The following is a 115343-nucleotide window of genomic DNA, read 5'->3' on the forward strand; positions in this document are numbered from 1 at the left end:
AGCTGGACCAGCTGCTCAACACCGCCCCGGCCATTCCCCGTCTGGGGATCCCGGCCTACAACTGGTGGACGGAGTCGCTGCACGGCGCGCTGGGAACCCTGCCGACCACCAACTTCCCCGAGCCGATCGGCCTGGCCGCAAGCTTCGACACGGGCCTCGTCCGGGACGTCGCCACCGCGATCAGCACGGAGGTCCGCGACCTGCACATCCTGTCGCGGCAGACCGGGCGGATGGGACGCATCGGCACGGGCCTCGACACCTGGTCGCCGAACATCAACATCTTCCGCGATCCGCGCTGGGGCCGCGGCCAGGAGACCTATGGCGAGGATCCGTTCCTGACCGCGCGCATTGGCGTGGCCTTCGTGCAAGGCGTCCAGGGTCCCGATCCCGATCGGCCCCGCGTCATCGCCACGCCCAAGCACTTCGCGGTCCATAGCGGGCCGGAGTCGACCCGGCACGGCGCCAATGTCTTCGTCTCGCGCCACGATCTGGAAGACACCTACCTGCCCGCCTTCCGCGCCGCGATCACCGAAGGTCAGGCCGGATCGGTGATGTGCGCCTACAACCGCATCGACGGCCAGCCGGCCTGCGCCAGCGACCTGCTGCTGAAGGACCACCTGCGCGGGGCCTGGAAGTTCAACGGCTACGTCGTTTCCGACTGCGACGCGGTCAAGGACATCGCCGACAACCACAAATATTCGCCCGATGCGGCCACCGCCGTCGCCGCGGCGATGCGGGCCGGCGTCGACAACGAGTGCAACGGCGCGACCCTGACCGACACCGCGGGCCTGGCCAAGCCGTATGCCGAGGCGCTGCGACGCGGCCTGATCACCCAGGCCGATGTCGACCAGGCGCTGACGCGGCTGTATTCGGCGCGGCTGCGGGTCGGCGACCTGCCCGGGGTGCGGACGGTCGAAACCCGACCGGCGCCGGTCGCTTCGGTCATGACGCCCCAGCACGACGCCCTGGCGCTGACCGCCAGCGAGAAGAGCCTGGTGCTGCTGAAGAACGATGGCCTGCTGCCGCTGAAGCCCGGCCTTCGCATCGCGGTGATCGGTCCGCTGGCCGACGCCACCCGCGTCCTGCGCGGCAACTATTCCTCGGCCCTCTCGGCGCCGCCGATCTCGGTGCTGGAAGGCCTTCGCCGCGCCATGCCGTCGGCCAAGATCGTCCACGCGCCATTCGGCCCTTCGTTCACCGATGGCGATCGCGTGCCCAGCACGGCCCTGGTCACGCCAGACGGCAAGCCCGGCCTGCTGGCCAGCTACTACAACACCGTCGAGCCGCCGCCCACGCGCTTCGAACCGGGGACCTTCGGCGACGCGGTGGCCAAGATGCGCTACCTCGATAAGCCGGTGGTCACCCGCGTCGAACCGGACATCGCCTCACGGAGCCTGGACCTAGCCGCTGTCTCCGATCACCACCGCGTGGTCTGGACCGGCTTCCTGGTCCCGCCCGAGAGCGGCGCCTATCGCCTGGGCCTGGCGGGGTTCACCGGCGAGCTCAAGTTCGACGGCAAGCCCTTCGCCGACCTGCGCAAGGCGGGGTGGGCCAGCCTGCCGACGCTCAAGACCATCCATCTCGAAAAGGGCCATCGCTATCCGATCGAGATCGTCTCGGAGTCCCACGCCCTGTCCGGCGTCAATTTCGTCTGGAAGCGCGTGACCGACGATCCGACCGCCGAGCTGAAGAGGGCCGCTGCCCAGGCCGACGTGATCGTCGCCGTGGTCGGTCTGACCTCCGACCTGGAGGCCGAGGAGTCGCCGGTCGAGGTCCCCGGGTTCAAGGGCGGCGACAAGACGAGCCTGGACCTGCCGCCGGATCAGCAGAAGCTGCTCGAACAGGCCAAGGCCCTGGGCAAGCCGCTTGTCGTGGTGACCATGAACGGCAGTCCGGTGAACCTGGCCTGGGCCAAGGTCAACGCCTCGGCGATCGTGGAAGCCTGGTATCCGGGTCAGTCCGGCGGCCTGGCCGTCGCCAACGTGCTGTCGGGGAAGACCAATCCCTCGGGCCGCCTGCCGCTGACCTTCTACCGCTCGATCGACGACCTGCCGCCCTTCGGCGACTACGCCATGGCCGGCCGCACCTATCGCTACTTCACGGGCGAGCCGGTCTATCCGTTCGGCTTTGGCCTCAGCTACACGCGCTACGACTACGCGCCGGTCACGGTCGAGCCGCTGCCGGGCGGCGCGGACCAGGGCGTTCGCGTCACGACCACCGTGCGCAATGTCGGCGCGCGACCGGGCGAGGAGGTCGCGCAGCTGTATCTGAACTTCCCCGACACGCCTGGCGCACCGCGCGTGGCCCTGCGGGGCTTCCAGCGCGTGGCGCTCAAGCCGGGCGAGGCCCGCGAGGTGACCTTCACCCTGTCGCCCCGCGACCTCAGCTCGGTGTCCCCCGACGGCGATCGTCGCGTAGCGGCCGGCGCCTATCGCGTCAGCGTCGGCTCGGGCCAACCGGGCACGGGCGTGCCGAGCCAGTCGGCCCCATTCTCGGTCGACGCCGCCGTGGCGCTGGCCAAGTAGTCGGGCGCTACACCCACAAAAGTCCATCGGCGGGCCTGACCTGGCCCGCCGACATCCGCCGATCAGGGGAACAGCGTGAAGACCATCGCGACCATGGCCGGGGCCTTGGCCCTCCTTCTCCCGCCGCTGGCCAGCGCCGCGCCCAGGCTCGAGGGCGCGATCGGCGACCACGCCGTGCTGCAGCGGGACAAGCCCATCATCGTCACGGGCCGCTCCGCGCCCGGCGAGAAGGTCATGGTCAATCTGGCGGGGCGCTCGGCCACGGGCCAGGCCGATCGCGATGGCCGCTTTCGCATCGCCTTGCCGCCGCTCGCCGCCGGCGGTCCCTACCAGATGCTGGTCGACGCGCCGAGCGGCCAGACCTTTGTCAACGACCTCCTGATCGGCGACGTCTTCCTCTGCTCGGGCCAGAGCAACATGGAACTGTCGGCCGAGCAGTCGCAGAACAGTTTCCAGATCGCGGACGCCGCCGATCCCCAGATACGACTGATGACGGTCGGCAAGCAGTTGGCGGAGACACCGAAAGACCGCTTCGACGTCCCGCCGGCCTGGGCGGCGGCCACGCCGGGAACGATCGCCAAGTTCTCGGCCGTCTGCTTCTACGCGGGACAGGACCTACGACGGACCAACAAGGCGGCGATAGGCTTGATCCATTCCAGCTGGGGCGGCTCGCGGATTTCCGCCTGGATGGCGCCCGACGGCCTGCGCGCCGGGGGCCTGGCGCTGGAGGCCCAGGCGCTGGAACTCCATGCCCGTGACGCCCAAGCGGCGGAGGCCATGGTCGCGCGCCAATGGGAAGCCTGGTGGCGCGACCAGTCCGGCCTCGCCGGCGCCAAGCAGCCTTGGCGCGCCGAACATCCCGATTGGTCGCCCGTCCCGGCGATCAGCTTTTTCGGGCGCTGGGGCGCGCCGGAGATGGCCAAGTATCTGGGCATGGTCTGGTTCGAGAAGTCCGTCGACCTGACCCCCGCCCAGGCCGCGCAGGGCGCGGTTCTGTCGCTGGGCCTGATCGACGACGCCGACCGCACCTGGGTCAATGGCCAGGCGGTCGGCGGGTCCAGCATCGGCGCCCCGCGACGCTACCGACTGGCCCCGGGAACGCTGGTCGCCGGGCGCAACCGGATCACCATCAACGACGACAATGTCTACGCCGACGGCGGCTTGGCGGGCCCCGCCGAACTCATGCGCCTTCAGCTGGACGACGGGACCTCGGTCCCGCTCGACGCCGGCTGGCGCTACGCCCTTGCGGGCCGGCCGAAGACCAACGCCCCCCGCGCGCCGTGGGACGACATCAACGGCGCGGGCGTCCTCTACAACGCGATGATTTCGCCCCTCGGCCCCGTCGGTCTGGCCGGAGCGCTCTGGTACCAGGGCGAGTCCGACACCGGCCTGCCCGGCTACGAGCGCCGGCTCGCGGCGATGATGGCCGACTGGCGCCGGCAGTTCGAAGCCCCAGCGCTGCCTTTCGCGATCATCCAGCTATCGGCCTACGGCGCCGGCGCGAGCAAGCCCGTCGAGAGCGGCTGGGCCGGCTTGCGCGACGCCCAGAGACGCGCCGCCGAAGCCGACGGCCACGCGGCCGTGGTCGTCACCCTCGACCTCGGCGATCCCTACGACATCCATCCTGGCGAGAAGCAGGAGGTCGGGCGCCGAGCGGCCGATGCACTGAGGGTTCTCGCCTATGGCGAAGCCGTCGCCACCGGCCCCCGGGTCACGACCGTCGAACGCGCGCCCGACGGCGGCGCCATCCTGACCTTCTCGGGCGCCGCCGGAGGCCTCGTGGCGCGGAGCGCCGACACGGCCATCGGCTTCGAACTTTGCGGCGCGGACGGCGGCTGCCGGTACGCGCCGGGCCATGTCACTGGCGACAAGGTCACGCTGAAGAGCGACGGCGGCGCTGTCGGGCGCGTGCGCTACGGCTGGGCGGACAGCCCGGTGGTGAACCTCTTCGACCAGGCCGGCCGCGCCGTCGGCTCGTTCGAGGTCCGGGTCCCTTAGCGATCCGGAAGCATGGGGCGAGGACGTGATGCATAGCCGTCGGGATCATCCGCTCAGGGTGGCGCTGAGTGAACTGATGCACCTGCGCGCCCTGCCGCTGGAACAAGCGCCGGTCCGGCTGCGCCAGTGGGTCTTCCTGGTCAGCCCCGACGAACGGGCGTCCGAGGCGGCCTTCGTGGCCCTGTTCGCGCCGGGCCAGGATCCCGCCGGCGGCAGGGTCCTCGTCGCCGGCGGGACCGGCGGCTGGCTGTGGGAGCGGCACCAGGAATTCTCGACCTGGACCCTGTTCACCTACGGACCGCTGGGTCCGGAGCTCGGCTTCGAGACCGTTGTGGGCGAGGACTGCTTCTGGCTGGACGGCGCGCCGGGCCAGGTGTTCAGGGGCGTCGAAATCTCGGTCTCCGCGCCGGGCGCCGAGCCGCCGGCCGAGGCGATCCTGAACCGGCATATCGACCTGGCCCGTTGCGTGTCGTGCGAGGTCTTCGACGGCGCCGCGCGGATCTGGACGGATTTTCGCCTGCGCGAAGGCGGCACGGGGCGTATCCATGTCCACAACATCGCTCTCGCCAACGACGAAGTCTCGCGGCTGGTTCAGACGCTGTTGGAGATCGGCAACTATCGGAAGCTGGCGCTGATCGGGTTTCCGCCCGCCCGCGAGCTTCTCGCCTGGCTGGATGGGGCCGAAGCCAGGCTCTCGGCGATCGCCAGCGGCCTGGCGAGCGGCGAGGACAGCCAGGCGGTGCTGGACAGCCTTCTGAAACTCTCCGCCGAGGTGGAGCTGCGCGCCGCCCACAGCCGTTTCCGGCGCGGCGCGACGGAATCCTATCACCGCCTGCCCCTGGACCGGCTGGAGGCGCTGCGGGAGCGCCATCTTCCCGGCTATTCGACCATGAGCGAGTTCATCGCGCGGCGCCTGCAGCCGGCCATGCGCACCCGCGAGGCGGCCGACCGACGGCTGGACGACCTTTCCCTGCGCGTCGCGCGCTGCGGCGATCTTCTGCAGGCCCGGCTCGGCATCGTCCTGGACCGCCAGAACCAGGAAACCCTGCGCGGCATGAGCGCCAGCCTGGAGCTTCAAGCCAAGCTGCAGGGCCTCGTGGAAGGGCTGTCGATCTTCGCGGTCGGCTACTACGTGCTCGGCTTGCTCGGCTATTTCCTGAAGCCTTGGCTGCACGACTGGCCAGGCGCCAGTGAACAGGTCCTCTCCGGCCTGGTTCCTCTGGTCCTGCTCGCCGTCGCCGCCAACCTGCATCGGCGCAAGAAGCGCCTGATCGATCGCGGCGACGACTGAGCCGCGATCGCCGTCAGCGCTCCAGCAGAGCCGCCTCGCCCCAGGTCACGGGCAGGCGCTGGTTGTCCCCGCGAGGGCTGCGCGCCACGAGCTCGATCAGCTTGACGCCGGCGACCGGCGCCGAGATCGGCTGGGCGGCCATGCCCCACTTGAGCGGCTTGCTGGTCGCCAGCAGCTTGCCGTCACCATAGACGGCGAAGGTTACGACGCCAGCCTTGTCCGTCGCGCTGTCGTCGACCCCGACCACCGCGGTGAAGCGCTGGGCCCCATTGTTGCGCACCTCGAGCCGCGAGTTGGCGAGGATGCCGATGCCGGCAGCGAAGGGTTTTCCCGCCACGTGAAGCACCTGGCCGTAGGGCGCGCTGTCGGCGCGCGCGCCGCCCCAGCCGGCATAGGACGGCCTGTCGCCAGCGCCGCCGGTTCCACCCCAGCCCGCCGCGGTCCGGAAGATGGAAGGATCGGGGGTCGGATAGACGATACCGTCCACCGCCGGGTTCACGCTGCCGGGCTGCTCTGACAGATAATAGCCTCCTTGCAGGGCGCGTGTCCCGTGCGCGCGGAAGATCAGGGTCTCGCGCGGCTTGACGTGCAGCTTGGTTCGCTTGGTGAAGGTCGTCCGCTGCTTGCTCCACAGGTCGGTCAGCGCGATGGGCGCATCCTCGCTGAACTTCAGGTGCGTCGCGCTCAGGTCAACGTCGTAGTCGACCGATCCCCGGTTGAAGATCGCCACGGCCTTGTCGCCTGACGCCAGGGTCTTCACCAGGATCTGCAGGTCGCTGGAGTCATGGGCCAGCGTCGCCTGGTTGCCGGCGGGGTCCTGGTCCAGCGCGATGATGTCGGCATTGCCAAAGATGTCGAGCAAGGCCTTGGGCGTCTTGCGCAGGTCGGTCCCGATCAGCAGCGGCGCGTTGAGCATCGCCCACAGCGCGAAGTGCGAACGGGCCTCGGTCAGGTGATCGGCGTCGAAGTCCCCGGCGCCGATGTGCAGCATGTCCGGGTCGTTCCAAGACCCCGGATGGGCGTAGAGCGAGCGCGTGACGGTCGTGTCGTAGTTGACCAGCAGCCGCCCCCAGGCCGGCGAGATGTCGTCGCTGGTGCGCGAGATGCCGCCATGGTCCTTGCCCCAGGCGCGCACATTGGCAGCCCCCCAGACGCAGAGCGACAGCAGATAGTCGCCGTCCGGATTCTCCCGGGCCAGCGCGACATTGATCTGGCGGAACATCGCCTGGATCGCCGGGATGTCGGTTCGCGTCACCGCCCCCGAGTCCAGGAAAGGCCCCAGCGCCCGGAATTTGCCCGAACGCACGCGGTCGCTTTGCGGGCCGTAGTCGCGCAGGCCGCAGCCATCGACCTTGATGAAGTCGAAACCCCAGTCCTTGAAATAGAGCGCGATGTCCTGGTCGATCCGGCCGTAGATGCCGACTTCGCGCTCAAGGACCGTGCCCTTGGGCAGGTCGTCGTCGGTCGGCGAATAGGCTTCGGAGCAGGTGTTGCGGCCCAGGTCGGAATAGATGCCGGCCTTCAACCCCATGGCGTGGAGCTTTTCGGTGAACGGCTTGAAGCTAGGGGCCTCGCCACCGGTGCGCGACGACGGGAACTTGTCGTCGCGGATGATCATCCGGCCATCGGGCATCCGGCGCTTCAGCGCCCAGCCGTCGTCGATATTGATGTAGCGATAGCCTTTGGCCGCCAGGCCGCTGTCGACGATCTGTTTCGCCGAGCCGAGGATTTTTTCCTCGTCGATGTCGGTGGCGAAGGCGTTCCAGGTGCTCCAGCCCATGGGCGGCGTGGTCGCGCGCCCAGCGGTATAGGCCGACCAACGCCCGGTCGGCGCCAGCGGGTCTGCCCGTGCGGTCGCAACGGACGGTCCGAGCATCGCCGCGATCAGCCCTGCGGTCAGTAGCGTTTTCATCGTCTTCCGCCCTACCCAAAGTCGTGCGTCGGTTCTCGCGCACGTTGATGGTAGCGGTACCTAACCCAGCGCCCGATATCAATGGTTCGATGGTCTCAAGCGTAGAGGCCCGGCCGATCTCTCGGAGCCGGACGCTTCCCGTCGATCCGGACCGATAAATCTCCTCCGATCCAGGCCTTGTCAGGCCGAGCGCCCCGGGGTCACAAAAGGTCGTCGGCGCGGGCTGCGTCGCGTTGGGCTCACAGGGTTTCGAGGATCGACATGACCGCACTTCAAGAGCTGGGCCGGCGCGGCTTCCTGGCCAGCGCGGCAGCGAGCGCGGCCGCGCTGGGCGCGCCGGCGTGGGCGCGGCAGACGCCCTCGAAGAAGATGACCGACGGCGTCGCCCTGATCGGTCCGGCCGAGCGCCAGGCGCGGCTGGAGCGCGCCCAGGCCCTGATGGTCAAGCTGGGCCTGTCGGCCATCGTCACCGAGCCGGGCTCGTCGATGGACTACTTCACCGGCGCGCAGTGGAGCCGCAGCGAGCGGCCGTGCCTTGCGATCATCCCGCGCGAGGGCCAGGTCGGCATGGTCGTGCCGAAGTTCGAGGAGCCCTCGATCCGCCAGAGCCTTGGCGTGCCCGCCGAGGTTCGCACCTGGGAGGAAGACGAAAGCCCCTATGCGGTCGCCGCCGGACTGCTGGCCGGCCGCAAGCTGGCGTCCGGCAAGATCGGCGTTGAGGAGACGATCCGCGCGTTCATCGTCGACGGTCTGAGCACCGCCCTGCCCTCGGCCCAGGTCGTCTCGGGCGCGGCTGTGTTCCGCGGCTGCCGGATGATCAAGTCGCCGGCCGAACTGGCCCTGATGCAGGTCGCCGCGGACGTCACCGTCGCGGCCCTGCGCCACACCCACGCCAACGTCAAAGCCGGCATGGGGCCCAAGGACATCGGCGCCCTGATGGCCGAGTTCACCGTGAAACAAGGCGCGCGGGTCAGCTTCAACCTGATCCTGATCGGCGAGGCCAGCGCCTATCCACACGGCTCGCGCCAGGCCCAGGTGCTGGGCGAGGGTCAGGTCGTGCTGATGGACTGCGGCTGCAATGTCGGCGGCTATGAGTCGGACATCTCGCGCACCTTCGTGTTTGGCGAGCCCACCGCCCGTCAGCGCAAGGTCTGGAACGACGTGGCGCGCGGCCAGCAGGTGGCCTTCGAGGCCGCCCAAATCGGCGTCGAGGCCGGCTCGGTCGATCGCGCCGTCCGCGCCTACTATGACAGCCTGGGCTGGGGTCCGCGCTACAAGCTGCCCGGCCTGTCGCACCGCACCGGCCACGGCATCGGCATGGACGGCCACGAGCCGGTGAACTTCGTGATGTCGGAGACCACCAGGCTGGCGGCGGGCATGTGCTTCTCGGACGAGCCGGGCATCTACATCCCCGGCGAGTTCGGCGTGCGGCTGGAAGACTGCATCCACATGACCCCGCAAGGTCCACAATGGTTCAGCAAGCCGCCGACCACGCTCGACAAGCCGATGGGCTGATCGAAGTCCCGAGCCCCCAAACCGTGGCGACTTTCCGACGTTGAAGCGGAGCCATATCGAGACTCGATCATTTCAGTCCTGCAAACCGGCGCACATGTTCGACCTCTAGGGGACTCCAGGTCCGTCAGCTCATGACGGCGCGTTCCCCATGGGCGGCCAGTCGCCGCCCGCCCACGCCGCGCCGCGCGCGGCTCCTCGAAGGCTGACGATGACTGACTTTCACGCCCCGCGTACGCCCCCGCGCCGCCGGACGCTGATCCTCGGCGGACTGATCGCGATCCTGGCCTTGGCCGGCGTGGCCTGGCTGGCCTGGACTCTGCTGCACGGCGACAAGAGCGGCGAAGGCGGTGGTCCTGGCGGCGGCTTCGGCGGTGGCGGCGGTCGGCGCGGACCGGCCAGCACGGTGGCGGTGGCAACGGCCAGCGCGACGGACCTACCGATCGTCATCGAGGCCTTGGGCACGGTGAAGCCGGCCGCGACCGTGACCGTGCGTCCGCAGGTCGGCGGCACGATCACCCAGGTGATGTTCCGTGAAGGTCAAGTGGTCCAGCGCGGCCAGGCCCTGGTCCAGATCGATCCTCGCCCCTACGAGATGGCGCTGCTGCAGGCGCAGGGTAACCAGACCCGCGACGAGGCCCAGCTGACCGCGGCGCGGTTGACCCTTTCCCGCTACCAGACCCTGCTGACCCAGGACTCGATCGCCCGTCAGGAGGTCGACACCCAGGCCGCCACGGTCAAGCAGTTGGAAGGCACGGTGATGGCCGACCGCGCCGCCGTCGGCACGGCGCGCCTGAACCTCGGCTTCGCCCGCATCGTCGCGCCCGTCTCTGGCCGCGTGGGCCTGCGCGTCACGGATGTCGGCAACTATATCGGCGCGGGCGACGCCAACGGGGTGGCGGTGATCACCACCGTCTCGCCGATCGACGTCGAGTTCACCGTCCCGCAGGATGACGTCCCGCGCATCGCCGCTCGTCAGGGTCGCGCCAATGTGCCCGTCATCGCGCTGGACCGCACCCGCACCCAGACCCTGGATCGCGGGACCTTCTCGACGCTCGACAATATCGTGGACACAGGCACCGGCACGGTGAAGGCCAAGGCCCGTTTCCCGAACGCGGGCAACAGCCTGTTCCCCAGCCAGTTCGTCAATGTCCGCATGGAGCTGGACACCATCAAGGGCGCGATCGTCGTGCCGGCCACGGCCGTGCGCCAGGGCGGCGACGGCGCGTTCGTCTGGCTGCTGAACAGCGACCAGACCGTCTCCAAGACCCCGGTGAAGACCGGCCAGGCGACGGGCGTCCAGGTGCAGGTCACCGACGGCTTGAAGGTCGGCGACAAGGTCATCACCGAAGGCGGCGACCGCCTGCGCGACGGCGGCAAGGTCCAGCTGCCGGGCGCGCGTCCGCAAGGTCAGGGCAAGGGCAAGGGCGACGGCAAGGGTCGTCGCCAGCATCAGCAGCGTCCGCAATAGACGGACCCGCACCCGATGAACCCCTCGCGTCCCTTCATCCAGCGGCCGGTCGCCACGGCCCTGTTCATGGCGGCCATCGTCCTGGCCGGCCTGGTCGGCTTCCGGCTGCTGCCGCTGTCGGCCCTGCCGCAGGTCGACTACCCCACCATCCAGGTCCAGACCCTGTATCCCGGGGCCAGCCCCGAGGTGATGAGCCAGACCGTCACCGCCCCGCTGGAACGCCAGCTGGGCGAGATGTCGGGCCTGGCCCGGATGAGCTCGGTCAGCACGGCCGGGGCCTCGGTCATCACCCTGCAGTTCAATCTGGGCGAGACGCTGGATGTCGCCGAGCAGGAGGTGCAGGCCGCCATCAACGCCAGCGGCTCGCTGCTGCCGGCCGACCTGCCCGCCCCGCCCGTCTACGCCAAGGTCAACCCGGCCGACGCGCCGGTCCTGACCCTGGCCATCACGTCGGACACCCTGCCGCTGACCGAGGTGCAGAACCTGGTCAACACCCGGCTAGCCCAGAAGATCAGCCAGGTCTCGGGCGTGGGGCTGGTGTCGCTGTCGGGCGGCCAGCGGCCAGCCATGCGCATCCAGGCCGACACCCAGGCCATGGCCAGCTATGGTCTGACCCTGTCGGACGTGCAGAGCGCGATCAGCGCCGCCAACGCCAACAGCGCCAAGGGCAGCTTCGACGGCCCCACCCGCAGCTACACGATCAACGCCAACGACCAGTTGCTGAGCGTCGATGACTACCGCTCGCTCATAGTGAGCTACAAGGACGGCGCGCCGATCCGCCTGTCGGACATCGGCCAGGTCGTCGAGAGCGCCGAAAACACCCGCCTGGGCGCTTGGGCTGGCAAGACCCCGGCGATCATCGTCAACGTCCAGCGTCAACCCGGCGCCAACGTCATCAAGACGGTCGACGCCATCAAGGCCAAGCTCCCCGAGCTTCAGGCCGGCCTGCCCGCCACCCTGGACGTCCAGGTGCTGGCCGACCGCACCACCGGCATCCGCGCCTCCGTGCACCATGTCGAGATCGAGCTGCTGCTGGCCGTGGGGCTGGTGGTGCTGGTGATCTTCTTCTTCCTGCACAGCCTGCGCGCCACGGTGATCGCCAGCCTGGCCGTGCCGATCTCGCTGATCGGCTCGTGCGGGGTGATGTACCTGATGGGCTTCTCGCTGAACAACCTCAGCCTGATGGCCCTGACGATCGCCACCGGCTTCGTCGTCGACGACGCCATCGTGATGATCGAGAACATCACCCGCCATCTGGAGAAGGGCGAAAAGCCGATGGAAGCCGCGTTGAAAGGCGCGAAAGAGATCGGCTTCACGATCATCTCGCTGACCATCTCGCTGATCGCGGTGCTGATCCCGCTGCTGTTCATGGGCGACGTGGTCGGCCGCCTGTTTCGCGAGTTCGCCATCAGCCTGGCCATCACCATCCTGATCTCGGCCGTGGTCTCCCTGACCCTGACCCCCATGCTGTCGGCCCGCTGGCTGAAGCCGCACGAGGGCGAGGAGGCCAAGGGGATCAGCAAGAAGACCCAGGATCTGTTCGCCAAGGTCGAGGCTCGCTACGAGGTCGCCCTGGCCTGGGTGCTGGAGAGGCAGGTCGCGACGCTCGTCGTCGCCGTCGCCACGCTGGTCCTGACCGGCGTGCTCTACATGATCATCCCCAAGGGCCTGTTCCCCACCCAGGACACCGGCCAGTTGCAAGCCCGCACCGAGATGGCCCAGTCGGTGTCCTACGACCGCATGGCGGCCCTGCAGCAGCAGGCCGCCGAGGCGATCCTCGACGATCCGGCGGTGGAGAACGTCGCCTCGTTCATCGGCGTTGACGGCGCAAACAACGCCATGCTCCACACCGGCCAGATGCAGATCAACCTGAAGGCCGACCGCTCCGGCTCGCAGGAAAAGATCATGCAGCGGCTGCGTGAGCGCGTGGCCAATGTGCCGGGCGTGACGCTGTATCTCCAGCCCACCCAGGACCTGACCATCGACGCCGAGACGGGTCCCACCCAGTACCGCCTGTCGCTGGAAGGCGCTGACACCGCCACGATCAAGGCATGGGCCGGCAAGCTCACCGCTGAACTGGCCAATCTCAAGTCTGTTCGGAACGTCTATAGCGACGCCTCGGCCACCGGCCAGGCCGCCTATGTCGACATCGACCGCGACACCGCCGCCCGTCTCTCCATCACGGCCTCGGATGTCGACGACGCCCTCTACAGCGCCTTCGGCCAGCGGATCGTCTCGACCATCTTCACCGAGACCAACCAGTACCGGGTTATCCTGGAGGCCAAGCCCGGCGTCCTGGTCGATCCGACCACGCTCGGCAATCTGAACCTCAAGACCGGCGGCGGCGCGCCGACGCCGCTGGCCGCCTTCTCGACGATCAAGACCCAGCAGTCGCCGCTGCAGGTCACGCATGTCGCCCAGTTCCCGGCCACCACGATCGGCTTCGACACCGCTCCCGGCGTCTCGCTGGGCCACGCGGTCGACGAGATCCGCAAGGCCATGAAGACGATCGAAATGCCGGCCTCGGTGACCACCACCTTCCTGGGCGCGGCCGGGGCCTATCAGAACTCGCTGTCCAACCAGCTGTGGCTGATCCTGGCGGCCGTGGTCTGCGTCTACATCGTGCTGGGCGTGCTCTATGAGAGCTACGTCCACCCGATGACCATCCTGTCGACCCTGCCCTCGGCCGGCGTCGGCGCGCTGCTGGCCCTGTGGATCACCGGAAACGATCTGGGCGTCATCGGGATCATCGGCATCATCCTGCTGATCGGCATCGTCAAGAAGAACGCGATCATGATGATCGACTTCGCCATCGACGCCGAGCGCGAGGAAGGCAAGAGCCCGCGCGACGCCATCTTCCAGGCGGCCATCCTGCGCTTCCGCCCGATCCTGATGACCACCCTGGCGGCCCTGTTCGCGGCCATCCCGCTGATGCTGGGCTTCGGCGAAGGAGCCGAGCTGCGACGTCCGCTGGGCATCGCTATTTTCGGCGGCCTGCTGCTGAGCCAGCTGTTGACCATGTTCACGACCCCGGTCGTGTACCTCGCCTTCGACCGCCTGGCCCCGACCTCCAAGCGCCAGCGCCGCGATGACGGCCCGCATCCAGAACGGATCGATCCCGAGCCGATCCCGGGGGCGCCCTCGTGAATCTGTCCGGACCCTTCATCCGGCGGCCGGTCGCCACCATCCTGCTGACGATCGGCCTGGCCATGGCCGGGATCGCGGCCTTCTTCGTTCTGCCGGTCTCGCCCTTGCCGCAGGTGGACTTCCCGACCGTCTCGGTGTCGGCCAACCTGTCGGGGGCTAGTCCGCAGACCATGGCCTCCAGCGTCGCCACGCCGCTGGAGCGGCGGCTGGGCACGATCTCGGGCGTCAACGAGATGACCTCGCAAAGTTCGACGGGCTCGACGCGGATCACGCTCCAGTTCGACCTGAACCGCCAGATCGACGGCGCCGCGCGCGAGGTGCAGGCCGCCATCAACGCCGCCCGCGCCGACCTGCCGGCGACGCTGCGCAGCAACCCGACCTATCGCAAGGCCAATCCGTCCGACTCGCCGGTGATTATCCTGGCCCTGACCTCGGACAGCAAAACGCCCGGCCAGATCTATGACGCGGTCTCCAACGTCGTGGCCCAGCGCCTGGCCCAGGTCAGCGGCGTGGGCGATGTCGAGATCGGCGGCGGCTCGCTGCCGGCCGTGCGGATTTCGGCCAATCCGTTCCTGCTGAACCAGTACGGCGTGGCGATGGAGGACGTCCGCGCGGCGATCCAGTCGGCCAACGCCAACCGTCCCAAGGGCGCGCTGGAGGGCAACGGCCAGCGCTACCAGGTCTACACCACCGGCGCGGGCCGCAAGGCCGCCGACTATGCCGGCCTCGTCGTGGCCTGGCGCAACGGCGCGCCGATCCGCCTGTCCGACGTCGCTCGGGTCACCGACAGCGTCGCCGACACCCGCACCCTGGGCCTGTTCAACGGCAAGCCGTCGATCATCGTCCTGATCACCGCCCAGCCCGGCGCCAATATCATCCAGACGGTCGACAGCGTCCGCGCCGTCCTGCCCGAGCTGCGGGCCCAGTTGCCGCCCGACATCACGGTCGACGTGGCCAGCGACCGCACCAACTCGATCCGCGCCTCGCTGCACGAGATCGAGGTCACCCTGCTCATCTCGATCATCCTGGTCATCGTGGTGGTCAGCGTCTTCCTGCGCAGCGCCCGCGCCACCTTCATCCCCGCCGCGGCGACCATCGTCTCGCTGCTGGGCACGTTCGGGGTGATGTACCTGCTGGGCTTTTCCCTCAACAATCTCAGCCTGATGGCCATCACGGTGGCGACCGGCTTCGTGGTCGACGACGCCATCGTCGTGCTGGAGAACACCGCCCGTCACATCGAGAAGGGCATGGACCGCTTCGAGGCCGCCCTGCTGGGCGCGCGCGAGGTCGGCTTCACGGTGCTGTCGATCAGCATCTCGCTGGTCGCCGTGTTCATTCCGCTGCTGTTCATGGGCGGCCAGGTCGGACGGCTGTTCCGCGAGTTCGCCGTCACCCTGTCCGCGGCGGTGCTGATCTCGCTGGTCATCAGCCTGACCACCACGCCGATGATGTGCGCCTACCTGCTGCGCCCCGAGAACAAGGACAAGGAAGGCCGCCTGTCGCGCTTCTTCGAGGCCGCGTTCAACCGCGTCCACAAGACCTACGAGCACAGCCTGGACTGGGCCCTGCACGCCAAGCCTCTGGTCATCGCCCTGCTGGTGACGGTGATCGCCATGACCGCCTGGCTCTACATCGCCGTGCCCAAGGGCTTCTTCCCACAGCAGGACAGCGGCCAGCTGATGGCCGGGATGCGGGCCGACCAGTCCGTCTCCTCCCAGGCCATGCAGCAGAAGCTGCGGCAGGTGGTGAACATCATCCGCAAGGACAAGGCCGTTGACACCGTGGTCGGCTTCACCGGTGGCGGCCGGGCCGGCGGCGGCTTCATGTTCGTCAATCTCAAGCCGGTCGGCGAGCGCAAGGAGAAGGGCTCGGAGGTCATCGCCCGCCTGCGCCCACAGCTGCAGCGCGTGACCGGCATCAGCGTTTTCCTGAACCCGGTGCAGGACCTACGCATGGGCGGCCGGCAGAGCAACTCGACCTATCAGTACACCCTGACCAGCGACAGCAGCGCCGCCCTCAAGGAATGGGCCGCCAAGCTGGCCGAGGCCATGAAGGCGCATGGCGACGTGCTGACCGACGTCGACTCCGACCAGCAGGAGAACGGCGTCGAGACCCTGGTGACCATCGACCGCGACAGCGCCGCCCGAATGGGCGTCACGCCCCGCGCCGTGGACAACGCGCTCTACAACGCCTTCGGCCAGCGCCAGGTCGCGACCATCTACGAGGACGTCAACCAGTACGCCGTGATCCTGGAGTGGCAACAGAAGTTCGCTCAAGGTCCCGAGGCGCTGAACGACGTGCACGTGCCGACCCGGCCGTCCGGGACGGCGAAGGCGAGCGGCCCAAGCGTCAATCCGGCCCTGCGCGACCAGTCGACCGGCGCGGCCCTGAACACCGCCGCCACGGCCATGACGCCGCTGTCGGCCATCGCCAGCGTCTCCCAGAACGCCACCCCGACCTCGGTCAATCACCAGAACGGCGAGCTGGCCACCACGGTCTCGTTCAACCTGGCGGACGGCAAGTCTCTGAGCGACGCCCAGGTCGCCGTGGCTCAGGCCGAGGCCGAGATCGGCATGCCGACCACCGTGCGCGGCAGCTTCCAGGGCCAGGCTCGCCAGGCCAACGACCAGATGAAGCAGCAGCCGCTGCTGATCCTGGCGGCCATCGTGGCGATCTACATCGTGCTGGGCATCCTCTACGAGAGCTACGTCCACCCGATCACGGTGCTGTCCACCCTGCCCGCCGCCGGCGTCGGCGCGGTGGTGGCCCTGCTGATCTTCAAGATGGAGTTCTCGATCATCGCCTTGATCGGGGTCTTCCTGCTGCTGGGCATAGTCAAGAAGAACGCCATCCTGATCATCGACTTCGCCCTGGACGCCCAGCGCAGCCGGGGCCTGTCCGCCCAGGAAGCCGTGCGCGAGGCCAGCCTGCTGCGCTTCCGCCCCATCCTTATGACCACCCTGGCCGCCGCCCTGGGCGCCCTGCCCCTTGCCATCGGCTTTGGCGAAGGCGCCGAGCTGCGTCGTCCGCTGGGCGTGGCCATCATCGGCGGCCTGATCGCCAGCCAGCTGCTGACCCTGATCACCACCCCCGTGGTCTATGTCTATCTCGATCGCCTGCGCGGGAAGACGCGCAAGGACGAGCGGCATCTGACCCACCACCCGACCACGCCGGAACCCGCTCGATGATCCGTCCTTCGCGCCTGATCGGCGCCGCCTCGCTCCTCGCCCTCGGCGCCTGCTCGATGACGCCGGCCTACGAGACGCCGCCGCTGAAAGCCCCCGCTCCGGCCGCCTACAAGGCCCTGGAGGGCTGGAAGACGGCCACGCCGTCCGACCATCTGGATCGCGGCGACTGGTGGACCCTGCTGGGCGACCCGCAACTGAACGCCCTGGCCGAGCGGGTGGAGGTGGACAACCAGACCATCGCCCGGGCCGAGGCGGCCTATCGCCAGGCCCGCGCCCTGGTCCGCGAGCAGCGCGCCAGCCTGTTCCCCTCCATCGACCTTTCCGGCTCGGCCACCAAGTCCGGCGGTGGCGGCACCAAGACCACGACCTCGGCCGGCGGGGCCACCCGCGCGGGCGACACCCAGCGCTATCAGGTCGGTATCGGCGCCAGCTGGGAGCCGGACGTCTGGGGTCGCATCCGCGCCGGGATCAGCGGCGCCAAGTTCAGCGCCGAAGCCAGCGCCGCCGACCTCGCCGCCGCCCAGCTCTCCGCCCAAGGCGAGCTCGCGACCAGCTATCTGGGCCTGCGCCGCGCCGACGCCGAGATCGGCATGGTCAAGGCCACGGTCGAGGGCTACCAGCGGTCGCTTCAGATCACCACCAACCGCTACAACGCCGCCATCGCGCCCAAGTCCGACGTTCTGCAGGCCCAGGTCCAGCTGGCCAACGCCCAGTCGACCCTGGAGGGCCTGGTTCAGGACCGCGCCACCTTCGAGAACGCCATCGCCGTGTTGGTCGGCGAGCCGGCCAGCGGCTTCCGCATCGCGGCCGTCAGCGACTGGAGGCCGGTCGTCCCCGAGATCCCGATCGGCGTGCCCTCGACCCTGCTGGAGCGTCGTCCCGACGTCGCCGCCGCCGAACGTCGCGTCGCCGCCGCCAATACAGACATCGGCGTGGCCCGCGCGGCCTTCTTCCCGACCTTCAGCCTGTCGGCCAACGGCAATTCGACCTCCAGCGTGCTGGGAGACCTGTTCACCACCTCGGCCAACACCTGGTCTCTGGGCCTGACAGCCGCCCAGACCCTGTTCGACGCCGGCGCCCGCAAGGCCCGCGTCGAGCAGTCCCGCGCCGCCTACGACGCCACCGCCGCCGACTATCGCCAGACGGCGCTCCAGGCCTTCGAGGACGTCGAGAACCAGTTGGCCGCGGCCCGCGCCCTGGAGCGGCAATACGCCCTGCAGCTGACAGCCTCCCAAGCCGCCGACCAGACCGAGCAGATGCTGCTGAACCAGTACAAGGCCGGCCAGGTCGCCTATACCGACGTGGTCTCGGCTCAGGCCTCGGCCCTGTCGGCCCGCCGAACGCTGGTGCAGACGGCGGTCTCGCGCCAGACGACGGCGGTGGCGCTGGTCCAAGCCCTGGGGGGCGGCTGGCGCTGAAAACTTGTTGAGGCTGGCCTCTCGCGACTCTAACACTTGTTTGAGCGCGACGATCCGGGAGCCTTCGCATGACCACCGCCTATCTCTGTGACGGCATCCGCACCCCGATCGGTCGCTATGGCGGCGCGCTTGCCAAGGTGCGCGCCGACGATCTGGCGTCGATCCCGCTGAAGGCCCTGGCCGCGCGCAACGCCGGCCTTGATCTGGAAGCCCTCGACGAAGTGGTGCTGGGCTGCGCCAACCAGGCCGGCGAGGACAACCGCAACGTCGCCCGCATGGGCCTGCTGCTGGCCGGCTATCCGGTCGGCGTGCCGGGCGTAACCGTCAACCGCCTCTGCGCTTCGGGTCTGGAGGCGATCGGTTACGCGGCTCGCGCCATCCTGTCGGGCCACAACGACCTTCTGATCGCCGGCGGCGTGGAAAGCATGAGCCGCGCGCCATTCGTGATGGGCAAGGCCGACAGCGCCTTTTCGCGCAACGCCGAGATCTTCGACACCACCATCGGCTGGCGCTTCGTCAATCCGGCCATGCGCAAGGCCTATGGCGTCGACTCCATGCCCGAGACCGCCGAGAACGTCGCCGCCGACTACGGTGTGAACCGCGAGGACCAGGACGCCTTCGCCCTGCGCAGCCAGCAGCGGGCGGCGGCGGCCCAGGCCAGCGGCTTCCTTGCCGGCGAAATCACGCCCGTCGAGATCCCGGGCAAGGCCGGCCCGACCATCGTCGATCGCGACGAGCATCCGCGCGAGACCACGATAGAGGCCCTGGCCAAGCTGAAGCCCGTCGTCCGCGAAGGCGGCACGGTGACGGCTGGCAACGCTTCCGGCGTCAATGACGGCGCCGTGGCCTTGATCGTCGCCTCCGAGGACGCGGTGAAGCGCCATGGCCTGACGCCGCGCGCCCGGATCACCGGTTACGCCACGGCCGGCGTCGCGCCACGCGTGATGGGCGTAGGCCCGGTCCCGGCTGTCCGGAAGCTCCTCGCCAAGACAGGTCTCACGATCGGCGACTTCGACACCGTGGAGCTGAACGAGGCCTTCGCCGCCCAGGGGCTGGCGGTGCTGCGCCAGCTGGGCCTGCCCGACGACGGGGCCCACGTGAACCCCAATGGCGGCGCCATCGCCCTCGGTCACCCGCTCGGCGCGTCCGGCGCGCGGCTGGTGCTGACCGCTCTGCGCCAACTGGAAGCCTCCAGCGGCAAGCGCGGTCTGGCCACGCTGTGCATCGGCGTCGGCCAGGGCGCGGCTCTGTCGTTCGAGCGCGTCTAGTGTCGCTGGCCGATCCGGAACTGATCGAGGCCCTGCGCCAGACCGTGCGGGCCCTGTGCCGCGACTTCCCACCGCCCTACTGGCGCGCCCTGGATCGCGAGAAGGCCTATCCCACCGAGTTCGTGGCGGCCATGACCAAGGCAGGGCTGCTGGGCGTGCTGATCCCCGAGGAATATGGCGGCGGCGGTCTTGGCCTGACGGCCGCTTCGGCGATCCTGGAGGAGGTCCACGCCAGCGGCGGCAATGCCGCCGCGCTGCACGCCCAGATGTACACCATGGGCACGGTGCTGCGGCACGGTTCGACAGCGCAGAAGGAGACCTGGCTGCCAAGGATCGCCGACGGCTCGATCCGCCTTCAGGCTTTCGGGGTCACCGAACCGACCGCCGGCACCGACACCACCTCGATCTCGACCTTCGCCCGGCGCGAGGGCGACACCTATGTCGTCAACGGCCAGAAAGTCTGGACCAGCCGAGCCGAGCACTCCGACTTGATGGTGCTGCTGGCCCGCACCACGCCCAAGGACCAGGTCGCACGCAGGAGCGAGGGCCTGTCGGTGTTCCTGGTCGACATGCGGGAAGCCAAGGGCAAGGGCCTGACGATCAAGCCGATCGCCACCATGCTGAACCACGCCACGACCGAGGTCTTCTTCGACAATCTGGTCATCCCCAAGGGCAGCCTGATCGGCGAAGAGGGCAAGGGCTTCCGCTACATCCTCGACGGCATGAACGCCGAGCGGATCCTGATCGGCGCCGAGTGCCTGGGCGACGCGTCGTGGCTGATCGGCAAGGCGCGTGACTACGCCAACAGCCGCGTGGTCTTTGGCCGGCCGATCGGCCAGAACCAGGGCGTGCAGTTCCCGATCGCCCGCGCCTACGCCCAGGCCCACGCCGCGCGGCTGACGATCCATGACGCGGCCGCCCGCTACGACGCCGGCCAGCCGTGCGGTGAGCAAGCGAACATCGGCAAGATGCTGGCTTCGGAGGCGTCTTGGGCCGCCGCCGACATGTGCCTGCAGACCCACGGCGGCTTCGGTTTCGCCGAGGAGTACGACATCGAGCGCAAGTTCCGCGAGACGCGTCTCTATCAGGTGGCCCCGATCTCGACGAACCTGATCCTGGCCTATGTCGCCGAGCACGTGCTCGGCCTGCCCCGCTCGTACTGATGCAAAGGCGGCGGACGGCGATCCTGGCGGCTTCGGACCTGGCGCGGTTGGCGGCGGTGCTGGACCGGCCGACGCCGGCCGAGGTCCCGCCCGCCTGGCATTGGGGATGCCTGGCCGAGCCGATCCCGCGCGCCGCCCTCGGTCCCGACGGCCATCAAAGGCGCGGTCAGTTCCTGCCGGCGATCGAAGCGCCTCGGCGGATGTTCGCGGCGGCTGACATGATCTTCGCTGGTCCTCTCCTCCCCGGCCTCGAAACCGAACTCGTCGAGACCGTCGCGAGTGTCGAGGAGAAGCCCGGCGCGAGCGGTCCGCTAACCTTCGTCACGGTCGACCGAACCTTCAGCCAGACCGGCGAGCTCCGCGTCACCGAACGCCAGACGATCGTCTACACCGCCGCCCCGCCCGCGCGTCGCACGCCCGATGTCGAGCTTCCGCCCGCCGAGTGGTCCCGCGACACGCCGACCGATCCGGTGCTGCTGTTCGCCTTCTCGGCGGCGACCTCGAACAGCCATCGCATCCACTACGACCTGCCCTATGCGACGCAGGTCGAGAGCTATCCCGGCCTCGTCGTCCACGGTCCCCTGATCGCCCTGCTTCTGCTCGAGGCCATGCCCGCCCGGCCGCTGACCCGCTTTTCGTTCCGCGCCCTCAAGCCCGCCTTCGCCGGCGAGACGATCACGGCCAAGGGCAGCCTCACCGACGACGGCGCGGCGCTGTGGGCGGAGGTCGATGGGGCCGTGGTGATGAAGGCTTCGGCCACCTTCTAGGCCGCCTACTCCTCCAGGGTCGAGGTATCGAACCCGTGATAGAGGGACAGGAACCGGAACGGGTGGCCCTCGACATATTCCTTGAACATCACGTTGTTGATGTCGCTCTGGGTGTCGAAGGTCCCGACCTTCGCGCCCGGGGCATGCAGCTCCAGATGCCGGCGCGCCAAGTTCAGGGCGACCTGGTCGATCCAGCGCGTGACCGTCTCCCGCGACAGCCGATCATCCAGATAGGCCCGCAGCCAGCGCAGCAGGATCGACGTCTCCGGAGTCGGTCGGGCCAGCACCAGATTGGCGGTGATGCGCGAGCCGGCCTGGAAATTCTTGTCGTTCAGGTTCAGCACCAGATCGGCGTCGGTCCACTGCTCCAGCAGGTCGGCGACGCCGCGCTGCAGCAGCAGGTCGATGTCCGACACGAAGACCGGCCGTTGCAGCAGGTCCAGCAGGCCGCCCAGGCGCTGGAACCGCACCGACTGGTAGTGGGCGACCGGGATCTCGATCAGGCCCTTCGGCGGCGCCTCGAAGCACTGGGTGGTCACCGCCGAAGCGTCGAAGTCGTCGCCGACGAACACCACGCGCGGATCGTCGATCCGCACCGTCGCGGCGGCCTCGGCCAGCTTGCCCGCCCCGCCGATCACATGGATCAATACCAGGAACGGCACGTCGCTGTGCTTGAGCACCGACAGCGCCAGCCAGCGGCCGTAGAGTTCGACGTAGCGGGGATCGCCCGCCGCGAAGAACACCACTTCCGCGCCCAGAGCGTCGGCGTGGGCCTTCAGGCCCTCGTCGTCCAGGGTCTGGCCATCCCCGGTCAGGAAGGTGCGTGGGCCGTCGTCCGGCGCGGGCGGGGTCGGGCCGTCCAGGTCGGCGCCGGTCAGGGCCTCCATAACCGCGCGGTAGTGATTGACCCAGTCGCCCCACTCCGGACCGGGCGACTCCATGCCCATGGCCGCGGCCTCGGCCAGCAGCAGCTCGAACAGCTCGAGAGTTTCGCGGGTCAGGGGTTCGCAGAGGATCAGGCTGACGGCGTCGTGGTAGAACTTCATCCGACCCAGCGGATGCAGGCCCGCCTGCGTGTCGCGCGCGGTGGCGATGGCCTTGGGCAGCTCGGCGGCGACGTCCAGAGCGGACTCCAGCGACGGCGCGGCCGCGGGCGGCGCCTCGGCCGGCACGCCCTCGAAGAAGCGACCCAGCAGGGCCTGGGCCTGGACGCCGACGGGCAAGGTCCCCTCGCCCATCATCACCGCGAAGTTCAGGCCGCCGCGCCAGCCGACCTGCAGCTCGAAGCGCTGCGGGGCCTGCGCCCAGACGGCTTCGCCCGGAAAGGCCAGGTGCTCGAGCAGAGGGGTCTTGGGGGCCAGCACCAGGGCGCCGTCCAGGTGGTCGGCGGCCCAGCGGTGATGGGCGAAGCCGCGATAAGCGCCCTCGGGCTTGAGGGCCTCGAGATAGCGCGACGGCGTGGTGATCCAGCCGGCCTCGGCGATCAGCGGCAGGCGCTCCAGCAGCACGGATGGCCGGGTCAGGGTCTGAACCACATGCGTGGCCAGCACGCAGTCGAAGCGACCCTTGCGCGCGACATGGGCCAGCACGGCGCCATAGGTCTCGGGATCGGAGAGGTCGCCGGGGAAATCGGCGTCCGCCCCGCCCAGCGCGGCGTCGCGCAGATCGTCCGGCCAATGGGGCGGACCGGCGCCGACGAGCAGGATGCGGAAGTCCGGGTCCTCGGCCTTGCATCGCCGGAGCTGGTCCACCAGACCCGATAGATCGCCCAGGCTCGCCAACTGGCCGAACTGCGACGGCCGCGTCGCGCGACGTCCGAACAGCTCGGCTGGCGAGACTTGGCTCACGAAGCGCCGCCTTCCCACAGCCGGCCGTCGGCGGGGATGGACTTGACCCGGTCGCGCCGCGCCAGTTCCTGGCGGTACAGGCCGTGCAGGTCCGCCTCTGTCTGCATCTCGCGATCGTCACGGTCCAGCGACAGGCCGATACGGAAGTAGCTCTCGAGATTGGTCAGGTTCGGCCGCGGCTTCTGGCCGGCCTGATGCTCGGCGATCATCTCGCCGTACAGGTCCTCCAGCTTGCCGGCCAGGAGGTCCATGTCGAACAGCACGCAGCTGTCGCGGTTGGCCTCCAACGTCTCGCGCAGAGCCTGGGTCCTGGCGCGATCGGCGCCGAGCTCGACGGCCTTCTCGACATAGGCCTGCGCGCTGTCGACGACCAGTTCGGGCAGGCCGGCGCTGCGCACCAGGCTCCCGCAGACCCGCGAGGCGAAGCAGCGGCCCGACCAGGTCAGGACCGGCACGGCCATCCACAGCGCATCCGAGGCCGTCGTGTGGGCGCCATACGGCGTGGTGTCCAGGAACAGATCGGCCAAGCGGTAGCGGGCCAGGTGGAAGGCGTTCTGCAACTTCTGGGCGAAGACCAGGCGGGTGCGGTCCACGCCCCGCGCCTCGGCCGCGTCGCGCAAGCGGGCGTTGGTCTCGGGATTGCTGTCCAGCAGCCACAGCACGCTGCCCGGCGTGCGCTTGAGGATCTCCATCCAGCGGTCAAAGACGTGCGGCGTGATCTTCTGCGTGCCGTTGAAGCAGCAGAACACGAACGCGTCCTCGGGCAGGCCGGCCTCGGCGCGGGTCGGGACGGTCTCCTCCACCTTCCGGCGGCGGTCATTGGGCTGGTAGCAGGGGATCCGGCGCACGGCCTCGGAGTAGTAGAGCTCCATCTCCGGCGGGATGATCCACGGGTCGGCGATGATGTAGTGGTGGTAGTCGCTGCCCATCGTGCCGGGATAGCCCAGCCAGTTGACGATGATCGGGGCCGGACGACGGGCGAAGACCGAGGTGCGGGCGTCGCGGGTGTGGCCGTTGACGTCGACCAGGATGTCGATGCCGTCGTCGACGATGCGCTGAGCGGCCTCATCGTCCGACATCGGACGAATATCAGTGAAGTGCTCCACCGCCGCGCGGATGCGGGTGTTCAGACCATCGCTGGACTCCGGACCGCAATAGTAGGCGAAGACCTCGACCTTGGACTTGTCGTGGACCTCGAACAGTTCGGCCATCAGATAGCCGACGGCGTGGTCGCGAAGGTCCGACGAAATGTAGCCGATGCGCGGACGGCGGCCGGCGGTGTCGACCGGGGCGTCGCTGCGATCCACCCGGACCTGCTCGGGCGTGACCTTGGCCTCGCGTTCGACGAAGTTGGCGCCCGCGGCCAGCAGCAGCAACGGGTCGTCCGTATAGGCGGCGATCGAGAGCGGATTGACCCCCGCCAGCAGGGTCTCGCGGGTCACCCGCTCGGTCGGCTGCAGGGCCGGCCACTTGCACTGCGACAGGCGCGTGGCGACCAGCTGGCCGATCACGTCCATGGCCGTGGGATCGAGCTCCGCCGCGCGCTGCAGGGCCAGTTCGGCGCGGGCCGACTGATGCATGTCACCCAGCAGGCGCGCTATCTGCTTGAGGCAGGTGAAGGCATAGCCTGCGCCGACGCCGCTGATCACCACCTGGCGGTTGGCCCCCGCCTCCCAGGTGGCGACGGCCAGTTCGCCCAGCCCGGCCCGCTCCTGGATGCCGCCCAGGTTCACATAGGCCGGCAGGAAGTCGGGATTGATCTTGATGGCGTGTTCCAGAGAGGCCGCCGCGCCGGGATTATCCCCCAGAGCGGCCTGCAGGACCGCGCGGTTGAACAGCGCCACCGACAGCTGCGGATGTTCGGCGTTGAACTTGATCCAGATCTTGTAGGCTTGGTCGGCGAGAGCGGGCTGCCCCCCCGCCCCAAGGTCGGACGCAAGGGTGATCAGGTCGCCCAGCGAGCACCCTTCGGCGGTCAGCGTACTGAGCAGGTTCAGCGTAACGTCGGCCATTGTCTTCCTGAAACCGATAGGCGGCGGACAGGCGTGCGCGAAAGCCGCGCGCGAGTCAGCGCCGCGTGATCATGGCATGGGGTTGGGAACTCGACCAATGCCAGAGCGCATCGATCGGAGGCTATCCGCCGCCCGAGTCTTGGAGACGCGGGCGGCGGACGGGATCAGCCCACGGTCAGATAGGCCGAGATCTGGGCGTCGCTCAGGCTCTGCACCTGGGCGGTCGTCAGGGCGTTGGCCTGGGTCGTGGTCAGCGCCGCTATGTTTGTGGTCGACAGATAGTCCAGCTGGGTGGCGGTCAGGCCTGAGATCTGCGTGGCTTGCAACTGGCCGACCTGGGTCGTGCTCAACGCGTCGATCACCGTCGTGCCCAGGGCGCCCAGTTGGGTGCTCGTCAGGGCCGCCAGCTGCGAGGCCGCCAGATCGCCCACGTCGGTCACCGACAGGCCCTTCAGCTGCGATGCCGTCAGACCCTTCACCTGGGTCGTGGTCAGCGCGGCGGTCTGGGTGGCGTTCAGGGCCGAGATGTTGGTCGCCGACATCGCCGCCAGTTGCAGGATGCTCAGCGCGGCGATCTGGGTGTCGATGAACTGGCCGACATCGGTGGAGCTCAAGGCCGCCAGCTGGCTCGCGCCGATGCCCTTTACCTGGGTGGCGTTCAGAGCGCCGACCTGACTGGCGTCCAGGGCCGAGAAGGCGGTGGTCGAAAGGGCGCCGACCTGGGTCGCGGCCATCAGGGCGATCTGGCCGGCCGACAGCGTCCCAGCCTGGCTCGCGCTCAAGGCTCCCACCTGGGGCGCGGTCAGGGCGGCGACCTGGGTGTCGGCCAAGTCGCCGATGTCGGTCGTCGACAAGCCCTTCACCTGATCGACGGTGAGGCCCTTGATCTGGGCCGCCGTCAGCGCGGCGGTCTGGGTGGCGTCCAGCGCCGAGATGTTGGTCGCCGAGATCAGCGCCAGCTGGGTGGGCGCCAGATTGGCGACCTGGGTCGTCGTCAGCTCGCCGATGTCGGTGGTGTTCAGGCCCTTCAGCTGGTCGGCCGTCAGCCCCTTGATCTGGGTCGTCGTCAGCGCGGCCACCTGGGTGTCGACCAGGGCCGAGAAGGCCGTGGCGGTCAGGGCGCCGATCTGGGCCGCCGACAGAGCGCTGACCTGGGTGGTCGACAGCTCGCCGACATCGGTCACGGTCAAGCCCTTGACCTGGGCGGTCGTCAGGCCCTTCAGCTGCACCGGGCTCAGCTTCGCCATCTGGGTGACGTTGAGGCTGGAGAAGCCGGTGGGCGTCATGCCGCCCAGCTGGGTCGAGCTGAGGGCTTCCACCTGGGTGTCGGCCAGGGCGGCGATATTGCCGGTGGTCAGAGCGCCCAACTGTTGCGCGGTCAGGCCCTTGATCTGTGTCGTCGTCAGCGCGCCGAGCTGGGTGTCGCTCATCAGGGAGACGTTGGTCGCCGAGATCGCGCCCAGCTGGGTCGAGGTCAGGCCGCCGATCTGGGTGGTCGACAGTTCCTGCAACTGGCTCGGAACCAGGGCGGTGATCTGGGCCGGCGCGAGCTGGCCGATCTGGGTCGCCGACAGTTCGTCGATGTCGGTGACCGACAGGCCCTTCAGCTGGGTCGTGCTCAGCGCCTGGAGCTGGGTGTTGACCAGAGCCGAGACCTGGGTGCTGGAGAGCGCCGAGATATTGGTCGCCGACAGCTGCTTCAGCTGATCCGCGGTCAGGGCCCGAATCTGGGTGGTCGAGAACTCGCCGATGTCGCTGGTTGTCAGGCTCTGCAGTTGGCTCGCCGCGATGCCCTTGATCTGGGTGGCGTTCAGCGCCGCGACCTGAGTCTGGTTCAGCAGCGAGAAGCTCGTGGTGCTGAACGCGCCGACCTGCAGGGCCGAAAGTCCCTGGATCTGGGTGTCGGCCAGACGGTCGAGCGCGCCGCCCTGGGCGAAGCCCTTGATCTGGGTGGCGGTCAGGCCCTTGACCTGCGTCGAGGTGATCGCCGCGAACTTAGTGACGTCCAGATTGTTGAGCGCCGTGAATTCAAAGCCGCCGACCTGGGTCGCGCTGAGCACGCCGATCGCCGTCTCGCTGAGTTCCGTCGCGTCGTAGCCCATTCCAGTGATCTGGGTGGCCGTCAGGCCCTTGACCTGGGTCGTCGTCAGAGCGGCGGTCTGCGTCTGACTAAGACTCTTCAGGTTGGTCGCCGACAGGGCGCCGATCTGAGTGGAAGACAGCGCGGCGAGATTGGTGTCGCTAAAGGTCCACAGGATGCCTTGCGGCAGCGCGCCGATCTGAGCCGTCGTCAGGCCGGGAATCTGGCTGGCCTGCAGGTCGTCGGAGTAGCGGTTGGCGAAGCTGCTGATGGCTTCCTTCTTGATCGCGCCAATCTGGCTGGCGGTCAGCGAGCTCACCGCGGTGTCATCGAGCGAGCCGATGTTGGTGGCGTTGATCGCGCCGATCTGGGCCGTCGTCAGATTGGCCAGCTGCGTGCCGGTCAGCTCGTTCAACAGGCCGCCGGAGACCGCACCCACCTGAGCCACGGTCAGCGCCTTAAGCTGGGTCGCCGTCAGGGCCTGGGTCTTGGTCGTGTCCAGGCTTTCCAGCATGGTCGCCGACAGCGCCGACAACAGGCTGGTCGACATGGATGCCGCCTGGGTCTCGTCGATGTAGGCCATGAGGCTGCCCGACAGGCCGTTCGCCTGCGTGCCCGTCAGTCCGCCCATCTGGGTGGTTGTCAGGGCCGCGACCTGGGTCGAGTCCAGGGCGTTCAGCGCGGTGGTGGTCAGCGACCCCAACTGGCTGGCGGACAGCTTGGCCACCGCCGTCGAGAACTCGAGGATATTGACGCCGTCCAGCGCTTTCAGCTGGACGGTCGTCAGGCCCTTGACCTGGGTCGCGGTCAGGCTTTGCACCTGGGTCCCGTCCAGGGCCAGGAAGGCGGTGTTGCTGAGCGCGCCGACCTGGCTGGCGGTCAGGCCCGAAAGCTGGGTCGTCGACAGCTCTTGCACCTGAGTCCCGGCCAGGGCGCCGATCTGCAGAGCCGAAAGCGCGCCGATCTGGGTCGACGACAGCTCGTCGATGTCCGTGACCGACAGGCCCTTCAGCTGGGTGGCGCTCAACGCCTGGATCTGGGTGTTGGCCAGAACCGCGACCTGGGTGTCGGCGAGGGCCGAAATGCTGGCCGCCGAGAGGTTTCTCACTTGATCGGCCGTCAGGGCCTGAATCTGGGTCGTCAGCAGCTCGCCGACGTCGGTGGTCGTCAGGTTCTTCAGTTGGTCGGCCGTAAGACCCTTGATCTGGGTCGTCGTCAGGGCCGCCACCTGATTGGCGTCGAGGGCCGAGAAGCCCGTGGCCGTCAGCGCGCCGACCTGCGCCGCCGAGAGCGCGTTGACCTGGGTGGTCGACAGTTCACCGACGTCGGTGATCGTCAGCGCCTTAAGCTGCGAGGCCGAGACGCCCTTGATCTGGGCGGTCGACAGCACGCCGACCTGGGTGGCGTCCAGGGCCGAGAAGCCCGTGGCCGATAGCGCGCCCAGCTGGGTCGACGTCAGGGCCTTGACCTGCGTGGTGGAGAACTCGGCGATGTCGGTGACGCTCAAGGCCACCAGCTGCGAGGCGGTGAGACCCTTGATCTGGGTGTCGTTCAGCGCGCTGACCTGGGTGGCGTCCCAGGCGGAGAACTTGGTCGCGCCGAGCGCGCCGATCACGGAGGCGCTGAGGCCCGAGATTTGGGTCGTCGACAGATCGGCGACGTTCAACGACGCGATCTGGGCGGTCGACAAAGCGCCGATCTGGGTCTGGTTCAGCTCGCCGATGTCGGTGACGGTCAGACTGGCGATCTGGGTGTTGGTCAGACCCTTCATCTGGGTCACCGTCAGAGCCGCGGTCTGCGTGGCGTCGAGGGCCGAGAGATTGGCCGGAGCGAGGTTCTTGATCTGGTCGGCGCCCAGGGCGCCGATCTGGGTCGCGGACAGTTCGCCCACGTCGGTGAGGGACAGACCGCTGATCTGGGCGGCGGTCAGGCCCTTCATCTGGGTCGCCGTAAGCGCCGCCACCTGGGTGTCGGCCAGGGCCGAGAAGTTGGTCGCCGACAGCGCGCCGATCTGGACGGTCGACAGGGCCGACAGCTGCGTCGTGTTCAGCTCGCCGATGTCGGTGACCGACAGACCCTTCACCTGGGCGGTCGTCAGGCCCTTGATCTGAGTCTCGTTGATCAGGGCGACCTGGGTCGAATTCAGGGCGGAGAAGCTGGTCGCGGCCATGGCGCCCAGTTGGCTCGCGCTCAGCGCCTGGACCTGCGTATCGGCGAGGGCAGCCACGTTGGTGGTGGTCAGGGCCGCTACCTGGGCGGTGGTCAGGCCCTTCAGCTGGGTCGAGGTCAGGGCGCCCATCTGGGTGGCGTCCATCAGGCTGAAATTGGTCGCCGTGATCGCGCCCACCTGCGTGCCGGTAAGGGCGCCCAGCTGCGTGGTCGAAAGCTCCCGCACCTGGGTCGAGGCCAGGGCGGTCAGCTGGGCCGCGGACAGCGCGCCGACCTGGGTCGCCGACAGCTCGTCGATGTCGGAGACCGACAGGCCCTTTAGTTGGGTCGTGTTCAGCGCCTGGATCTGCGTGTTGGCCAGAACGGCGATCTGGGTGTCGACCAGGGCCGAGATGCTGGCCGCCGAGAGGTTCTTGATCTGGTCGGCCGTCAGGGCCGAGACCTGCGTGGTCGACAGCTCGCCGATGTCGGTGACGGTCAGGTTCTTCAGCTGATCAGCGGTCAGGCCCTTGATCTGGCCCGTCGTGATCTGCGCCATCTGAGTGGCGCTGAGGGCCGAGAAGCCCGTCGAGGTCATGGAGCCCAGCTGGCTCGCCGTCAGGGCGCCGATCTGGGTGTCGGCCAGGTCACCGATGTCGGTCGTCGACAAGGCCTTGAGCTGCGAAGAGGTAATCCCCTTCATCTGCGTGGTCGTCAGCGCCGCCGTCTGGTTAGCGTTCAGCGCGGTGAACGCCGTCGCCGTCAGGGAGCCGACCTGGGCGGCGCTCAGAGCGCTGATCTGGGTCGTGGCTAGCTCGCCAATGTCGGAGGCCGTCAGGGCGGCCAGCTGGGCGCTGGTCAGGCCCTTCACCTGGCTCTCGGTCAGCGAGCCGACCTGCGTGGCGTCCAGCGCCGCGAAGTTCGTCGCCGAAAGCGAACCGACCTGCGTGGCGGTCAGCTGACCCAGCTGAGCCGTCGAAAGGCTCTTCACGTTGGTCAGGTTCAGAGCCGACAGCTGCGAGGTCGCCAGGGCGCCGATCTGGGTGTCGGCCAGTTCCGCGATGTCGCTGGCCGTCAAGGCCTGCAGCTGGGCCGCGGACAGACCCCTCACCTGCGTGCTGCTCAGCACCGCGACCTGGGTGTCGACCAACGCCGACACGGCGGCGGTGCTCAGGTTCTTGATCTGGTCGGCGCTCAGCGCCTTGACCTGGGTGGTGGTCAGTTCGCCGATGTCGGTGGTCGTCAGGTTCTTCAGCTGATCGGCCGTCAGCCCCTTCACCTGGGTCTCGGTCAGGGCCGCCATCTGGTTGGCGTTGAGCGCCGAAAGGTTGGTCGTGGACATCGCGCCCAGCTGGGCGGTCGTCAGCGAGGCGACCTGGGTAGTCGACAGTTCGCCGACATCGGTGGTCGTCAGCGCCTTGATCTGGTTGGCGGTCAGGCCCTTGATCTGGGTCGCGTTGATCAGCGCGACCTGGGTGGCGTTCAACGAGGAGAAGCTGGTCGTCGAGATCGCGCCCAGCTGAGTCGACGAAAGCCCGCCGATCTGGGTGTCGGCCAGATTGCCCACATTGGTGACCGTCAGGGCCCCCACCTGCTGGGCGGTAAGGCCCTTCAGCTGCGTCGTCGACAGGGCGCCCAACTGCGTGGCGTCCATCAGGGTCAGGTTGGTCGTGCTGACCGCGCCCAGCTGAGCCGAGGTGAGGCCGCCGATCTGGGTGGTCGTCAACGCCTGCGCCTGGGTGGTGGCCAGCACGCCCAGTTGAGCGGTCGTCAGGCCTCCGATCTGGGTCGAGGACAGCTCACCGATGTCGGTGACCGTCATGCCGCGGATCTGGGTCGCGCTGATGCCGGCGATCTGGCTGTTGCTCAGCCTGGCGACCTGGGTATCGGCCAGGGCCGAGAAGGCGGCCGCCGTCAGCGACCCCACTTGGTTGGGCAGCAGGGCCTCGACCTGGGTCGTGGACAGCTCGCCGACGTCGGTGACGCTCAGGCCCTTCAGCTGGTCAACGGTCAGACCCTTGATCTGGGTCGTCGTCAGCGCCGCCACCTGGGTGTCGGCCAGGGCCGAGATGTTGGTGGAGGTGATGGCGGCCAACTGGCTGGTCGCCAAGGAGCCGATCTGGGTCGTCGTCAGCTCGCCGATGTCGGTGGTCGTCAGGGCTTTCAGCTGGTTGGCCGTAAGACCCTTGATCTGGCTCGTCGACAGAGCCGCCACCTGCGTGGCGTCCAGGGCCGAGAACGCGCCCGTGGTCAGCGCGCCCAGCTGGGTCGCGCTCAGGTACCCCACCTGCGTGGAAGACAGCTCGCCGACGTCGCTGACGCTCAGGGCGGACATCTGCTGGACCGTCAGGCCCTTGATCTGATTTTCGTTCAGCCCGCCGACCTGGGTCGCGTTCAGGGCCGAGAGAGCGGAGGTTGACAGGGCCGCGACCTGGGTCGAGGCCAGGACGGCGATCTGGTCGGTCGACAGCGTCGCGGCCTGACCCGTGGTCAGGGCGCCGAGCTGACCGGCGCTGAGGCCGCCGACCTGGGTCGAGGACAGCTCACCGATGTCGGTGACCGTCATGGCCTTGATCTGGTCGTTGGTGACGCCCTTGAGCTGCGTCGCCGTCAGCACGGCCATCTGGGTGGCCGCCAGGGCCGAGAACGCGCCCGTGGTCAGCGCGCCCAGTTGAGCGGCCGACAGAGCGCCGACCTGCGTCGTCGACATCTCGCCGATGTCGGTGGTGGTCAGGCCCTTGATCTGCGCCGCCGTCAGGCCGGCGACCTGCGTGGCGGTCAGCGACCCCATCTGGGTGGCGTCCAGCGCCGACACATTGGTCGTCGACAGCGCCGCGACGCGATCGACGCCAAGGGCGGCGATCTGGGTGCCCACCAGCTCGCCGATGTCGCCGACGCTCAGGCTCTTGGCCTGGACGACGCTGACGCCCTTGATCTGGTCCTGGCTAAGCGCGGCGATCTGGGTGCCGACCAAGCCCGAGAAGTTGGTCGCCGACAGGGCGCCGATCTGGGTCGAGCCGAGGCTGGCGATATGCGAGGTGTCGAGGGCGGCCAGCTGGGTGGAGGTAAGCGCGGAGACCTGGTTGGTAGAGAGCTGCGTCAACTGGGTGACGTCGAAGACCACCGAAGTCGCGAACTTCGGGATCTGGGTGGTGGTGAGGGCCTTGACCTGCGTCGTGCTGAGCGCGGCGACCTGGGTGTCGGCGAGCGCGCCGATCCCCGTCGCGCTGATCGCTGCGATCTGCGAGCCGTTGAGCGACTGGATGTCCGTCGTGGACAGCCCCTGGATCGCCGTGACCGAGAGGTTCGAGATCTGCGCCGCGGAAAGGCTCGAGATCGACATTCATCCATCCTTGCTGGGCCGATACGCACTTTCGCGCGCCCGACGCAAACCATGGAGACGCCCCCCAAAATCAAGCGTCCCGCAACAAGCCCAACTATGACTTGATTCCGGTAACCATATTTCCTTTCCAAGTCCTTTCAACGAGACATGCCGACGCAGCGTAATGCCTGCCCTGCGTGTGTTCACGCGGACCTATATTTCCCAGTGCTCGGATCGGCCATAAGCCTTATGGGACAAGGCCTTGGCCTGTCCCTGCCTCGTCCGTTCACAGCACCTGAGCAGGCGAGGTTTAGCTTAGCGCGCACTTAACGCGGACGCCTCGAAGCAAGGCGATGGCCCGATTCACGCCCTAATTCCTAACGGCGCCGATTCGGGTTCACCCCTGCCCGGCGGCCAAAAGCTCGAAGCTGGCCATCAGGCCGTCGACCGACGAATTGGCCAGCCAGACGTCGAACATCCCCGGCTCGGCGATCCAGTAGTCGTGGTCGCCGACGAACATCAGGCTCTCGCGCCTCAGCTCGAACCGAACCTCGCGCTCGCCGCCCGGCGCCAGGGAGACGCGCTGGAAGCCCTTCAGCTCGCGCACCGGCCGGGTGCGGCTGGCGACCCGGTCGCGGATATAGAGCTGGACGACGTGGTCGCCGTGCAGATTGCCGCTGTTCTTGACCTTGGCGGTCACATGCAGCGTATCGCTCCACCCCAGCCGCGCCGTCGACAGCTTCATGTCGGTGACGTCGAAGCGCGTGTAGCTGAGCCCGAATCCGAAGGGATAGAGCGCGTCATTGCGGATCGAGCGCCAGCGCGCCTTGTACTCCTGGCCGTTCGGATCGGCCGGCGCTGGGCGACCGGTGGTCCGGCCGTTGTAGAAGAACGGCTCCTGGCCGCTGTCGATCGGGAAGCTGACCGGCAGCCGACCCGAGGGGTTCACCACGCCGAACAGCACGTCGGCCACGGCGTTGCCCATCTCGCTGCCCAGGAACCAGGTCGCCAGGATCGCCTGGGCGTCACGGACCACGCCCTCAAGCTGGATGGCGCGGCCATGGCGGAGCAGGACGACAACCGGCTTGCCGGTGGCGGCGATCGCTTCGGCCAGGCGCTGCTGCACCGGTGGGATTCGGATGTCGGTGCGCGACTTGGCCTCGCCCGTCATGTCCTGGCTTTCGCCGATGGCCAGGAGGACGATGTCCGCGGCCTGGGCGGCGGCCACGGCGCGCTCGAAGCCGCCCGCGACGGTGGTCTCGACCTCGCAGCCGCGCTCGACGATCAGACTTCCCGGATCGGCCAGTTGGGCGCGGACGCCGCTGGCGAGGTCGACGTTCAGGCGACGATCGGCGAAGAAGCCGCCCCAGGCCCCCAGCACGTTGTCGCGGTCATCGGCGAACGGACCGATCAGGGCCAAGCGCTTGCCGGCCTTGGGCAAGGGCAAGAGGGCGCGATCGTTCTTCAGCAGCACGATCGCGCGCGCGCCAGCCTCGCGGCTCAGGGCGCGCAGGGCGGGCGTGGCGGTGCGGGCCGCCTCATCGCGCGGATCCAGCGAGCGGTAGGGATTGTCGAAGAGGCCGATCGCCTCCTTCAGGGCCAGCACTCGGCGCACGGCCGCGTCGACCGTGGCTATCGGCACCGCGCCCGAGGCGACCAGTTCCGGCAGGTAGCGATTGTAGAGGCCGCTCTGCATGCTCATGTCGACCCCGGCCAGGATGGCCAGGCGCGCGGCGTCGCGGTCGTCGGCGGCGTAGCCGTGGGTCACCAGCTCCTGGTCGGCCGTGTAGTCCGAAACCACCACGCCCTTGAAGCCCCACTCCCCGCGCAGGATGTCGGTCAGCAGCCTCTTGTTGGCCGTCGCCGGGACACCGTTGACGTCGTTGAAGGCCGACATGGTGGTCAAGGCGCCGGCCGCGAAGGCGGCCTGGAACGGCGGCAGGTGCACCTCGCGCAGGGTGGCCTCGGAGATCTCGACCGAATTGTACTCCAGCCCCGCCATCACCGCGCCATAGGCGGCGAAGTGTTTGGGCGTGGCCAGCATGCTGTCGCCGGCCTTGAGGTCCTTGCCCTGGAAGCCGCGCACGCGGGCGGCGGCCATCATCTCGCCGAGATAGGTGTCCTCGCCCGCGCCCTCCGCGACCCGGCCCCAGCGCTGATCCCTGGCGACGTCGACCATCGGCGCGAACGTCCAGTGCAGGCCCGAGGCGGTCGCCTCCATCGCCGTGGCGCGGGCGGTGCGCTCGGCCAGGTGCGGGTCGAAGCTGGCGGTCTCGCCCAGCGGGATCGGGAACACGGTGCGGAAACCGTGAATCACGTCGGCCGCGAACAGCAAGGGGATCTTCAGGCGCGAGTCCTCGATCGCGGCCTTCTGCGTGTCGCGCGCGGCCTGGGCGCCCACCCCGTTGAACAGCGCCCCGATCCGTCCAGCCCTTACCTCGGCCAGCAGGATCTCGGCGTTGCGGATATTGACCAGCGGATTGATGTCGCCGATCGGCGGCCGGATCATGTCGGCGAAGCACGACAGCTGGCCGGCCTTCTCCTCGATCGTCATCTGGGCCAGCAGCCCTTCGACGCGATCCGACGCCCGGGCGAAGGCGCGGGGAGCGGTGACGGCCAGACCCATCAGGGCCGCGGCGCTGGACAGGAAGGCGCGCCGGTTCGGCCCCCGCGGGCCGCCGTTCGTCGTCTTCAAAGCCATGGAATCCCCCGGGGACGCTTTACGAGGCCGGCAAAATTGCCGCTAAAGCGTCCCGGCGCAACCGCGCTCGCCTATTCAGCGGGGTGCAGCACCGTCTCGGCCGGAACGCGAGCGGTGTTGTAGACCTCGAGATCCAGGATCCCTTCGCGCTTGGCCACGATGGTCGGCACCAGCACTTGACCCGCCACGTTCACGGCGGTGCGGCCCATGTCGAGTATGGGGTCGATGGCCAGCAGCAGGCCCACCCCTTCCAGCGGCAGGCCCAGGGTCGACAGGGTCAGGGTCAGCATAACAGTCGCGCCGGTCAGGCCCGCTGTGGCCGCCGAACCGATCACCGAGACGAAGACGATCAGGAAATAGTCCGACCAGGCCAGGTGCACGCCGAAGAACTGAGCCACGAAGATCGCCGAGATCGCCGGATAGATGGCCGCGCAGCCGTCCATCTTGGTGGTCGCGCCGAACGGCACGGCGAAGGCGGCATAGGCGCGTGGCACGCCCAGACTGGTCTCGGTCACCGCCTCGGTCACCGGCAGGGTGCCGATCGAAGAGCGCGACACGAATCCCAGTTGGATCGCCGGCCAGGCGCCTTGGAAGAACTTGATCGGGTTCAGGCCGTTCAGGGCCAGAATGGTCGGGTATACGACCAGCAACACCAAGGCGAGACCGATGTAGATCGCGCCGGTGAAGGCGCCGAGCTGGCCGAGCGTCGTCCAGCCGTACTGCGCCACGGCGTTGCCGAACAGGCCGACGGTGCCGATCGGCGTCAGGCGGATCACCCACCACAGCACCTTGCGCACGATCGCTAGGGCCGAGGCGTTGAACTTCAGGAAGGCCTCGCCCGCCTCGCCGACCCTCAGGGCCGCGACGCCCGCCACCAGCGAGATGACCACGATCTGCAGCACGTTGAACGACAGCGAGGTCGTGGCGACGCCAGCGTCCGAAACCTTGGTCGAGGCCGCCAGGCCCAGGATGTTTCCGGGGACCAGGCCGGTCAGGAAGTCCAGCCACGAGCCGTGGGTCTTGGGCGCCTTGGCGGCCGCGGCCGCGACGGTGGTGTGCAGGCCCGGCTGCAGGATCAGGCCCAGGGCGATGCCGATCAGCACGGCGATCAGGGCGGTGACCGCGAACCAGAACAGCGTCCGCCAGACCAGTCGGGCGGCGTTCTGCAGTTGAGCGATATTGGCGATCGAGGCGACGATGGCCGTGAACACGAGCGGCGGCACCAGGGTGCGCAGCAGCTGGACGAAGATCGAGCCGACCTGATGCAGGGTTTCGGCCAGGGCATAGCCCGCCTGCCCTTCGTCCGGTCCCAGGTTGCGGGCCAGCAGGCCCAGGCCCAGGCCGACGACCATGGCGGCCAGCACCTGGACTCCGAACCCGCTGATGAAACGGCTACTCTTCGGCTGGGCGACGGCCATGCGCGATCCTCGACGAACTTGAGGACGGAATGTCGTGCCGTGCGATGGGAATTGCGAGCGAGGTTTTCCGGTAGCCGCCCCCAGGAAAACTGAAACGGAGCCTGTGCCTAAAGAGGCGGCGCCCCATCCCCGAACCGAAGACAAAAAAGAACCCCGGGAAGACGCGCTTCCCGGGGGGCTTGCAGGTGGTTCTGTTCGGAAAGGCCGCTCTAGTGGCCGCCCGCCACGCCTTCCTGGATCTCGTGGGTCGGAGCCTTCTTGGCGACGATCGCGAACCACAGGACGTAGACGTAGCAAACCAGCGGAGCGATGAAGCCCATCGAGATCGAACCGGTCAGTTCCTCGATCTTGGCGAAGGCCAGCGGCAGGAAGGCGCCGCCCACGATGGCCATGCACAGCAGCCCCGAGGTCGCCGAGGTCGGCGCCGAGGACCGTTGCAGGGTCAGGGTGAAGATCGTCGGGAACATGATCGAGTTGAACAGGCCGATCAGCAGGGCCGCGAAGGCTGGGATCAGACCCGACGTCATCGGAGCCGAGGCCAGCAGCAGGTTCACCGTGCCGGTGTGGGCCGTGGGGGTCATGTCCTTGGTCAGGATGACGACCAGGCACAGCACGATGGCGCCGACAGCCACGGCGGTCAGCAGGGCGTAGTCCTTGATCGTCTTCAGCATGGCCGAACCGGCGAAGCGGCCGATCATGGCGAACACCATGTAGAAGGTCGTCAGCTTGCCAGCCTGCTCGGACGGGATGTCCAGAATGCGCGACTGCTCCAGGAACAGCAGCAGGTGAAGCGAGATCGCCACCTCGGCGCCGACATAGAGGAAGATGCCGATCGCGCCCAGGTTCGCCCACTTCGAGGTCAGGGCGGTGAACGGATTGACCAATTGGCCGGTCTTCGGCGCCGCATCGGTAATCTTCTGGCGGACCAGGAAGATCAGCAGGATGAACAGGGCCAGGCCCACGCCGATCACGAGGTAGACGTTCGAGACAAAGCCCAAGGCCTGCTCGCGCATGGCCTGGGTGATCACCACACCCTTGGTGAAGATCTCGCCCTTGAGCAGGAAGTTCGCGCCGAACCACAGGCCGCAGGCCGCGCCCAGCGAGTTGAACGCTTGCGACAGGTTCAGTCGGAAGGAGGCTTCGTCGGGCTTGCCCATCGAGGCGATCAGCGGGTTGGCCGCCACCTGCAGCAGGGTCACGCCGGACGCCATCACGAATAGGCCGACCAGGAAGACGCCGAAGGTGTGCAGCTTGGCCGCCGCGATGGCGATGAAACAGCCGGCGACGATACTGCCCAGGCCGACCATGACCGACCGGGCGTAGCCGAGCTTGGACAGGAACGCGGCCGACGGCAGCGACATGATCCCGTAGGCGATGAAGAAGGCGAAGCCGGTCAGGCTGGCCTCGACGGGGCTCAGGGTGAAAACCGTCTTGAAGGTCTTGAGCAGCGGGTCGAGGAGGTTGGTGACCAGCGCCCAGATGAAGAACAGGCAGGTCACATAGACGACGGCGAGCTTGACGCCCCCGCCCTTGCCTACGTCTTTCGTCGTGGTTTTCGCGATCGCGGCGTCAGTCATCGGACGGCGCCCTCAAAGCTGTATTTCAACGCAATCACTTCACCACTCCCTAGTGACGTTTATTCGTGGAATCCGTCTTTGCGCGGACGCGCCATTCACAGGAAGCGTGACAACGTTGTCAACCACAAGCCAAATTTTTCCACGCTTGAGAGGCTCTCGCAGGAACCCCTCCGCCTTTTCTTCGCTTGATCCTGCGAAGCGGGAGTTTCCTATGTCGGCTCTGATGGTCCTTCTGATTTCCAGCGTCTTCGTGCTGGCGGCCATGGTCGGCCTGGCCGATGCACTGGTGCATTTCATCGGCTGGAGCATCGACCGTTTGAAGACGCCCCACGAGGCCGTCGAGGCGGTTCAGTCACCGGCGCAGGGAATCACGGCGTAGCGCTCGGCGGTCAGCCGGCGGCCGTCCAGGTCGGCTCGGAACGGCGCCTTAGGCGTCCAGTCGCGTGCGGCCAGGCCGGGCGACAGCGCCTGATCGCTCCAGCGCGGCCAGATGATCCAGGCCGGGGCGTCGGGCGCGGCGCAGAAGACGCGGATCTTGTCCGGGCTCGGCGACGGTGCGCGCGAGGCGGCGACGGTCAGTGGCCTGATGGAGTCGCGGCCCATGAGGCGCGCTCTCTCCAGACGCTCGGCGCGCCGCCACAGTTCCAGAGCTAACGGTCGGGAGAACACCACGCCCGCGCTCTGCACCGTGCTGAACCAGCTCGGTCGGCCGATCAGCACCCAAGGCTCCACATCGCCCGACAGCCACAGAACCGCGCCAGGCCGCGACTTGGTCATGGCGACCAGCGCGGGATCCCTGCCCGCGTCGCGATCACGGACATAGGCCGAGCGGTCGTCCCATAGCAGAACCGCCAGTAGCCCGATCACGAGGACCCCGACGACACGGACGGTCACGGGTGGCGAAGTCCATCCCCGCGCCAGCCAGACGCCGAGGCACACAGCGATGATCAGGGCCGGGACGTCGCTGAACCAGAGGGCGTTCTGGCTATAGGCCCCTGTCCTGGCGAACTCGGTGACGAGCCCCGCCCCGGTTAGCGCGGCGCAGCCGACCACCGTCGCGGCGATCATCCCCACGGCGGCCGCCGAGATCAGGTCCGGACGGCCGAAGCGCGCCTTTTCACCCACGGCCGCGAACAGCAAACCGAACGGCGCGACCAGCAAGCCGAACGCGCCCAGGTCGTGGACCATCCACGCCAGGCCGAGCAGGGCCAGAGCGAGCAAACCGGCCGGTCCACGCCGGGGCAGTTCGGCGCTGAGCAACGCCAGGCACGCCAGGGCCAGCACCGCCAGCGGCTGCAACGTGCGCCAGCTCTGGACCTGCAGGAACAGGATCAAAGACAGCCGGTCCCCCAGCACCGCGACCATGGCGACGCCGACCAGACCGGCCACCAGCGCGCCCAGCGCCAGGCGACGCGAGGCGCCTTGCAGCAGGAACGCCGCCGCCGCGACCGTGCAGGCCTGCACGGCCAGGCGGCTCCAGGCCTCGATCGGCCAGAGCGACGGGAACAGGAACGGGCTGCGCGCCTCGACCACACCGCGCCAGGCCGGATCCATGACGGTGACCAGGCGGTCGGCGACCGGCAGATGCGCCAGGCCCGCCGCCACGACGACGCTGGCCCCCGCCAGGCCGCCCCACAGCCAGCGGCGATCCTCGAAGCACAGCGCGACCCCGATCGCGGCGGCCGAGCACAGGCCCATGATCGGATGGAACAGCATGCCGACGACGCAGAGCCCAAGGCCCAGCCAACGCCGACCGATTAGATACGCGGCCATGCCGGCCAGACCCGCGGCCTCGACCAGGCCGCGTGGCGTGGCGTAGGCCTCGCCGAAGCCGATGACGTTCATCGGGCCGTACAGCCCCGGCAGGGCGACCACGAAGACCAGGGCCGCCCAGCGCAGGGCCGGCGACCGGTGGGCCAGAAAGCGCTCGACCAGCATCGCCGCCGCCGCGAACCACAGCGTCAAAGTCAGGAGCACAATCGCCATAGTCGCGCCCGACAGGCCCAGCAGAGCGATCAGGCGCGCCAGTATCGGCGTGTAGAGGCTGAAGCCGAACTGCCCGTCATGGACGAACATCAGGTCGCGCCCGACGCCCGCCGGATCCAGCTTGGCCAGGGCGTCGGCCACATAGAGGCGGCCATCGTGATGGACGCCGAGATAGGGACGGCTCAGCAGGAACAGCCCAAAGGCGGCCAGCCAGCCCAGCCAGCGGCTATCGGCGAGGTTCTTCAGCCGGCTCACGGTTCGACGGAATTGACGCTCGCAAGACTTTTGGGAGCCTTGAACAGCAGCGCCCGGCGGACGGTGAAGTTGAACACGAAGACGATGCCCGCGGTCGGGATCTTGGCCACGCCTGGGCTCATGTGCAGCGCCTCGACCCACAGGGCCATCAGGCCTTGGGTCAAAACGAGGCCGGCCAGGCCCACGCCGACGAAGCCGACGAACTCGCGTCGGCGATCGGCGACCGGGCGGTGGCGGAACACCATCGAGACCGACAGCAGATAGGTCACGGCCATGCCGCTGACGAACCCCGTCGCCGAAGCCACGAGATAGTTCACGCCCACCGCCGTCAGCGCCAGCAGCAAGCCCCAGTCCATCCCCAGCGCAAGGGCGCTGGCCAGGCCGTAAAGCGCCAGTTCCCGCAGCCCTTCAGGCAAAAGCCGCCAGAGCCGGATCATGATCAGGCGGCGACCTTGGTCGGCACGGCGCGCTCGCTACGCAGGGCCTCGCGGGCGCCGGAGACGCCGGCTTCGCCGTACTCGGCGTCCTCGTTGACCTCCCATACGTCGTGCAGGGTCTCGCCGGCGATGATGTTCTCGGCCGTCAGCAGGCCGGTCATCATGGCGTGGTCCTGGTTGTTGTACTTGTGCATGCCGTTGCGGCCGACGAGGTGCAGCCCCGGGAAGTGCATCTTCAGGTCCAGGCGGATCATCTTGATGTGCTCGGCATAGACGTCGTCATAGACCGGATAGGCCTTGTGCTGGCGCACCACGCAGGCGTCGTAGACGTCCGCCGGGTCCATCAGGCCGATCTTGGCGATCTCGTGCTTGGCCTGGGCGACCAAGTCCTCGTCCGAAGTGACCCACAGGCCGTCGCCCTCGAAGCAGAAGTATTCCAGGCCCAGGCAGGTCGACACGCCGTCCGGGATCATCTCGGGCGACCACGAGCGGAAGTTCTGCACACGGCCGACCTTCACCGACGGATCGTGAATGTAGATCCAGTTGTCGGGCAGCTCCTTCTGCGGCTTGCCGATCAGCACCACGGTCAGGAAGTCGCGGTACATCAGTTCGCCGGCGTGAAAGACGCTGATCGGGGTGGGCGAAATCGCTTGCATCAGCTCGCGGATCGGCGCCGACGAGACGACATCGTCGGCCGTGTAGATCTCCTTCTTGCCGTCGGCGCAGGTGACGCTGACGGTCCAGATTTTGGCCAGCTTGTCGTAGTGCAGGCCGTCGACCTTGCGGCCCATGCGAACCTGTCCGCCCAGGGCGGTGACTTTTCGGGCGCAAGCCTCCCACATCATGCCGGGGCCCTTGCGGGGATAGCGGAAGCTCTCGATCAGGGTCTTGGGCGCGCCCTCACCCGTCTTGGCCTTGACGCCCAGGGAGCGCTTGAGGCCGTCGATGATGGCCGAGGCCAGGTCCAGACCCTTGATGCGCTGGCTGGCCCAGTCGGCCGAGATCTCGTCGCAGCTCATGCCCCACACCTTCTCGGTGTAGGTCTTGAAGAAGATCGAGAACAGCTTCTCGCCGAACTGGTTGCGCACCCACTGGTGGAAGGTCGCCGGCGCCGCGATCGGGTTCAGCTTGGCCCAGCCGAACGAGGCCATGCACTTGGTCGCCGTCCACACGCCGAGATTCGCGAGCGCCTCGAAGGCCTTCAGCGGATAGGCGTAGAACTTTTCGCGGTAATAGATGCGCGACAGGCGCGGCCGGTCGATGAAATCGTCGGGCAGGATCTCGTTCCAGAGGTCGACGATCTCCTTGCTCTTCGAGAAGAAGCGGTGGCCGCCGATGTCGAACTTGAAGCCCTTGTAGTCCACGGTCCGGCTGATGCCGCCGACATAGGTCGGGTCCATCTCCAGCACGGTCACGGCGCGGCCGGCCTTGGCCAGGGTGTAGGCGGTCGTCAGCCCGGCCGGGCCGGCGCCGATCACCAGGGTCTCCACGTGCTGGCCCATGCGGCCGTCTCCTAATCCCGTTTCGATACAGGATGGAGGCGGATGGTTAAGGCGGGGTCGCGAGGCTTGGTGAATCCCGATTAATCGTGAATCCGGGACGATCGGTCGCGGCGGCTGCTTATCGGGGGTGACAGGCGCGAAAGGCGACGCTAGGGTTTCCGTGATGACCCTCGCCGCCAGCCAACAGCTGTTTTGGTATTTTAGCTATCCGACGCCTCTGGCGCCGGGAGGGTTTCGTTCGGCCTGACATCGGGCCACAAAGAACACCTTCACCAGCCGCCAGGGGTTCCCCGGGCGGCTTTTTTCATGGCCCCCGGACCTCACAGGATCTTCCGGAGTACGCCATGCCTTCCTCGACCGCCGCCCATCTCGTCTCGCTGCCGGTCCCCACCGACGACCTGCGCATTGAAAAGCTGCAGACCCTCAGCCCGCCCGCCCAGGTGATCGGCGAGGCTCCAGCCAGCTCGTCGATCGCCGAGATCGTCGGCGACGCGCGCACGGCCGTCCACGAGATCCTGCATGGCCGCGACGACCGCCTCGTGGTGGTGATCGGCCCCTGCTCGATCCACGACCCGAAGGCCGCCCTCGACTATGCCCAGCGCCTGGCCGCCGAACGCGAGCGCCATGCCGGCGAGCTGGAAGTGATCATGCGCGTCTACTTCGAAAAGCCGCGCACCACGGTGGGCTGGAAGGGCCTGATCAACGATCCGGACCTGGACGGCGGCTTCCGGATCAACGAAGGCCTGCGCCTGGCGCGCCGGGTGCTGCTGGATATCAGCGCCCAGGGCCTGCCGACGGCCTGCGAGTTCCTGGATGTCACCACGCCCCAATACATCGCCGACCTGGTGGCCTGGGGCGCGATCGGCGCCCGCACGACCGAAAGCCAGATCCACCGCGAGATGGCCTCGGGCCTCTCTTGCCCCGTCGGCTTCAAGAACGGCACCAATGGCGACGTCAAGGTCGCGGTCGACGCGGTCACCGCCGCCTCTCAGCCGCACCATTTCCTGGCCGTGACCAAGGAGGGCCGCGCGGCCATCGCCACCACCACCGGCAACGACGACTGCCACGTCGTGCTGCGCGGCGGCAAGACGCCGAACTACGACGCCGCCAGCGTGGCCGCCGCCGCGGAGACGGTGGCCAAGGCCGGCATGCCTGCCCGGATCATGGTCGATGTCAGCCACGCCAACAGCGGCAAGAACCACGAGAACCAGCCGGCCGTCGTCGCCGACGTCTGCGCTCAGGTGGCGACCGGGACCTCGCCGATCATGGGCGTGATGATCGAGAGCAACCTCGTGGCCGGCCGCCAGGACATCGTCCCCGGCCAGTCCCTGACCTACGGCCAGTCGGTCACCGACGCCTGCGTCGACTGGACGACCTCGGTGACCCTGCTCGACCAGTTGGCGGCGGCGGTTCGCGCCGGACGCCAGGCCTAGGAATGCAGGGCGCGAACGGCGGGTGTTAAGTCGACATCCCGCCGTTCGCGCATCCTTCTGCCGACGAGACGCGTTGTGAAGCCCGAGGGACCTTCACCAAAGCGAAGTTCACATGACCCGTCTCGTCATCATCGGCCTGGCCATCGGCGCCATCGCCCTTCCCGCGACGCTGGCGCCCACGGACGCCGACGCCGCCACCTGCCGCAGCCGCAAGGCCACCGGAACAGTCATCGGCGGCCTGGGCGGCGCCCTGGTCGGCAACGCCATCTCCAAGGGTGGCGGCGGTCTGCTGATCGGCGGCGTCGGCGGCGCCCTGGTCGGCCGCGAGATCGGCAAGAGCGGCTGTCGCACGCGCACGGCCTATTACAGCTCCGGCTATCGCGCCGCCGCGGCGGCGCCAACGCGGCCCGCGCCCGTCCGTCAGGTCTACTACGACCACATGGGCAACCCGGTCGCGACCGGCGAAGTCCGCGACGGGACCTTTCAGCAGGTTTCCGCGCCGACCGGCGGGACGTGCCGCAACGCCACGATCTCCTACTACGACGAGCGCGGTCGCTTGGCCCAGCGCCCCGTCCAGATCTGCCCCCGCTAGAAATCCACGGAAATCAAAAGATGATCCGCAAGCCCGTGATGGCCGCCCTGGCCCTCGCCACCCTCGCCCTGACCGCCTGTGAAAACGGTCACGAGGCCATGTCCAACCCGAAGATCTGCGCCGACTTCAGCAACAATGCGGGTCCTGGCGCCGCGGCGGCTTCGGATCCGTCGACGCCGGTCGACGAGTGCGCCCGCCGCTGGGCCTACAGCCTGGCCGGCTCCAAGGACGGCGCAGAGATTGTCGCCGAGGCGGTGGTGGCCGCCTGCGCGCCGGTGCTGAGCCGCTGGAACCAGGCCTCGCTGGGCCAGGCCGCCAACAGCGGCGAGCAGGCCCTGAGCCTGACCACCGGCCAGCCGACCAATCCGCTGGCCGAGCACAGCAGCTTCGCCCAAGGCCGCGCGCTGTTCTATGTCGTCCAGGCCCGCGCCGGCCGCTGCAAGCCGCCGCCCGTCACCAACGGCGTACCCGCGGGTCTCTAGGGCGAACCTATAGAACTGTCGATTTCCCTGTGGCAGGGTCGGAGCCGGACACCGCTCCACTTCGGGCACGCGCACCGCCGCCCCTGCCCTTTTTCCACAGGGAAACCGCGAGCGATGACCTCATCGACCTCGAACATCACGTTCGGCCGCCTTGCCGCGTCGGCGTTCACCCGCGACATCCACGCCGCCAGCGCCTTCTATGGCGACGTCCTGGGCTTCAAGAAGACCTTCGAAAACGGCGATCCGGTGGGCTTCATGATCCTGCAGAAGGACGGGGCCGAGCTGCATCTCAGCCTGGTGAAGGACCACAAGCCCTCGACCACCAATATCGCTCATCTGATGGTCGACGATGTCGACGCCCTGCATGAGGTCCTGATCGCGGCCGGCGTGCGGATCATCAAGTCGCTAGCCGACAAGGACTACGGGATGAGGGCTTTCGTCTTCGCCGACCCCGACGGCAACCGTATCGACGTCGGCCAGCCGCTCGCGGTGGATACCGAGGCCTCGCGCTTCGAGAACCGCGACCTGTCGGCGGCGGCCTTCTCGAATTGTCGCCTGGCGGGCGCGACGTTCGCGGATGTCGACCTGTCGAAGGCCAGACTCAACAACGTCAATCTCAGCGGCGTCACGATCGACGACGCCAGGATCGACGGGCTGACCATATCCGGCATGGACATCCAGGCGCTGATCCGCGCGGAATTGGCCCGCCGACGCGAAGGCTAGGCCAGCGACGCGCGCTCCCATTCCAGGAACTCCGGCGTCGCCAGCAGGCGCTCGGCATAGGCTGCCGCCGGTCCGGCATCGCCATAGTCAGCCGGCTTGATCCCATGGGTGCGGAAGCGCGTCGCCACCGGCGTGTAGAAGGCGTCGGCGATCGACCACTCGCCCAGCAGGAACGGTCCGCCGGACCGCGACAGCAACTGGTTCCAGCGCTCGACGATCGTCCGCACGTTCTTCTGGGTGGCCTCGGAGATGTCGACCGCGCGCGGTTCCTCTTCCAGCGCCATCGCGCACTCGCCGCGCAGAGCCTGGAAGCCGCCATGCATCTCGGCCGCCGCCGAGCGGCCCAGCGCCCGCAGGATCGGATCGGCCGGCCACAGCTTGGCGTCGGGATAGGTCTCGGCCAGGTATTCGCAGATGGCCAGCGAGTCCCAGAGGGTCAGGTCGCCGACCTTCAGCACCGGCACCTGCCGGCTGGGCGAGTGCTCGGCGATGGCCGCGTCGCTGGCCGCGCCCTGGCGCAACTGGATCTCGATCTCCTGGAACGACGCGCCGGTGCGCTTCAGCGCCAGCCACGGCCGCAACGACCAGCTTGACCACCGCTTGGTGCCGATCACGAGTTCCATGGCGCGCGCTCCCTGATGCGATTGCCGCCCGGCTTACCCTGCGTCTAAGGTGGCCTCAACGATTAGAACAACTGTTCGAGGGAGAGCGCTCATGGCGGACGTGCCGTCGCCGGTCATCAATCCCGTTTCGACGGGCTATCGCCGTTACGCCCTATGGGTGCTGCTGATCATCTACACCCTGAACTTCCTGGACCGGCAGGTGGTCAACATCCTGGCCGAGCCGATCAAGCGCGATCTGGGCCTGGCCGACTGGCAGCTGGGCATGATGACGGGCCTGGCCTTCGCCATCTTCTACACCGTGCTGGGCATCCCGATCGCCCGTCTCGCCGAGACCAGGAACCGGCCCTTCATCATCGGCGCCTCGGTGGCCGCGTGGAGCGCCTTCACCGTGCTGTGCGGCTTCACCCAGAACTTCTGGCAGCTGATCCTGGCGCGGATCGGGGTGGGCGTCGGCGAGGCCGGCTGCACCCCGCCCGCCCACTCGCTGATCACCGACTACGTGCCGCGCGAGAAGCGGGCCAGCGCCATCGCCTTCTATTCGATCGGCACGCCATTGGGCACCCTCGCCGGCATGGCCATGGGCGGGCTGATCGCCGACGCCCATGGCTGGCGGGCGGCGTTCATGGTGGCGGGCGCGCCGGGCGTGGTCTTCGCCTTGATCGCCGCTTTCACCCTGGTGGAGCCGCGCAAGAAGCTGGCCGCCGAGATGGCCGCCCGCGCCAGCTCGCAGATCAGTTTCGCCGCCGCCCTGGCGGTGCTGGCGACCAAGAAGACCTTCTGGCTGGTGGCCCTGGCCGCCTCGATCAAGGCCTTCATCGGCTATGGCCACGCGCCGTTCACCGCCTCGTTCTTCTTCCGCAACCACGGGCCGGAAATCGCCCAGTTGGCCTCGACCTTCGGCCTGAAGTCGGCCGGCTTCCTGGGCCTGGCCCTAGGGCTGATCGGCGGTACGGCGGGGGTGATCGGCGCCTGGCTGGGCGGCGTCTTCGCCGATCGCCTGGGGGCCAAGGATCTGCGGGCCTATGTGACCGTGCCCGCCATCGCCTCGCTGATCACCATCCCGATCTTCGTCACCGCCGTCAGCCTGGACGCGCCGATGACCGCGATCTGCCTCCTGGCCGTCAACGCCCTGCTGGGGACGCTGTGGTACGGGCCGGTCTACGCCACCGCCCAGAGCATCGTCGATCCGGCCCTGCGCGCGACCGCCTCGGCCGTGCTGCTGCTGGTCATCAACCTGATTGGCCTGGGCCTTGGTCCGTTGGCCGTCGGCATTCTCAGCGACGTGCTGTCCGGCCATATGGGCCTAGGCGAGGCGCAGGGTGTGCGCTGGGCGCTGATCGTCTCGTCGACGCTGGGCCTGGCCGCGTTCGGCCTGTTCTGGGCGGCCCGCAGCAGCATCCGCGAAGAGATGGTCGCCTGATTTTCGGCGGCGTCGGAGGCTGAAATTTAGCCTCTGGCGCTTTGCCTTCCGCTCGGTCACAGTCCCTTCAAAGAATTAGAACAAATGTTTGAAGGGAGAGAGTCAGTATGGCCGACGCGCGTGCGTCCGGCGGCGAACGGCCGCTTTATTCGAATGGCTACAAGGCGACGGTGCTGGGGCTGCTGCTGGCCACCTACACCTTCAACTTCATCGACCGGACGATCATCGCCACCATCGGTCAGGCCATCAAGGTAGACCTGAAACTGACCGATACGCAGCTGGGCTTGCTGGGCGGTCTCTACTTCGCCCTGCTCTACACCCTGCTCGGCATCCCGATCGCGCGCCTGGCCGAGCGTTGGAACCGCGTGACCATCATCTCGCTGTCGCTGGTGGTCTGGTCGGGGTTCACCGCCCTGTGCGGCGCGGCGACGAGCTTCGCCCAACTGGCCCTGTTCCGCTTCGGCGTCGGCGTCGGCGAGGCCGGCTGCTCGCCGCCGAGCCACTCGCTGATCAGCGACTATTACGAACCCAAGCAGCGCGCCTCGGCCCTGTCGATCTATTCGTTCGGCATCCCGCTGGGCACCATGTTCGGCGCGGTTGCCGGCGGCTGGCTGGCCCAGGAGTTCAGCTGGCGCGTGGCCTTCGTCATCGTCGGCCTGCCCGGCGTGATCCTGGCCCTGATCGTCAAGCTGGTGATCAAGGAGCCGCCGCGTGGCCATTCCGAGATCGTCGAGCGCCCGATCGAGGCCGAGAACCTCGTGGTCGAGCCCGCGCCCAAGCCGGCGTTCTCCATCGCCAACGAGTTCTCGGAACTGTGGGCGGTGTTCAAGATCCTGTTCTTCAAGTGGCCCGTCCTGAACATGGTGCTGGGCGTGACCATCGCCTCGTTCGGCTCGTACGGCTCGGGCGCCTTCGTGCCATCTTACTTCGTGCGCGCCTTCGGCCTGGGCCTGGCGCAGGTGGGCCTGATCACAGGCCTGATCGGCGGCTTCTCGGCCGGCATCGGCACCCTTGTCGGCGGCTTCCTGAGCGACTGGGCCGGCAAGCGGAGCTTCAAGTGGTACGCCTGGGTCCCGGCCATCGGCCTGACCATCTGCACGCCGATCTACATCCTCGCCTATCTGCAGAGCGACTGGCAGGCGACGGCGATGATCCTGCTGATCCCCGGTATCTTCCACTATGTCTACCTGGCCCCGACCTTCGCCGTGGTCCAGAACTCGGTGGAGCCGCGCCGCCGGGCCACCGCCACGGCCCTGCTGTTCTTCTTCCTGAACCTGATCGCCCTGGGCGGCGGGCCGGTCTTCACGGGCTGGCTGATCGACCATCTGGCGCAGTACCACTTCAACACCCCCGACGCCGCCGGCGTGGTCCACAGCGTGCTCGCCTCATTTGGCGTCGAAGGCGGCCAGAGCTTCGCGGCGACCTGTCCCGGCGGCATCGCGCCCAAGGGCTCGGCGCCCGAGCTGGCGGCGCAGTGCCGCTCGACCCTGGCCCTCTCCAGCCAGCAAGGCATCATCGTCTCGCTGTGCTTCTACGCCTGGGCGGGCGTCCACTACGCTCTGGCCGCCATCGGCATGGTCAAGCACATGAAGTCTCGCGAAGCGGCGTAAGTAATAAGCCTCTTCCCTTGACTCCCGGGGCGGGCGGGCCGAAACGCCCGCCCATGATCAGCCGCTACGCCCGCCCCGAAGCCGCCGCCATCTGGTCCAGCCAGACCAAGTACAAGATCTGGTTCGAGATCGAGGCCCACGCCGCCGACGCCATGGCCGAGATCGGGACCATCCCGAAGCTCGCCGCCGAGACGATCTGGGAAAAGGGCCGCGACGCGGTCTGGGACAGCGACCGCATCGACGAGATAGAGCGCGTCACCAAGCACGACGTCATCGCCTTCCTGACCCACGTGTCGGAAATCGTCGGCCCGGAAGCCCGCTTCCTGCACCAGGGCATGACCAGCAGCGACGTGCTGGACACCTGCTTCGCCGTGCAGCTGTCCAAGGCCACCGACCTGCTGCTGGAAGACGTCGACCTCATCCTGGCCGCCCTGAAGCGCCGCGCGTTCGAGCACAAGATGACGGTCTGCGTCGGCCGCAGCCACGGCATCCACGCTGAACCGATCACCTTCGGCCTGAAGCTGGCCGGCTACTACGCCGAGTTCCAGCGCGCCAAGGAACGCCTGGCGATGGCCAAGTTCGAGATCGCCACCTGCGCGATCTCGGGCGCCGTCGGCACCTTCGCCAATGTCGATCCGCGCGTGGAACAGCACGTCGCCGACAAGATGGGCCTGGCCGTCGAGCCGGTCTCGACCCAGGTGATCCCGCGCGACCGCCACGCCGCCTATTTCGCGGCCCTGGGCGTCGTGGCCTCGTCGGTCGAGCGCCTGGCCACCGAGATCCGTCACCTGCAGCGAACCGAAGTCCTGGAAGCCGAAGAGCCGTTCGAGGTCGGCCAGAAGGGCTCGTCCGCCATGCCGCACAAGCGCAACCCGATCCTGACCGAAAACCTGACGGGCCTGGCGCGTCTGGTCCGCTCGGCCGTGGTCCCGGCCATGGAGAACGTCGCCCTCTGGCACGAGCGCGACATCAGCCACTCGTCGGTCGAGCGCGGCATCGGCCCCGACGCCACCATCCATCTCGACTTCGCCCTGCGCCGTCTGGCCGGCGTCATCGAGCGCTTCAACATCTATCCCGACAACATGGCCAAGAACCTGGACAAGCTGGGCGGCCTGGTCTTCTCGCAGCGCGTCATGCTGGCCCTGACCCAGGAAGGCGTCAGCCGCGAGGACGCCTACGCCGCCGTTCAGGGCAACGCCATGAAGGTCTGGCGCGGCGAAGGCCGCTTCATCGACTTCCTGAAAGCCGACCCGGTGGTGTCCAAGGCCCTGTCGGACACCGTGCTGGAGGAGCTGTTCGACTACGGCTACCACACCAAGAATGTCGACGTGATCTTCAAGCGCGTCTTCGGCGAGCAAGGCTGACCATGAGCGAACCGCCGGTTCTTCGCCTCAATCCGGCGCTGGATCCGGCGGTCTTCGCACAGGCCTATGCGCGCGATGGCCTCGTGCGCATTCCCGAGGTGTTCGAGCCGGCGGTCGTCGACCGCTTGGCCGGCATCCTCGAACAGACCATCGACTGGGACATTATCTGCTCGAATGAGCGCGGCGGGGCCGAGGTCATCACCCGCGCCCGCCGGGCCGAGCTGGGCGATCAGGCGGTGGCGGGCAAGCTGCAGGCGGCGACGCTCCGAGCCCGCACCGGCTTCGCCTATGTCTATCTCGGCTATCCGATGATCAACGCCTTCGTCGAGGGCCGCGACCCGGGCCACCCGATCCATGCCCTGACCCAATTCCTGAACAGTCCCGAGGTCATCGCCTTCGGCGCCGCCGTCACGGGCGAGGCGGGGATCACCAAGATCGACGGCCAGGCGACCTGCTATCGCCCGGGCGATTTTCTCACGCAGCATGACGACACGGGCGTCGGCGAGCGCCTGGCTGCCTACACCCTGGGCCTGACCCGCCAGTGGCGGCCGGATTGGGGCGGCCAACTGCTGTTCCACGATGACAACGGCGACGTCGCGCGCGGCTTGGCCCCGGCCTTCAATGTCCTGACCCTGTTCAAGGTGCCCCAGCAGCATTCCGTGGCCCCGGTCGCGCCCTATGCCGGCGCGCTGCGTCTGACCGTCACCGGCTGGCTGCGCAACGATCCGCCCAATGGCGCCGGCGCCCCCATTGACGGCTAAGCGCGGCTTCCCGCCGGTCGTCGATGCAAGCACCCGCGTCCTCGTGCTGGGCAGCCTTCCGGGCGAGGCCTCGCTGGCGGTCAGCCAGTACTACGGCCATCCCAGGAACGCCTTCTGGCGGTTGATGGAGGGCGTGATAGACGCGCCGCTGGTCCCACTGGCCTACGAGGCGCGCCTGACGACTCTTTTGGCCCATCGCGTGGGCCTGTGGGACGTGATCGCCGAAGCCCACCGCGCCGGCAGCCTCGACGCCGCTATCCGCGATCCGGCGGCCAACGACCTGCTGGCGTTGATCGAGGCCCTTCCCGCGCTTCGCTGCGTCGGCTTCAACGGCGGCACGGCTGCGAAGCTGGGAACGAAGCTGATCGGCGAGCGCGTCACGACCCTCGCCCTGCCCTCCTCCAGCCCCGCCCATGCGGCGCGAAGCTTCGCGGAGAAGGCGGAAGCCTGGGGCCGCCTCAAGACCTTTCTCGCCTCATAGTCCCCATTCGGCGCACAAGCCTTGGATGGTGAAGGCCGCTAGCCGCCGACAGCGCGGACTCACGACCACATTACGGGAAATTCATCTGCACGCCGGCCGCGCTTAGGGCAGCATCCGCCGCCTAGAGGGGAATCCTACACATGCGCATCTTCCTGCTGGCCGCCGTTTCCGCGGTCGCGATTTCCGGCTCGGCCTTCGCCGCCGACAAGCCGATGTACGGGACCTGGGGCGTCGACCTGACGTCGCGAGACCTGACCGTGAAACCTGGCGACGACTTCAACAAGTTCGCCAACGGCGCCTGGGAAAAGCGTACGACCATCCCGGCCGACCAGGGCTCGGCCGGCGTCGGCTACGACGTCTACAACCGCTCGCAGGACCAACTGCGCACCCTGATCGAGACGGCCGACGCCTCGACGCCGATCGGCGCGCTGTACAAGAGCTTCATCGACGAGACCAAGGTCGAGCAGGTCGACGACGCGGCGCTGAAGGTCGATCTGGCCGCCATTCAGGCGATCGCGTCCAAGGCGGAACTGGCCAAGGCCATGGGTCGCGCCCATGGCGGCTTCGGCCCCGACCTGTTCTCGCTGGACATCGCCGCCGACGCCAAGAAGCCCGAACTCAACACGCTCTATATCGGCCAGTCGGGCCTGGGCCTGCCCGATCGCGACTACTATCTGACCGACGGCTTCAAGCCGCAGTTGGAGGCCTACAGGGCCTTCGCCGAACGGGCGCTGAAGATGGCGGGTTATCCGGATCCCGCCAAGGCCGCCGCCGACGTGGTCGCCTTCGAGACCGCCGTGGCCAAGGTCAGCTGGGCGGTCGCCGACCGCCGCGACATCGACAAGATCTACAACCCCGTCTCCCTGACCGAGCTGCAGGCCTATGCGCCAGAAGTGCCGTGGGCGGACTATCTGGCCGCCGCCGGGGTCACCGGCCGCGATCAAGTGGTCCTGGGTGAAAAGACCGCCGTCCGCGACATCGCCAAGCTCTTCGCCGCCACGCCTCTGGAAACCCTGAAGGCCTGGCAGACCGTCCAGGGTGTCCAGGAGATGTCGCCCTATCTGTCCAAGCGCTTCGTCGACAGCCGCTTCGAGTATGTGAAGGTGCTGAGCGGCCAGACCCAGCTGCGCCCCCGCTGGAAGCGCGGCGTGGCGCTGGTCGACGGCAGCCTCGGCGAGGTGGTCGGCCAGACCTATGTCGCCAAGTACTTCCCGCCCTCCTCTAAGGCCCAGATGGTCGACCTGATCGCCAATCTGAAGATCGCCATGGCCGAGCGGATCCGGAAGGCGCCGTGGATGGCTCCGGCCACCAAGGAGGCGGCGCTGACCAAGCTGTCGAAGATGACGGTGATGGTCGGCTATCCGGACAAGTGGCGCGACTATTCGGCCCTGAAGCTGGACGCCGGCGACCTCTACGGCAATGTCCGGCGCAGCGGCGCCTTCGAGTGGGCCTATGCCCTGAGCGATCTGGGCAAGCCCGTCGACCACGCCAAGTGGGGCATGACCCCGCAGACGGTGAACGCCTACAACGGCGGGCTGGAGAACAAGATCGTGTTCCCGGCCGGCATCCTGCAGGCGCCCTTTTTCGATCCGGCCGCCGACCCGGCGGTGAACTATGGCGCGATCGGCGCGGTGATCGGCCACGAGATCAGCCACGGCTTCGACGACCAGGGCCGCAAGATCGACGAGACCGGCAAGCTGCGCGACTGGTGGACGGCCGAGGACGCCAAGCGCTTCGACACCCAGGCCGACGTGCTGGGCAAGCAGTACGACAGCTACGAGGCCGTGCCGGGCATGTTCATCAACGGCAAGCTGACCATGGGCGAGAACATCGCCGACCTGGCCGGCCTGCAGGTGGCCTATGACGCCTATCACGCCTCGCTGAAGGGCAAGCCCGCCCCGGTCGTGGCCGGCATGACCGGCGACCAGCGCTTCTTCCTGGCCTTCGCCCAGGCCTGGCAGGACAAGTCGCGGCCCGACTCGCTGAAGCAGCAGATGGCGTCCGACCCGCATTCGCCGTCGAACTTCCGGGTCATCGGCCCGACGCGCAATGTCGACGCCTGGTACGCGGCCTTCGGCGTCAAGCCGGGTGACAAGTTCTACCTGCCGCCGGAAAAGCGCTCGCGCATCTGGTAGACCCAACGAAAGCTCGCGCCGTCTCGTAGGGCGGCGCGAGCAAGTGTGGTGTGTTTCCAGGTCTCCGAAGGGAGGCCGGAGAACCGATCAGGCGATCTTCTTGACCGGCACGTTCTCGACGTGGGTGGTCACGTAGTTGAAGCCGCCCGAGCCGTTCCATTGCTGGTCCACCGACAGGGCGGCGGTGAACTTGGCGATGAACGAACCGATGGCGGGCGGCGGCACGCTGTAGACGAACTCGCCGTTCAGCGAGACGAGCTGATGGTTGGGACCAAAGCCCGTCTGATAGATCTGGCCGGTCACCGGGAAGCGGTGGGTCCCACCCGGAATAGCCTGGCTGATCTCGGCGATGCCGGCGACATGGCCCGAGGCGGCTTGGACGGACAGAGCCAGATTGACGACGGGCGCCCCCGGCAGGCCGGTGTTCCCGACCACGGCCTTGACGAAATAGAGACCGATCACATCGCTGGCGGTCTTTTGGGTATGGAGAGTTCCAGCTTCAGCGCTCATTGGACGTCCTCCCTTTTTGGCGATCCCGACGACCGCCCGGAGGCACATTGATCCATACCCTTTTCAGCGCCAGATAAAACCTGGGCGAAGATTTGAATTTCTAACAACCAAGAAGTGCAAACGCCCGCGCGACCGCCGATCCGGATTTCGCAATCCGTGAAACGACAAAGCCCGGCGAGGTCCATGACCAGCGCCGGGCTCTGCTTAACGGTTTAGAATAAATCGGATCGACCCGCCGGGTCGAAGCGTGGCGAAGCTTACTCGCCGGTCTTGATCTGCTCGCGGGCCTGGGCCAGCAGTTCGTCCATCTTCCTGCGGACCTCGCCTTCGGAGGTCGCGACGCCCGAGCCCTTCAGGTCTTCGAACACCTTGCGCAGAACGTCCTCGTCGCCCGGCTGCTCGAAGTCGGACTTGACCACCGCTCGCGCGTAATCTTCCACGGTCGCCAGGCCCATCAGGCCGGCCGCCCATTCACCGAGCAGGCGGTTGCGGCGCGCGGTCGCCTTGAATTCAAGCTCTTGGTCGTGAGCGAACTTGTTTTCGAAAGCCTGTTCGCGGTCGTCGAAGGTGGTCATGAAGGCCCCAAAGTCGTCGAGAGCCTATCGCGACCAGATAAATCCTCTGGCGGCGACAGGCTCGAATTCTAAACGTTTAGAGCACGATGTCCGCCGAAAACGGCGTCCAGGTTCGGCAATCATGCTCTTCAGCCGGCTGCATATCCCGTGGCGCTCTCCGCCGCAATCGGCGGATAAGCCGCAGGCGATGTTTCCCGTCGCGGCGTAGCCCGAAACACCGCCCGAAAGCTGTCCTTCGTTTGCGCGGTCGCGTTGATTCAGATAGGTTCCACACGACATTTTCCAGTGAGCGGCCTTGAGTCGAACGCCGCGCGCAGCTATCCGCCGCGCGCGCTTTTCGTTTCTCCGGAAGATTCCGGACTTGAGGAGCGGCGCGCGCTTACAGAAGGGCCTCGACGAGAGCCATGACGACCCGTCGCAAGAAGATCTACGAAGGCAAGGCCAAGATCCTCTACGAAGGCCCCGAGCCCGGCACCCTGATCCAATATTTCAAGGACGACGCGACGGCCTTCAACGCCCAGAAGAAGGCCATCCTGGAAGGCAAGGGCGTCATCAACAATCGGATCAGCGAGTACATCATGACTCGCCTGAACTCGATCGGCGTCCAGAACCACTTCATCCGCCGCCTGAACCTGCGCGAACAGCTGATCAAGGAAGTCGAGATCGTCCCGCTCGAGGTCGTGGTGCGCAACATCGCCGCCGGCTCGATCGCCACGCGCCTGGGCCTGACCGAGGGTCAGCCCCTGCCCCGCTCGATCATCGAGTTCTACTACAAGGACGACAAGCTGGGCGACCCGATGGTCTCCGAGGAGCACATCACCGCTTTCAACTGGGCCGCGACCCAGGAGATCGACGACATGATGGCCACCGCCCTGCGCGTGAACGACTACCTGTCGGGCCTGTTCAGCGCCGTCGGCATCACGCTGGTGGACTTCAAGATCGAGTTCGGCCGCATTTACGAGGGCGACTTCTCACGGATCATCCTGGCCGACGAGATCAGCCCCGACAGCTGCCGCCTGTGGGACAGCCTGACCAACGAGAAGCTGGACAAGGACCGCTTCCGCCGCGACCTGGGCAATGTCATCGAGAGCTATACCGAGGTGGCCCGCCGCCTGGGGATCATGAAGGAAATGCCGACCGTCATCCAAGGCGGCGTGCACTAAATCCTTCGGTCGAAGAAGTCGCGACGCCCGACGTCGCGCGGGGAGAATCTGTCCGTGAAAGCTACTGTCCACGTGTTCCTGAAGCCTGGCGTGCTCGACGTCCAGGGCAAGGCCGTCGAGAACGCCCTGCATGGCCTGGGCTGGCCGTCGGTGAAGGACGCCCGCGTCGGCCGCGTCATCGAGTTCGACCTTGAGGCCACCGACGCCGAGGCCGCCAAGGCCGAGGTCAAGACCATGTGCGACAAGCTGCTGGCCAACACGGTCATCGAAAGCTACCGCATCGACATCGCCTAGCGACGTCAGGGGGCGGATTTAATCCGCCCCACCTCTTCCCCTCTCGGATTAGCCGCACGATGTTCGGCGAGCAATGACGAAGGGAGAGCGTCGATGAGCGCCAAGTTCCATCTGGCCGAGGTCAATGTCGGACGCCTGAGGGCGCCGATCGACCATCCCATGATCAAGGACTTCGCGGACAATCTCGACCGCATCAACGCCCTGGCCGAAAGCTCGCCGGGGTTCGTCTGGCGGCTCAAGGGCGACGGTAACAACGCCACCGACTTGGCGATCGACGGCGATCCCCTGTTCATTCCGAACCTGTCGGTGTGGGAGGACCTCCCCGCCCTGGGCGCCTACGTCTATCGCAGCGGCCACGTCGAGATCATGCGCCGCCGCAAGGAATGGTTCGAGCACATGGACACCTACATGGCCCTCTGGTGGGTCCCGGTGGGCCATGAGCCGACGGTGGGGGAGGCTCTGGGAAAGCTGGCGGTGATCGCGGCGCACGGGCCGACGCCGGCGGCCTTCACGTTCAGAACGCCCTTCCCAGCACCGACGGGTGAGCCGGTGGAGCCGGAACTGGACGCGTGCGCATAATTGTCCGTCACTCGTGACTGACAATGCGTCCGAACGGTGCTACAGGCCCGCGCCATGAAAGCCGCCGTCGTCGTATTCCCCGGTTCGAACTGTGACCGCGACTGCAAGGTCGCCATCGAGCGCTCCGCCGGCGCCCGTGTCGAGATGGTCTGGCACCAGGAGACGGCGTTGCCGGACGACCTGGACCTGATCGTCCTGCCCGGCGGCTTCTCGTACGGCGACTATCTGCGCTGCGGCGCCATGGCGGCCCAGAGCCCGGTCATGAAGGAGGTCGTCGCGGCCGCCGGCAAGGGCGTCGCCGTGGTCGGCATCTGCAACGGCTTCCAGGTCCTGACCGAAGTCGGCCTGTTGCCCGGCGCACTGCTGCGCAACGCCGGCCTGAAGTACGTCTGCAAGGCCATCGATCTCGACATCGTCAACGGTCAGACCCGCTTCACCGCCGGCTATGGCGAGCAGCGCGACGCGGTCATGACGGTCGGCAACGGCGAAGGCAACTACTACGCCGACGAAGAGACCCTGAACCGGATCGAGGGCGAGGGCCAGGTGGTGTTCCGCTACAAGCAGAACCCGAACGGCTCGGCCCGCGGCATCGCCGGCATCGTCAATGCGGGCGGCAACGTCCTGGGCCTGATGCCCCACCCCGATCGCTCGTTCGACCCGGACCTCGGCTCCGACGACGGCGCGGTGCTGTTCCGCAGCATCTTCGAGAGCGCATAGCGCTAGGCCCAGAACGGGAAGAGAAAGAGCAGGACGCAGACCACTACGGCGGCCCATGCCAAATGCTTGATGACCCTGACGTCGGCGCTATCTAGCCGCACGGCCTCACTCCTCGGTAGCATCCGAGGATATTACAACAATCAAAGGGCGAGCGAAACCACCGTTGCGCGTGGGCGCGACGCATCTCCGTTGTTACACTATAGCAGCCCCATGATCCCAGGCTTAAGGTGCCCGCCTCTTTAGGAGGGCATCCCATGAGTCTCGTTTCCACCCTGCGCGCGGGCCTGCTGGCCGCCGTGGCCATTGCCGCGTTCGGCGCGGTCGCTCACGCCCAGACGCCGCCGATGGCGCCGGACATCGCCGGCAAGTACGTCGCCGCCAAGATCAACTACGACTACGAAAAGCGCGTCGTGATGATCCCGATGCGCGACGGAACCAAGCTTTACACCGTCATCGTGATCCCCAAGGGCGGCGAGAACCTGCCGATCCTGCTGACCCGCACGCCCTACAACGCCGCCAAGCGCGCGGCCCGCAACGACAGCTCGAAGATGGTCGCGGCCCTGGCCCAAGGCGACGAGGTGTTCGTGGCCGACGGCGGCTATATCCGCGTCTTCCAGGACATCCGGGGCAAGTACGGCTCGGAAGGCGACTACGTGATGACGCGCCCGCTGAAGGGGCCGCTGAATTCGTCCGAGGTCGACCATTCCACCGACGCCTACGACACCATCGACTGGCTGGTGAAGAACGTGCCAGAAACCAACGGCAATGTCGGCATGCTGGGCAGCTCTTACGAGGGCTTCACCGTCGTCATGGCCTTGGTCAATCCGCACCCGGCCTTGAAGGCCGCCGCGCCGATGAGCCCGATGGTCGACGGCTGGATGGGGGACGACTGGTTCCACCACGGCGCTTTCCGCCAACCGAACTTCGACTACATCACCGGCCAGACCACCGTGCGCGGCGCCGGCGAGGGCGTGCAGCGCCAGGGTTATGACGACTATTCCAACTTCCTGAACGAGGGCTCGGCCGGCGACTACGCCAAGAACCACGGCCTGGACGCCCTGCCCTTCTGGAAGAAGATCAGCGAGCACCCGGCCTATGACAGCTTCTGGAGCGAGCAGGCCCTCGACAAGACCATGGAGAAGACGCCGCTGAAGGTGCCGACCATGTGGATCCAGGGCCTGTGGGACCAGGAGGACATGTGGGGCGCGGTGCACTCGTATCCGGCGCTGGAGTCCAAGGACAAGAACAACGACATGAACTACCTGGTGCTGGGCCCGTGGCGGCACAGCCAGGTGAACTACGACGCCTTCAACCTGGGTCCGTTCAAGTGGGACGGCGACACGGCCCTGCAGTTCCGCCGCGACGTGCTGAAGCCCTTCTTCGACCAGCACCTAAAGGGCGCGGCCAAGGCCGACACTCCGCCGGTGCTGATCTATGACCCGGGCCAGAACAAGTGGAACCGCTACGCGTCGTGGCCGCAAGGCAAGACCAAGAACCTCTATCTGGAAGCCAAGGGCGGCCTGGGCTTCGAGGCCCCGGCGGCGGCAAAGGGCGCGGGGGCCTATGACGAGTACGTCTCCGATCCCGCCAAGCCCGTGCCGTACATCCCGCGCCCGCTGCAGTTCGGCGACCGCAGCCGCTGGACGCAGTGGCTGGTCACCGATCAGCGCGGCGTCGACGGCCGGCCGGACGTCCTGACCTACACCTCCGAGCCGCTGAAGGAGCCGTTGAAGATCGCCGGCGTGCCCAAGGTCAACCTGGTCGCCTCCACCAGCGGCACCGACAGCGACTGGGTCGTGAAGCTGATCGATGTCTATCCGGACGAGGTTCCCAGCCAGCCGGAACTGGGCGGCTACCAACTGGCCGTGGGCATGGACATCTTCCGCGGCCGCTATCGCGAGAGCTTCAGCGATCCCAAGGCGATCAAGCCCAATACCCCGTTGAAGTACCAGTTCATCCTGCCGACCGCGAACTACACCTTCCAGCCGGGTCACCGGATCATGGTGCAGGTGCAATCCAGCTGGTTCCCGCTCTACGACCGCAACCCGCAGACCTTCGTGCCGAACATCTTCTTCGCCAAGCCGGCCGACTATGTGAAAGCCACGCAGAGGGTGTTCCACAGCGGCCCCGACGCCAGCTTCATCGAGCTTCCGGTGGTCGACGCCAAATAACAACGAGCCAAATAACAACGAGAAAGGCCGGCGGGGTCACCGCCGGCCTTCCTTCTACGGAGAGGGTGTCGATCAGGTCAGCGTTCGCCGCGCCTGACGTTTTCATCCTGCTGATTGGCCTCGCCGCCGGGGTTGCGGCCCTGCTCGTCCTGCCTGGGTCCGTCTTGAGTGGCCCTGTCCTGCCTGGCCCCATCTTGCCTGGGTTGCCCTTGCTGCTGTTGCTGGCCGGGCGTTCGGCGTTGCTGGTCGTTCTGCTGCTGCTGCGGATCGCGGTTGTTGTCGGCCATGGGCCTTACTCCTTTTACACAGCGCGCTCGTGACGCACGGAGATACAACGGGCCCGGACTCGCGACGTTCCTACGGTCGAGCCGCCTTAATTCAGGCTAAGCTCTGGAATTCAAACAGCTTTGCCAGAAGAATTCGCCACGCTGCGGCCATTGCCGGTGGTCAAAAACGTTCATTCCGCCGATCGCGCCCCTTACAGCAAAGCTTTCGCCTCCGGCGTGAGATTCAAGGTTAATTCGCACTTAACGGGGGAGAGAACTGGAATCCTCGTTTCACAGCGCGCAACGTTAGCCGAACACTGAATGGGGAGGCGTCGGCGGAGCCCTCCGAAGACGCGCAGAGTCAAAACACCATGGCCGACCACGAAGTTCGGTTCCCAGAGACCTATGTCAGCGGCGTGCCCGTCTGGGCCAAGCGCCGCAAGCGTTCCAGCGTGCATCCCCTGCTGAATCTCGTCCTGATCCTGCTGGCCCTGTTCGGCGCCGTGGTCATCGGCGTGTCTCTGCGCATGGGCTCGGTCGAAAAGGGCGGCGTGGTGATCGATCACTGGCTCGGTGAGGGCGGCGCCTACATGGAGCGGCTCATCAAGTCGATGTAGCCGGGCGTTCCGTCGGCAAGAAAAGCGACAGGCTGTGGCGGAATCTGAACGAGCGGGTTAGAAGGCGCGCCCATGAGCACGCCCCAAAAGCCCATGGCCGAATTGGCCGCCGAGTTCGGCCTGAAACCCGCCGAATATGACGTTGTCCTCAAGCGCCTGGGGCGAGAGCCCAACCTGGTGGAGTTGGGCGTCTTCTCGGTGATGTGGTCCGAGCACTGCTCGTACAAGTCCTCCAAGAACCAGCTGAAGAAGTTCCCGATCGACGGTCCGCGCGTGATCTGCGGTCCGGGCGAGAACGCCGGCGTCATCGACATCGGCGATGGCGACGCGATCATCTTCAAGATGGAGAGCCACAACCACCCATCCTACATCGAGCCCTATCAAGGCGCGGCTACGGGCGTGGGCGGCATCATGCGCGACGTCTTCACGATGGGCGCGCGGCCGATCGCCCTCCTGAACGCCCTGCGCTTTGGCGATCCGGAGCACCCCAAGACCAAGCGCCTCGTGGACGGCGTGGTCGCCGGCATCGCCGGCTACGGCAACTGCGTGGGCGTGCCCACGGTCGCCGGCGAGACCAACTTCCACAAGGGCTACAACGGCAACATCCTGGTCAACGCGATGTGCGTGGGCCTGGCCAAGGCCGACAGCATCTTCTACTCGGCCGCCCCCGGCCCCGGCCTGGCGGTCGTCTATTTCGGCTCCAAGACCGGCCGTGACGGCATCCACGGCGCGACCATGTCCTCGACCGAGTTCACCGAAGACTCCGAGGAGAAGCGCCCCACCGTGCAAGTCGGCGACCCCTTCGCCGAGAAGCTGCTGATCGAGGCGACACTGGAGCTGATGGCCACCGGCGCGGTCGCCGCCATCCAGGACATGGGCGCGGCGGGCCTGACCTCGTCGTCGGTCGAGATGGCCGGCAAGGGCGGCGTCGGCATCGAGCTGAACATGGACATGGTCCCGCAGCGCGAAGAGGGCATGAGCGCCTACGAGATGATGCTGTCGGAAAGCCAGGAGCGCATGCTGGCGGTCCTGAAGCCCGGCCGCGAGCAGGACGGCCACGCCATCTTCGAGAAGTGGGGCCTGGACGCCGCCGTCATCGGCTACACCACCGACACCGGCCGCCTGGTGCTCAAGCATCACGGCGAGACGGTCTGCGACGTGCCTCTGGCCCCGCTGTTCGACGACGCGCCGCTGTACGACCGCCCGTGGGTCCAGCCCAAGCTCGACGCCCGCCTCGATCCGGCGACCATCCCCGCCCCGATCGACTGGAACGCAGCGGTCCTCAAGATCGTCGGAAGCCCCGACATGGCCTCCAAGCGCTGGCTGTGGGAGCAGTACGACCGACACGTGATGGCCGACACCCTGGAAGACAGCGCCACCGGCTGCGACGCCGGCATCGTCCGCATCCACGGTTCGGGCAAGGCCATCGCCGTCACCAGCGACTGCACGCCGCGCTACGTCCAAGCCGATCCCTACGAGGGCGGCAAGCAGGCCGTCGCCGAAGCCTGGCGCAATCTGACGGCCGCCGGCGCCCTGCCGATCGCCATCACCGACAACCTCAACTTCGGCAGCCCCGAAAAGCCCGAGACCATGGGCCAGATCGTCCGGGCCACCGACGGCATGGCCGAGGCCTGCCGCGCGCTGGACTTCCCGGTCGTGTCGGGGAACGTGTCGCTCTACAACGAGACCAACGGCGTCGCCATTCCGCCCACCCCGACCGTCGGCGCCGTGGGCCTGCTGGAAGACTACGACCTGCGCACGGGCTTCGGGTCCGTGGCGGAGGGCGACACCCTGGTGCTGATCGGCGAAACGCACGGCGAACTCGGCGCCTCGATCTATCTGCGTGAGATCCTGGGTCGCGAGGACGGCGCCCCGCCGCCGGTCGATCTGGCCGTCGAGCGCAAGAACGGCGAGTTCGTCCGCGGCCTTATCTCGTCGGGCCTGCTGGCCGGGGTCCACGACCTCTCGGACGGCGGCCTGCTGATCGCCGCGGCCGACATCGCCCTAGCCAGCAAGGTCGGCGTCACCCTGAACGCCACCAGCTCGGCCAACGCCCACCCCTACCTGCTGGGTGAGGACCAGGCCCGCTACCTCATCGCCACGCCGGATCCCGACGCGGTGCTGGAGGCCGCCAAGGAAGCCGGCGTCCACGCCCATGTCGCGGGCGTCGCCGGCGGGAACGACTTCGGGTCGACCGACCTGTTCAGCGTCTCGCTCGACGCCCTGCGCGCGGCCCACGAAGCCTGGCTGCCGGGCTATATGAACGCCCCCAAGGCCTAGCCCCGAAAGGCTCCAGCACCATGCGTATCCTTGCCCTGACCGCCGCCATCGCCGCCCTGATGCTGACCGCCTGCGCGGCGCCCAGCGCCCAACAGGCCGCCGCCCCTTCCGCCCAGACCCTGGCCGCCCAGTGCTCGGCCAAGGGCGGCGCGATCCAGCCGGTCGGCAAGGCCCAGATCCCGACCTGCGTCGTGCCGTATGCCGACGCCGGCAAGGCCTGCACCGACAAGAGCCAGTGCGAAGGCGCGTGCATCCTCGAGGGCAACCTGGAACCCGCGAGCGACGTCACCGGCCAGTGCCAGAAGACCAACCGCCAGTTCGGCTGCTACGCCAAGGTCGTGAACGGCAAGTCGACCGGCGCGATCTGCGTCGACTGATCGGTTCGAAATCGCCGGCCCGGATGACCGGGCCGGCGTTATCGAGCTAGGGCATCAGGACCGTGTCGACGACGTGGATCACGCCGTTGGATTGCGGCACGTCGGCAATGGTGATCATCGACTTGCCCCCCTTGGCGTCGGTGATCGCCCATCCCATGCCGGCCTTGGAGACCGTCAGCGTCTCACCCTGGACGGTGGTTAGCGTGGCCTTGCCACCGTGGGCCTTGGCGTTGGCGGCGATGTCGGCGGCGGTCAGGCGGCCAGCGACCACGTGGTAGGTCAAGATCTTCGTCAGGGTAGCCTTGTTTTCGGGCTTCACCAGCGTCTCGACCGTGCCCGCCGGCAGCTTGGCGAAAGCCGCGTTGGTGGGCGCGAACACCGTGAACGGACCAGCGCCCGACAGCGTGTCGACGAGGCCGGCCGCCTTGACGGCGGCGACCAGTGTGGTGTGGTCCTTGGAATTGGCTGCGTTCTCGACGATCGTCTTCGAGCCGGACATCGCCGCCCCGCCGACCATCACGGTGTGGGCCGACTTCATGGCGGCGTGGTCCATTTGCGCCAAGGCGGCGCCGGCATACGAAAGCGACAGGGCGCCAACGGTCGCGAGCATCAGGAACTTCTTCATGGGGTTGTCTCCGGAAAGTTCATCGGCCCGTTATTCGGACGCCCGCAGCTACGGTTCCTGGACGCCCAAGGATGCGCGAGCTTGAAAAACACCAAAATGCGGATGACTGACGACGGCTCGGAAGCCCTGGTCGCTTAGGGTTTCGCGTGCGTCCGCCCCGACCACCGCGCCACCGTCTCCAGCAGCTTGGTCGGGTTGATAGGCTTGCCCAGGTGGTCATCCATGCCGGCCGCCAGGCAGGTGGCGATCTGTTCGGGCAGGACGTTGGCCGTCATGGCCACGATCGGGGTGGCCGCGCCGCGCGCGCCTTCCATGGCCCGGATCTCGCGGGTGGCCGTCAGGCCGTCCATGACCGGCATCTGGACGTCCATCAGCACCAGGTCGAAATGGCCCTGGCGCATGGCCTCGACGCCGGCGACGCCGTCATTGGCGGTCTCAACCTCGACACCGAACGGCTCCAGCATGGCTTTGACCAGCTCGCGGTTGACCGCGTTGTCCTCGACCAGCAGCAGGCGCACGCCCGTCTCGCCGTCAAGCGGCGGGGCGGCGTCCGCCTCGGGGGTGGCGAGTTCGGCCAGCGGCCCGCGGACCTCGAACCAGAAGGTCGAGCCCTGCCCTTCGACGCTGTCGACGCCGATCCGGCCCTCCATCCGCTCGACGATGCGGCGCGAGATGGCCAGGCCGAGGCCCGTGCCGCCGAAGCGCCGCGAAACGGCCGCGTCGGCTTGCGAGAAGCGGTCGAAGATGTTGTCCAGGTGCTCGGGGGCTATGCCGATGCCGGTGTCGGTCACCGCGCCACGCAGCACCGCCGCATCGCCCTCCACCTTCTGGCTCAGCGCCACCGTGATCGCGCCATGGGCCGTGAACTTCACGGCGTTGGACAGGAAGTTCAGCAGCACCTGCGACAGGCGCGGCCCGTCCAGGTTCATGGGCTTTAGGCCTCTGCCGGTCTTGACCTTGATGACCAGACCCTTGGCTACGGCGCGCTCCTCGACCAGGGCCGCGCATGACGAGGCCATGGCCGCCGGGTCGAACGGCGCCGGGTCCAGCTCCAGCCCGCCAGCCTCCAGCCGCGAGAAGTCCAGCACGTCGTTGACGACGCTGAGCAGCGTGTTGCTGGCGTCGAGGATATGGCCGACCTGGCGCGCGGCGGTCTGGCCCAGGCCGCGCGAGCGGCGCAGCACCTCGGCGAAGCCGATGATGGCGGTGAGCGGCGTGCGCAGCTCGTGGGTCATGTTGGCCAGGAAGTCGGACTTGGCCGCCGACGCCGTCTCGGCCAGCTCCAGCGCCTTGGCGATGTCCAGTTCCAGCCGCTTGCGCTCGGTGATGTCGCGCGACGTGACCAGCAGTATCCCGGAGCCGTCGTTTAGAAGCGAATAGGCGCTTTCTAGCCAGATCGACGTCCCGTCCTTGCGGATGCACTCATAGTCCGCCGTGGCTGGCGGGCCGCCCACCTCCAGGGTGCGGATCAGCTTCTGGACACTCTCGAAGGCGGCCTCGCTGACCATGGCCTGGGGCGGCAGGGCCATGAACTCTTCCAGGGTGTAGCCCGTGATCCGCTGGATGCTGGGCGAGCTATAGACGCGCTCGCCCTTCGGCGACCAAAGGGCCACGTGGTCGGTCAGGTTGTCGCTCAGCAAGCGGTAGAGACTTTCCGCCTTCTCGGCTTCGACCCGGCGACGGTCGGCCTCCTCGATCGCCTTCTGCTTGGCGTCGAGGCTGGCGGAGAGGTCGTCGCGCAACGCTTCCAGCCGCAGGCGCTGGCTGGTCAGCCAGTAGGCCAGCGGCGTGGCCACAACCAGCGAGATCCAGAGGGTCGTGAACGGCGCGTAGGCCTCGGGCGCCCTCAGCAGCAGGATGTTGACGACATAGTCCATCGCCATGGCGGCGCCCACGATCAGGGCGACCGTCAGCGCGGTTTTGAAAATCCGGTCTTTCCAGACGGCCGGGCTGATAACGCGCTCCTAATGCTGGCTTGAATCACGTTGGACCTCGCCAGAATTAGGAAAGATTGCCCGGCTCCGCTAGCCGAGGCGACTATTCGAACGACGAAAGTTCGAATGAAACCCGCGATTTAGCGCCCTGAGGCCCTCGCCACGTCGTCGAGGTTCTTCTCGAGCGCCAGGCTGGCCTGGATGACCGTCGCGACCGACCGCTTGAAGAAGTCCTGCGGCACCGTCGCGAAATCGTCCGTGGGCTTATGATATTCGGGATGGTCCTCGACGCCGAAATAGACCCAGGGAACGCCCTTCTCGCCGAAGGCGTAGTGGTCTGACTGGTTGGTCCAGTTGTTCTCCTTGCCGTCGGCGTCGGTGTCGTGGCCCAGCTTCAGCGTGACCGGCGCGGTCGCGGCGACCTTGACCAGGATCGGCTTCAGGAAGGGAAACGGCGACGCGCCCGAGACATAGAGCTCGTTCTTGGCGTTCTTGCTGAGCATGTCGAAATTGACGTCGAGCGCGATGGTCTCCAGCGGGACCGGCGGGGCGGCGGCGAAGGCCTTGGCCCCGCGCAGGCCGCTCTCCTCGGCGTCGACCACGGCGAAGATCACGTCGTGCTTGGGCGGCTTGGCCTTGAAGGCCTCGGCCACGGCCAGCAGTCCCGCCACGCCGGAGGCGTTGTCGTCGGCGCCGTTGTAGATCTCGCCGTTACGGACGCCCAGATGATCGTAGTGGGCCGAGACGACCATGGCCTTGCCCGGCTTGGTTCCCTTGATGCGGGCCACTAGGTTGACGCCCCGCAGCTTGGCTCCGTCACGCTTGGCGAACTCGAACGCCTGCTCGAACGTGTCGCCGATCGGCGAGAGACCGATCCGCGCGAACCGCGACAGGATGTAGGCCCGCGCCTTCTCCGACCCCGGCGTGCCGGGCGCGCGGCCCTGCATGTCGTCGGCCGATAGGGTGCGGATGTCATCGATGGCCTTATCACCAGGGCCGGCGAATGCCGGCGCGGCGGTGGCGGCGGAAAGAACGGCGGCGGCGGCGAAAAGCGCCAGCGAGCGAGAAAGGCGGTTCATGGCGCCTACATGCCGTGCGCGGCGCGGCGAATTCAATTAAATCTCGCTCATATCGCCGTGGACCCTGGTGACCAACGCTGTCAGCGTAGGCGCGTTGTTAAGGAATCCCGGCCACACAAGCCCTTCAGAGACCGGAGCCTTCCCAGTGCCCATGTCCCACGCCGAACTCGAGGCCCGCCTCACCACGGCCTTCCCCGATTCCGAGATCCTGCTGACCGATCTGGCCGGCGACAACGACCATTGGAAGGCGCGCATCGTCTCGCCCGCCTTCGCCGGCCTGAACCGCGTGCGCCAGCACCAGTTGGTCAACAAGGCCCTGGCCGACGTCCTGGGCGGGACCCTGCACGCATTGGCCCTCGAAACCGCCGCCCCAGCCGAGTAGGAGGAAACGCGTGCGCTACCGGCCCTTCGGCGCCACGGGCATGGCGGTCTCGGCGCTGACCTTGCGTCTGGCCGACAGCTCGCGCCTCCGGGCCAGCGAGTGGCGCGCGCTAATCTTCACGGCCTTGGAAAACGGCATCAACAGCTTCCAGGTCGAGGGCGACTCACCGGAGTTGCTCAAAGGCGCCGCGGAGGCCTTCGCCAGCGTCGAGCGGCGACTACTGTTCCTGACCTGGCGGGTGCGCGGCGACGCGGCGGCCCTGGGCCAAAAGGCGGTCGACGGACTGCTGAGCTCCGCGTTCGAGAGCCTGTCGCTCGACTATCTCGATCTCGTACTGATCAACGATCCGCTGGCCCCCGCCCTGCCGTCCGCCTTCGAGGCCGGCCTGCGTACACTCTTCGACAGCCATGCGCTCCACGGCGTGGGCGTCGCCAGTCGTGGCGACATCGACCCGCGCCTGCTGAAGAACGACATGGTCACCACCATCTCCTCGCCCTTCAACCTGTCGTCGGGCTGGGCCGAGCGTCACCGCATCCGCCACGCCTCGACCCACGACTTCGCCGTGATCGGCGAGGACTTCTGGCCCCAGGCGCTGCGCGAAGGCGGCGAGCTGACCGCTCCGAAGCCGTCCCTGTGGCGGCGCCGTTCCGACCCCCTGTCCGACATCGGCGGCTACGAGTTCCTGCACGCCACCCAGGGCTGGAGCGGCGAGGACATCTGCCTGGGCTACGCCCTGACCGAGCCGTCCCTGTCGACCGTGCGGATCACCGCCGACACCCGCGCCGATGTCGAGCGCCTGGCCGCCGTGGTCGAGCGCGACCTGCCCAACGGCGTCTGCGCCCAGATCGAGATGGCCCGCTTCTCGGCCCAGGAACGCGAGAAGGCCGCCAATCGTACTTGATCGCCAGGCCGCGCTTGGTCGCCCCTCTTGACCCGAGGCCACGCGGCGCCTAGCTGAAAGCCTTGCGTTCCAGGACAATCCCGATGACCGACGTCGCCTCCTCCCCCGCCCTCGACTTCATCGCCAAGACCGTGGCCGAGAATCCGGTCGTGGTCTTCATGAAGGGCGTGCCGGACCAGCCGCGTTGCGGCTTCTCGTCGGTCGTCGTCCAGATCCTCGACCATCTGGGCGTAGAGTTCATCGGCGTCGATGTCCTGCAGGACGACGACCTGCGCCAGGGCGTCAAGACCTTCACCGACTGGCCGACCATCCCGCAGCTCTATGTGAAGGGCGAGTTCCTGGGCGGCAGCGACATCATCCGCGAGATGTTCCAGTCGGGCGAACTGAAGACCCTCTTCGTCGACCAGGGCCTCATCGCGACCTGATCCGCGCGTGAGCCGAGTCTTCGTCCCGCCTTCGGACGCCTATTCCCTGACCTTCGAGCCCAAGGCGTCGGACATCGACGCCAACGGCCACGTCAACAACGTGATCTATCTGGCCTGGGCCCAGGATCTGGCCATCGCGCACTGGGAGGCCTGGGCGACCGAGGAGCAGCGCGCGCCATGGAGCTGGATCGCGCGCCGCCACGAGATCGACTACCGCCGCGAACTGCTGCCGGGTGACATCGCCACCGGCTACACCTGGGTCGGCGAACTGAAGGGCCCGCGCTTCGAGCGCTTTGTCCGCATCGACGGCCCAGGCGGCGAGATGTGCGCCCAGAGCCGCACCGACTGGGTGCTGCTCGACATCGCCGCCAAGCGCCCCGCCCGTGTCCTGCCCTGGATGATCGAGCGTTTCACGCCGAAGGGGTGAGCACCTTGTTGGCGATGACGATGCGGTCGGCATGGGTCAGGCCCAGTTCGTCATAGGTGAACCGCAGCTCGACCGCGACAGCCGGACCCTTGCAGGTCTCCAGCCGCCGCCGCGCGAACGCCACCACCGCGTGGCCGTCCCTGCGATCGATTCGGAACACGAAGTCGGCCTTGGTCGCGCAGCCTTTCGAGGCGACGCGGACCGTCAAGGCGTCCGGCCCGGCCTTCGCCGCCAGCAGAGGCTCTAGTTCCGGAAAGGTCTCGCCCGGCGCGGCGGCCAGCAGGACCGGCGTCGTCGCGCAACCGGCCAATGCTAGGGCCGCTCCGGCGAGCACCAAACCTCTGCGCGAAAGAACGAAGTTCATCGACCTCTGTACGAACCGTCCCACTTGAGGTGAAGATCGCCCACCGCTGGCGACGTGACCAGCCCCGAAGCCCGCTGGACTTCGGCCTTCAGACAGCCGGAGCGCGTCTCGCGTTTCAAGGGAGCCTATCGTGCGTCTTCGTTCAGCCATCCTGGCCGCGTCGTTGGCCAGCGCTCTCGCCGCGCCCGCTTACGCCGCCACCGACTACAAGAGGCTCGACGCCGAGATCGACCGGTTGATGACCCTGGGCAAGATCCCTGGCGTCGCCGCGGCGGTCATTGAGAACGGCCACGTGGCCCACCTCGCCGCCAAGGGCGTCCGCAACGCCAAGGGCGACCCGCTGACGCCGGACACGATCATGTATGCGGCCTCGATCACCAAGGCGACGTTCGCCTACTACCTCATGATGCTCGTCGACGACGGCAGGATCGATCTCGACAAGCCGATCGCGGCCTACCTGCCCAAACCCCTGCCGGAGCACGAGCAATATGCCGACCTCGCCAAGGATCCCCGCTGGAAGGTGATCACGCCACGCATGCTGATGACCCATTCCGCCGGCTTTCCAAACTTCCGCTGGCTGAACCCGGACGGGAAGCTCGACATCAAGTTCGATCCCGGGAGCCGCTACGCCTATTCGGGCGAAGGTATCAATCTGATGCAGTTCGCCATCGAGCAGGGCCTGGGCCTGAAGGTCGGCGAGGAGATGAACCGCCGCCTGTTCCAGCCCCTCGGCATGAGCCGCTCCAGCATGACCTGGCGCGACGACTTCAAGGGCGACCTCGCCGACGGCCAGCACGAGGACGGAAAGTGGGAGGACCACGACGATCGCTCCAGCGTCAAGGCGGCCGGCTCGCTGGACACCACGATCTCGGACATGGGCAAACTGGCGGCGGCCATGGCTTCAGGCTGGGGGCTCTCGCCAAGGGCGCGGGCGGAATGGCTGAAGCCCAGCCTGCCGATCAAGGTCGCCCACGAGTTTCCGCCCCTGGCCGCCGACATCGGTCCGGACAATGCGAGGATCGGGCTGGCCGCCGGCATCGGCGTGGTGACGCATGAGGGGCCCCAGGGCCACGCCTTCTTCAAGGGCGGCCACAACGACATCACCGACAACATCCTGGTCTGCGTGGAGAAAGGACGCCGCTGCGTGGTCGTGCTGACCAACAGCGGCGTCGGCGCTCGCATCTTCCCGCCCCTGGTCAAGGCGGCCTTGGGCGAGACGGGCACGCCCTGGGGCTGGGCCTACAATCCGGTTAGGCCGATCGCGCCCTAGCCCCAGGGACCCGCGTTCCGCCCTTCGCCGGGCGGGACGAGCGTCTGGACCGGCTCCGGACGCCGCGCTGTCGTCCCCTGCCCCACGCCCAGGCGCATAAGCGCCTCGACGCGGTTGCGGGTCGCCGGGTGGGTCGAGAACAGGCTGTCGGCGCCCTTGCCGTTCAGCGGGTTGATGATGAACATGTGGGCCGTGGCCGGATTGCGCTCTGCCTCGTGGTTCACATAGCCGCCGCGGGCGTAGGCCTCGATCTTCTCCAGCGCGCGGGCCAGCGCCGCCGGGTCGCCGCCGATCTGCGCGCCGATGCGGTCGGCCTCGTACTCGCGGGCCCGGCTGATGGCCATCTGCACCAGCATGGCGGCGATCGGGGCCAGGATGGCGATGGCGATCGCGCCGATCATGCCGCCGGGCCGCTCGTCGTCCCGCGAACCACCGAAGAAGAACGCGAAATTGGCCAGGGCCGAGATCGCGCCGGCGATGGTCGCCGTCACGGTCATGGTCAGGGTGTCGCGGTTCTTCACGTGAGCCAGCTCGTGAGCCATCACGCCGCGAATTTCATCGCGGGTCAGCAGGGACAGCAGGCCCGTGGTCGCGGCGACGGCGGCGTGGGCGGGGTCGCGGCCGGTGGCGAAGGCGTTGGGCTGGTCGCTCTGGATCACCGTCACGCGCGGACGCGGCAGGTCGGCCCTCCGCGCCATCTCGACGACGTCCGTCACATAGTGACGGATCAGCGGCTCGGCATGGCTCTCATCGACCTCCCGCGCGCCATAGCCGCGCAGCACGATCTTGTCCGCGTTCCAGTACGAGAAGGCGTTCAAGGCCACGGCGAAGGCCAGGGCGATCAGCATCCCCGTGGGACCGCCGATCAGATAGCCGGCGCCCATGAACAGCGCGGTCAGGCCCGCCAGCAGCATGTAGGTCTTGAAGTGGTTCATCGGTCTATCGGGGTCGTCAGTCGAAGATGTCGAACAGGTCGAAGCGCTTTTTCTTCTGGCCGTACTGGCCCGAATGGCGACGGTCGTCGTCGTCATGGTCACGGCGCCCATGGTCCCGCTTGTGGTGATCGTGGTGGTGATCGGGGCGCGTATAGGGGCGCGGCTCGTTGTAGATCGCCTGCGTCTCCTCGCGCTCCAAGCTCATGAGCTTTTCAAGCTCGCCCCGGTCCAGCCAGACGCCTCGGCAACGCGGGCACATGTCGAACTCGACGCTGGCGCGCTGCACGGCCTGCATGGAGCCGTCGCAGTTGGGGCACATCAGAACGGGCATCAAGAAACCTCCGGTCCAAGGATGGAACGGGTGTCCTCGATGACAGGCGGCGCCTTTGGGGAGGGGGCGGTGGCAGCCGGACCCAGACATCGAGAACACCCGATGCGGTCCGACATCACGAGCGCTTGCATCACTCGCCAGAGGGGCCCGGTCCCGCTCCCTAAAGCTGGGATAGGGCCCGAGACGTTTCAAGACCCGGGAAGCCCTTAAGGGGCAACAAAAAAGGCCCCGGATCGCTCCGGGGCCCTTTCCGTATCTGTTCGGATCCGACGCTTACGAGGCGTAGAATTCGACGACCAGGTTCGGTTCCATCTTCACCGGATACGGAACTTCCGACAGTTCCGGAGCGCGGACGAAGGTGGCTGACAGGCCCTTGGCGTCGACCGACACGTACTCGGCGAAGTCGCGCTCGTTCGAGGCGACGGCTTCGAGCACGAGAGCCATGTTGCGCGACTTTTCGCGGACCGCGATCACGTCACCGGCCTTGCAGCGGTACGACGGGATGTTCACGCGCTTGCCGTTCACGGTCACGTGGCCGTGGTTCACGAACTGGCGGGCGGCGAACACGGTCGGCACGAACTTGGCGCGATAGACGATGGCGTCCAGGCGCGATTCGAGCAGCGAGATCAGGTTCTCCGAGGTGTTGCCCTTGCGGCGAGCAGCTTCCTCGTAGGTGCGCGAGAATTGCTTCTCGGTCAGGTTGCCGTAGTAGCCCTTCAGCTTTTGCTTGGCGCGCAGCTGCAGGCCGAAGTCCGAAACCTTCTGCTTGCGGCGTTGGCCGTGCTGGCCGGGGCCGTACGAGCGTTGGTTGACCGGGGACTTGGGACGGCCCCACAGGTTTTCACCCATGCGACGGTCGATCTTGTACTTGGCGCTATGGCGCTTGGACATAAGTCACTCTTTTATTCGATCCGTGCCGGCCCCTCGAACGAGGTGCGATCTCAACGGCGGCGTCGGGTCAATCCGTCATGCGTTTTCCGCGCCGTCCAGCTAGCCGGCGGCGTGAAGGCGCGGTTTATGCCGGAGGGGCCTATGCGAGTCAACTTCAGAGGCGTTCAGCGTGGAACGCCAGGTGTTCGCCAATGAAGGTCGTGATGAAGAAGTAGCTGTGGTCGTAGCCCGCCTGCCGCCGGACCGTGACCTTGCGGCCGCCCTTCTCGGCGGCGGCTTCGATCAGCTCGGGCTTCAGCTGGCTTTCCAGGAAGCTGTCGGCCAGGCCCTGGTCGATCAGGATGTCGTCGAAGGCCGCCCCTGCCCCGTCCTCGATCAGGGCGCAGGCGTCGTGGGCGCGCCAGACGGCGCGGTCTGGCCCCAGATAGGCGGTCATCGCCTTGTCGCCCCACGGGCAGTTCAGCGGCGAGACGATCGGCGAGAAGGCGCTGACCGACTTGAAGAGCTCCGGATTACGCAGGGCGAGGGTCAGCGCCCCGTGGCCGCCCATCGAGTGCCCGAAGACCCCCCGCCGCGCCGGATCCAGCGGGAAGGCGCCATCGACCGCTTCCAGCAGGTCCTTGGTGACGTAGGAATACATCTGGAAATGCGGCGCCCACGGGGCCTGGGTGGCGTCGACATAGAAGCCCGCCCCCTGCCCCAGGTCGTACGCCGGATCGTCCGCCACACCTTCCCCGCGCGGCGAGGTGTCCGGCGCGACGATCGCCACACCGTGCTGGGCCGCATGGGCGTAGACGCCCGACTTCACCGTGAAATTGTCCTCGGTGCAGGTCAGGCCCGACAGCCAGACGAGATAGGGAAACGGCCCCTCGCCCTCAGGCGTCCACACCGTGAACTTCATCGGCGTGCCGGTGCTGGCGGACGCGTGCTTGCAGTAGCGCAGGGTTCCGCCGTGGACGCGGTGGGTGGCGAGGATCTCGACGGTCATGCTGGGCCTCCGCTCCCTTCCCCCTTGATGGGGGAAGGGTTGGGGATGGGGGTGATCTACTGAGTTGGTGACGGCGCGCGGCATCTGAAACCGTAGCCACCCCCACCCCTGCCCCTCCCCCATCAAGGGGGAGGGAAACTCCGACTAGAACGTCACCACGGTCCGGATGCTTTCACCCGCGTGCATCAGGTCGAAGGCCTTGTTGATGTCTTCCAGCGGCAGGACGTGGGTGATCATCGGGTCGATCTGGATCTTGCCGTCCATGTACCAGTCGACGATCTTGGGCGTGTCGGTGCGGCCGCGCGCGCCGCCGAAGGCCGTGCCGCGCCAGACGCGGCCGGTGACCAGCTGGAACGGGCGGGTGGCGATCTCCTTGCCGGCCTCGGCCACGCCGATGATGATGCTCTCGCCCCAGCCGCGGTGGCAGGCCTCCAGCGCCTGGCGCATGACCGTGGTGTTGCCGGTGGCGTCGAAGGTGTAGTCCGCGCCGCCGTCGGTCAGGGCCACCAGATGCTGGACCAGATCGCCGTCGATGGTCTTCGGGTTGACGAAGTGGGTCATGCCGAACTTGCGGCCCCATTCCTCGCGGTCCGGGTTGAGATCGACGCCGACGATCATGTTGGCGCCGACCAGCTTCAGGCCCTGGATGACGTTCAGGCCGATGCCGCCCAGGCCGAAGACGATGGCGTTGGCGCCCGGCTCGACCTTGGCGGTGTTGGTCACCGCGCCGACGCCGGTCGTCACGCCGCAACCGCAGTAGCAGGCGGTCTTGAACGGGGCGTCGCGGCGGATCTTGGCCACGGCGATCTCGGGCAGCACCGTGTAGTTCGAGAAGGTCGAGCAGCCCATGTAGTGGGCGATGGCCTGGCCCTTGTACGAGAAGCGGCTGGTGCCATCGGGCATCAGCCCCTTGCCCTGGGTGGCGCGGATGGCCGTGCAGAGGTTGGTCTTGCCCGACAGGCAGCTTTTGCATTGGCGGCATTCGGGCGTGTAGAGCGGGATCACGTGGTCGCCGACCGCCACCGACGTGACGCCCGGACCGACCTCGACCACCACGCCCGCGCCCTCGTGGCCCAGGATCGACGGGAAGATGCCTTCGCTGTCCAGGCCGTCCAGCGTGTAGGCGTCGGTGTGGCAGACGCCGGTCGCCTTGATCTCGACCATCACCTCGCCGAACTTCGGCCCTTCCAGGTCGACTTCCACGATCTCCAGCGGCTTCTTGGCTTCGAAAGCGACGGCGGCGCGGGTTTTCATCGAGTTGGCCTCATGCAGATTCTGTCGGCCGCACCTTGGCCAAACCGAGCGCCCTGGTCGAGGCCCGTGTTGGGTTGCAAACGGACAGGACCTTCACAGGGATGTTAGTGACCCCGCCCGGCGCGGCCACTAGACTGACAGCGACCGTGAGGACTTCTGACTTGTATTCTATCGACAGCGACATCGCCGCGATCGGCAGGATCGACGTGGTCCCCAAGATCCTGGACGTGGTGTGCCGCACGACGGGCATGGGCTTCGCGGCCGTCGCCCGGGTGACCGGCGAGCGCTGGGTGGCCTGTGCGGTCAAGGACGACATCGCCTTTGGCTTGAAGCCCGGCGGCGAACTGGAACTGACCAGCACCATCTGCGACGAGATCCGCCTGAGCGGCGTCGCGGTCGTCATCGACCATGTGGCCGAGGATCCCGACTTTCGCGATCATCACACGCCGGCCCAGTACGGTTTCCAAAGCTATATCTCCACGCCGATCCGCTGCGACGGGCAGTTCTTCGGCACGCTCTGCGCCATCGACCCGGATCCGGCGCGCCTGCGCACGCCCGAGATAATCGGCATGTTCGAGTTGTTCGCCGACATGATCGGCAGCCAGCTGGAAATCCAACAGCGGCTGGCGCGCAGCCAGGCCGCCCTGCTGGACGCCCAGGCCACCTCCGAGCTTCGCGACCAGTTCATCGCGGTGCTGGGCCATGACCTGCGCAATCCTTTGGCCGCGATCGATGGCGGCGTGCGACTGCTGAACAAGACCCCGCTGAACGAGCGCGGAACCTGGGTAGTCGGCGAGATCACCAAGAGCGTCGCCCGCATGGCCGACCTGATCGATGACGTGCTGGACTTCGCGCGCGGTCGCCTCGGCGGCGGCATCGGGATCGAGCGCCGCGAGAACCTGGGTCTCGCCGAATCCCTCGAGGAAGTGGTCAACGAACTGCGGGCGGGGAATCCGACCCGCGTTGTCATCAGCGACATCCGCCTCAGCCAGGCTCCGGCCGTCGACATCGGCCGGATCAATCAACTGCTGTCCAATCTTGTCGGCAACGCCCTGACCCACGGCGCTAAGGACCAGCCGGTGCGGATCGAGGCTCGCGACGACGGTGGCGTGTTCCGCGTGTCGGTGGCCAATGGCGGTGCGCCGATTCCGGCGGATACCGCCCAGCGCCTGTTCCAGCCGTTCGTCCGTATCTCCTCGGCCCCGACCCAGGGCGGGCTGGGCCTGGGGCTCTACATCGCGTCCGAGATCGCCCGCGCCCACGGCGGGACCCTGACGGTGACGTCCGACGAGCACGAGACTCGCTTCACCTTCGCCATGCCAATCGCCGGAACCTGAGTCGCCGATCAGGCCTTGACCACCGCTGGCATCCGGAAGCGGCCGTCCAGCAGCTCGGCCTTGGGTAGATAGGCGCGCAGATAGAGCGCGAACGGCCCCGACTTCGGCGCCGGGAGCCAGTTGGCGCTCTTGTCGCCACCGGGGTCGCTCCGGCCGATCCAGAGATCAAGGGTCCCGTCGGCGTTGCGCTTGAGGCCCGGCGTGCGGTCGCCGATCGCGTAGCGCTTGATCGGGTTGTCGGTGAAGAAGAACTGGCCGTCGGCCGTGGCCTCGTACATCGACAGCGACCAGAAGCCGTCCAGCGGTAACTGGGCCGGCAGGCTCAGGCGATACGGCCCATCGCCGCTGAAGGTTCCCGCCCCGTCGTCGCCGGCCGCCTTCAGATACACGGCCTCGGCCACGGGCAGCGCGCCCAGGCCCTGCAGCGCGACGATCGCGCGATAGAGATAGTCCTGACCGTAGTCGCCGAGGTTGGGTCGCGGATACGCCCAGCCGCCGGTGAACACCTGCCGCCCCCTGGCGAAGACGGTGATCATCCTGGCTTCGTCGACGCCGTCGGCGGCCGCGGTGTCGCTGAACGGTCCCGCGCCGAGGAACGCGCTCGTGCGGCGCAGTATCTTCAGATCGCTCGGCGGGGCTGGATCGCTGGCCAGCAGGGCGCGCGCGGCGGCGAAATAGTCCGCAGGCTTGGCGTCGCGGTTGGCGTAGGCGGCGAGCGGGCCACCGGCTGGCCCCTTCAGCACGAAACCGTCCTGGGCCTTGTGGGCGGCGGCCAGATCCTCACCGCCGTCGGTCAGGATACGGATCAGCATCCAGGCATGCGGCGTCGCGATGCGGACAGGGTTGGGACCGGTCGAGGCCTGGCTCGGCCCGACCAGGGTGAAGGTTCCCCCCTCACCGCCGATCGTCCGCGTGCCCAGCACCACGTTGTTGTTGGTGAACATGTCCATCACCGCGACCGAATAGTAGCGCTGTCCCATGGGCGGGATGGTCAGGGTCACCGGCCCCTTGGAAAGGTCCAGGAAGGCCGGCGAATAGAGGGTGTCGTTGTTCGGCGTCGTCACCCAGCGGGCCGTGTGGTCCGACAGGGTGCGGGTGTGGCGCAAGGCGTTGACCGCCGCGCCGGGGATCTTGAGGATCCGCTCGCGGGCGGTGGCCATCTCGATCAGCGGCAGGGCGTAGAGATAGGCGTCCCGGGCGGCCATGGCGTCTCCCGGAGCCGCCTGAGCAGCCCAGGCTGGCGACAGGCCCAGCGCGCCGGCCACGGCCAGCAGTTCTCGACGGTTCATCACGCCCTCCCCGAACGTTTGTTTGATCGGGAGTGAACGCGCGAACCGCCCGAGACGCAAGGCCCGTGGCTGGCCTCTCGCCGGCTTCAGGCGGCGTGGGCGAGGCGCGCGGCGTGGACCACGCTCTGCAGGGTGATGATGGTGGCGTCGACCCGTTCATGGGCGTCCGAGCCGACCACCTTGCGCATCACCGCCGTCGACAGGCCGCGCCGCAGGTGACCCAGCGCCCGGGGCGGAGCGACCAGGATCACGTGATCGAAGCCCTGGCGGGCGTTCAGGTCGTCGATGCGACGGGCCAGGTCATCCAGGAACGCCTTCTCGGCCCGGTCATGGGCGTCGCCGGCATGGGTGATGTGGCTGGGCGCGGCGTGGTCGTGCTGCTCCTTCAGGCCGGGCAGCCATTCGGGACGATCATGCAGCGGACCGTCCAGGCGCGGCTGCTCCAGCAGGCGGGCGCGGCGTCCGTCCGCGACGACGATCAGGGTTCTTGCGTCAGGGGTCATGCGAAAAGCTCCTTGGCCTTGGCCACCCGGTAAGCCTGCGCCCTCGCGTTCCGCCGGCGGATGATCGAGGTCAAAAATCCGCCAGCCGATCGCCCTTAAAGGTTCGTCCTTAAGGCGCTTCGCCTTCCGACTTGGCGGCCTTGGCGGCCAGCTTCGCCAGTACCCGGCCGCGTCCCTTGCTCAGGGCCGTGATCACCCCACGGAAGGTCCGGACCTCCTGGTCGGTCAGGCGGGCGCGGGCGAGGGGGACGCGCAGGTTGCGGACCATCGAGGGCTTCTTCTCCGGCGGATGATAGAAGCCGGCCTTGTCCAGTTCGCCCTCGAGGTGCTCGTAAAGGCCCATCAGGGTGGCCTGGTCGGCGGGCTCCTCGACGTTCTGCTCGAACTTTTTCCAGGGCCGGTCGTCCTGGGTCATCTTCCATTCGTAGGCGTTGATCGACACCGCCTGGGCCAGGTTCAGCGAGCGGAAGCGCTCGTCGATCGGGATCGAGACGATGGCCTGGCAGAGGGCGATGTCGTGGGTCTCCAGCCCCGCGCGCTCGCCGCCGAACAGCAGGCCGACGCCGCGGCCCAGGTCGACCTCCTCGGCCAGGTGGCCGGCGCTCTCGCGCGGCGTGTAAACCGGCAGGCGCGTCTCGCGCGGACGGGCCGTGGTGGCGTAGACCAGCTTCAGGTCGGCGATCGCCGCCTCCAGCGTGTCGAAGACCTTGGCGTCGTCCAGCGGCCAGCTCGCGCCCGAGGCGCTGGCCCAGGCCCGCTCCTGCGGCCAGCCGTCGCGCGGCCGGACCAGGCGCAGGTCATAGAGCCCGAAATTGGCCATCACCCGGGCCACCGCGCCGATGTTCTCGGCCAGCTGGGGCTCGTTGAGGATCACGCAGGGGGGCGCGCCTTTGGGCGGGACGGGCTTGAAGTCTTCGGTCATCCGCACCCTTTGCCGTCGACAGCACACCGTATGCAAGAGGCAGAGCAGCCGAACCGCCACGGCCGCGTTTAGCCCGCATGTCTCGCCGCGCCCTCCTGACCGCCTTCCTCGCCCTGCCCGTGCTCACCGCCTGCGGTGAGAAGCCGATGCTGGGGCAGGAAGAGCCGGCCATGAAGCCCAAGAATCTCCAGAAGCGCATCGAGGCCATCGCCGCCCGCGCCGCGCCGGCCGTGTTGGGCGTGGCGGTCGAGGACCTGGGCACGCGCCAGCTGTGGGCGTTCAACGGCGACCGGCGCTTCGCCCTGGGCGGGGCCGCGCGCATACCGATCCTGGCGGCGGTGATGGCCGAGACCGAGGAAGGACGCTTGCCGCTGGATGAGATCCTGACCGTTCGCGATGTCGACCTGTCGCCGCCGCCCAGCGCCGTCGCCGACGCCTGGCCGGGCCGCCGGACCTGGAGTATCGCCGAGCTGGAGACCCTGGCCCGCCAAGGCGACAACACCGCGCTGGACTTGCTGATCAAGCGGGTCGGCGGACCAGGCGCCGTCAATGGCTGGCTGGACGTCAAGCGGATCGAGCACGTCAGCGTCGACCGCTATCGCCGCCAGATCGCCACCGACGCCCGGGGCCTGGCCTCTTTCCGCGCCAGTTGGAAAGGCGAAGCCGCCTGGCGCAAGGCGGTCGACGCGGCGCCGGCCGACCAACGCGCCAAGGCGGCCCGGGACCGCGCGACCGACCCGCGCGACACCGCCACGCCCGTCGGCTTGCTTCGCCTGATGGACGCCTTCACCAATCGCGAGCTGTTCTACAAGCCCGATGCAGCCCGCTTGCTGGGTCGCGACACCGGCTATTTGGCCAAGGCCCTGCCGGCCGGCGCCCGGATCATCCAATTGGCCGGCGCCGCACGGCCGGACCTGGGCGTGCAGCCGACCAACCACGCCGCGGCTTTCGTCGAGCTGAAGGACGGCCGCCGGATCGCCTTCGTCGTCTTCCTGACCGCCTCGACCGCCGACGCGGCCCAGCGCGAGGCGATCATCACCGACGTCGGCGAGGCGGTGCTGAAGGAGTTCTAGCCGGTCCGGCCTCGCGCCAGGGCTTCCAGCAGTTGGGCCGGGTGCAGCGGCTTGGCCAGGTGCAGGTCGGCTCCGGCCGCCTGGGCGGCGGCGATGTGCTCTTCCATGGCGTTGGCGGTCAGCATGATCACCAGGATCGGCGGCGCCCCCGAAGCGGCCTCGCGGGCGCGAATGGCGCGCGTGGCCGACAGCCCGTCCATGACCGGCATCTGCATGTCCATAAGCACGGCGTCGAAGGTGGCTTCGTCCAGCGCCCGCAAGGCCGCCTCGCCGTCGCCGACCATGGTCAGGTCGACGCCGAACGGCTCCAGCACGATCTCGACGACCTTGCGGTTGGTCGGATGATCCTCGGCGACCAGCACCCGCATGCCCTCCAGCGAGATCTCGCGATCCTCCTCGATCGCGGCCTCGGCCAGGGTCTCGCAGCGGGTCAACGGCAGCAGGACCTCGAAGCGCGCGCCATGGCCCGGCGAGGCGTCGGCGCTGATGCCGCCGCCCATCATCTCGGCCAGGGCGGCGCAGATCGACAGGCCCAGGCCCGTGCCGCCGAACTGGCGGGTGATCGACTGGTCGGCCTGGACGAAACGCTTGAACAGGCGATCGCGCACGCCCTCGTCGAAGCCAACCCCGGAGTCGCGAACGACAAAGCGGACCTTGTCGCCCACTCGATCGACCTCGAGCGACACCTCGCCCTGGGCGGTGAACTTCACGGCGTTGGCCAGCAGGTTGGACAGAATCTGGCTGATCCGTCCCGAGTCGCCCTCGTAGGTCCCCTCCGCGTCAGGCGAGACCGACCAGCGGAAGACGAGGTGCTTGGCCTCGGCGGCGGCGGCGTGAAGTTCGGCCATGCCGCGCACCAGTTGGGCGAGGTCGAAGGGCCCGGTGGTCAGCTGGAACTCGCCGGCCTCGATCTTGGAGACATCCAGTATATCGCCCAGCACCTGCTCCAGCAGGCGTCCCGACGAGGAGACCAGCGCCGCCAGCTCGCGGCGCGCGACAGGATCCTCCTCGTCGCCCAGGCGATCGCCGATGGCGATGACGCCATTTAGCGGCGTGCGCAACTCATGGGACATATTGGCCAGGAACACCGATTTGGCCTGGTTGGCGCGTTCAAGCTCGGCGGTGCGCTCGGCCACGCGGTCCTCGAGCGAGCGCCGCAGTTCCTCATTGCGCTCGCGCTGGCTGCGAAGCGCCCGGGCCAGGGAGCCGATCTCGTCGGTACGGCGCTCGATCGGTTCGGCGGCGGCGGGGTCGCCCCGACGCTGAGCCTCGGCCAGGGCTTCCAGCGGCGCGGCCACCATCTGGTTGGTCAGTCGATAGAGCAGCAGCACCTGCAAGGCCACGCCGACGAAGCCGAACAGCAGCACCCACGAGGCCGTCTTCAGCGACAACCAGACGATGTCGCCCGGCGGGAAGGTCATCAGGAACCACCAGCCCGGCTCGACCAGACGGCCATAGGCCACAAGCCGGTCGCCCTTGGGCGTCAGGACGGCGCCGACGTCTCGGTTCTGGGCGCGAATCGTGTCGACCAGGCCCTTGAGGTTGTTTTCGGCCTCGAACTTGCTCAGCAGGCGCGCATCGACGACGCCATCGCGCGACAGGCCTTGGGCGGCGACCAGTTCGCCATCGTCGGCTACGATCAGATTGCGCCCTCCCGGCAGGGCGTCGGCCACCGCGCGCAGCAGGTAACTGTCCAGCGACAGGCTCGTGCCGAACGCCCCCATGAACTGGCCCTTATAGTAGTAGGGCGTCATGCAGGCCGAGTTCAGCCCCCGGCCGCTGGGGTCGGAGATCAGCCGCCGCAGCTTGGTGCATTTCATCACCCGGTCCGGATTGTTCTCCGGCAGGGTCAGTAGGGTCATCTCCTCGTTGGCGATCGACAGGGTCGGCGGGGCGTCGCGGCGGTAGTAGAGAAGCTTGTCCTGCCGGTGGGGGCCGAACATCACCATCCGCGTCTTGGGCGTGAAAAAGTAGAAGTTGTCGTAGTGGAGGATCTCGGCCTCCCCGGTGGCGGCCACCACGTCGGTGGCGGCGACGAACAGCTGCTGTTCGGGCAAGCTCATGGCGTCGGCGTTCGGCAGATAGCCGCCGATGCCGTAGACGTAGCGGTTGTCTATCCGAGCCCCTTTGAACAGGCCGTCGGCCGAGCGCCGGGTGCCGTCCCCCTTCTCCGGGAACAATCGATCGAACTGGGCGTGGATCGCCAGAGCGTCGCCCATGTCCAATCGGCGCGTCAGGGCCTCGCCCGCCGCATCGTGCACCTTGACCAGGTCGGAGAATAACCGGTCCTCGGTCTTGACCCGCTCACCGACATATTCGGCCAGATGACGTGTCTGGGTGTCGGCGGCGCTTTTACGTACGAAGACGAAGGCCGCCGCCGTCGCAACGCCCGTCACCGCGATCGACAGGATCGCCACCATGGTCAGGAGCCGACGCGCCAGCGGCGTCGTCACGGTCGTGACTGCTCCGAGGTTGCTGTTCAAAAGTGCTCCCTCAACCCCGTCTGGGGCGGTCTGCCTCGCTTCGTCAAGAAAGAAACCGTGTTTCGCTAAACACGGTCGGCTCCCCGCCCCTGGGCCGCCGCCCTCAAAACCCTACACTGGAAAACTGAACTTGGTCACGAGGCCCAACCGACCCGCTTTTCCCCCGCGACGCAACAGTCTATAGGCTCCCGGACCGCGCCGCTTCCTGGCCCTGTGCGCCAGATCGCCACAGTCGCGCCACCGCCAGAGGAACACCCCCGCAATGGCCAAGATCAAAGTCGCCAATCCCGTCGTCGACATGGACGGCGATGAAATGACCCGCATTATCTGGAAGCTCATCAAGGATAAGCTGATCTTCCCGTACCTCGACCTCGAGCTCGACTACTACGACCTGTCGGTCGAAAACCGCGACGCCACCAACGACCAGGTTACGATCGACGCCGCCGAGGCGACCAAGAAGCACGGCGTCGCCGTCAAGTGCGCGACCATCACGCCGGACGAACAGCGCGTCACCGAATTCAATCTCAAGAAGATGTGGAAGTCGCCGAACGGCACGATCCGCAACATCCTGGGCGGCGTCATCTTCCGTGAGCCGATCATCTGCCAGAACGTGCCGCGCCTGGTGCCCGGCTGGACCCAGCCGATCATCGTCGGCCGTCACGCGTTCGGCGACCAATACAAGGCGACCGACTTCCTGTTCCCGGGCAAGGGCACGCTGACGATGAAATTCGTCGGCGAGGACGGCTCGGTCATCGAACACGAGGTCTACAAGGCTCCGTCGGCCGGCGTGGCCATGGGCATGTACAATCTCGACGAGTCGATCCGCGACTTCGCCCACGCCTCGTTCGCCTACGGCCTGGGCCGTGGCTATCCGGTGTACCTCTCCACGAAGAACACGATCCTCAAGGCCTATGACGGCCGCTTCAAGGACATCTTTCAGGAGATCTACGACGCCGAATACGCCGAGGCCTTCAAGGCCAAGGGCATCCACTACGAGCACCGCCTGATCGACGACATGGTCGCCTCGGCGCTGAAGTGGTCGGGCGGCTACGTCTGGGCCTGCAAGAACTATGACGGCGACGTGCAGTCGGACATCGTCGCCCAGGGCTTCGGCTCGCTGGGCCTGATGACCTCGGTGCTGATGACCCCGGACGGCAAGACGGTGGAAGCCGAAGCCGCCCACGGCACCGTCACCCGCCACTATCGCCAGCATCAGAAGGGCGAGAGCACCTCGACCAACTCGATCGCCTCGATCTTCGCCTGGACCCGCGGCCTCGCCCACCGCGCCAAGCTGGACAACAACCAGGACCTGGCCAACTTCGCCCTGACCCTGGAAAAGGTCTGCGTCGACACCGTCGAAAGCGGCTTCATGACCAAGGATCTGGCGCTGCTGGTCGGCGACAAGCAAGGCTGGCTGACCACCGAAGGCTTCCTCGACAAGATCGACGAGAACCTGAAGAAGGCCATGGCCTAAGACCACCAGGCTCCGGCCTGGAACAAGAGCGCCCCGGAGGTCTTCCTCCGGGGCGTTTTTCGTTTCCGCCTACTCGGCTCTGCCGCGCTGCATTAGCGCCCCGGCGAAATCGATGACGCACATCGAGCCCCACTGTCGGTGCCCGCCGCAGGCCACGCCGGCGGCCGTGTAGCTGGTCGCGAAAATGTTGCGCCGATGGCCGCGCCCCGCCACGCGGCTGTCGATGACCAACTGCCGTACGACCGCTCGGGCGTCGTCATAGCCATACGAGATGTTCTCGGCCGCGAGCCCCGCATAGACGCCAACGTCGCGCAGGCGCTGCCCCAGGCTTCCCGCCGCGCCATGGCCGACGTCGCCGCGCGGCCCCTGGACCCGGACATGCTCCAACGCCGCCGCCCCCAGGCGTCGATCACTCTTCAGCGGAGCCAGAGGCTGCTGGCGCTCCAGAAAGGCGATCGCCTCCTCCACGGCGTCAGGCTCCTCCTGCCGCAATGCCCACTCCGGCGCGCCCCGCAGTTCGTGGGCGTACTCCGCCGGATGGGCGCGGACATAGTTCAGCTCCGCCAGCACATCCGCATCGAGATCGGCGCTGGCGTGGGCGGCCATGGGAATCAGGAAGACGGCCGCGACAAAGGCGACGGCGGCGCGAACGCTCAAAGGACGGCGCAACACGTGGCGTTACTCTCGATACTGAAGTCCCTCGAAGATCGCTGATATCAGGGGCGCGCCGTCGCGGCGACAGGCGTGTTGTCGCGCCCTGCCCCAATGCTCCGCCCGTCCCACGCGAGCGCTCTTGCGGGGGACGGCGATAGCTGGGATATCCGACGTTAACCTTTCGGAGGCGGCATGACCCTGCAGAAGCGGATCTGGGACCTGATCGTGCTGGCGATCTTCGTCTTCGCCGCCGCTTTCGCCACCGCGCCGTGGTTCGCCTTCCGCGCCCTGAAAGCCGCCGCCCAGTACGAGGATGTGCAGGCGATCGGCGAACTGGTCGACTTCCCGGCCGTGCGCCGCAGCCTGACCGGCCAGTTGGTCGCCGACGCCCCGGTCGCCCAGCCGGAAGCCCCGTCGATCTGGCGCGACCCGCTCGGCGTCTTCAAGAAGGCCATCGAGCCACTCACCCCGCCCGAGCCGAAGGTCGACCGCTACCTGACCGTGGCCGGCGTCTCGGCGCTGACCCGCGGCTACGCGCCGGGCAAGGCCCCGCCCGCCTCGGCCCAGGACAGTTCGTTCGGCGGTCAGGTCAAGGCCACGATCCAGGGTCCCTACCCCAGCATCGCCTATTGGGACCCCAACCGCGTGCGCATCGCGGTCAAGCGTCCGGACGGCAGCGGCCGGGTCACGATCTTCACCTTCGAGCGCACGGCGCTGTTCACCTGGAAGCTGGTGCACATCCGCCTGCCGGGCGACGAGCGCCAGGGCTGATCCGGGCCCAAGAAATCTGATGGATGTGACCGCCCTCGTCCTCGACGTCCTCTCCCGGGTCTGGCCGTTCTTCCTGCTGGTCGGCGCGGGTCTGGCCCTGTCCCGCCTGCGCCTGCTGGACGGGCGGATGACCCAGGGTCTGTCGGCCTATGTCTACTGGATCGGCTTTCCCGCCCTGCTGCTCAACTCGTTGTCGCGCCTTGGCCGACCTAGCCATGATCTCCTCCTGGGTCTGGTCGCCTACGCCAGCGTCGGCCTGCTGCTGATAGCCGCGACCTTGGCGGCGGGCCGTCTGCTGGGCTGGAGCAAGGCAGAGCGCGCCGGGGCCGGCATGGCGTCGGGTGTCGGCAACAGCGCCTTTCTGGCCCTGCCGGTCACCGCCGCCGTCCTGGGGGCCGAGGCCGCACGGCTGGTCGCCGGCGTGGTGGCGGTCGACTTCGCGGTGCTGGCGACCGCCGGCGTGGGCCTGCTCGGCTGGGCCGCCGGCCGGTCGGTCTGGCGTTCCACGGTGCAGGCGTTCCGCAATCCGGTCGTGGCCGCGGCCCTGGCCGGCGTCGCCCTGGCCCTGTTGGACATCGCCCTGCCCGAGCCGCTGGACCGCGCCGTCGGCATGGCCGCCGCCTCGGGAAGCCCGGTCGGCCTGGTGGCGCTGGGCGCGGCCTTGGGCCCGCGCGAGACCGAGGGCGAGGCCGCGCCGTCCGGCGCGCCGGTCGTCCTGGCGACCCTGGTCAAGCTAATCGCCTTCCCCCTGCTGGTCTGGCTGGCCGTTGGCCTGACCCCGGCCCCGCCACTCTTCCGCGCCGGCGCGACGCTGCTGGCGGCGGCCCCGACGGCGGTCAACGTCTTCATCCAGACCCGCGCCTACGGTGTGTGGCCGCGCGGCGCGGCGCGGATCGTGGCCCTGACCACGGCGGCGTCGGCGGTGACCCTTGCGGTGGCCGCCTTGCTGCTGACAGCCCGCGTCAGCTAGGGGCTCTCAACGAGCAGGCTGGTCCTTCGGGGCGAGCAGGTTCGAAGCCTGACCGCCGCCGATCTTGGCCTGGTCGCCGGCCTTCCAACCCGCCGGACAGGGGCCGAGACGTTGGTAGCGGCGGGCTTGCACAACCGTGCCTATGTCGGCCTGCAGAGGCTGCAGCGCGAAGCGGACAGTGAAGTCGCTGGCGCGGTCGCCCTTGGTCGACACGTAAAGGCCATAGCGCTGGCCGTTCGCCTCGCAGCGTCCGGCATAGTCGGTCGGCGTGTCGGTCGCGGGCTTGCCGTACGGTGCGCAGGGCTGGCCGGCGATGCGGGGCTCGGCGCGGGAAAAGGCGGCGAAGATTTCCGGATTGGCGCAGACCTCGACCGCGCCGGTCTGGCCGCCCGAGTCCTCGACGATCTCGACGCGCCAGAACGCCGGCGGCGGAATAGCGGTCGACGGGGCCTGGGCCTGATCGCAGGCGGTGAGACCGACCAGCAATGCCAGTCCGATCCAGTTACGCATCGCGCACGCCCCCTCAGGACTACACACGTAAATCAACGCGGAACCGGCCGCGCCGTCAAGCTTCGGACATGAAAAAAGGGGACGCCTCGCGGCGTCCCCTTCGTCATTCGAACGTCCCGGCGATCAGCTGGCCAGGATCGCCTTGACGGCGGCCAGACCTTCGCCGGCCTTGCTGTCGTCCGGCGCGCCGCCCTGGGCGAAATCGGCCTTGCCGCCAGCGCCTTGGCCGCCCATGGCGATCACGGCGGCCTTGGCCAGGTCGGCGGCGCTGTACTTGCCGGTGAGGTCGGCGGTCACGGCCACGGTGACGGCGGCCTTGCCGTCGGACGTGCCGACCAGGGCGACGACGCCGCCGTTGGTCAGCTGCTTCTTGAACTCCTCGGCGACGCCGCGCAGTTCCTTGCCACCGACGCCGTCCAGGACGCGGGCGATCAGGGCGACGCCATTGACGTCTTCCGGACCCGCCGCCGCGCCACCGCCACCGCCCAGGGCCAGCTGCTTCTTGGCGTCGGCCAGTTCCTTCTCGAGGCGCTTGCGGTCGGCGATCAGGGCGTCGACGCGCGCGCCGACCTCAAGGACCGGGGTCTTGAACTGGTCGGCCAGGGCCTTGGCCACGCCCGCCTGATCCAGCAGGAAGCGACGGGCCGCCTCGCCCGTCAGGGCCTCGATGCGGCGGACGCCGGCGGCGACGCCCTGCTCCGAAACGATCTTGAACAGGGCGATGTCGCCGGTGCGGGCCACGTGAGTGCCGCCGCACAGTTCGACCGAATAGGCCTTGGCCTCGTCGGCCAGCGACTTGCCCAGCGTGAGGACGCGGACGCTGTCGCCGTACTTCTCGCCGAACAGCGCCACGGCGCCGGCCTCGATGGCCTCTTGCGGGGCCATTTCCTTGGTCTCGGCCGGGACGTTCTGGCGGATGACCTCGTTGACCTCGGCCTCGATGCGGTCGAGCTCCTCGGCGGTCAGCGGGCCGCCGTGGCTGAAGTCGAAGCGCATGCGCTCCCCGTCGACCATCTGGCCCTTCTGGGCGACGTGCGGGCCCAGCACATGGTGCAGGGCGGCGTGCACCAGGTGGGCGGCCGAGTGGTTGGAGCGGGTGGTGTGTCGGCGCTCGGCGTCGACCGAGGCCACGACCTGGTCGCCGACCTTCAGGTCACCCGACAGCTCGACGCGATGGACGAACAGTTCGCCGGCCTGCTTCTGGGTGTCGAGGACCCGGTTCTCGCGGCCGTTGGCTTCCAGCACGCCGGTGTCGCCGGCCTGGCCGCCGCTCTCGGCATAAAAGCTGGTGCGGTCCAGCAGAACCTCGACGGTCGTACCGCCGGCGGCGCTTTCGACCTCGACACCGTCGACCAGCAGCGCCTTCACGACGCCGGTGGTCTCGGTGTTCTCGTAGCCGACGAAGTCGGTGGCGCCGGCCTTTTCCTTGATCGCGAACCAGGCGGCCGCGCCGGCCTGCTGGCCCGAACCGGCCCAGTTGGCGCGCGCCATCTGGCGCTGCTTTTCCATGGCCGAGTCGAAGGCGTCGGTGTCGACGGTCAGGCCCTTGGCGCGCACGGCGTCCTGGGTCAGGTCCAGCGGGAAGCCATAGGTGTCATAGAGCTTGAAGGCGGTCTCGCCATCCAGCACCCCGCCAGCGGTCAGGTTGGCGGTCGCCTCGTCCAGCAGGCCCATGCCGCGCCCCAGGGTGACGCGGAAGCGCTCTTCTTCCTGGCGCAGGGTCTCGACGATCGAGGCCTCGGCGCGGCGCAGTTCCGGATAGGCTTGGCCCATCTCGGCCACCAGGGTCGGGGCCAAGCGGTGCATCAGAGGCTCCTGCGCGCCCAGCAGATAGGCGTGGCGCATGGCGCGGCGCATGATCCGGCGCAGGACGTAGCCGCGGCCTTCGTTCGACGGCGTGACGCCATCGGCCAGCAGGAACGAGGACGATCGCAGGTGGTCGGCGATGACGCGGTGCGAGGGCGCTTCCGCGCCCTCGGCCTTGACGCCGGTCAGTTCGACGCTGGCGGCGATCAGGCTCTTGAACAGGTCGACGTCGTAGTTGTTGTGCACGCCTTGCAGGACGGCCGCGACGCGTTCCAGGCCCATGCCCGTGTCAATCGAGGGCTTGGGCAGCGAGAGGCGCTCGCCGCCGGCCAGTTGCTCGAACTGCATGAACACGAGATTCCAGATCTCGATGAAGCGGTCGCCATCCTCATCGGGGCTGCCCGGAGGGCCGCCGGGGATGCCTTCGCCGTGGTCGAAGAAGATCTCCGAGCACGGGCCGCACGGGCCGGTGTCGCCCATGGACCAGAAGTTGTCGCTGGTCGGGATGCGGATGATGCGATCGTCCGACAGGCCGGCGATCTTCTTCCACAGGTCGGCCGCCTCGTCGTCGGTGTGGTAGACCGTGACCAGCAGCTTTTCCTTCGGCAGGGCGAAGTCGCGGGTCAGCAGGGTCCAGGCGTGGTGGATCGCCTGCTCCTTGAAATAATCGCCGAACGAGAAGTTGCCCAGCATCTCGAAGAAGGTGTGGTGGCGGGCCGTGTAGCCGACATTGTCCAGGTCGTTGTGCTTGCCGCCGGCGCGGACGCACTTCTGCGAGCTGGCCGCGCGCGGATGGGCCGGCGTCTCGGCGCCGGTGAACACGTTCTTGAACGGCACCATGCCGGCATTGACGAACAGCAGGGTCGGATCGTTCTGCGGCACCAGCGGCGCCGACGGGACGACGGCGTGATCGGCCTTGCCGAAGTAGTCGAGGAAGGTGCTACGGATCTCGTTCAAGCTGGGCATGAGCGTCTCAAGTCTGGCGTACCGGTCCGGCAGGCGGCCGGGAGTCGGGCGCTGCATAGCGCGGTTTTTAGCGAAGGGGAAACCGACTCGGAAATAGGGGCGCGCCGCGGGGCGGAAAAGGGCGTGTCCCTAGCGTCGCCGACACCACCAAATATAGTACAGGTTGGACTGCATCATTCAGGTCTTGGATAGCGGCGTGCGCGGCACAGGACTCGTCTTGTTTCTCTCCGGGGCGCTGCTGGCGGGTTGTTCCAGCGTGCCTCGTCCGGATGCGACTCAACTCGCGCCGTGGACCCGGGAGCTGAGCGACCGGCAGCCAGACGAGGCGTTCGCGGCCGTCTATCGATGGCGAGGGCATAGCCTGACCTTCGTGGTCGCCAACCATTCAACGCGTTCGGACAGCCCTACCTTCAAGCTCATCGCGGAAGTTTACGCTCGCGAGCGCTTCGACACCCTGATCGCGGAAGGCTTCCCATACTCGCGAGGCGCGGACGCCCCTCGTACGCTGCAATGGCTTCAGTCCCAGACCGAAACCGATGGCTTTGTGATGGGCGGCGAGAGCGTTCCTGCTTTGCGCGGCGCCGTTCAACAGCACGCGCATATCTGGGGCGGCGAGCCCGACGATATCGTTATTCGCGATCGCCTTCTCGTCGAGGGCGTCTCGGCTGTCGATCTTCTGGGGTTTTACACGCTCAGATCCGTTCCCCAGTGGATCAGAGAGAAGAGAATAGCCGATGGCGGAGATCTCCAGATCAAGGCTCTCATCGAGAATGAACTGCTGCGTAACAGGACCCGCCTAGGCCTGACGGAAACTCCGCTGCCAGATTACACGGCGTGGGCGCGCTGGTACGAAGAGACGAACGGTCAAGCCTTTGGCTCGACGTTCAGGCTCGAGGAGGTCGGCCCGTTGGCTGATGGCGACTTCGGCTCCAACAAATTCGCGGCCGCCGTTGGGCGTGCGCGCGACGCCTTTCTCCTGAAGACCATCGCCGATCATCTCGGCAAGGGCGAGAACGTTCTCGTCGTGTTCGGAGCGAGCCATCTCACGATCCTGCGCCCCGCTCTGGACCGCATGTTGGGCCCGCCCTGCTATGTGGGCGGGAAGGTGGACCGAGCGCCCGCGTCCTGCTTCGGATAGTCGCGGACGGCCTCCCCCTCCGGAAAAGAGCCCTGCTTGGGGCGACAAGGAACGAAAAAGAAAAGGCCGCCTGGCATGGGGTCCAGGCGGCCTGCGATCGCGGCCCCCGCGGCGGTCCGGCCGCGGGCGTGTTGAAGGCGGGGACGCCCGGGGTCGGGCGAGGGCCGCGAAACCTTGCGAGGAGACTATTCTTCCTCGCCATCCTCCGGGCCGCCGACCAGGAGCTCTTCCTCGATCTTTTGCGACGACTTGCGGACGGCCGCTTCGATGGAGGCGGCGACGTCGGGATTGGTCTTCAGGAACTCGCGGACATTATCGCGACCCTGGCCGATGCGCTGGCTGCCGTACGAGAACCAGGAGCCGGCCTTGTCGATGATCCCGGCCTTGACGCCCAGGTCGATGACTTCGCCCAGCTTCGAGATGCCCTCGCCGTACATGATGTCGAACTCGACCTCGCGGAACGGCGGAGCCACCTTGTTCTTGACGACCTTCACGCGGACATTGTTGCCGATGATCTCGTCACGGACCTTCACCGAACCGGTGCGGCGGATGTCCAGGCGCACCGAGGCGTAGAACTTCAGCGCGTTGCCGCCGGTGGTCGTTTCCGGGCTGCCGTACATCACGCCGATCTTGTGACGGATCTGGTTGATGAAGATGACGATGGTGTTGGCCTTGTTGATCGAGGCGGTCAGCTTGCGCAGCGCCTGGCTCATCAGACGGGCCTGCAGGCCCGGCAGGCTGTCGCCCATCTCGCCTTCGATTTCGGCCTTCGGCGTCAGCGCCGCGACCGAGTCGATCACGACGATGTCGACGGCGCCCGAGCGCACCAGGGTGTCGGTGATCTCCAAGGCCTGCTCGCCGTTATCGGGCTGCGAGACCAGCAGGTTGTCGAGATTGACGCCCAGCTTGAACGCATAGCCCGGATCCAGGGCATGCTCGGCGTCGACGAAGGCGGCGGTGCCGCCGGCCTTCTGGACCTCGGCCACCACGTGCAGGGCCAGGGTCGTCTTGCCCGAGCTTTCCGGGCCATAGATCTCGATGATCCGACCCTTGGGCAGGCCGCCGATACCGAGCGCGATGTCCAGGCCCAGCGAGCCGGTGGACACCGACTCCATCTCGACCTTGCCCTTTTCGCCCAGCTTCATCACCGAGCCCTTGCCGAACGCGCGGTCGATCTGGGCGAGAGCCGCCTCTAGCGCGCGTTGCTTGTCGCCTTCTTCTTTGCCCACGAGTTTCAAAGCCGCCTGACTAGCCATTGTTGTCCGCCCTCTATCCCATGATTCCGGTCGCCCGATCGGCGCTTCCCGCGCCGCGTCCCAACGACCTGTGGAACATGGTGAAGTCGTACGCCCTTTGTTCCATGTTCGCAAGATGTTCCCGTCGCTCACCCCTGTAAGAAACGACCGTTTCTGTCGTAGGCCGGAATGCCGCACGGACAGCCACCGGATTTGAGGTCGTCCGGGCGCCTCCGAAACGGCTCTTTAAGCCCCGCCATGTCAGCTTCGCCTTGTCTTGGGGGGAATGCCGACTTGACCATCGACCCGCGCCGCCTTCTGGGCTTGGCGTTCGCCAGCGCAGATCTTCTCGTCGAATTGCAGGACGGCCGCGTGCGCCTGGCGCTGGGCGCCGCGCAGAAGGTCATGGGCCAAGGTGAAGCAGGCCTGACCGGCAAGGTCTGGCCGCATCTGTTCCACCCCGACGACCAGCCGCTGATGGACGCCATGCTGAACTGCGCCGACGACGGCGTGCGCCGGGGTCCCGTCGTACTTCGTCTGAGCGGCCCCGGAGACCGCCATGTCCGCGTGATCCTGCGCGCCCTGCCCGAAAACGACGGCCGGGTCTCGCTGGCCGTCACCGCCGCCCAGTCGGCCGGTCCCCCCCTGACCGCCGGCACGCTGCACCCGCGCGATTCGTTCGACGACATCGCCAAGGGCCTGTTCGAGGCCGCCCGCGTCACGGGCCTGGAACTGGAGCTCGCCATGGTCGAGTTCGCCGGCCTGCAGACCATACGTGAAGGCCTGCCCCCGGTGGAGGCGGCCGCCCTCGACGTACGCGTGGCCAGCGCCGTCCGCGCCGAGTCGCACGGCGGTTCCGCCGCCACCCAGCTGTCGCCCGATCGCTTCGCCCTGCTGCGCACCCGGGACGACCGTCCGGACAACATGATCAAGCGCCTGACCCGCATGGTCAGCGCCGAGGCCAGCGCCCATCTCGTGCCGCTGGAAGGCGGCGGGGGCTCGGCCCGCGCCCTGCGCGCCCTGCGGTACGCGCTCGACGATTTCCTGCGCGAGGGCCTGAAGAGCACGCCGCCGCTGACGCTATCGGAGGCGATGAACCGCTCCGTGAAGCGCACCCTGGCCCGCGCCGGCGCCCTGGGCGTGGCCGTCAGCCAGCGCCGCTTCACCCTGGCCTACCAACCGGTCGTGTCGCTGGCGACCGGCGCGACGCACCACCACGAGGTGCTGGTGCGCTTCGAGGACGGCGGCAGTCCGTTCGCCCTGATCCGCATGGCCGAGGAATTCGACCTGATCGAGGAACTCGATCACGCCATCGTCGAACAGGCCGTGAAGAAGCTGGCCAACGACCAGGAACGCAAGCTGAAGCTGGCCGTGAACGTCTCTGGCCGCACCATCATCAGCGAGACCTTCGTCGACCATATCGGCCGTCTGCTGGCCAAGCACGACGAGGCCAAGGGCAGGCTGATCTTCGAGATCACCGAGACGGCCGCGATCGACGACCTGCCGAGCGCCAACCGCCATATCCAGAGCCTGCGCGGCATGGGCTCGCTGGTCTGCCTCGACGACTTCGGCGCGGGCTCGTCGTCCTTCGCCTATCTGCAGCAGCTCTCCCTCGATATCGTCAAGATCGATGGCCGCTATGTCCGCGAGCTGGCCGACAACGGCCGCGACGGCGCCCTGGTGCGTCGCCTGGTCGATCTGTGCCGCGACCTCAACATCCGCACCGTGGCGGAGATGGTCGAAACCGTGGAGGTAGCCGAGATCGTCCGCGCCGCCGGTGTCGATTTCGCCCAGGGCTGGCTCTACGGCAGGCCCGCCGACAAGCCGAGCCCCGCCCTGCGACCCAATCCGCCGATCGCCGCGGTGGCCCGCCGCGCGGGCGCGTCGGAGAGCTGGGGGTAAAACAGACTCTCCTCCCCCTTTATGAGGGAGGTGGCCCGAAGGGCCGGAGGGGGCGGCGCAGGCGCATCGCGGCGTCGCCCCATCCACCACTCGTGGTCCCCCTTCCCCATAAAGGGGAAGGAGAATTCAGGACGTCAGGCCTTGCCGCCCTTGCTGACGATGTAGTCGTCGATCACGCGCTCCAGCGTGGTCAGCGGAGTCATGCCCGAGAGCAGGCCCGCGTCGTGGAACTCGCGGATGTCGAACTTCTTGCCGAGCGCCTTCTGGGCCTTGGCGCGGGCGCGCAGCCAGACGATCTTGCCGATCATGTAGCTGCAGGCCTGGCCGGGCCACACGACGTAGCGTTCGATCTCGGTGATCGAGCCGCTTTCCTCGTCGCCCATGGTCTCGGCCATGTATTTCACGGCCTGCTCGCGGCTCCACTTCTTGTAGTGCATGCCGGTGTCGACCACGAGGCGCACGGCGCGGAACAGGGCGTCATGCAGCATGCCGAGATGGCCGCGCGGGTCGGTCTTGTAGATGCCCATCTCGACAGCCAGCTGCTCGGAATAGAGCGCCCAGCCCTCGGTGTAGCCCGAGAAGCCGATGATCTTGCGGATCATGGGCAGGCCCTTGGCCTCGTTCGAGATCGACAGCTGCAGGTGGTGACCCGGGACGCCCTCGTGCACCGTCAGGGTGGTCAGGGTGTACTTGGCCTGTTCCTTGGTGTCGCGCAGGTTGATCCAGTAGATGCCCGGACGCTTGCCGTCGAGCGACGGCGAATTGTAGTAGCCGCCCGGCGCGCCGGCCTCGATGGCCTTGGGCACGCGGCGGATCTCCAGCGGCGCCTTGGGCAGGGCGCCGAAATAGGCCGGCAACTGCTTCTGGATCCAGGCGGCCTTCTCGTTCAGGTCCTTGATCAGCTGTTCCTTGGACGCATCCGTGTTTGGATAGAAGTCCTCGCCCAGCTTGGCCATGCGCTCGCCGACGGTGCCCGTCTTCATGCCGATGGTCTTGAAGAGCTTGTCGGCCTCGGCCGAGATCGACTTCACCAGGTCGAGGCCCAGCTGGTGGATCTCGTCCGGCTTCAGGTCCGAGGTCGTGTAGTTCTTCAGCGACACGGCGTAGTAGTCGCCGCCGTCCTTCAGGCGCCAGACGCCGGCGTCGTGGGTGGCCTTGCCACGGACGCTCTCCAGCAGGGCGATCTGGCGCTTCAGGGCCGGCAGGACCGAGCCTTCATAGATCCGAGAGGCCTCGGCGGCCCAGTCGCCCGCGATCTTCTTGTCTTTCGTCCGGCGCGCGATCGACTTGACCAGCGGAGCGTCGGCCGTCGGGGTGTCGGCGAAGGCCTTCATCTGGACCAGGGTCTTGTCGATGATGAAGTCCGGCGGGATCACGCCGTCGGCGAAGTCCTGCCTGGCGATCGCGCTTTCCTGATCCATCAGGCGGGCGAAGCCCTCCATGCGCGACAGATAGGCGTCGGCGTCGGCCTTGGTCTCGATGCTGTGCTGGGTGTCCAGGAAGTCCGGCATCTGCTGGTAGCTGCCGGTCAGCTGGCTGAGCACGTAGGGCGCGCCCGAACCGCCGCCGCCGTAGCTGAACTTCTTGTTGCCCTCGTCCTGCACCGACAGCACGAACTCGACGGTGTCGTAGTTGGCGGCGTCCATGCCCTTCAGGGCGCGGCGGTCGATGCTACGCAGGGCGGCCAGTTGCTCGGTGGTCTGGGCCGCGCCAGCCTTGATGGCGGCGAACGAGCGGTCGCTGAGCAGACCCTTGGTCCAGGCCAGCTCGCCGCTGTCGAGGCCCAGGCCGGTCGCCGTCTCGGGCGACTGGCGTAGCTGCTTGGCCATGATCTCGTCGAACAGGGCGTTAAGTTTGGCGACCTCGCCTTCACGAGCGAAGGCCAGGGACGGCACGCCGCCGGTTGCGGCGAAGCCGGCCGCGGCGGTGGCGAACATCATGTGACGACGGTTGAGCAAGGCTTTTCCTCCGTGAGCGTGGCAGCCGAAAGTGTGTGCGGTTTCGGCGCCCGCCACGCTCTCTTTCTTGAGTCTGAGCATGTCCGCGAAGCGGTCATGCTCGGGGCCCGAATTGAGGGCGAAGGCGTACGCCCACTGCCCGGCTTTGGCGAAATTAATTCCGAGTCATGCGGTCGATTGCAATCGCCAAGCTCAAGCCAGCGTCACGAACAGCTCGTTCTCGATCACCCATTGGCCGGTGACCTTCTTCCAGGTGGCCAGATAGGTCCCCGACTGCTCGGGAGCGTCCTTCCACTGGCCGAGCCAGTGACCGCGTTCGGCGGCGCGGTTCCCCTCGGCGTTCAGGCTGATCGCCTCGGTCGTGCGGATGTAGGCGCCGAAGCCCTTGTCGGCGAACTGGCTGGCGAAGGCGGCCAGCACGTCCTCGGCCCCCAGCAGCAGCGAGCCGTCGCCTGCGATCAGGGTGACTCGCGGATCGAAGAACGGCCGCAGGCGCTCGGACTCCTTGGCCGCGATCAGCTTGTTGGTCAGCTTGCGGCGGGCGGCGATGGCGTCTTCTGGCGTGGTCATGGTCTTCCCTACTCTGCGCGCCGGTGTAGCTTGCTCACTGTTCGACGCAAACTCAGAGCCGTGATGCCCGCCCCGACCCTGACCACCGCCCGCCTGACCCTGGCGCCTCCGACACTCAACGACTTCGAGGACAGCCGCGACATGTGGGCCGATCCCGTGGTGGTCCGCCACGTCGGCGCCCGACCGTTCACCGACGAGGAGACCTGGACGCGGCTGATGCGGGCCCGGGGCCTGTGGGAAGTGCTGGGTTTCGGCTACTGGGCGGTGCGCGAGACCTCGACCGGTCGCTATGTCGGCGAGGTGGGCTTCGCCGACCTGCGCCGCGATATCCAGCCCAGCCTGTACGGCCTGCCGGAAATGGGCTGGGTCCTATCGGCCTGGTCGCATGGCCAGGGCTTCGGAACCGAGGCGGTCGGCGCGGGTCTGGCCTGGATCGACGAGACCCTCGCCCCGCCAGTCGTGCCCTGCATCATCGACCCCGAAAACGCCGCCTCCCTGGCCCTGGCCGCCAAGATCGGCTTCACGCTGCGGACACACACCACCTTCAAGGGTTCGCCGATCATGGTGCTGGAGCGGCGCCGGTAAAACCTGTACAGTTTTTACGAAACTTCGGCTTGATCCGGGCCTTCGCGCCCCCTAGGTTCCGCCGCGTCGCGGGGGCGCGATCGCTTACGGAGTCCAAGTAAGTGTTGAGTTCCGCTCACCGGGCTGGCGCGTTCGCGCCGGTCACGGGCCGCTTCCGCGCGTCGACCGCGCTCTCGGCCATCCTCGGCCCCATGATCCTGCTCTCGCCCCTAGCGGCCCACGCGGCGGATCCCAGTCGCGTCTTTGGCGATAAAGACCTGACCAACGCGAACGACACCGTCACTAACGACAAGACCATCGACCTGATCGAAGACGTCGACTTCGGCGACGGCGAGGACGGCGTCATCAACAACGGAGTCATCACGGTCGGCGCCAATTCGACCACTCCGACCCGGGTCTCGCTGATCTCGCTCGAAGGCCTGGCGAACAAGGGCATGGTCGATCTCAGGAACGGCCACATCGGCGACGCCCTCACCATCGCCGGCGACTACTCCGGCGGTGGCAAGGCGCGCCTCGGCCTGGATGTAGGACCCAACGGCGCCGACCAACTCATCGTCGGCGACATCGCCAACGGCAGCACGGCCATCACCCTGGGCGTCCTGTCCGCCAAGACCGCCGTGCTGACCGGCGACAAGGGACCGGTCCTGATCCAAGCGGGCGCGGGCTCCAAGGAAGACGCCTTCACGATCGAGAACGACGAGATCGGCCTCATCCACTACGGCATGGTCTATGACGCCAAGGCGGCGACATATCGTCTCAAGGGCGTGGCCGGTCAGCGGGTCTACGAGACGCTGAAGATCGCCGAGGGCGCCAGCAGCGTCTGGCGGCGGTCGGCCGACGCCTGGAGCGCGCATGCGGCCAGCTTGCGCGACGCAGGCCCGGCCGCGGACGGCGCGGGCGTTTGGGGTCAGGCCTATGGCGGCCGCCAGGAGCGCGACGACGACATCGCCGGGTCGGCCCAGCGCAAGGTCGCGGTCGACTACGCGCAGACCACCTATGGCGGCCAGATGGGTCTCGACCTGGTCAATGGCGATCCGGGTGACGGCCGCATCGCCCTGGGCCTGACCGGCGGCTACGCCGACGCCACGATGCGGTTCAGCGGCGTCGCGGGCCAGGAGGTCAAGCTGCGGGTCGTCAACCTCGGTGGCTATGTCGCCCTGACCCAAGGCGGCTTCTTCCTGAACGCCCTGGCCAAGGCCGATCGCCAGTCGATCAAGTCCAGCAACACGGTCGACGGCATCGACGCCAAGTTCGACGGAACCACGTATGGCGCACAGGTCGAGACCGGCCACCGCTTCGGCGAAGACGGTCTGGCTTACGAAACGCTGCTGGGCGTCAGCTACGTCAGCACGCGCCTCGACGACATGGAGACCTTGGGCCAGCGGCTGGACTTCGACAACGCCACCGGCTTCGTCGCCAAGGCCGGCGTTCGCGGCTCGGCCCAGGGCATCCTGCTCGGCGGCGTCCTGACCACCTATGGAGCGGCGTTCGTGGCGCACGACTTCACGGTCAAGAACGACCTGACCCTGATTAGCGGCGACCAACGCGAGCACCTGTCGACGGATGGCGGCCGCACCTTCGGCCAGATCACGGTCGGCGCCAGCTATCGCTCGACGGCGGGGACAATCACCTTCGCGGAACTCAGCGGCGACGGCGGCGGCGGCCGCTCGGGCGGCAGCCTGCGGATCGGGACGCGCTTCGGCTTCTAGTGCGAAGGCCGCCGGACTTCTCCTGAAGTCGGGCGGCCGACGCCGCGAGGCTAGACCCGCTCCAGGCCCAGCCGCTCGCCCACGGCATTCATGCGCTTGATCGGCTTCTCGCTCATGACCTGAAGATGGGAACAGTGCTAGGACGGCGCCATGGCTCGCAAACTCACCGCCAAAGTCGTCAAGGATCCTACCGCCGAGGCCGATCGCGCCTGGTTCGAGGCCAACCCTGAGCGCCTGTTCCGCCTGCGTGATCCGGCCCCGGTCGAGTTCAAGGACCCGTTGGGCGATCCCGGCGATGGCTTCTCCTGGCGCGTGCTGATCGCCCGCCTGCCCGACGGCGACCGCCTGCGCCTGCCGGTCTCGCTGTCGTGGGAGTTGCACAACGATCACGCCAAGGATCAGCACCTGAAGATCCTGTTCGAGCAGGTCGCCCCGGCCGAGGCCAAGGCGCGGTTGGGCTGATCCCGGCCATGCGCGGGGGCCGCACGATCCTCCTCTGGGCCGTGGTGCTGGCGCTGGGCGCCTTCGCGCTGCAGTGGCTGGAATACCGGTTCGTGACCCGCGCCTTCTCCTGGCAAATCTATATCGGACTGATCGGCGCGGCCTTCGCGGCCGGCGGCGTCTGGATCGGCTGGAGACTGGCGGCCCGCGCCCGTCCAGAGACCTTCCAGCGCAATGACGCCGCCCTCGCCGCCCTGGGCCTTACCGGCCAGGAGGTGAGGGTTCTGGAGCGTCTCGCCGCCGGCCGCTCCAACAAGGAGATCGCCCGGGATCTCGGCCTGTCGCCCAACACCGTAAAGACCCACGTCGCCAACCTGTACGTTAAGCTGGAGGTCAGCCGCCGCACCCAGGCGATCGGCAAGGCGCGCGAACTGGCGCTGATACCTTGACCCTCCGCCGATAGGGCGAAACTGTCGAACTCACCCGTTTGGGCGATACCGCTTTGGCAAAAAGAGCGGGCAGCTTGGAGCGCGTCGCAGGGGGCGGCGCGGAGGAGGAATTCCATGCAACGCACCATCGTGACCTACGGGCTGATCTCGGGCGTCATCATCATACTGGGCATGATCGCCACCATCGTCTTCTCGTTCCAGCACAGCCTGTGGCTGGGCTATCTGATCATGCTGGTCGGGCTCTCGGCGATCCTGCTGGCGATCAAGTCGCATCGCGACAAGGTGCTGGGCGGGGTCATCAAGTTCTGGCCGGCGTTCCTGATCGGCCTGGGCGTCGCGGCGGTCGCCGGGATCGCCTATGTCGCCATCTGGGAGGCCTATCTGGCCATCACCCACTATCGCTTCATGGACGAATACACGGCCAGCATCCTGGACTCGAAGAAGGCCGAGGGCCTCTCCGGCGCGGCCTACGCCAAGCTGGCGGCCGAAATGGCCGAGATGAAGCAGAACTACGCCAACCCGCTTTACCGGATGCCGATGACCTTCATCGAGATCTTCCCGGTGGGTCTGCTGGTCGCCCTGGTCAGCGCGGCCCTGGTGCGCAATCCGAAGTTCCTACCGGCAAAGGCTTAGAGCCGCGTCACCCGCACCGCCATCCACGGCCGGCCTGGCAGCGCCACGGTCGGCCGGTCGGGGTCGTGCAGGAAATAGGGATCCTTCTTGGCCATGACGAAGGCCCCCTCGACCGGCGTCACGGTCATGTTCCAGGTGTCGAGCACCTCGACCTGGAAGCGCTCGCCGCCCGTCAACTCGTCCTTGGGCAGGGCCACGGCCCATTCCGTCGGCGCGGCCTCGCCGAAATAGCGCAGGTAATACGACCCGGCCTTGCCGCCCAGGTGCTGGTCCCACCACTTGTCGATCGGCTCGAAGCCGGGCTTGGGCCCCGCCTCCATCACGTTTCTCAGGAAGGCCAGGCGTGGCGTGCTCTCGCCGTGCAGCTTTCCGCCCTTGGCGGTCCAGCCGTCGTCCCCCTTGTAGATCTCTCCGTGACCGACATAGGTACCGGCGACCAGCCCGTGCCAGAAGCGCTCGACCATGCCCTCGGGCTTGAGGTCGCCCCAACGCTTGTCGATATCGCCTTCGTAGCGGACCTCGTCGTAGATCACCGGCTTCTTCCAGACGCCCCGCAGGATCTCGGCCCGCGTGTCGTCCATCACCGCCGCGCCGTTCTGGATGCTGGCGTGGGTGATCCACGGCCGCCCGTTGTCGTAGAGCTCGCGCCAGTTGTGGATCGAGCACAGGCGGCCGTACGGGTCCTCGGCCTTGATCAACTGGCCGATGCGCTCGAAATCTGCGACCGACTTGGCTTTGACCAGGTCCCACTCGTTGGCCAGCGACCACCAGACGTTCGAGAAGCTGGCGAACCGGGCGACCATGTAGCGGACATAGCGGTCGTCGCGCGCCGGGGTCATGGCGTGCCAGCCGGTCTTCTCGTCATAGGGATGGAACAGGATCAGGTCGGCCTGAACGCCCTGCTCGCCCAGCCGCCGGACGCGGTCCTCCAGGCGTCGGAAATAGACGGGGTTCAGGCGGTCGTAGTCCCAGCCTTCGCCTTCTTTTTCAAAAGGATAGATCGGCTCACCCGGCACGTTCGGGAAGACGCACATCCGCATCTTGTTGAACGGCGAGGCCCTCAGCGTGGCCAGGGTCTGGTCGCGGAGGGCGTCGCTCTGCTGGGCCCAGGCATAGGCCGTGGTGCCGATCTGGCGGTAGGGCGCCCCGTCGGCATGGGCGAAGTGGTATCCGCCCGTCACGTGGAGTGGGCCGTGATCGGCGGGGCGCGGCGCGATGGCGGCGATCGTTCCGGCCTGGCCGTTCAGCCCCTTGACCGGACTGGTGGTCCGCCAACGCCAGACGCCCTCGCTCGGCGGGCTGCAGCGCACGCGCCAAGTCCCGTCGCCATCGTAGAAGCCGCGCGCCTTCAGCGTGGTCTTGCCGTCGGTGAAGGCGGCGATGAGCGAGACGTCGAACGGATTGCCGGGAACGACCGCCTTCAGGGCGATCTCGTGCACGCCCCAGCGCGGGACGGTCGAACCCCGCGCCAAGGCCGGCGCGGCGAGGAAGGCCAGGCCCAGGCCCGTGGCGGCCCGGCGGGTCAGAGGCAACGAATGCATGGCCACAGTAGCGAGGCCACGCCTGGATTCTGCAACCCTTAAGCCGCCTGCAGCTGCTGCTTGACCCGCTCGGCAAGGGTCTTGATGTCGATCGGCTTGGGCAGGAAGGTCACGCCCGTCTCGCCTTCCAGCAGATCGCTGAACTCGGCCTCGGCATAGCCGGAGATGAACATCACCGGCGCATTGCCAAGATAGCCGCGCGCCTTCTTGAGCAAGGTCGGGCCGTCGATGCCGGGCATGATCACGTCGGAGATCAGCAGGTCGATCGTGCCGGCGTGCTCCTCGGCGATCAGCAGCGCCTCCTCGCCGTCGGCGGCCTCCAGCACCTCATAGCCGCGGGCGCGCAGCAGACGGGCGGCTACGCTGCGGACGGCGTCCTCGTCCTCCACGAACAAGATGCGGCCGGCGCCGGACAGGTCGCGGGCGGCGCGCGGCTTGACCGGCTCCGCGGCGGCCTGGGCGGCGACCACGCCCGCCGGGGCGTCGTAGATGGGCAGGAAGATGCGGAAGGCCGCGCCCTCGCCCGGACGGCTATGGACGTGGATCCAGCCGTCGCTCTGCTTGACGATGCCATAGACCGTGGCTAGGCCCAGGCCGGTGCCCTCGCCCACCGGCTTGGTGGTGAAGAACGGGTCGAAGATCTTGCCCATGACGTCGGGCGGAATCCCCGGACCGTCGTCCGACACCTCGATGAAGGCGACGTCGCTCTCGGCGGCCGGGAAGCCCAGGCCGATGGCTTCGTCGCGGGTCAGGCGGGCCGTGCGGATGCGCACGATGCCGCCGCCCTTGGCCGCGCGCACGGCGTCGCGAGCGTTGACGGCCAGATTCATGACCGCCGTCTCGAGCTGGCTCTTGTCCGCGCGCACCTTCGGCAGGTCGCGGCCGTAGTCGGTGATCAGCTTGACGTCTTCGCGCAACAGGCGGCGCAGCAGGACCTCGAACTCCGAGATCAGCTCGCCTAGGTCCAGCACCTCGCGCTGAACGGTCTGCTTGCGCGAGAAGGCCAGCAGCTTGCGAACCAGGTCGGCGGCGCGCACGCCGGTCTGACGGATCTCGTTGAGGCCCTCATAGGACGGGTCGCCGACGGGATGACGGTGCAGCAGTTCGTCAAGGCGCAACTGGATGGCGGTCAGCAGATTGTTGAAGTCGTGAGCGACGCCGCCGGCGAGCTGGCCGATGGCCTGCATCTTCTGCGATTGGGCAAGCTGAAGCTCCATCTGCTTCTGCTCGGACACGTCGATCATGTAGGCCACGACGCGGCCCTCGGCGCGGTAGAGATAGAGATGGGCGATGCGGGTCTGGTCGCGGGCCAGGCGCACCTCGAAGGGACCGGCCTTGCCCTCGTTCAGGCGGATCTCGGCCTCGGCGCGCGTGGTCGCGTCGATCAGGTCTCCGAACACCATGCCGGCCTTGCCGCCGGTCATGGTCGTCAGGGCCGGATTGACCTCCAGCACCCTCGACTTGAAGGGCTCCAGGCCCTCCAGCAGCGCCGCGCCGAACGGCGAGGCTCCGGCGAAGGCGTCCAGGGTCGTGGGCGGCGGGGCGACGCGCTCGGGAACCGGCGCGGCCTCCAGGGTCTCAACGACACGCTGCGGCTCGACGATCGGGGTCAGGCGGATCAGCAGGCGACCGCCAGCCAGGCGCGAGACGTTGGCGGTGTGGTCCACGCCGCTGGCGCGCAGCACGCCCTGCGCCATCTCACCCTTGCGGGCTTGGACCAGGGCGGCGAACAGGCTGGAGCCGGCCACGCCCTTGGGCAGGCGGCGCTGGTCGCCCATCACCTCGCGCCAGAACAGGTTGGCGGCCAGCAGGCGGCCGTCCGGCGCGGCCAGGGCCGCGGGCTCGCTAAGGGCGTCGATGAAGCCCTCGGCCTGGTCGACGTCGCTGCCGGACACCGCCGAGCCCCGGATGGCCACCAGTCCCAGGATCGCCACGCCGGCGACACCCAGAAGCAGCAGCAGCCCGGCCAGGGTCACCGGCCCGGCTTTCAGCGCCGGCGCCACGGCGAAGGCCGCCGCGGCCACGAAAAATACCGCCGCGCCCGCCAGCCACGGATCGAAGCGCCGGCGCGGCGCGCCAGTCGAAGCTTTGTCCTGAAGCTGAAAATCGGCCATGGGCGGGGGTGTTACCTTTGTTACGGCAAAGCCGCGACTCACTTGTAATCGGGGAAACAATAGCCTTTCCCGAGCGATAGAGCATTTCCCGATAAGTGGTCCCGGTTATCGGATCGAGAAATGCTCTCTCTCATCGCGTTCTGAGCCCTCTTTCCCGATCCGATCGAAGATCGGACCGGGAGGGCTCAGCGTCAGTTTTCTGGAAATTGGGTCTTAGAGAGGACGCGCGCGCTGCCCGGCGCCGGCCGCAGCGCGCGTCTGGGGCTTCTTGCCGTTCATAATGAAGCTGATGACCTTGGCGACGGCTTCGAAGTGTTCGACCGGGATTTCCTGGTCGATTTCGACGCTGGCGTAGAGGGCGCGGGCCAGGGGCGGATCCTCCAGCACAGGCACGCCATGCTCCTCGGCCAGGGCGCGGATCTTCAGGGCCAGCTCGTCGACGCCCTTGGCCACGCACATGGGCGCGGGCGTCTCACCGGCCTCGTACTTCAGCGCGACGGCGTAGTGGGTCGGGTTCATGACGACCACCGTCGCCTTGGGCACGGCCTGCATCATCCGCTGGCGCGAGCGCTGCATCTGAATCTGGCGGCGCTTGCCCTTGATATGCGGGTCGCCGTCCGACTGCTTGAACTCGTCCTTGACCTCCTGAAGGGTCATGCGCATCCGGTTCATGAACCGGATGCGCTGCCAGAAGTAGTCGAAGGCGGCGGTGGCGACCAGGAAGATGATCACCATGATCAGCAGCTTCTTGGACAGCTTCAGCGCCTCGGGAATCAACAGTGAGACGTCCATGCCGACCAGGTTGCGCACCTCGCCGACATTGGGCTTCAGCACCATCCAGGCGATGAAGGCCGTGACGCCGATCTTCAGGACCGACTTGGCGAACTGCACCAGCCCGTCCATGCCGAAGATCCGGGTCAGGCCTTTCAGCACGTTCAGCTTGCTGAAGTCGGGCTTCAGCTTGTCGGGCGTCAGCATGAAGCCGGTCTGGGAGACGTTGGCGATCACGCCCAGGGTGGCGGTGACGATCATCACCAGCAGCAGCGGCGGCATGGCGGCCATCACCGCCTGCTTCATGATCAGCACGGCCCCGCCGCTGGAGATCTCGATGGTGCCGGCGTGGGCGATGAACGGATAGAGCGCGCTCATCAGGTCGCGCGTGAGCCAGCCGCCAGCCAGCAGGATCACCGAGACCGCGCCGGTCAGCGAGGCCAGTTGCGGGATGTCCGCCGACTTGACGACGTCGCCCTTGGCGCGAGCGTCCGAAAGCTTCTTGGCTGACGGCTCTTCTGTTTTCGACTCGGGATCTGAATCTTCCGCCATTCCGCGCCCCTAGTTGAACACGGCGAGAAGTTCGCGGTAGCGGTCGGTCCAGACCATGGCGATGCCGCCCAGCGACAGCGCCAGCAGGGACAGGCCCAGGATGACGCTGAGCGGCGAGGTCACGAAGAAGATCTGGAAGGCGGGCATGACCCGGCCGACCAGGCCCGTGGCCAGGTTGAAGACCAGCGAGAACACGATCACCGGCGCGGCCAGCTGGATGCCGAGCGAGAACGACTGCGCCACCGTCCGCACCGCCAGGGTGACGGCGTCGTTGATCGGCACGGCGCGGGTGAACGGGAAGATCGTGTAAGACTTAACGATCGCACCGATGAACAGGTGATGCAGGCCCGTGGCCATGATCAGGGTCAGGCCCATCATCGACAGGAAGCTGGCCACCGCCGTGCTCGAACCCTGCATCGAGGGGTTCACGCTCTGGGCGAAGGACAGCGTGGTCTGCATCGAGATGATTTCGCCGGCCGTGGTCAGCGAGCTCATGAACAGGCGCAGCACCGAGCCGATCATCAGGCCGATCAGGATCTCGTGGATCACCCCGCCGACCAGCCCGCCCAAGGTATTGGGGATCGGCGGCACCGTGTTCTGCACCAGCGGGCCCAGCAGCAGGGCCATCAGCAGGGCGAAGGCCAGGCGCACACGCGGCGGCACCGACTGCTCGCCGATGCCCGGCATGGTCATGACCATGGCTCCGACCCGCGCGAACACGAGGCCGGCGACATAGACCTGAAACGCCGTGGCGAAGGAGTTCACCGGAAGCCCCTGCCCTTCCGCTACATGCCGGCGATGCGGGCGGCGATCTGGCGCATGAAGCCGCTCATCAGCGCGCCCATCATCGGCAGGAAGATCAGCAGCGACACGAAGATGGCGACGATCTTGGGGGCGTAGACCAGGGTCTGTTCCTGGATCTGGGTCAGGGCCTGGAACAGGCCGATGGCGACGCCGATCACCAGGCCGACGATCAGGCAGGGGGCGCACAGCTGAAGCGTCAGCCAGATCGCGTCCCGGCCGACATCAAGAACCTCTGCGCCCGTCATGCGAAGCCTCGTGGGAATCGGCCGTACTGGCCGCGTTGTTTCGAGGCGTGAAGATGGGCGAAATATGGTTAACGGAGCGTTAGGGGTTGCGGCCTGGGCGGTGGGAAGACCGGGGCGCGACGGTGGGTCGCGGGGGCTCACGGGCAGGCGCTAATGTCCCGCGCGCGGATATGTAGAATGCCATATCGCCAGGCGAAGCTCTCCCAAGCCCCCCAGGCCAGGCCGACCGTCACGACAAGCAGGATACCCGCCAGCGCCCAGTAGCGCGCGCCTTCGCGCGCCCGGCTCACCGGCGGCTTTCCCGGTATCAGGGCGAACCTGGCGCTTCGAAAGCCTACCCAGAGGACTCCGGCCAGAAGACCTTCTGCCAACACGACGATCAGGGTGGCTACGAACATGCGGCTCACCGTTCGTGGAGGGCGGCCAAAGCACGAGACCAGGTGGCCGCGTCGGCTGTCGCCGCTTCGCTTAGCGAATGCGAATCCGCACCGGCACCTGGATGTACGAGCCCGCGCGGCTCTTGCCGTCCGGACCCAGCAGGTCGACTTGGGTCCGCGAGATCATCGACAGGGCGGCCTGGCCGACGCCGAGATCGTTGGGGCTTTCTTCCTGCACGGTGCAGGCGGTCAGGTGACCATCCTGCTTGACCATGCAGTTCAGGAGGGCGACGGCGACGCGCGGCTCGGACACGGGGGTCAGCAGGTCCGACGGAGCCTTGGCTTGAGCCGGGGTAGCGACGACGGCGGCGGCGAGAGCGAGCAGAGCAATCACGAGTTCATCCCTTACTTATCTTTGTTGGCCGGCCTTCCGCCGCCCCTTCTCCCGCTTTGGGAGTGTTCCGTTTCGGATCAGGCGGCCTGGGCCTGCTTCAGCCGTTGCAGGCCCTGTGCCGCCAGGTCCGTGAGCGAGCGCAAACCCAGTTCGGAAAAGACGTCGAAGGCGGAGGCCAGGGCCGCGCCGGCCCGGGCCAGGCGACCGTCGTCGCGGCCGGTGATCTCGACCCGAGCCTCATAGAGACGGGCCAGATTCATCTGGGCCACGGCCCAGCTGGCCGGGTCACGGCCGCCGGGCGAGGCGGCCAGCTCGGCCTTGAAGGCCAGTTCGGCGGCGTCCAGCACCGCCAGGTCGGCGGTCAGCTCCGCGCAGCGGGCCAGGCACAGGGCGCGATTGTTGGCGACCACGGCGCGCAGGGCCAGGGCCGGCTGGGCCTTGAGCACCTGGGTGGCGCGGTCATAGGCCGAGACGGCCTGCTCGAAGGCGCGCTCGCTGGTCGAGGCTTCGCCCAGGCCTTGAAGCCCCGCGCCCAGAGCGGCGCCGGCGCGCGCCCAGTCCATCGGGCTGTGCTCGATCGACAGCACGTCCACGGCGGCGAAGTGGGCCTCGACACCGTTGGTGATGTGGGCCAGCTCGCCATCCAGCTCGCCCAGCAGGACAAGCGCCTGGCCACGCAGGCCTTCCAGGCGGGCCCAGGCCAGGGGTTCGAAGTCGGAGTCGAGCACGCCGGCCGCCGTCTTGGCCTCGGCAGCGGCCAACTCGGCCAGGGCGCGGTCCTTCAGGCGCTCGGCGCAGGCCAGAATCAGTTCGATACGCGCGGCGCGCTGGTCGGCCAGCAGCAGACGGGCCGGACCGCCCTTCACGCGCTTGGCCGCCGCCAGGGCGCGCAGCGGCGCTTCATAGGCCTGAACCGCGGCCAGGGCGCGGTCGACATTGTTGTCGGCAAGGGCGGCGCGGCCTTCCAGGCCGGCGGCCAGGGCGTTGCACAGCGGCGTTCGCCGATCAGCCGGCGTGCGGGCCAGGGTGGCCGAAGCGGCGGCGATCAGCCCCTCGTCTCCGAACAGGTCGGCGCCGAGGATGGCCAGCACGGCCTGCTCGCAGCGCGCCCCAGCCAGAGCGTCGTGGCGTCGCTCGGTTTCGAAGATCTTCACGGCGGCCTCGGCCTGGGCCGCGCCCTTGCGCAGCGCCGTGGCGTCGCCGCCGCGGCGGGCCAGTTCGCGCCAGACGACGGCGGCCTCCAGGAGGCGCGCGCCACGGTCCTTGGCGCCGATGCGGCCGGCGACCACGTCGGCCGACCGCGCTTCGTTATTCAGCAGGCGCAGATCCAAAAGCTCGAGCAGCGAGGTGTCCCCGCCGGTCAAGCCTTCGCGCCAGGCTCCCTTGGAGTCGGCGTCCACACCAAACAACCGCTTTAGATCCCGCCCGAACTCGAACATCGCCTTGCGCACTCCGCCTACGGATCGTCCCACGCCGGGACAGCCCGACAGAGGTTCAACGCATAATCAGCAAAACCGGAGCCAACGAGTTTAACAAGTGGTTAACAGGTGTTTACGGCGCATTAACCATAAATATTTCCTATATTTTTACACCTTGTTTCAAATTTCGACCAATTTGGTTGATCATGTAGTGAATTGGCACACTTCTTGCTTTGCCGAATACAAGCTGGACCGCGAGTTGAGGCGCATTGTTAGAACTTCGTTCATTGAACTGAAAATGACGTTAACCCTAAGATTTAAGCCCTGGTTTACCTTTCGTTCACGGGCGCCCTCCCCTTCTCGCGGCGAAGCAGGCTAGAACACGACCAGGAACGATTTCTCCGGAGCTCCGCCCATGGTCGCCGTCACTCTCTGGATCGCCAGTCTCTGCCGCGCCGAACCGGGCTATGGCGGCTGGTCCTATGTGCGGCGGCTGGACGGCGAGACCGGCCCGGCGGCGATCAAGGGCGCGGCCGGCGGCGAGCGGCGCACCAGCGCCGCGAAGATGAGCCTGACGGCCCTGGCCGAGGCGCTGGACAGCCTCTCGGACCTGCCCAAGGACACGCCGGTCACCCTGCGCTTCGCCGATCCGGATCTCGCCGGACAGTTGGTGGCGGCGGACGGCGCCTACGCCACGGCCGAGCCGGAAGCCTGGGCAGCCGCCCGCGCCGCGCTCGCGGCTCGTCCCGTTCTGGACCTGGTCCCCGCGGCGCCCTCCGCGCCCGCGAACGGCTTCCTCGACGCCTGGGCCGAGTTCGGGCTGGATACGGCCAAGTCGCGCGGCAGCTTCAAGGCCGCGATCCCCAAGCCCAACCTGCTGAAGTTCCCGGGCTAGTTAGAGCCGCCCACGATTAGGTCCGCCGTCGCCGGATTGCAGGCGAACGGGATGTTGGCCAGGGTCGCCATGCGGATCAGCGCCTTGACGTCGACGTCATGCGGCTGCGGCGACAGCGGGTCGACGAAGAAGATCAGCACGTCCAGGCGCCCCTCGGCGATCATCGCCCCGAGCTGCTGGTCGCCGCCCAGCGGACCGCTCTTCAGACGCACCAGATCCAGATGCGGCAGCGCCTCCAGGATCCGACCGCCGGTCGTGCCGGTGGCGAACAGCGCCTTGCCCTTCAGATAGCCTTCATGCGCCACCGCCCATTCGACCAGGGCGGCCTTTTTGTCGTCGTGGGCCACCAATCCAATCGCGAGAGGGCCGATGGCGAGGGAAGCGGGCATGAGGAGATTCCGGAACGGCTAGGGCCGCACTCATTTCGCGCCCGCGCGCCGAAGGCAAGCATCGCTCTGCCCGCGGCTTGAGCATGGCGCGCTTTTGCCCCCGCCGCCTCTTGCGCCCGCCGCCGGAGAGGTTCGTCCTTGGCCTGTAGGGCAATGGGGACTGATCATGACCAAGCGGATGTCTGGCGAGCCGGCGCTGGGGCGCCGAACCTTTCTGCGGAGCGCGGCCTTCCTGGCGGCCGCGGCGCCGATCCTGACCGAGGCCCAACTGGCCATGGCCGCCGCCCAGACCAGCGCGCCGCCGTCCGGCATGGCCCTGCACGGCCAGAGTCCCAATGCGCCGCCAGCGAACATGACGCTGATCAACGCCAACGAAAATCCGCTGGGTCCCAGCAAGGCGGCGTGCGACGCGATCGCCCGCGTCGCCCCCTTGGGGGGCCGTTATGACCTGAACGGCGAGACCGACCTGCTGGCGCGAACCTTCGCCGCCCAAAACGGCCTCAAGCTCGAGAATGTCGCCGTCTATGCCGGCTCGTCCGAACCGCTGCACTACAGCGTGCTGGCCTTCACCTCGCCGACGAAGAGTTTCGTCACCGCCGATCCGTCCTACGAGGCGGGCATGTACGCGGCCAAGACCAGCCAGGCCAAGGTGGTGAAGGTCCCCCTGACCGCCGACTGCGCCCATGACGTCAAGGCCATGGTCAAGGCCGACGCCCAGGCCGGCGTCATCTATATCTGCAACCCGAACAATCCGACCGGCACGCTGACCACCAAGCAGGACATCGTCTGGGCGCTGGAGAACAAGCCCGCGGGTTCGATCCTGCTGGTCGACGAGGCCTATATCCACCTGACCGACGCCCAGGACACCCTGGACCTGGTGGCCGCAGGCAAGGACCTGATCGTCCTGCGGACCTTCTCGAAGATCTACGGCATGGCCGGCATCCGCTGCGGCTTCGCCGTCGCCCGGCCGGACCTGCTGGCCAAGCTTGCCCCGTTCGGCCAGAACGCCATGCCGATCACCGGCTCGGCCGCCGCCCGCGCCTCGCTAGAGGACGCGAGCCTCGTCCCGGAGCGTCGCAATATCATCGGCGACACCCGCCGCGACACCCTGTCCTGGCTGAAAGCCAACGATTACAAGGTCATCGGCGATCCGCGGACCAACTGCTTCATGATCGACACCGGCCGCAACGGCAAGGCCGTGTTCGCGGCGATGAAGGCCAAGAACGTCCTGATCGGCCGCACCTGGCCCATCTGGCCCAACGCCGTTCGCGTCTCGGTCGGCACGCCCGAGGAAATGGCCAAGTTCAAGGCAGCCTTCAAGGAGGTCATGGACGCCAAGCCGATGGCGCTGGGCGACCACGTTCAGCACGCCGAACTGGGCTACTACGCAACCCTTTAGGGCGGCGTAGCCGTTACGCCCGTTCCTTCGTCCGCTCGAAGCGCACCTTCGGGTAGCGCTCGGCGACGTAGCCGATTTCCCAGGACGACTTGCCCAGGAACACCGGTTGCTCGTCGATGTCCTGGCCCATGGCCGACTTGTGCTTGCTGACGAAGTCCTCGACGTCGGCCTTGTCGCCGCCCAGCCAGCGGGCCTCGGCATAGGGGCTGGCTTCGAAGATGCACTCCAGCTGGTATTCGTTGGCCAGGCGGTCGGCCATGACCTCGAACTGCAGCTGGCCCACGGCGCCGACGATGAAGTCGCTGCCGATCATCGGACGGAACAGCTGGGTGACGCCCTCCTCGGCCAGGCCTTCCAGCGCCTTCTTCAGGTGCTTGGCCTTCAGCGGATCCTTGACGCGCACGCGGCGGAGGATTTCCGGCGCGAAGTTGGGCAGGCCGGCGAAGCGCATCGTCCCGGTCTCGGACAGGCTGTCGCCCACCCGCAGGACGCCGTGGTTGGGGATGCCGATCACGTCGCCGGCGAAGGCGTCCTCGGCCAGTTCGCGGTCGGACGCGAAGAACATGATCGGCGCGTTGACGCTCATGGCCTTGCCGGTGTTCTGGGCCTTCAGCTTCATGCCGCGCGTGAAGCGGCCGCTGGTCAGGCGCAGGAAGGCGATCCGGTCGCGGTGGTTGGGGTCCATGTTCGCCTGGACCTTGAAAACGAAGCCCGACACCTCCGCGTCGCCCGGCGCGACATGGGTGTCGACACCGCCCTTATTGACCTTGGCCGGGTGCGGCGGCGGGGCGTAGGCGCCGATGCCCGCCAGGAGTTCGTTGACGCCGAAGTGGCGCAGGGCCGAGCCGAAGAACACCGGCGTCATGTGGCCTTCCAGGAAGCTCTGCACATCGAACGGCTTGGCGGCCTCGGACACCAGCATGGCGCCCTCTTCGACCTCGGCCAGCTCCTCGGGGTCGAGGTACTGCACCACCGCGTTCGACTTCAGAGCCACCGGTTCGGGATGCCCCTCCTCGTCGGTCGAGCTCTTCTTGGCGTACGGGATGAACTTCTGGCCGCGAAGGTCCAGCATGCCCTTGAAGCGACCGCCCGAGCCGGCCGGCCAGTACAGCGGGGCCGGGTCCAGGGCCAGCTTGGACGAGACCTCGTCGAGCAGCTCGAACGGGTCCTGGGCCTCGCGGTCCATCTTGTTGATGAAGGTGATGATCGGGATGTCGCGCAGGCGGCAGACCTCGAACAGCTTCAGGGTCTGGGGCTCGATGCCCTTGGCGGCGTCCAGCACCATGATCGCCGCGTCGGCGGCCGTCAGGGTGCGATAGGTGTCTTCCGAGAAGTCTTCGTGGCCCGGTGTGTCCAGCAGGTTGAACATCAGGCCGTCGTGATCGAACGTCATGACCGAGGCCGAGACCGAGATCCCGCGTTCGCGCTCGATCTTCATCCAGTCCGACTGGGTGCGGCGGGTCTGGCCGCGCGCGCGCACCGCGCCGGCGGCCCGGATCGCCCCGCCGGCCAGCAGCAGGTTTTCCGTCAGGGTCGTCTTGCCGGCGTCGGGGTGGCTGATGATGGCGAAGGTGCGCCGACGGGCGGCTTCAGCGGCGGGGGAAGAGCTCATGCGCGGGGACTAGCCCCATCAGCCCTTTTTGTCACCTTCCCTCGCCGCTTGGTCGCGTAGATTAGAACTTCGCCGACACGCGAGCGTACCAGAGGCCGCCGTCGGTGTCGTAGGGGGCGTTGCGCGAATAGATCAGGCCGCGAGAGGCCTGGAACGTCGCCTCGTCCGGATAGGTGTCGAACAGGTTCTCGGCGCCCACCGTCAGCTTGATCGTGTCGGTGACCTGGGCGCTGACCGAGAAGTCCACCAGGGCCTTGCCCGCGAATTTCTGGATCAGGTCGGCCGCGCCATTGGCCTGGGCGTCGGTCCACTCGCCCGACCAGCGGGCGCGGACCATGCCGCTGAAGATGCCGCGCGCATAGTCGAACGACACATTGGCGGCGTTCTGCGGCAGGCCGTTTTCCAGGTTGATGCGGGCCAGGTTCGAGACCTCGGTCAGCTTGGAGCGGGTGACCTTGGTGTCGTTCCAGTTCCAGGCCGCCGTCACGCCGGCCCGGCCGCCCAGAAGCTGGCCCCGCCACGAGCCGACCACGTCAACGCCCTGGGTGCGGGTGTCGAACGAATTGGTGAAGTAGCTGACCGTCGTCAGGCTGTCGGCGCCCGGGACGCCGGCCGCGACCAACTGGGCCCGCAGCGCCGGGGTCACCGTGAAGTTCGGGGAGACGGCGAAGCGGTTGTCGACGTCAATGCGATAGTAGTCGACCGAAGCGGTGAAGCCGCCCTGGCGGAAGACCGCGCCGAACGACAGGTTCTTCGATTCCTCCGGCTCCAGCGGCTTGCCGCCCAGCGCCACGGAGATCGGGTTGATCGGCGACAGGCGGCCCGAGGTGAACAGCAGCAGGGTCGTGGTGTTCAGGCCTTGCGAGGTGCGGGTATTGTTGATCTGGCCGGCCGTCGGGGCGCGGAAGCCGGTCGAGACCGCGCCGCGTATGGCGAAGTTCGGCGTGAACTCGTAGCGCGCGGCGATCTTGCCGTCGGTGGTCTGGCCGAACTCCGAGAAGTCCTCGTGGCGCACGGCGATGTCCGCGTCGAGCTTTTCGGTGATCGGCAGGTCAAGGTCCACATAGCCGGCGTAGCTTGTCTGGTCCCACGAGCCGGCCTGACTGGGCGCGTAGCCCGGGAACCCGTTGGAGCCGCTAGGCAGGCCGGCCGGGGCGCCAGGCCCGACATCCCACGAATAGCGGTCGCCCGCCTGGATCTTGTAGGTCTCCTTGCGGGCTTCCAGGCCCAGGGCCAGGTTCGCCGGCTTGGCCAGGACCGACCAGTCCAGAGGACGCGAGGCGTCGAAGTTCAGCGTCTTTTCTTCCTGGATCAGCGCGCCGGCGTCGAAGCTGGTCGGCGACTGCGGACCGAACGAGGCGTTGATGCTGTTGTTGAGGAAGTAGTCGACCTTGTCCTTGCCCCAGCCGGCCGACAGGTCCCACGACCAGCCCATGGCGTCGCCGCGCAGGCCGCCATTGATCGAGGCGTTGGTCTCGTCCTGGCCGAACTTCGGCGAGAAGCCGGCCGGATAGATCTGGCTCAGCGACC

The 115343-nt window shown here is 67.7% G+C and carries 93 protein-coding genes and 1 pseudogene (2 of these 94 only partly in view); 50 read left to right on the forward strand and 44 right to left on the reverse strand.

What is annotated here, in order from left to right:
• From ACW175_RS17535 to ACW175_RS17545, 3 genes are all read left to right on the forward strand, one after another.
• Positions 1–2525, forward strand: partial view of a glycoside hydrolase family 3 C-terminal domain-containing protein gene (locus ACW175_RS17535; RefSeq protein WP_492101283.1) — the 3' portion only. 184 nt of this gene lie to the left of the window's left edge; only the last 2525 of its 2709 coding nucleotides appear in the window; the start codon falls outside the window, past its left edge; the stop codon is at positions 2523–2525.
• 75 nt (positions 2526–2600) lie between these two features.
• On the forward strand, positions 2601–4523 hold the full coding sequence (locus ACW175_RS17540; protein WP_492101284.1) for a sialate O-acetylesterase: 1923 nt from the start codon (positions 2601–2603) through the stop codon (positions 4521–4523).
• Between the two features lie 28 nt (positions 4524–4551).
• Positions 4552–5814: a DUF3422 domain-containing protein gene (locus ACW175_RS17545; protein WP_492101285.1), complete on the forward strand. Its 1263-nt coding sequence runs from the start codon at positions 4552–4554 to the stop codon at positions 5812–5814.
• A 13-nt stretch (positions 5815–5827) separates the two neighbouring features.
• Here ACW175_RS17545 and ACW175_RS17550 read toward each other — a convergent pair whose 3' ends face one another.
• Positions 5828–7726, reverse strand: a complete 1899-nt coding sequence (locus ACW175_RS17550; RefSeq protein WP_492101286.1) for an NPCBM/NEW2 domain-containing protein — start codon at positions 7724–7726, stop codon at positions 5828–5830.
• Positions 7727–7987: 261 nt separating this feature from the next.
• Between ACW175_RS17550 and ACW175_RS17555 the strand changes: the two genes are divergently transcribed.
• From ACW175_RS17555 to ACW175_RS17590, 8 genes are all read left to right on the forward strand, one after another.
• Positions 7988–9241, forward strand: coding sequence for a M24 family metallopeptidase (locus ACW175_RS17555; protein ID WP_492101287.1), 1254 nt, complete (start codon positions 7988–7990; stop codon positions 9239–9241).
• A gap of 208 nt (positions 9242–9449) precedes the next feature.
• Positions 9450–10709, forward strand: a complete 1260-nt coding sequence (locus tag ACW175_RS17560; RefSeq protein WP_492101288.1) for an efflux RND transporter periplasmic adaptor subunit — start codon at positions 9450–9452, stop codon at positions 10707–10709.
• A 15-nt stretch (positions 10710–10724) separates the two neighbouring features.
• On the forward strand, positions 10725–13856 hold the full coding sequence (locus ACW175_RS17565; protein WP_492101289.1) for a multidrug efflux RND transporter permease subunit: 3132 nt from the start codon (positions 10725–10727) through the stop codon (positions 13854–13856).
• Positions 13853–17044: an efflux RND transporter permease subunit gene (locus tag ACW175_RS17570; protein ID WP_492101290.1), complete on the forward strand. Its 3192-nt coding sequence runs from the start codon at positions 13853–13855 to the stop codon at positions 17042–17044. Before ACW175_RS17565 ends, ACW175_RS17570 begins: the two co-directional genes overlap by 4 nt.
• Positions 17041–18462, forward strand: a complete 1422-nt coding sequence (locus tag ACW175_RS17575) for an efflux transporter outer membrane subunit (RefSeq protein ID WP_492101291.1) — start codon at positions 17041–17043, stop codon at positions 18460–18462. The genes ACW175_RS17570 and ACW175_RS17575 overlap by 4 nt, the downstream gene beginning before the upstream one ends.
• Before the next feature lie 68 nt (positions 18463–18530).
• Positions 18531–19730: a 3-oxoadipyl-CoA thiolase gene (gene pcaF, locus ACW175_RS17580; RefSeq protein WP_492101292.1), complete on the forward strand. Its 1200-nt coding sequence runs from the start codon at positions 18531–18533 to the stop codon at positions 19728–19730.
• Positions 19730–20893, forward strand: a complete 1164-nt coding sequence (locus tag ACW175_RS17585; RefSeq protein ID WP_492101293.1) for an acyl-CoA dehydrogenase family protein — start codon at positions 19730–19732, stop codon at positions 20891–20893. Before pcaF ends, ACW175_RS17585 begins: the two co-directional genes overlap by 1 nt.
• The gene (locus ACW175_RS17590) at positions 20893–21660 is read left to right on the forward strand and encodes an HTD2 family dehydratase (RefSeq protein WP_492101294.1); all 768 of its coding nucleotides are present in this window, start codon (positions 20893–20895) and stop codon (positions 21658–21660) included. The genes ACW175_RS17585 and ACW175_RS17590 overlap by 1 nt, the downstream gene beginning before the upstream one ends.
• A gap of 5 nt (positions 21661–21665) precedes the next feature.
• Here the strand turns inward: ACW175_RS17590 and ACW175_RS17595 are convergent, their stop codons facing one another.
• From ACW175_RS17595 to ACW175_RS17620, 6 genes are all read right to left on the reverse strand, one after another.
• Positions 21666–23507, reverse strand: a complete 1842-nt coding sequence (locus ACW175_RS17595) for an FkbM family methyltransferase (RefSeq protein ID WP_492101295.1) — start codon at positions 23505–23507, stop codon at positions 21666–21668.
• Positions 23504–25519: an O-linked N-acetylglucosamine transferase, SPINDLY family protein gene (locus ACW175_RS17600; protein ID WP_492101296.1), complete on the reverse strand. Its 2016-nt coding sequence runs from the start codon at positions 25517–25519 to the stop codon at positions 23504–23506. The genes ACW175_RS17595 and ACW175_RS17600 overlap by 4 nt, the downstream gene beginning before the upstream one ends.
• Positions 25520–25683: 164 nt before the next feature.
• Complete coding sequence (locus ACW175_RS17605) at positions 25684–33090, reverse strand: beta strand repeat-containing protein (RefSeq protein WP_492101297.1); 7407 nt, start codon at positions 33088–33090, stop codon at positions 25684–25686.
• A gap of 376 nt (positions 33091–33466) precedes the next feature.
• The gene (locus tag ACW175_RS17610; protein WP_492101298.1) at positions 33467–35770 is read right to left on the reverse strand and encodes a glycoside hydrolase family 3 N-terminal domain-containing protein; all 2304 of its coding nucleotides are present in this window, start codon (positions 35768–35770) and stop codon (positions 33467–33469) included.
• Between the two features lie 71 nt (positions 35771–35841).
• Positions 35842–37188 (reverse strand): dicarboxylate/amino acid:cation symporter, encoded by a 1347-nt coding sequence (locus ACW175_RS17615; protein ID WP_492101299.1) that lies wholly within the window; start codon positions 37186–37188, stop codon positions 35842–35844.
• 209 nt (positions 37189–37397) lie between these two features.
• On the reverse strand, positions 37398–38765 hold the full coding sequence (locus ACW175_RS17620; protein ID WP_492101300.1) for a sugar MFS transporter: 1368 nt from the start codon (positions 38763–38765) through the stop codon (positions 37398–37400).
• Between the two features lie 211 nt (positions 38766–38976).
• Between ACW175_RS17620 and ACW175_RS17625 the strand changes: the two genes are divergently transcribed.
• Positions 38977–39144: a hypothetical protein gene (locus ACW175_RS17625; protein ID WP_492101301.1), complete on the forward strand. Its 168-nt coding sequence runs from the start codon at positions 38977–38979 to the stop codon at positions 39142–39144.
• On the opposite strand, the gene ACW175_RS17630 is transcribed toward ACW175_RS17625, so the two are convergent.
• The 3 genes from ACW175_RS17630 to ACW175_RS17640 are packed head-to-tail and all read right to left on the reverse strand — an operon-like array spanning position 39114 to position 42945.
• A complete protein-coding gene (locus tag ACW175_RS17630; RefSeq protein ID WP_492101302.1) occupies positions 39114–41006 on the reverse strand; it encodes a hypothetical protein in 1893 nt (630 codons plus the stop codon). The genes ACW175_RS17625 and ACW175_RS17630 overlap by 31 nt on opposite strands.
• Positions 41003–41443 (reverse strand): GtrA family protein, encoded by a 441-nt coding sequence (locus ACW175_RS17635; protein WP_492101303.1) that lies wholly within the window; start codon positions 41441–41443, stop codon positions 41003–41005. Before ACW175_RS17635 ends, ACW175_RS17630 begins: the two co-directional genes overlap by 4 nt.
• 2 nt (positions 41444–41445) lie before the next feature.
• The gene (locus tag ACW175_RS17640; protein WP_492101304.1) at positions 41446–42945 is read right to left on the reverse strand and encodes an NAD(P)/FAD-dependent oxidoreductase; all 1500 of its coding nucleotides are present in this window, start codon (positions 42943–42945) and stop codon (positions 41446–41448) included.
• A gap of 163 nt (positions 42946–43108) precedes the next feature.
• On the opposite strand from ACW175_RS17640, the gene ACW175_RS17645 reads away from it, so the two are divergent.
• The 5 genes from ACW175_RS17645 (at position 43109) to ACW175_RS17665 (ending at position 46175) form a co-directional block, all read left to right on the forward strand.
• Positions 43109–43192: a hypothetical protein gene (locus tag ACW175_RS17645; protein ID WP_125156646.1), complete on the forward strand. Its 84-nt coding sequence runs from the start codon at positions 43109–43111 to the stop codon at positions 43190–43192.
• Positions 43193–43289: 97 nt separating this feature from the next.
• Positions 43290–44378: a 3-deoxy-7-phosphoheptulonate synthase gene (locus tag ACW175_RS17650; protein WP_492101305.1), complete on the forward strand. Its 1089-nt coding sequence runs from the start codon at positions 43290–43292 to the stop codon at positions 44376–44378.
• A gap of 112 nt (positions 44379–44490) precedes the next feature.
• A complete protein-coding gene (locus tag ACW175_RS17655) occupies positions 44491–44970 on the forward strand; it encodes a hypothetical protein (RefSeq protein WP_492101306.1) in 480 nt (159 codons plus the stop codon).
• Positions 44971–44990: 20 nt separating this feature from the next.
• Entirely contained in the window at positions 44991–45452 is a 462-nt protein-coding gene (locus ACW175_RS17660; RefSeq protein WP_492101307.1) for a hypothetical protein, read from the forward strand.
• Between the two features lie 114 nt (positions 45453–45566).
• Positions 45567–46175: a glyoxalase superfamily protein gene (locus tag ACW175_RS17665; protein ID WP_492101308.1), complete on the forward strand. Its 609-nt coding sequence runs from the start codon at positions 45567–45569 to the stop codon at positions 46173–46175.
• Here the strand turns inward: ACW175_RS17665 and ACW175_RS17670 are convergent.
• Positions 46172–46798 (reverse strand): glutathione S-transferase family protein, encoded by a 627-nt coding sequence (locus ACW175_RS17670; RefSeq protein WP_492101309.1) that lies wholly within the window; start codon positions 46796–46798, stop codon positions 46172–46174. The genes ACW175_RS17665 and ACW175_RS17670 overlap by 4 nt on opposite strands.
• A gap of 91 nt (positions 46799–46889) precedes the next feature.
• Here ACW175_RS17670 and ACW175_RS17675 point away from each other — a divergent pair, with 91 nt between their 5' ends.
• The 6 genes from ACW175_RS17675 to ACW175_RS17700 all read left to right on the forward strand — a co-directional run bounded on the left by ACW175_RS17675 (position 46890) and on the right by ACW175_RS17700 (position 54569).
• Positions 46890–48218, forward strand: coding sequence for a spinster family MFS transporter (locus ACW175_RS17675; protein ID WP_492101310.1), 1329 nt, complete (start codon positions 46890–46892; stop codon positions 48216–48218).
• Positions 48219–48325: 107 nt separating this feature from the next.
• Positions 48326–49828: a spinster family MFS transporter gene (locus tag ACW175_RS17680; protein ID WP_492101311.1), complete on the forward strand. Its 1503-nt coding sequence runs from the start codon at positions 48326–48328 to the stop codon at positions 49826–49828.
• 53 nt (positions 49829–49881) lie between these two features.
• Positions 49882–51192 carry an adenylosuccinate lyase gene (gene purB / locus ACW175_RS17685; RefSeq protein WP_492101312.1) on the forward strand — a complete coding sequence of 437 codons (1311 nt, stop codon included), beginning with the start codon at positions 49882–49884 and terminating at the stop codon, positions 51190–51192.
• A 2-nt stretch (positions 51193–51194) separates the two neighbouring features.
• The gene (locus tag ACW175_RS17690) at positions 51195–51953 is read left to right on the forward strand and encodes a 2OG-Fe(II) oxygenase family protein (protein ID WP_492101313.1); all 759 of its coding nucleotides are present in this window, start codon (positions 51195–51197) and stop codon (positions 51951–51953) included.
• A complete protein-coding gene (locus ACW175_RS17695; RefSeq protein WP_492101314.1) occupies positions 51943–52434 on the forward strand; it encodes a DNA-deoxyinosine glycosylase in 492 nt (163 codons plus the stop codon). The genes ACW175_RS17690 and ACW175_RS17695 overlap by 11 nt, the downstream gene beginning before the upstream one ends.
• A gap of 140 nt (positions 52435–52574) precedes the next feature.
• Positions 52575–54569, forward strand: a complete 1995-nt coding sequence (locus tag ACW175_RS17700; protein WP_492101315.1) for a M13 family metallopeptidase — start codon at positions 52575–52577, stop codon at positions 54567–54569.
• 87 nt (positions 54570–54656) lie between these two features.
• On the opposite strand, the gene ACW175_RS17705 is transcribed toward ACW175_RS17700, so the two are convergent.
• Both ACW175_RS17705 and ACW175_RS17710 read right to left on the reverse strand, forming a co-directional pair.
• Positions 54657–55079 (reverse strand): DUF1842 domain-containing protein, encoded by a 423-nt coding sequence (locus tag ACW175_RS17705; RefSeq protein ID WP_492101316.1) that lies wholly within the window; start codon positions 55077–55079, stop codon positions 54657–54659.
• 257 nt (positions 55080–55336) lie between these two features.
• Positions 55337–55654 carry a DUF1476 domain-containing protein gene (locus tag ACW175_RS17710; protein ID WP_099580162.1) on the reverse strand — a complete coding sequence of 106 codons (318 nt, stop codon included), beginning with the start codon at positions 55652–55654 and terminating at the stop codon, positions 55337–55339.
• 404 nt (positions 55655–56058) lie between these two features.
• Between ACW175_RS17710 and purC the strand changes: the two genes are divergently transcribed.
• The 5 genes from purC (at position 56059) to ACW175_RS17735 (ending at position 60578) form a co-directional block, all read left to right on the forward strand.
• Positions 56059–56817, forward strand: a complete 759-nt coding sequence (gene purC / locus ACW175_RS17715; protein ID WP_492101317.1) for a phosphoribosylaminoimidazolesuccinocarboxamide synthase — start codon at positions 56059–56061, stop codon at positions 56815–56817.
• A 54-nt stretch (positions 56818–56871) separates the two neighbouring features.
• A complete protein-coding gene (gene purS / locus ACW175_RS17720; protein ID WP_492101318.1) occupies positions 56872–57111 on the forward strand; it encodes a phosphoribosylformylglycinamidine synthase subunit PurS in 240 nt (79 codons plus the stop codon).
• Positions 57112–57204: 93 nt separating this feature from the next.
• Positions 57205–57690, forward strand: coding sequence for a DUF3291 domain-containing protein (locus tag ACW175_RS17725; RefSeq protein ID WP_492101319.1), 486 nt, complete (start codon positions 57205–57207; stop codon positions 57688–57690).
• Between the two features lie 54 nt (positions 57691–57744).
• Positions 57745–58407 (forward strand): phosphoribosylformylglycinamidine synthase subunit PurQ, encoded by a 663-nt coding sequence (gene purQ, locus ACW175_RS17730; RefSeq protein ID WP_492101320.1) that lies wholly within the window; start codon positions 57745–57747, stop codon positions 58405–58407.
• Between the two features lie 254 nt (positions 58408–58661).
• Positions 58662–60578 carry a CocE/NonD family hydrolase gene (locus ACW175_RS17735; RefSeq protein WP_492101321.1) on the forward strand — a complete coding sequence of 639 codons (1917 nt, stop codon included), beginning with the start codon at positions 58662–58664 and terminating at the stop codon, positions 60576–60578.
• A 77-nt stretch (positions 60579–60655) separates the two neighbouring features.
• Here the strand turns inward: ACW175_RS17735 and ACW175_RS17740 are convergent, their stop codons facing one another.
• Positions 60656–60865: a hypothetical protein gene (locus ACW175_RS17740; protein ID WP_492101322.1), complete on the reverse strand. Its 210-nt coding sequence runs from the start codon at positions 60863–60865 to the stop codon at positions 60656–60658.
• Positions 60866–61215: 350 nt separating this feature from the next.
• Here ACW175_RS17740 and ACW175_RS17745 point away from each other — a divergent pair.
• The 3 genes and pseudogenes from ACW175_RS17745 to ACW175_RS17755 form a co-directional block, all read left to right on the forward strand.
• A pseudogene (locus ACW175_RS17745) lies at positions 61216–61416 on the forward strand (hypothetical protein); the annotation flags it as partial.
• A gap of 117 nt (positions 61417–61533) precedes the next feature.
• The gene (gene purL / locus ACW175_RS17750) at positions 61534–63741 is read left to right on the forward strand and encodes a phosphoribosylformylglycinamidine synthase subunit PurL (protein WP_492101323.1); all 2208 of its coding nucleotides are present in this window, start codon (positions 61534–61536) and stop codon (positions 63739–63741) included.
• A gap of 20 nt (positions 63742–63761) precedes the next feature.
• The gene (locus ACW175_RS17755) at positions 63762–64118 is read left to right on the forward strand and encodes a hypothetical protein (protein WP_492101324.1); all 357 of its coding nucleotides are present in this window, start codon (positions 63762–63764) and stop codon (positions 64116–64118) included.
• 46 nt (positions 64119–64164) lie between these two features.
• Here the strand turns inward: ACW175_RS17755 and ACW175_RS17760 are convergent, their stop codons facing one another.
• From ACW175_RS17760 to ACW175_RS17770, 3 genes are all read right to left on the reverse strand, one after another.
• Positions 64165–64743, reverse strand: coding sequence for a fasciclin domain-containing protein (locus ACW175_RS17760; protein ID WP_492101325.1), 579 nt, complete (start codon positions 64741–64743; stop codon positions 64165–64167).
• Positions 64744–64877: 134 nt separating this feature from the next.
• Positions 64878–66698 carry a PAS domain-containing hybrid sensor histidine kinase/response regulator gene (locus ACW175_RS17765; RefSeq protein WP_492104992.1) on the reverse strand — a complete coding sequence of 607 codons (1821 nt, stop codon included), beginning with the start codon at positions 66696–66698 and terminating at the stop codon, positions 64878–64880.
• Positions 66699–66817: 119 nt separating this feature from the next.
• Entirely contained in the window at positions 66818–67756 is a 939-nt protein-coding gene (locus ACW175_RS17770; protein WP_492101326.1) for a M20/M25/M40 family metallo-hydrolase, read from the reverse strand.
• 145 nt (positions 67757–67901) lie between these two features.
• Here ACW175_RS17770 and ACW175_RS17775 point away from each other — a divergent pair, with 145 nt between their 5' ends.
• From ACW175_RS17775 to ACW175_RS17790, 4 genes are all read left to right on the forward strand, one after another.
• A complete protein-coding gene (locus ACW175_RS17775) occupies positions 67902–68138 on the forward strand; it encodes a BolA/IbaG family iron-sulfur metabolism protein (RefSeq protein WP_492101327.1) in 237 nt (78 codons plus the stop codon).
• Between the two features lie 10 nt (positions 68139–68148).
• Positions 68149–69039, forward strand: a complete 891-nt coding sequence (locus tag ACW175_RS17780) for a hypothetical protein (protein ID WP_492101328.1) — start codon at positions 68149–68151, stop codon at positions 69037–69039.
• Between the two features lie 83 nt (positions 69040–69122).
• Positions 69123–69464, forward strand: coding sequence for a Grx4 family monothiol glutaredoxin (grxD, locus tag ACW175_RS17785; RefSeq protein ID WP_099580191.1), 342 nt, complete (start codon positions 69123–69125; stop codon positions 69462–69464).
• Between the two features lie 7 nt (positions 69465–69471).
• Positions 69472–69891, forward strand: coding sequence for an acyl-CoA thioesterase (locus tag ACW175_RS17790; RefSeq protein ID WP_492101329.1), 420 nt, complete (start codon positions 69472–69474; stop codon positions 69889–69891).
• Here ACW175_RS17790 and ACW175_RS17795 read toward each other — a convergent pair.
• Entirely contained in the window at positions 69875–70255 is a 381-nt protein-coding gene (locus ACW175_RS17795) for a hypothetical protein (RefSeq protein ID WP_492101330.1), read from the reverse strand. The genes ACW175_RS17790 and ACW175_RS17795 overlap by 17 nt on opposite strands.
• A 130-nt stretch (positions 70256–70385) precedes the next feature.
• Here ACW175_RS17795 and ACW175_RS17800 point away from each other — a divergent pair, with 130 nt between their 5' ends.
• The gene (locus ACW175_RS17800; protein WP_492101331.1) at positions 70386–71525 is read left to right on the forward strand and encodes a serine hydrolase domain-containing protein; all 1140 of its coding nucleotides are present in this window, start codon (positions 70386–70388) and stop codon (positions 71523–71525) included.
• On the opposite strand, the gene htpX is transcribed toward ACW175_RS17800, so the two are convergent.
• The 5 genes from htpX to ACW175_RS17825 form a co-directional block, all read right to left on the reverse strand.
• On the reverse strand, positions 71522–72460 hold the full coding sequence (gene htpX, locus ACW175_RS17805; protein ID WP_492101332.1) for a zinc metalloprotease HtpX: 939 nt from the start codon (positions 72458–72460) through the stop codon (positions 71522–71524). The genes ACW175_RS17800 and htpX overlap by 4 nt on opposite strands.
• A 16-nt stretch (positions 72461–72476) precedes the next feature.
• On the reverse strand, positions 72477–72791 hold the full coding sequence (locus ACW175_RS17810; RefSeq protein ID WP_492101333.1) for a TFIIB-type zinc ribbon-containing protein: 315 nt from the start codon (positions 72789–72791) through the stop codon (positions 72477–72479).
• Between the two features lie 273 nt (positions 72792–73064).
• A complete protein-coding gene (gene rpsD, locus ACW175_RS17815; protein WP_099580201.1) occupies positions 73065–73682 on the reverse strand; it encodes a 30S ribosomal protein S4 in 618 nt (205 codons plus the stop codon).
• A gap of 154 nt (positions 73683–73836) precedes the next feature.
• Entirely contained in the window at positions 73837–74670 is an 834-nt protein-coding gene (gene fghA, locus ACW175_RS17820) for an S-formylglutathione hydrolase (protein ID WP_492101334.1), read from the reverse strand.
• Positions 74671–74814: 144 nt separating this feature from the next.
• Positions 74815–75924: an S-(hydroxymethyl)glutathione dehydrogenase/class III alcohol dehydrogenase gene (locus ACW175_RS17825; protein WP_492101335.1), complete on the reverse strand. Its 1110-nt coding sequence runs from the start codon at positions 75922–75924 to the stop codon at positions 74815–74817.
• 161 nt (positions 75925–76085) lie between these two features.
• On the opposite strand from ACW175_RS17825, the gene ACW175_RS17830 reads away from it, so the two are divergent.
• Complete coding sequence (locus ACW175_RS17830) at positions 76086–77261, forward strand: GAF domain-containing sensor histidine kinase (protein ID WP_492101336.1); 1176 nt, start codon at positions 76086–76088, stop codon at positions 77259–77261.
• Between the two features lie 8 nt (positions 77262–77269).
• Here ACW175_RS17830 and ACW175_RS17835 read toward each other — a convergent pair whose 3' ends face one another.
• The 3 genes from ACW175_RS17835 to ACW175_RS17845 all read right to left on the reverse strand — a co-directional run bounded on the left by ACW175_RS17835 (position 77270) and on the right by ACW175_RS17845 (position 79975).
• Positions 77270–78550 carry a DUF1254 domain-containing protein gene (locus tag ACW175_RS17835; RefSeq protein ID WP_492101337.1) on the reverse strand — a complete coding sequence of 427 codons (1281 nt, stop codon included), beginning with the start codon at positions 78548–78550 and terminating at the stop codon, positions 77270–77272.
• An 86-nt stretch (positions 78551–78636) separates the two neighbouring features.
• Positions 78637–79053, reverse strand: a complete 417-nt coding sequence (locus ACW175_RS17840) for a host attachment protein (RefSeq protein WP_099580211.1) — start codon at positions 79051–79053, stop codon at positions 78637–78639.
• 109 nt (positions 79054–79162) lie between these two features.
• A complete protein-coding gene (locus ACW175_RS17845) occupies positions 79163–79975 on the reverse strand; it encodes an RNA methyltransferase (protein WP_492101338.1) in 813 nt (270 codons plus the stop codon).
• A gap of 77 nt (positions 79976–80052) precedes the next feature.
• On the opposite strand from ACW175_RS17845, the gene ACW175_RS17850 reads away from it, so the two are divergent.
• Complete coding sequence (locus ACW175_RS17850) at positions 80053–81048, forward strand: serine hydrolase (RefSeq protein WP_492101339.1); 996 nt, start codon at positions 80053–80055, stop codon at positions 81046–81048.
• Here ACW175_RS17850 and ACW175_RS17855 read toward each other — a convergent pair.
• Entirely contained in the window at positions 81045–83468 is a 2424-nt protein-coding gene (locus tag ACW175_RS17855) for an ATP-binding protein (RefSeq protein ID WP_492104993.1), read from the reverse strand. The two genes, ACW175_RS17850 and ACW175_RS17855, sit on opposite strands and share 4 nt — an antisense overlap.
• A gap of 325 nt (positions 83469–83793) precedes the next feature.
• On the opposite strand from ACW175_RS17855, the gene ACW175_RS17860 reads away from it, so the two are divergent.
• Positions 83794–85005 (forward strand): NADP-dependent isocitrate dehydrogenase, encoded by a 1212-nt coding sequence (locus ACW175_RS17860; RefSeq protein WP_492101340.1) that lies wholly within the window; start codon positions 83794–83796, stop codon positions 85003–85005.
• A 69-nt stretch (positions 85006–85074) separates the two neighbouring features.
• Here ACW175_RS17860 and ACW175_RS17865 read toward each other — a convergent pair whose 3' ends face one another.
• On the reverse strand, positions 85075–85677 hold the full coding sequence (locus tag ACW175_RS17865) for a CAP domain-containing protein (RefSeq protein ID WP_492101341.1): 603 nt from the start codon (positions 85675–85677) through the stop codon (positions 85075–85077).
• Positions 85678–85851: 174 nt separating this feature from the next.
• Between ACW175_RS17865 and ACW175_RS17870 the strand changes: the two genes are divergently transcribed.
• Positions 85852–86430, forward strand: a complete 579-nt coding sequence (locus tag ACW175_RS17870) for a DUF2939 domain-containing protein (protein WP_492101342.1) — start codon at positions 85852–85854, stop codon at positions 86428–86430.
• 19 nt (positions 86431–86449) lie between these two features.
• Positions 86450–87400, forward strand: a complete 951-nt coding sequence (locus tag ACW175_RS17875; RefSeq protein ID WP_492101343.1) for an AEC family transporter — start codon at positions 86450–86452, stop codon at positions 87398–87400.
• A 6-nt stretch (positions 87401–87406) separates the two neighbouring features.
• Here the strand turns inward: ACW175_RS17875 and ACW175_RS17880 are convergent, their stop codons facing one another.
• Both ACW175_RS17880 and alaS read right to left on the reverse strand, forming a co-directional pair.
• Entirely contained in the window at positions 87407–87910 is a 504-nt protein-coding gene (locus ACW175_RS17880; RefSeq protein ID WP_492101344.1) for a hypothetical protein, read from the reverse strand.
• A 123-nt stretch (positions 87911–88033) separates the two neighbouring features.
• Complete coding sequence (gene alaS, locus ACW175_RS17885) at positions 88034–90682, reverse strand: alanine--tRNA ligase (protein ID WP_492101345.1); 2649 nt, start codon at positions 90680–90682, stop codon at positions 88034–88036.
• Positions 90683–90845: 163 nt separating this feature from the next.
• Here alaS and ACW175_RS17890 point away from each other — a divergent pair, with 163 nt between their 5' ends.
• Positions 90846–91820: a hypothetical protein gene (locus ACW175_RS17890; RefSeq protein WP_492101346.1), complete on the forward strand. Its 975-nt coding sequence runs from the start codon at positions 90846–90848 to the stop codon at positions 91818–91820.
• Positions 91821–92005: 185 nt separating this feature from the next.
• Here ACW175_RS17890 and recA read toward each other — a convergent pair whose 3' ends face one another.
• Positions 92006–93076 carry a recombinase RecA gene (recA, locus tag ACW175_RS17895; RefSeq protein WP_099580226.1) on the reverse strand — a complete coding sequence of 357 codons (1071 nt, stop codon included), beginning with the start codon at positions 93074–93076 and terminating at the stop codon, positions 92006–92008.
• Positions 93077–93349: 273 nt separating this feature from the next.
• Between recA and ACW175_RS17900 the strand changes: the two genes are divergently transcribed.
• Entirely contained in the window at positions 93350–94957 is a 1608-nt protein-coding gene (locus ACW175_RS17900) for an EAL domain-containing protein (RefSeq protein WP_492101347.1), read from the forward strand.
• A gap of 134 nt (positions 94958–95091) precedes the next feature.
• On the opposite strand, the gene ACW175_RS17905 is transcribed toward ACW175_RS17900, so the two are convergent.
• Together ACW175_RS17905 and ACW175_RS17910 are read right to left on the reverse strand one after the other, a co-directional pair.
• The gene (locus ACW175_RS17905) at positions 95092–96915 is read right to left on the reverse strand and encodes a DUF885 domain-containing protein (protein ID WP_492101348.1); all 1824 of its coding nucleotides are present in this window, start codon (positions 96913–96915) and stop codon (positions 95092–95094) included.
• A 192-nt stretch (positions 96916–97107) separates the two neighbouring features.
• Positions 97108–97485, reverse strand: coding sequence for a nuclear transport factor 2 family protein (locus ACW175_RS17910; RefSeq protein WP_492101349.1), 378 nt, complete (start codon positions 97483–97485; stop codon positions 97108–97110).
• 63 nt (positions 97486–97548) lie between these two features.
• On the opposite strand from ACW175_RS17910, the gene ACW175_RS17915 reads away from it, so the two are divergent.
• From ACW175_RS17915 to ACW175_RS17935, 5 genes are all read left to right on the forward strand, one after another.
• Positions 97549–98070 carry a GNAT family N-acetyltransferase gene (locus ACW175_RS17915; protein ID WP_492101350.1) on the forward strand — a complete coding sequence of 174 codons (522 nt, stop codon included), beginning with the start codon at positions 97549–97551 and terminating at the stop codon, positions 98068–98070.
• 101 nt (positions 98071–98171) lie between these two features.
• Entirely contained in the window at positions 98172–99779 is a 1608-nt protein-coding gene (locus tag ACW175_RS17920) for an autotransporter domain-containing protein (RefSeq protein ID WP_492101351.1), read from the forward strand.
• 150 nt (positions 99780–99929) lie between these two features.
• Positions 99930–100241, forward strand: a complete 312-nt coding sequence (locus ACW175_RS17925) for a hypothetical protein (protein WP_492101352.1) — start codon at positions 99930–99932, stop codon at positions 100239–100241.
• 8 nt (positions 100242–100249) lie between these two features.
• Entirely contained in the window at positions 100250–100669 is a 420-nt protein-coding gene (locus ACW175_RS17930) for a response regulator transcription factor (protein ID WP_492101353.1), read from the forward strand.
• Between the two features lie 114 nt (positions 100670–100783).
• Positions 100784–101302, forward strand: a complete 519-nt coding sequence (locus ACW175_RS17935) for a DUF4199 domain-containing protein (protein WP_492101354.1) — start codon at positions 100784–100786, stop codon at positions 101300–101302.
• On the opposite strand, the gene ACW175_RS17940 is transcribed toward ACW175_RS17935, so the two are convergent.
• The 8 genes from ACW175_RS17940 to ACW175_RS17975 form a co-directional block, all read right to left on the reverse strand.
• On the reverse strand, positions 101299–102843 hold the full coding sequence (locus tag ACW175_RS17940; RefSeq protein ID WP_492101355.1) for a DUF5605 domain-containing protein: 1545 nt from the start codon (positions 102841–102843) through the stop codon (positions 101299–101301). The genes ACW175_RS17935 and ACW175_RS17940 overlap by 4 nt on opposite strands.
• A 38-nt stretch (positions 102844–102881) precedes the next feature.
• Complete coding sequence (cckA, locus tag ACW175_RS17945; protein ID WP_492101356.1) at positions 102882–104957, reverse strand: cell cycle histidine kinase CckA; 2076 nt, start codon at positions 104955–104957, stop codon at positions 102882–102884.
• A 213-nt stretch (positions 104958–105170) separates the two neighbouring features.
• The gene (flhB, locus tag ACW175_RS17950; RefSeq protein WP_492101357.1) at positions 105171–106280 is read right to left on the reverse strand and encodes a flagellar biosynthesis protein FlhB; all 1110 of its coding nucleotides are present in this window, start codon (positions 106278–106280) and stop codon (positions 105171–105173) included.
• A 9-nt stretch (positions 106281–106289) separates the two neighbouring features.
• Entirely contained in the window at positions 106290–107045 is a 756-nt protein-coding gene (gene fliR / locus ACW175_RS17955; RefSeq protein ID WP_099580249.1) for a flagellar biosynthetic protein FliR, read from the reverse strand.
• A gap of 20 nt (positions 107046–107065) precedes the next feature.
• Positions 107066–107329, reverse strand: a complete 264-nt coding sequence (gene fliQ / locus ACW175_RS17960) for a flagellar biosynthesis protein FliQ (RefSeq protein ID WP_099580251.1) — start codon at positions 107327–107329, stop codon at positions 107066–107068.
• A gap of 137 nt (positions 107330–107466) precedes the next feature.
• A complete protein-coding gene (locus tag ACW175_RS17965; protein ID WP_492101358.1) occupies positions 107467–107727 on the reverse strand; it encodes a hypothetical protein in 261 nt (86 codons plus the stop codon).
• Between the two features lie 70 nt (positions 107728–107797).
• Positions 107798–108100, reverse strand: a complete 303-nt coding sequence (locus ACW175_RS17970) for a hypothetical protein (protein ID WP_492101359.1) — start codon at positions 108098–108100, stop codon at positions 107798–107800.
• A 77-nt stretch (positions 108101–108177) separates the two neighbouring features.
• Positions 108178–109551, reverse strand: coding sequence for a hypothetical protein (locus ACW175_RS17975; protein ID WP_492101360.1), 1374 nt, complete (start codon positions 109549–109551; stop codon positions 108178–108180).
• Positions 109552–109933: 382 nt separating this feature from the next.
• On the opposite strand from ACW175_RS17975, the gene ACW175_RS17980 reads away from it, so the two are divergent.
• A complete protein-coding gene (locus tag ACW175_RS17980; protein ID WP_492101361.1) occupies positions 109934–110413 on the forward strand; it encodes a ribonuclease H family protein in 480 nt (159 codons plus the stop codon).
• Here ACW175_RS17980 and ACW175_RS17985 read toward each other — a convergent pair.
• A complete protein-coding gene (locus tag ACW175_RS17985) occupies positions 110410–110802 on the reverse strand; it encodes a methylglyoxal synthase (protein ID WP_492101362.1) in 393 nt (130 codons plus the stop codon). The genes ACW175_RS17980 and ACW175_RS17985 overlap by 4 nt on opposite strands.
• Positions 110803–110968: 166 nt before the next feature.
• Between ACW175_RS17985 and ACW175_RS17990 the strand changes: the two genes are divergently transcribed.
• Positions 110969–112201, forward strand: a complete 1233-nt coding sequence (locus ACW175_RS17990; RefSeq protein WP_492101363.1) for a pyridoxal phosphate-dependent aminotransferase — start codon at positions 110969–110971, stop codon at positions 112199–112201.
• A gap of 13 nt (positions 112202–112214) precedes the next feature.
• Here the strand turns inward: ACW175_RS17990 and ACW175_RS17995 are convergent, their stop codons facing one another.
• Both ACW175_RS17995 and ACW175_RS18000 read right to left on the reverse strand, forming a co-directional pair.
• Positions 112215–113813, reverse strand: a complete 1599-nt coding sequence (locus ACW175_RS17995; RefSeq protein ID WP_492101364.1) for a peptide chain release factor 3 — start codon at positions 113811–113813, stop codon at positions 112215–112217.
• A gap of 61 nt (positions 113814–113874) precedes the next feature.
• On the reverse strand, positions 113875–115343 hold the 3' portion of the coding sequence (locus tag ACW175_RS18000) for a TonB-dependent receptor (protein WP_492101365.1). Its footprint extends 913 nt past the window's final position; the window shows 1469 of its 2382 coding nt (coding positions 914–2382); the start codon falls outside the window, past its right edge; the stop codon is at positions 113875–113877.

The sequence above is a fragment of the Caulobacter sp. FV1ye6ST genome (assembly GCF_058681225.1).

What these genes read in the sequence shown, in the direction of transcription:
- ACW175_RS17545 (WP_492101285.1), top strand. Translation starts at nt 4,552, where the DNA reads ATGCATAGCCGTCGGGATCATCCGCTCAGGGTGGCGCTGAGTGAACTG.
- ACW175_RS17550 (WP_492101286.1), bottom strand. Translation starts at nt 7,726, where the DNA reads ATGAAAACGCTACTGACCGCAGGGCTGATCGCGGCGATGCTCGGACCG.
- ACW175_RS17555 (WP_492101287.1), top strand. Translation starts at nt 7,988, where the DNA reads ATGACCGCACTTCAAGAGCTGGGCCGGCGCGGCTTCCTGGCCAGCGCG.
- ACW175_RS17560 (WP_492101288.1), top strand. Translation starts at nt 9,450, where the DNA reads ATGACTGACTTTCACGCCCCGCGTACGCCCCCGCGCCGCCGGACGCTG.
- ACW175_RS17565 (WP_492101289.1), top strand. Translation starts at nt 10,725, where the DNA reads ATGAACCCCTCGCGTCCCTTCATCCAGCGGCCGGTCGCCACGGCCCTG.
- ACW175_RS17575 (WP_492101291.1), top strand. Translation starts at nt 17,041, where the DNA reads ATGATCCGTCCTTCGCGCCTGATCGGCGCCGCCTCGCTCCTCGCCCTC.
- pcaF (WP_492101292.1), top strand. Translation starts at nt 18,531, where the DNA reads ATGACCACCGCCTATCTCTGTGACGGCATCCGCACCCCGATCGGTCGC.
- ACW175_RS17590 (WP_492101294.1), top strand. Translation starts at nt 20,893, where the DNA reads ATGCAAAGGCGGCGGACGGCGATCCTGGCGGCTTCGGACCTGGCGCGG.
- ACW175_RS17600 (WP_492101296.1), bottom strand. Translation starts at nt 25,519, where the DNA reads ATGGCCGACGTTACGCTGAACCTGCTCAGTACGCTGACCGCCGAAGGG.
- ACW175_RS17605 (WP_492101297.1), bottom strand. Translation starts at nt 33,090, where the DNA reads ATGTCGATCTCGAGCCTTTCCGCGGCGCAGATCTCGAACCTCTCGGTC.
- ACW175_RS17610 (WP_492101298.1), bottom strand. Translation starts at nt 35,770, where the DNA reads ATGGCTTTGAAGACGACGAACGGCGGCCCGCGGGGGCCGAACCGGCGC.
- ACW175_RS17615 (WP_492101299.1), bottom strand. Translation starts at nt 37,188, where the DNA reads ATGGCCGTCGCCCAGCCGAAGAGTAGCCGTTTCATCAGCGGGTTCGGA.
- ACW175_RS17620 (WP_492101300.1), bottom strand. Translation starts at nt 38,765, where the DNA reads ATGACTGACGCCGCGATCGCGAAAACCACGACGAAAGACGTAGGCAAG.
- ACW175_RS17625 (WP_492101301.1), top strand. Translation starts at nt 38,977, where the DNA reads ATGTCGGCTCTGATGGTCCTTCTGATTTCCAGCGTCTTCGTGCTGGCG.
- ACW175_RS17635 (WP_492101303.1), bottom strand. Translation starts at nt 41,443, where the DNA reads ATGATCCGGCTCTGGCGGCTTTTGCCTGAAGGGCTGCGGGAACTGGCG.
- ACW175_RS17640 (WP_492101304.1), bottom strand. Translation starts at nt 42,945, where the DNA reads ATGGGCCAGCACGTGGAGACCCTGGTGATCGGCGCCGGCCCGGCCGGG.
- ACW175_RS17645 (WP_125156646.1), top strand. Translation starts at nt 43,109, where the DNA reads ATGACCCTCGCCGCCAGCCAACAGCTGTTTTGGTATTTTAGCTATCCG.
- ACW175_RS17650 (WP_492101305.1), top strand. Translation starts at nt 43,290, where the DNA reads ATGCCTTCCTCGACCGCCGCCCATCTCGTCTCGCTGCCGGTCCCCACC.
- ACW175_RS17655 (WP_492101306.1), top strand. Translation starts at nt 44,491, where the DNA reads ATGACCCGTCTCGTCATCATCGGCCTGGCCATCGGCGCCATCGCCCTT.
- ACW175_RS17660 (WP_492101307.1), top strand. Translation starts at nt 44,991, where the DNA reads ATGATCCGCAAGCCCGTGATGGCCGCCCTGGCCCTCGCCACCCTCGCC.
- ACW175_RS17665 (WP_492101308.1), top strand. Translation starts at nt 45,567, where the DNA reads ATGACCTCATCGACCTCGAACATCACGTTCGGCCGCCTTGCCGCGTCG.
- ACW175_RS17670 (WP_492101309.1), bottom strand. Translation starts at nt 46,798, where the DNA reads ATGGAACTCGTGATCGGCACCAAGCGGTGGTCAAGCTGGTCGTTGCGG.
- ACW175_RS17675 (WP_492101310.1), top strand. Translation starts at nt 46,890, where the DNA reads ATGGCGGACGTGCCGTCGCCGGTCATCAATCCCGTTTCGACGGGCTAT.
- ACW175_RS17680 (WP_492101311.1), top strand. Translation starts at nt 48,326, where the DNA reads ATGGCCGACGCGCGTGCGTCCGGCGGCGAACGGCCGCTTTATTCGAAT.
- purB (WP_492101312.1), top strand. Translation starts at nt 49,882, where the DNA reads ATGATCAGCCGCTACGCCCGCCCCGAAGCCGCCGCCATCTGGTCCAGC.
- ACW175_RS17690 (WP_492101313.1), top strand. Translation starts at nt 51,195, where the DNA reads ATGAGCGAACCGCCGGTTCTTCGCCTCAATCCGGCGCTGGATCCGGCG.
- ACW175_RS17700 (WP_492101315.1), top strand. Translation starts at nt 52,575, where the DNA reads ATGCGCATCTTCCTGCTGGCCGCCGTTTCCGCGGTCGCGATTTCCGGC.
- ACW175_RS17705 (WP_492101316.1), bottom strand. Translation starts at nt 55,079, where the DNA reads ATGAGCGCTGAAGCTGGAACTCTCCATACCCAAAAGACCGCCAGCGAT.
- ACW175_RS17710 (WP_099580162.1), bottom strand. Translation starts at nt 55,654, where the DNA reads ATGACCACCTTCGACGACCGCGAACAGGCTTTCGAAAACAAGTTCGCT.
- purC (WP_492101317.1), top strand. Translation starts at nt 56,059, where the DNA reads ATGACGACCCGTCGCAAGAAGATCTACGAAGGCAAGGCCAAGATCCTC.
- ACW175_RS17725 (WP_492101319.1), top strand. Translation starts at nt 57,205, where the DNA reads ATGAGCGCCAAGTTCCATCTGGCCGAGGTCAATGTCGGACGCCTGAGG.
- purQ (WP_492101320.1), top strand. Translation starts at nt 57,745, where the DNA reads ATGAAAGCCGCCGTCGTCGTATTCCCCGGTTCGAACTGTGACCGCGAC.
- ACW175_RS17735 (WP_492101321.1), top strand. Translation starts at nt 58,662, where the DNA reads ATGAGTCTCGTTTCCACCCTGCGCGCGGGCCTGCTGGCCGCCGTGGCC.
- ACW175_RS17740 (WP_492101322.1), bottom strand. Translation starts at nt 60,865, where the DNA reads ATGGCCGACAACAACCGCGATCCGCAGCAGCAGCAGAACGACCAGCAA.
- purL (WP_492101323.1), top strand. Translation starts at nt 61,534, where the DNA reads ATGAGCACGCCCCAAAAGCCCATGGCCGAATTGGCCGCCGAGTTCGGC.
- ACW175_RS17755 (WP_492101324.1), top strand. Translation starts at nt 63,762, where the DNA reads ATGCGTATCCTTGCCCTGACCGCCGCCATCGCCGCCCTGATGCTGACC.
- ACW175_RS17760 (WP_492101325.1), bottom strand. Translation starts at nt 64,743, where the DNA reads ATGAAGAAGTTCCTGATGCTCGCGACCGTTGGCGCCCTGTCGCTTTCG.
- ACW175_RS17770 (WP_492101326.1), bottom strand. Translation starts at nt 67,756, where the DNA reads ATGAACCGCCTTTCTCGCTCGCTGGCGCTTTTCGCCGCCGCCGCCGTT.
- grxD (WP_099580191.1), top strand. Translation starts at nt 69,123, where the DNA reads ATGACCGACGTCGCCTCCTCCCCCGCCCTCGACTTCATCGCCAAGACC.
- ACW175_RS17795 (WP_492101330.1), bottom strand. Translation starts at nt 70,255, where the DNA reads ATGAACTTCGTTCTTTCGCGCAGAGGTTTGGTGCTCGCCGGAGCGGCC.
- htpX (WP_492101332.1), bottom strand. Translation starts at nt 72,460, where the DNA reads ATGAACCACTTCAAGACCTACATGCTGCTGGCGGGCCTGACCGCGCTG.
- ACW175_RS17810 (WP_492101333.1), bottom strand. Translation starts at nt 72,791, where the DNA reads ATGCCCGTTCTGATGTGCCCCAACTGCGACGGCTCCATGCAGGCCGTG.
- rpsD (WP_099580201.1), bottom strand. Translation starts at nt 73,682, where the DNA reads ATGTCCAAGCGCCATAGCGCCAAGTACAAGATCGACCGTCGCATGGGT.
- fghA (WP_492101334.1), bottom strand. Translation starts at nt 74,670, where the DNA reads ATGACCGTCGAGATCCTCGCCACCCACCGCGTCCACGGCGGAACCCTG.
- ACW175_RS17825 (WP_492101335.1), bottom strand. Translation starts at nt 75,924, where the DNA reads ATGAAAACCCGCGCCGCCGTCGCTTTCGAAGCCAAGAAGCCGCTGGAG.
- ACW175_RS17835 (WP_492101337.1), bottom strand. Translation starts at nt 78,550, where the DNA reads ATGAACCGTCGAGAACTGCTGGCCGTGGCCGGCGCGCTGGGCCTGTCG.
- ACW175_RS17840 (WP_099580211.1), bottom strand. Translation starts at nt 79,053, where the DNA reads ATGACCCCTGACGCAAGAACCCTGATCGTCGTCGCGGACGGACGCCGC.
- ACW175_RS17845 (WP_492101338.1), bottom strand. Translation starts at nt 79,975, where the DNA reads ATGACCGAAGACTTCAAGCCCGTCCCGCCCAAAGGCGCGCCCCCCTGC.
- ACW175_RS17850 (WP_492101339.1), top strand. Translation starts at nt 80,053, where the DNA reads ATGTCTCGCCGCGCCCTCCTGACCGCCTTCCTCGCCCTGCCCGTGCTC.
- ACW175_RS17855 (WP_492104993.1), bottom strand. Translation starts at nt 83,468, where the DNA reads ATGGTGGCGATCCTGTCGATCGCGGTGACGGGCGTTGCGACGGCGGCG.
- ACW175_RS17860 (WP_492101340.1), top strand. Translation starts at nt 83,794, where the DNA reads ATGGCCAAGATCAAAGTCGCCAATCCCGTCGTCGACATGGACGGCGAT.
- ACW175_RS17870 (WP_492101342.1), top strand. Translation starts at nt 85,852, where the DNA reads ATGACCCTGCAGAAGCGGATCTGGGACCTGATCGTGCTGGCGATCTTC.
- ACW175_RS17875 (WP_492101343.1), top strand. Translation starts at nt 86,450, where the DNA reads ATGGATGTGACCGCCCTCGTCCTCGACGTCCTCTCCCGGGTCTGGCCG.
- ACW175_RS17880 (WP_492101344.1), bottom strand. Translation starts at nt 87,910, where the DNA reads ATGCGTAACTGGATCGGACTGGCATTGCTGGTCGGTCTCACCGCCTGC.
- alaS (WP_492101345.1), bottom strand. Translation starts at nt 90,682, where the DNA reads ATGCCCAGCTTGAACGAGATCCGTAGCACCTTCCTCGACTACTTCGGC.
- recA (WP_099580226.1), bottom strand. Translation starts at nt 93,076, where the DNA reads ATGGCTAGTCAGGCGGCTTTGAAACTCGTGGGCAAAGAAGAAGGCGAC.
- ACW175_RS17910 (WP_492101349.1), bottom strand. Translation starts at nt 97,485, where the DNA reads ATGACCACGCCAGAAGACGCCATCGCCGCCCGCCGCAAGCTGACCAAC.
- ACW175_RS17915 (WP_492101350.1), top strand. Translation starts at nt 97,549, where the DNA reads ATGCCCGCCCCGACCCTGACCACCGCCCGCCTGACCCTGGCGCCTCCG.
- ACW175_RS17925 (WP_492101352.1), top strand. Translation starts at nt 99,930, where the DNA reads ATGGCTCGCAAACTCACCGCCAAAGTCGTCAAGGATCCTACCGCCGAG.
- ACW175_RS17930 (WP_492101353.1), top strand. Translation starts at nt 100,250, where the DNA reads ATGCGCGGGGGCCGCACGATCCTCCTCTGGGCCGTGGTGCTGGCGCTG.
- ACW175_RS17935 (WP_492101354.1), top strand. Translation starts at nt 100,784, where the DNA reads ATGCAACGCACCATCGTGACCTACGGGCTGATCTCGGGCGTCATCATC.
- ACW175_RS17940 (WP_492101355.1), bottom strand. Translation starts at nt 102,843, where the DNA reads ATGCATTCGTTGCCTCTGACCCGCCGGGCCGCCACGGGCCTGGGCCTG.
- cckA (WP_492101356.1), bottom strand. Translation starts at nt 104,957, where the DNA reads ATGGCCGATTTTCAGCTTCAGGACAAAGCTTCGACTGGCGCGCCGCGC.
- flhB (WP_492101357.1), bottom strand. Translation starts at nt 106,280, where the DNA reads ATGGCGGAAGATTCAGATCCCGAGTCGAAAACAGAAGAGCCGTCAGCC.
- fliQ (WP_099580251.1), bottom strand. Translation starts at nt 107,329, where the DNA reads ATGACGGGCGCAGAGGTTCTTGATGTCGGCCGGGACGCGATCTGGCTG.
- ACW175_RS17965 (WP_492101358.1), bottom strand. Translation starts at nt 107,727, where the DNA reads ATGTTCGTAGCCACCCTGATCGTCGTGTTGGCAGAAGGTCTTCTGGCC.
- ACW175_RS17980 (WP_492101361.1), top strand. Translation starts at nt 109,934, where the DNA reads ATGGTCGCCGTCACTCTCTGGATCGCCAGTCTCTGCCGCGCCGAACCG.
- ACW175_RS17985 (WP_492101362.1), bottom strand. Translation starts at nt 110,802, where the DNA reads ATGCCCGCTTCCCTCGCCATCGGCCCTCTCGCGATTGGATTGGTGGCC.
- ACW175_RS17990 (WP_492101363.1), top strand. Translation starts at nt 110,969, where the DNA reads ATGACCAAGCGGATGTCTGGCGAGCCGGCGCTGGGGCGCCGAACCTTT.
- ACW175_RS17995 (WP_492101364.1), bottom strand. Translation starts at nt 113,813, where the DNA reads ATGAGCTCTTCCCCCGCCGCTGAAGCCGCCCGTCGGCGCACCTTCGCC.